106 protein-coding genes, 1 tRNA gene, 1 other RNA gene and 1 pseudogene (1 of these 109 running past the window's edge) are annotated in these 113824 nt (G+C 58.6%); 46 read left to right on the forward strand and 63 right to left on the reverse strand.

Annotation, left to right across the window (positions count from 1 at the left end; all coding sequences use genetic code 11):
- The first annotated feature begins 23 nt into the window (after positions 1-23).
- Positions 24-416: a Co2+/Mg2+ efflux protein ApaG gene (gene apaG / locus ACZ25R_RS18210; protein WP_105736766.1), complete on the forward strand. Its 393-nt coding sequence runs from the start codon at positions 24-26 to the stop codon at positions 414-416.
- A gap of 79 nt (positions 417-495) precedes the next feature.
- The gene (locus ACZ25R_RS18215) at positions 496-804 is read left to right on the forward strand and encodes a hypothetical protein (protein WP_223611880.1); all 309 of its coding nucleotides are present in this window, start codon (positions 496-498) and stop codon (positions 802-804) included.
- A gap of 30 nt (positions 805-834) precedes the next feature.
- On the opposite strand, the gene ACZ25R_RS18220 is transcribed toward ACZ25R_RS18215, so the two are convergent.
- From ACZ25R_RS18220 to ACZ25R_RS18235, 4 genes are read right to left on the reverse strand one after another with little or no spacing between them, the layout of a single operon-like run.
- Positions 835-1047, reverse strand: a complete 213-nt coding sequence (locus tag ACZ25R_RS18220; protein WP_162800123.1) for an alkylphosphonate utilization protein — start codon at positions 1045-1047, stop codon at positions 835-837.
- A gap of 23 nt (positions 1048-1070) precedes the next feature.
- A complete protein-coding gene (locus ACZ25R_RS18225; protein ID WP_464663193.1) occupies positions 1071-2072 on the reverse strand; it encodes an Hsp33 family molecular chaperone in 1002 nt (333 codons plus the stop codon).
- A 1-nt stretch (position 2073) separates the two neighbouring features.
- Positions 2074-3012 (reverse strand): ornithine carbamoyltransferase, encoded by a 939-nt coding sequence (argF, locus tag ACZ25R_RS18230; RefSeq protein ID WP_346307647.1) that lies wholly within the window; start codon positions 3010-3012, stop codon positions 2074-2076.
- Between the two features lie 9 nt (positions 3013-3021).
- On the reverse strand, positions 3022-4227 hold the full coding sequence (locus tag ACZ25R_RS18235; protein ID WP_223611883.1) for an aspartate aminotransferase family protein: 1206 nt from the start codon (positions 4225-4227) through the stop codon (positions 3022-3024).
- Between the two features lie 483 nt (positions 4228-4710).
- On the opposite strand from ACZ25R_RS18235, the gene ACZ25R_RS18240 reads away from it, so the two are divergent.
- On the forward strand, positions 4711-5238 hold the full coding sequence (locus ACZ25R_RS18240; protein ID WP_223611884.1) for a GcrA family cell cycle regulator: 528 nt from the start codon (positions 4711-4713) through the stop codon (positions 5236-5238).
- A gap of 55 nt (positions 5239-5293) precedes the next feature.
- On the opposite strand, the gene phoR is transcribed toward ACZ25R_RS18240, so the two are convergent.
- Positions 5294-6571: a phosphate regulon sensor histidine kinase PhoR gene (gene phoR / locus ACZ25R_RS18245; RefSeq protein ID WP_472461789.1), complete on the reverse strand. Its 1278-nt coding sequence runs from the start codon at positions 6569-6571 to the stop codon at positions 5294-5296.
- A gap of 162 nt (positions 6572-6733) precedes the next feature.
- Here phoR and ppk2 point away from each other — a divergent pair, with 162 nt between their 5' ends.
- Complete coding sequence (gene ppk2 / locus ACZ25R_RS18250) at positions 6734-7576, forward strand: polyphosphate kinase 2 (protein ID WP_464663192.1); 843 nt, start codon at positions 6734-6736, stop codon at positions 7574-7576.
- Here the strand turns inward: ppk2 and ACZ25R_RS18255 are convergent.
- Positions 7545-9389, reverse strand: coding sequence for a glycosyltransferase (locus ACZ25R_RS18255; RefSeq protein ID WP_472461790.1), 1845 nt, complete (start codon positions 9387-9389; stop codon positions 7545-7547). The two genes, ppk2 and ACZ25R_RS18255, sit on opposite strands and share 32 nt — an antisense overlap.
- Before the next feature lie 367 nt (positions 9390-9756).
- Between ACZ25R_RS18255 and ACZ25R_RS18260 the strand changes: the two genes are divergently transcribed.
- The 3 genes from ACZ25R_RS18260 (at position 9757) to ACZ25R_RS18270 (ending at position 12731) form a co-directional block, all read left to right on the forward strand.
- On the forward strand, positions 9757-10545 hold the full coding sequence (locus ACZ25R_RS18260; protein ID WP_472461791.1) for a transporter substrate-binding domain-containing protein: 789 nt from the start codon (positions 9757-9759) through the stop codon (positions 10543-10545).
- 106 nt (positions 10546-10651) lie between these two features.
- The gene (locus ACZ25R_RS18265; RefSeq protein WP_463011807.1) at positions 10652-12310 is read left to right on the forward strand and encodes a lysine--tRNA ligase; all 1659 of its coding nucleotides are present in this window, start codon (positions 10652-10654) and stop codon (positions 12308-12310) included.
- A gap of 37 nt (positions 12311-12347) precedes the next feature.
- Positions 12348-12731, forward strand: a complete 384-nt coding sequence (locus ACZ25R_RS18270; RefSeq protein WP_223611893.1) for a VOC family protein — start codon at positions 12348-12350, stop codon at positions 12729-12731.
- Positions 12732-12745: 14 nt separating this feature from the next.
- Here the strand turns inward: ACZ25R_RS18270 and ACZ25R_RS18275 are convergent, their stop codons facing one another.
- The 6 genes from ACZ25R_RS18275 to ACZ25R_RS18300 all read right to left on the reverse strand — a co-directional run bounded on the left by ACZ25R_RS18275 (position 12746) and on the right by ACZ25R_RS18300 (position 21071).
- Positions 12746-13633: a thermonuclease family protein gene (locus tag ACZ25R_RS18275; protein ID WP_472461792.1), complete on the reverse strand. Its 888-nt coding sequence runs from the start codon at positions 13631-13633 to the stop codon at positions 12746-12748.
- Between the two features lie 16 nt (positions 13634-13649).
- A complete protein-coding gene (locus tag ACZ25R_RS18280) occupies positions 13650-14294 on the reverse strand; it encodes a S24 family peptidase (protein WP_472461793.1) in 645 nt (214 codons plus the stop codon).
- A 276-nt stretch (positions 14295-14570) separates the two neighbouring features.
- Positions 14571-16793, reverse strand: coding sequence for a 3-hydroxyacyl-CoA dehydrogenase NAD-binding domain-containing protein (locus tag ACZ25R_RS18285; RefSeq protein WP_346305625.1), 2223 nt, complete (start codon positions 16791-16793; stop codon positions 14571-14573).
- Between the two features lie 13 nt (positions 16794-16806).
- Entirely contained in the window at positions 16807-18015 is a 1209-nt protein-coding gene (locus ACZ25R_RS18290; protein ID WP_464662682.1) for an acetyl-CoA C-acetyltransferase, read from the reverse strand.
- A 26-nt stretch (positions 18016-18041) separates the two neighbouring features.
- Complete coding sequence (locus ACZ25R_RS18295; protein WP_472461794.1) at positions 18042-19214, reverse strand: acyl-CoA dehydrogenase family protein; 1173 nt, start codon at positions 19212-19214, stop codon at positions 18042-18044.
- A gap of 63 nt (positions 19215-19277) precedes the next feature.
- Positions 19278-21071 carry an acyl-CoA dehydrogenase C-terminal domain-containing protein gene (locus ACZ25R_RS18300; RefSeq protein ID WP_472461795.1) on the reverse strand — a complete coding sequence of 598 codons (1794 nt, stop codon included), beginning with the start codon at positions 21069-21071 and terminating at the stop codon, positions 19278-19280.
- 535 nt (positions 21072-21606) lie between these two features.
- Here ACZ25R_RS18300 and ACZ25R_RS18305 point away from each other — a divergent pair.
- From ACZ25R_RS18305 to ACZ25R_RS18315, 3 genes are all read left to right on the forward strand, one after another.
- Positions 21607-25056 (forward strand): peptidoglycan-binding protein, encoded by a 3450-nt coding sequence (locus tag ACZ25R_RS18305; RefSeq protein ID WP_472461796.1) that lies wholly within the window; start codon positions 21607-21609, stop codon positions 25054-25056.
- A 191-nt stretch (positions 25057-25247) separates the two neighbouring features.
- Complete coding sequence (locus tag ACZ25R_RS18310; protein ID WP_223611906.1) at positions 25248-26201, forward strand: sulfite exporter TauE/SafE family protein; 954 nt, start codon at positions 25248-25250, stop codon at positions 26199-26201.
- Positions 26198-26986 carry a TIGR02186 family protein gene (locus tag ACZ25R_RS18315; protein ID WP_226904557.1) on the forward strand — a complete coding sequence of 263 codons (789 nt, stop codon included), beginning with the start codon at positions 26198-26200 and terminating at the stop codon, positions 26984-26986. The genes ACZ25R_RS18310 and ACZ25R_RS18315 overlap by 4 nt, the downstream gene beginning before the upstream one ends.
- Here ACZ25R_RS18315 and ACZ25R_RS18320 read toward each other — a convergent pair whose 3' ends face one another.
- The 7 genes from ACZ25R_RS18320 to ACZ25R_RS18350 all read right to left on the reverse strand — a co-directional run bounded on the left by ACZ25R_RS18320 (position 26987) and on the right by ACZ25R_RS18350 (position 33616).
- A complete protein-coding gene (locus ACZ25R_RS18320; RefSeq protein ID WP_472461797.1) occupies positions 26987-27898 on the reverse strand; it encodes a methyltransferase domain-containing protein in 912 nt (303 codons plus the stop codon). It lies immediately after the preceding gene.
- Positions 27899-27904: 6 nt separating this feature from the next.
- Positions 27905-28951 (reverse strand): hypothetical protein, encoded by a 1047-nt coding sequence (locus ACZ25R_RS18325; RefSeq protein WP_472461798.1) that lies wholly within the window; start codon positions 28949-28951, stop codon positions 27905-27907.
- Positions 28952-29124: 173 nt separating this feature from the next.
- Entirely contained in the window at positions 29125-29904 is a 780-nt protein-coding gene (locus ACZ25R_RS18330) for an amino acid ABC transporter ATP-binding protein (protein ID WP_346305632.1), read from the reverse strand.
- Between the two features lie 14 nt (positions 29905-29918).
- A complete protein-coding gene (locus ACZ25R_RS18335; protein ID WP_472461799.1) occupies positions 29919-30890 on the reverse strand; it encodes an amino acid ABC transporter permease in 972 nt (323 codons plus the stop codon).
- Entirely contained in the window at positions 30887-31783 is an 897-nt protein-coding gene (locus tag ACZ25R_RS18340; protein ID WP_472461800.1) for an ABC transporter substrate-binding protein, read from the reverse strand. The genes ACZ25R_RS18335 and ACZ25R_RS18340 overlap by 4 nt, the downstream gene beginning before the upstream one ends.
- A gap of 40 nt (positions 31784-31823) precedes the next feature.
- Positions 31824-32624, reverse strand: coding sequence for a deaminated glutathione amidase (locus ACZ25R_RS18345; protein WP_472461801.1), 801 nt, complete (start codon positions 32622-32624; stop codon positions 31824-31826).
- On the reverse strand, positions 32621-33616 hold the full coding sequence (locus tag ACZ25R_RS18350; protein ID WP_472461802.1) for a substrate-binding domain-containing protein: 996 nt from the start codon (positions 33614-33616) through the stop codon (positions 32621-32623). The genes ACZ25R_RS18345 and ACZ25R_RS18350 overlap by 4 nt, the downstream gene beginning before the upstream one ends.
- A 104-nt stretch (positions 33617-33720) precedes the next feature.
- Here ACZ25R_RS18350 and ACZ25R_RS18355 point away from each other — a divergent pair, with 104 nt between their 5' ends.
- Together ACZ25R_RS18355 and ACZ25R_RS18360 are read left to right on the forward strand one after the other, a co-directional pair.
- On the forward strand, positions 33721-35061 hold the full coding sequence (locus tag ACZ25R_RS18355) for an aminotransferase-like domain-containing protein (protein WP_472461803.1): 1341 nt from the start codon (positions 33721-33723) through the stop codon (positions 35059-35061).
- Positions 35062-35202: 141 nt separating this feature from the next.
- Positions 35203-36165, forward strand: coding sequence for an NAD(P)H-dependent flavin oxidoreductase (locus ACZ25R_RS18360; RefSeq protein ID WP_472461804.1), 963 nt, complete (start codon positions 35203-35205; stop codon positions 36163-36165).
- Here the strand turns inward: ACZ25R_RS18360 and ACZ25R_RS18365 are convergent.
- Positions 36162-36680, reverse strand: a complete 519-nt coding sequence (locus tag ACZ25R_RS18365) for a GNAT family N-acetyltransferase (RefSeq protein WP_472461805.1) — start codon at positions 36678-36680, stop codon at positions 36162-36164. The two genes, ACZ25R_RS18360 and ACZ25R_RS18365, sit on opposite strands and share 4 nt — an antisense overlap.
- 29 nt (positions 36681-36709) lie before the next feature.
- On the opposite strand from ACZ25R_RS18365, the gene ACZ25R_RS18370 reads away from it, so the two are divergent.
- The gene (locus ACZ25R_RS18370) at positions 36710-37279 is read left to right on the forward strand and encodes a helix-turn-helix domain-containing protein (RefSeq protein ID WP_472461806.1); all 570 of its coding nucleotides are present in this window, start codon (positions 36710-36712) and stop codon (positions 37277-37279) included.
- On the opposite strand, the gene ACZ25R_RS18375 is transcribed toward ACZ25R_RS18370, so the two are convergent.
- The 3 genes from ACZ25R_RS18375 to ACZ25R_RS18385 all read right to left on the reverse strand — a co-directional run bounded on the left by ACZ25R_RS18375 (position 37276) and on the right by ACZ25R_RS18385 (position 41010).
- On the reverse strand, positions 37276-38076 hold the full coding sequence (locus ACZ25R_RS18375; RefSeq protein ID WP_472461807.1) for an FAD binding domain-containing protein: 801 nt from the start codon (positions 38074-38076) through the stop codon (positions 37276-37278). The two genes, ACZ25R_RS18370 and ACZ25R_RS18375, sit on opposite strands and share 4 nt — an antisense overlap.
- An 11-nt stretch (positions 38077-38087) precedes the next feature.
- Positions 38088-40433 carry a xanthine dehydrogenase family protein molybdopterin-binding subunit gene (locus ACZ25R_RS18380; protein ID WP_472461808.1) on the reverse strand — a complete coding sequence of 782 codons (2346 nt, stop codon included), beginning with the start codon at positions 40431-40433 and terminating at the stop codon, positions 38088-38090.
- 88 nt (positions 40434-40521) lie between these two features.
- Positions 40522-41010: a (2Fe-2S)-binding protein gene (locus ACZ25R_RS18385; RefSeq protein ID WP_105736548.1), complete on the reverse strand. Its 489-nt coding sequence runs from the start codon at positions 41008-41010 to the stop codon at positions 40522-40524.
- 278 nt (positions 41011-41288) lie between these two features.
- Between ACZ25R_RS18385 and ACZ25R_RS18390 the strand changes: the two genes are divergently transcribed.
- The 4 genes from ACZ25R_RS18390 (at position 41289) to ACZ25R_RS18405 (ending at position 44242) form a co-directional block, all read left to right on the forward strand.
- Positions 41289-41364 (forward strand) — tRNA-Thr (locus ACZ25R_RS18390).
- 276 nt (positions 41365-41640) lie between these two features.
- On the forward strand, positions 41641-42624 hold the full coding sequence (locus tag ACZ25R_RS18395) for a DUF2971 domain-containing protein (protein ID WP_472461809.1): 984 nt from the start codon (positions 41641-41643) through the stop codon (positions 42622-42624).
- Between the two features lie 29 nt (positions 42625-42653).
- Positions 42654-43541, forward strand: a complete 888-nt coding sequence (locus tag ACZ25R_RS18400) for a hypothetical protein (RefSeq protein ID WP_472461810.1) — start codon at positions 42654-42656, stop codon at positions 43539-43541.
- 377 nt (positions 43542-43918) lie between these two features.
- A complete protein-coding gene (locus ACZ25R_RS18405; protein ID WP_472462551.1) occupies positions 43919-44242 on the forward strand; it encodes a hypothetical protein in 324 nt (107 codons plus the stop codon).
- A 125-nt stretch (positions 44243-44367) separates the two neighbouring features.
- Here ACZ25R_RS18405 and ACZ25R_RS18410 read toward each other — a convergent pair.
- Positions 44368-44523, reverse strand: a pseudogene (locus tag ACZ25R_RS18410) (VapE domain-containing protein); the annotation flags it as partial.
- 102 nt (positions 44524-44625) lie between these two features.
- Positions 44626-45279: a Crp/Fnr family transcriptional regulator gene (locus ACZ25R_RS18415; protein WP_472461811.1), complete on the reverse strand. Its 654-nt coding sequence runs from the start codon at positions 45277-45279 to the stop codon at positions 44626-44628.
- Positions 45280-45630: 351 nt separating this feature from the next.
- Here ACZ25R_RS18415 and ACZ25R_RS18420 point away from each other — a divergent pair, with 351 nt between their 5' ends.
- Positions 45631-46851, forward strand: coding sequence for a hypothetical protein (locus tag ACZ25R_RS18420; protein ID WP_472461812.1), 1221 nt, complete (start codon positions 45631-45633; stop codon positions 46849-46851).
- A 184-nt stretch (positions 46852-47035) separates the two neighbouring features.
- Here ACZ25R_RS18420 and ACZ25R_RS18425 read toward each other — a convergent pair whose 3' ends face one another.
- The 5 genes from ACZ25R_RS18425 to ACZ25R_RS18445 form a co-directional block, all read right to left on the reverse strand.
- Complete coding sequence (locus ACZ25R_RS18425) at positions 47036-47833, reverse strand: hypothetical protein (protein WP_472461813.1); 798 nt, start codon at positions 47831-47833, stop codon at positions 47036-47038.
- 48 nt (positions 47834-47881) lie between these two features.
- Positions 47882-48703: an acid phosphatase gene (locus ACZ25R_RS18430; protein WP_464662649.1), complete on the reverse strand. Its 822-nt coding sequence runs from the start codon at positions 48701-48703 to the stop codon at positions 47882-47884.
- Positions 48704-48766: 63 nt separating this feature from the next.
- A complete protein-coding gene (locus ACZ25R_RS18435; RefSeq protein WP_472461814.1) occupies positions 48767-49795 on the reverse strand; it encodes a DUF1254 domain-containing protein in 1029 nt (342 codons plus the stop codon).
- Positions 49796-50039: 244 nt separating this feature from the next.
- Entirely contained in the window at positions 50040-51041 is a 1002-nt protein-coding gene (locus ACZ25R_RS18440) for a helix-turn-helix transcriptional regulator (RefSeq protein WP_472461815.1), read from the reverse strand.
- Between the two features lie 113 nt (positions 51042-51154).
- Entirely contained in the window at positions 51155-51985 is an 831-nt protein-coding gene (locus tag ACZ25R_RS18445; RefSeq protein WP_472461816.1) for a transporter, read from the reverse strand.
- A 265-nt stretch (positions 51986-52250) separates the two neighbouring features.
- On the opposite strand from ACZ25R_RS18445, the gene ACZ25R_RS18450 reads away from it, so the two are divergent.
- From ACZ25R_RS18450 to ACZ25R_RS18465, 4 genes are all read left to right on the forward strand, one after another.
- On the forward strand, positions 52251-52412 hold the full coding sequence (locus ACZ25R_RS18450) for a hypothetical protein (RefSeq protein ID WP_472461817.1): 162 nt from the start codon (positions 52251-52253) through the stop codon (positions 52410-52412).
- Between the two features lie 492 nt (positions 52413-52904).
- Positions 52905-55310: a phosphoketolase family protein gene (locus ACZ25R_RS18455; RefSeq protein ID WP_472461818.1), complete on the forward strand. Its 2406-nt coding sequence runs from the start codon at positions 52905-52907 to the stop codon at positions 55308-55310.
- A 4-nt stretch (positions 55311-55314) separates the two neighbouring features.
- Positions 55315-56496, forward strand: a complete 1182-nt coding sequence (locus ACZ25R_RS18460) for an acetate/propionate family kinase (protein WP_472461819.1) — start codon at positions 55315-55317, stop codon at positions 56494-56496.
- Between the two features lie 293 nt (positions 56497-56789).
- Positions 56790-58766, forward strand: coding sequence for an oleate hydratase (locus tag ACZ25R_RS18465; protein ID WP_472461820.1), 1977 nt, complete (start codon positions 56790-56792; stop codon positions 58764-58766).
- A 46-nt stretch (positions 58767-58812) separates the two neighbouring features.
- On the opposite strand, the gene ACZ25R_RS18470 is transcribed toward ACZ25R_RS18465, so the two are convergent.
- Both ACZ25R_RS18470 and ACZ25R_RS18475 read right to left on the reverse strand, forming a co-directional pair.
- The gene (locus ACZ25R_RS18470) at positions 58813-59235 is read right to left on the reverse strand and encodes a DoxX family protein (RefSeq protein ID WP_472462514.1); all 423 of its coding nucleotides are present in this window, start codon (positions 59233-59235) and stop codon (positions 58813-58815) included.
- A gap of 606 nt (positions 59236-59841) precedes the next feature.
- Positions 59842-60468: a class I SAM-dependent methyltransferase gene (locus ACZ25R_RS18475; RefSeq protein WP_464662637.1), complete on the reverse strand. Its 627-nt coding sequence runs from the start codon at positions 60466-60468 to the stop codon at positions 59842-59844.
- A 297-nt stretch (positions 60469-60765) separates the two neighbouring features.
- Between ACZ25R_RS18475 and ACZ25R_RS18480 the strand changes: the two genes are divergently transcribed.
- On the forward strand, positions 60766-61611 hold the full coding sequence (locus ACZ25R_RS18480) for an endo alpha-1,4 polygalactosaminidase (protein WP_472462515.1): 846 nt from the start codon (positions 60766-60768) through the stop codon (positions 61609-61611).
- A gap of 378 nt (positions 61612-61989) precedes the next feature.
- Here the strand turns inward: ACZ25R_RS18480 and ACZ25R_RS18485 are convergent, their stop codons facing one another.
- From ACZ25R_RS18485 to ACZ25R_RS18495, 3 genes are read right to left on the reverse strand one after another with little or no spacing between them, the layout of a single operon-like run.
- Positions 61990-63351 (reverse strand): sensor histidine kinase, encoded by a 1362-nt coding sequence (locus tag ACZ25R_RS18485; RefSeq protein WP_472461821.1) that lies wholly within the window; start codon positions 63349-63351, stop codon positions 61990-61992.
- The gene (locus ACZ25R_RS18490; RefSeq protein ID WP_472461822.1) at positions 63348-64013 is read right to left on the reverse strand and encodes a response regulator transcription factor; all 666 of its coding nucleotides are present in this window, start codon (positions 64011-64013) and stop codon (positions 63348-63350) included. Before ACZ25R_RS18490 ends, ACZ25R_RS18485 begins: the two co-directional genes overlap by 4 nt.
- 2 nt (positions 64014-64015) lie before the next feature.
- Positions 64016-64516, reverse strand: coding sequence for a PepSY domain-containing protein (locus tag ACZ25R_RS18495; RefSeq protein ID WP_472461823.1), 501 nt, complete (start codon positions 64514-64516; stop codon positions 64016-64018).
- An 830-nt stretch (positions 64517-65346) separates the two neighbouring features.
- On the opposite strand from ACZ25R_RS18495, the gene ACZ25R_RS18500 reads away from it, so the two are divergent.
- Positions 65347-65637: a hypothetical protein gene (locus ACZ25R_RS18500; protein WP_472461824.1), complete on the forward strand. Its 291-nt coding sequence runs from the start codon at positions 65347-65349 to the stop codon at positions 65635-65637.
- Positions 65543-66997: an FtsB/FtsL family cell division protein gene (locus ACZ25R_RS18505; protein WP_472461825.1), complete on the forward strand. Its 1455-nt coding sequence runs from the start codon at positions 65543-65545 to the stop codon at positions 66995-66997. The genes ACZ25R_RS18500 and ACZ25R_RS18505 overlap by 95 nt, the downstream gene beginning before the upstream one ends.
- Before the next feature lie 155 nt (positions 66998-67152).
- Here ACZ25R_RS18505 and ACZ25R_RS18510 read toward each other — a convergent pair whose 3' ends face one another.
- Positions 67153-67365 (reverse strand): hypothetical protein, encoded by a 213-nt coding sequence (locus ACZ25R_RS18510; protein ID WP_472461826.1) that lies wholly within the window; start codon positions 67363-67365, stop codon positions 67153-67155.
- Positions 67366-67471: 106 nt separating this feature from the next.
- Here ACZ25R_RS18510 and ACZ25R_RS18515 point away from each other — a divergent pair, with 106 nt between their 5' ends.
- From ACZ25R_RS18515 to ACZ25R_RS18530, 4 genes are all read left to right on the forward strand, one after another.
- Entirely contained in the window at positions 67472-68380 is a 909-nt protein-coding gene (locus ACZ25R_RS18515) for a LysR family transcriptional regulator (protein WP_472461827.1), read from the forward strand.
- A gap of 183 nt (positions 68381-68563) precedes the next feature.
- A complete protein-coding gene (locus ACZ25R_RS18520; protein ID WP_472461828.1) occupies positions 68564-69340 on the forward strand; it encodes an alpha/beta fold hydrolase in 777 nt (258 codons plus the stop codon).
- Positions 69341-69408: 68 nt separating this feature from the next.
- Positions 69409-70044 carry a glutathione S-transferase family protein gene (locus ACZ25R_RS18525; protein ID WP_472461829.1) on the forward strand — a complete coding sequence of 212 codons (636 nt, stop codon included), beginning with the start codon at positions 69409-69411 and terminating at the stop codon, positions 70042-70044.
- 216 nt (positions 70045-70260) lie between these two features.
- Entirely contained in the window at positions 70261-71430 is a 1170-nt protein-coding gene (locus tag ACZ25R_RS18530; protein WP_472461830.1) for an epoxide hydrolase family protein, read from the forward strand.
- Between the two features lie 55 nt (positions 71431-71485).
- Here the strand turns inward: ACZ25R_RS18530 and ACZ25R_RS18535 are convergent, their stop codons facing one another.
- Positions 71486-71782, reverse strand: coding sequence for a hypothetical protein (locus ACZ25R_RS18535; RefSeq protein ID WP_472461831.1), 297 nt, complete (start codon positions 71780-71782; stop codon positions 71486-71488).
- 116 nt (positions 71783-71898) lie between these two features.
- Here ACZ25R_RS18535 and ACZ25R_RS18540 point away from each other — a divergent pair, with 116 nt between their 5' ends.
- A complete protein-coding gene (locus ACZ25R_RS18540; RefSeq protein ID WP_472461832.1) occupies positions 71899-72129 on the forward strand; it encodes a helix-turn-helix domain-containing protein in 231 nt (76 codons plus the stop codon).
- A gap of 107 nt (positions 72130-72236) precedes the next feature.
- Here ACZ25R_RS18540 and ACZ25R_RS18545 read toward each other — a convergent pair whose 3' ends face one another.
- Positions 72237-72815 carry a TetR/AcrR family transcriptional regulator gene (locus ACZ25R_RS18545; RefSeq protein WP_464662620.1) on the reverse strand — a complete coding sequence of 193 codons (579 nt, stop codon included), beginning with the start codon at positions 72813-72815 and terminating at the stop codon, positions 72237-72239.
- Positions 72816-72954: 139 nt separating this feature from the next.
- Between ACZ25R_RS18545 and ACZ25R_RS18550 the strand changes: the two genes are divergently transcribed.
- A complete protein-coding gene (locus ACZ25R_RS18550; RefSeq protein ID WP_472461833.1) occupies positions 72955-73512 on the forward strand; it encodes a DUF308 domain-containing protein in 558 nt (185 codons plus the stop codon).
- A 13-nt stretch (positions 73513-73525) separates the two neighbouring features.
- Here the strand turns inward: ACZ25R_RS18550 and ACZ25R_RS18555 are convergent, their stop codons facing one another.
- From ACZ25R_RS18555 to ACZ25R_RS18570, 4 genes are all read right to left on the reverse strand, one after another.
- Positions 73526-74179: a glutathione S-transferase family protein gene (locus tag ACZ25R_RS18555; RefSeq protein WP_472461834.1), complete on the reverse strand. Its 654-nt coding sequence runs from the start codon at positions 74177-74179 to the stop codon at positions 73526-73528.
- Between the two features lie 39 nt (positions 74180-74218).
- Entirely contained in the window at positions 74219-74443 is a 225-nt protein-coding gene (locus ACZ25R_RS18560) for a DUF1127 domain-containing protein (RefSeq protein WP_472461835.1), read from the reverse strand.
- A 148-nt stretch (positions 74444-74591) separates the two neighbouring features.
- The gene (locus tag ACZ25R_RS18565) at positions 74592-74735 is read right to left on the reverse strand and encodes a hypothetical protein (protein ID WP_464662613.1); all 144 of its coding nucleotides are present in this window, start codon (positions 74733-74735) and stop codon (positions 74592-74594) included.
- A gap of 75 nt (positions 74736-74810) precedes the next feature.
- A complete protein-coding gene (locus tag ACZ25R_RS18570) occupies positions 74811-75647 on the reverse strand; it encodes a helix-turn-helix domain-containing protein (RefSeq protein ID WP_472461836.1) in 837 nt (278 codons plus the stop codon).
- Between the two features lie 259 nt (positions 75648-75906).
- Here ACZ25R_RS18570 and ACZ25R_RS18575 point away from each other — a divergent pair, with 259 nt between their 5' ends.
- Positions 75907-77694 (forward strand): M23 family metallopeptidase, encoded by a 1788-nt coding sequence (locus ACZ25R_RS18575; protein WP_472461837.1) that lies wholly within the window; start codon positions 75907-75909, stop codon positions 77692-77694.
- Positions 77695-77724: 30 nt separating this feature from the next.
- On the opposite strand, the gene ACZ25R_RS18580 is transcribed toward ACZ25R_RS18575, so the two are convergent.
- Positions 77725-78726, reverse strand: coding sequence for an aldo/keto reductase (locus ACZ25R_RS18580; protein ID WP_472461838.1), 1002 nt, complete (start codon positions 78724-78726; stop codon positions 77725-77727).
- Between the two features lie 115 nt (positions 78727-78841).
- On the opposite strand from ACZ25R_RS18580, the gene ACZ25R_RS18585 reads away from it, so the two are divergent.
- Positions 78842-79744, forward strand: coding sequence for a LysR family transcriptional regulator (locus tag ACZ25R_RS18585; protein ID WP_472461839.1), 903 nt, complete (start codon positions 78842-78844; stop codon positions 79742-79744).
- Between the two features lie 11 nt (positions 79745-79755).
- Here the strand turns inward: ACZ25R_RS18585 and ACZ25R_RS18590 are convergent, their stop codons facing one another.
- Complete coding sequence (locus ACZ25R_RS18590) at positions 79756-79944, reverse strand: hypothetical protein (RefSeq protein WP_130268630.1); 189 nt, start codon at positions 79942-79944, stop codon at positions 79756-79758.
- 87 nt (positions 79945-80031) lie between these two features.
- Positions 80032-80349 carry a hypothetical protein gene (locus tag ACZ25R_RS18595; RefSeq protein WP_472461840.1) on the reverse strand — a complete coding sequence of 106 codons (318 nt, stop codon included), beginning with the start codon at positions 80347-80349 and terminating at the stop codon, positions 80032-80034.
- 103 nt (positions 80350-80452) lie between these two features.
- Between ACZ25R_RS18595 and ACZ25R_RS18600 the strand changes: the two genes are divergently transcribed.
- The gene (locus ACZ25R_RS18600) at positions 80453-80704 is read left to right on the forward strand and encodes a helix-turn-helix domain-containing protein (protein ID WP_472461841.1); all 252 of its coding nucleotides are present in this window, start codon (positions 80453-80455) and stop codon (positions 80702-80704) included.
- 170 nt (positions 80705-80874) lie between these two features.
- Here ACZ25R_RS18600 and ACZ25R_RS18605 read toward each other — a convergent pair whose 3' ends face one another.
- Positions 80875-82071, reverse strand: a complete 1197-nt coding sequence (locus tag ACZ25R_RS18605) for a diaminopropionate ammonia-lyase (RefSeq protein ID WP_472461842.1) — start codon at positions 82069-82071, stop codon at positions 80875-80877.
- Between the two features lie 106 nt (positions 82072-82177).
- Here ACZ25R_RS18605 and ACZ25R_RS18610 point away from each other — a divergent pair, with 106 nt between their 5' ends.
- A complete protein-coding gene (locus ACZ25R_RS18610; RefSeq protein ID WP_472461843.1) occupies positions 82178-82666 on the forward strand; it encodes an Lrp/AsnC family transcriptional regulator in 489 nt (162 codons plus the stop codon).
- 70 nt (positions 82667-82736) lie between these two features.
- Here ACZ25R_RS18610 and ACZ25R_RS18615 read toward each other — a convergent pair whose 3' ends face one another.
- The 3 genes from ACZ25R_RS18615 to ACZ25R_RS18625 form a co-directional block, all read right to left on the reverse strand.
- Positions 82737-82994, reverse strand: a complete 258-nt coding sequence (locus tag ACZ25R_RS18615) for a hypothetical protein (RefSeq protein WP_472461844.1) — start codon at positions 82992-82994, stop codon at positions 82737-82739.
- A gap of 6 nt (positions 82995-83000) precedes the next feature.
- The gene (locus tag ACZ25R_RS18620; RefSeq protein ID WP_464663187.1) at positions 83001-83798 is read right to left on the reverse strand and encodes a DUF899 domain-containing protein; all 798 of its coding nucleotides are present in this window, start codon (positions 83796-83798) and stop codon (positions 83001-83003) included.
- Between the two features lie 187 nt (positions 83799-83985).
- The gene (locus ACZ25R_RS18625) at positions 83986-84423 is read right to left on the reverse strand and encodes an SRPBCC family protein (protein ID WP_403169728.1); all 438 of its coding nucleotides are present in this window, start codon (positions 84421-84423) and stop codon (positions 83986-83988) included.
- Positions 84424-84546: 123 nt separating this feature from the next.
- On the opposite strand from ACZ25R_RS18625, the gene ACZ25R_RS18630 reads away from it, so the two are divergent.
- Positions 84547-85608 carry an adenylate/guanylate cyclase domain-containing protein gene (locus ACZ25R_RS18630; protein WP_472462516.1) on the forward strand — a complete coding sequence of 354 codons (1062 nt, stop codon included), beginning with the start codon at positions 84547-84549 and terminating at the stop codon, positions 85606-85608.
- Positions 85609-85671: 63 nt separating this feature from the next.
- Here ACZ25R_RS18630 and ACZ25R_RS18635 read toward each other — a convergent pair whose 3' ends face one another.
- The 3 genes from ACZ25R_RS18635 to ACZ25R_RS18645 all read right to left on the reverse strand — a co-directional run bounded on the left by ACZ25R_RS18635 (position 85672) and on the right by ACZ25R_RS18645 (position 88889).
- Positions 85672-86712 (reverse strand): NAD(P)-dependent alcohol dehydrogenase, encoded by a 1041-nt coding sequence (locus tag ACZ25R_RS18635; protein ID WP_472461845.1) that lies wholly within the window; start codon positions 86710-86712, stop codon positions 85672-85674.
- A 193-nt stretch (positions 86713-86905) separates the two neighbouring features.
- Positions 86906-87121 (reverse strand): hypothetical protein, encoded by a 216-nt coding sequence (locus tag ACZ25R_RS18640; protein WP_472461846.1) that lies wholly within the window; start codon positions 87119-87121, stop codon positions 86906-86908.
- 229 nt (positions 87122-87350) lie between these two features.
- Entirely contained in the window at positions 87351-88889 is a 1539-nt protein-coding gene (locus ACZ25R_RS18645; RefSeq protein WP_472461847.1) for an MDR family MFS transporter, read from the reverse strand.
- A gap of 119 nt (positions 88890-89008) precedes the next feature.
- On the opposite strand from ACZ25R_RS18645, the gene ACZ25R_RS18650 reads away from it, so the two are divergent.
- On the forward strand, positions 89009-89536 hold the full coding sequence (locus tag ACZ25R_RS18650; RefSeq protein WP_464662588.1) for a MarR family winged helix-turn-helix transcriptional regulator: 528 nt from the start codon (positions 89009-89011) through the stop codon (positions 89534-89536).
- Here the strand turns inward: ACZ25R_RS18650 and ACZ25R_RS18655 are convergent.
- The gene (locus ACZ25R_RS18655) at positions 89533-90540 is read right to left on the reverse strand and encodes an AI-2E family transporter (RefSeq protein ID WP_472461848.1); all 1008 of its coding nucleotides are present in this window, start codon (positions 90538-90540) and stop codon (positions 89533-89535) included. The two genes, ACZ25R_RS18650 and ACZ25R_RS18655, sit on opposite strands and share 4 nt — an antisense overlap.
- A gap of 187 nt (positions 90541-90727) precedes the next feature.
- On the opposite strand from ACZ25R_RS18655, the gene ACZ25R_RS18660 reads away from it, so the two are divergent.
- The 6 genes from ACZ25R_RS18660 to ACZ25R_RS18685 all read left to right on the forward strand — a co-directional run bounded on the left by ACZ25R_RS18660 (position 90728) and on the right by ACZ25R_RS18685 (position 100442).
- Positions 90728-92083 (forward strand): efflux RND transporter periplasmic adaptor subunit, encoded by a 1356-nt coding sequence (locus ACZ25R_RS18660; protein WP_472461849.1) that lies wholly within the window; start codon positions 90728-90730, stop codon positions 92081-92083.
- Positions 92080-95190: an efflux RND transporter permease subunit gene (locus ACZ25R_RS18665; RefSeq protein ID WP_472461850.1), complete on the forward strand. Its 3111-nt coding sequence runs from the start codon at positions 92080-92082 to the stop codon at positions 95188-95190. Before ACZ25R_RS18660 ends, ACZ25R_RS18665 begins: the two co-directional genes overlap by 4 nt.
- Entirely contained in the window at positions 95187-98312 is a 3126-nt protein-coding gene (locus ACZ25R_RS18670) for an efflux RND transporter permease subunit (RefSeq protein WP_472461851.1), read from the forward strand. Before ACZ25R_RS18665 ends, ACZ25R_RS18670 begins: the two co-directional genes overlap by 4 nt.
- A gap of 97 nt (positions 98313-98409) precedes the next feature.
- Positions 98410-98559, forward strand: a complete 150-nt coding sequence (locus ACZ25R_RS18675; protein ID WP_472461852.1) for a hypothetical protein — start codon at positions 98410-98412, stop codon at positions 98557-98559.
- 480 nt (positions 98560-99039) lie between these two features.
- The gene (locus tag ACZ25R_RS18680; protein ID WP_472462517.1) at positions 99040-99966 is read left to right on the forward strand and encodes a transglutaminase-like domain-containing protein; all 927 of its coding nucleotides are present in this window, start codon (positions 99040-99042) and stop codon (positions 99964-99966) included.
- Positions 99967-100175: 209 nt separating this feature from the next.
- Entirely contained in the window at positions 100176-100442 is a 267-nt protein-coding gene (locus ACZ25R_RS18685; protein WP_223611975.1) for a hypothetical protein, read from the forward strand.
- Between the two features lie 285 nt (positions 100443-100727).
- Here the strand turns inward: ACZ25R_RS18685 and ACZ25R_RS18690 are convergent, their stop codons facing one another.
- The 5 genes from ACZ25R_RS18690 to ilvD all read right to left on the reverse strand — a co-directional run bounded on the left by ACZ25R_RS18690 (position 100728) and on the right by ilvD (position 106606).
- Positions 100728-101840 (reverse strand): extracellular solute-binding protein, encoded by a 1113-nt coding sequence (locus ACZ25R_RS18690; RefSeq protein ID WP_472462518.1) that lies wholly within the window; start codon positions 101838-101840, stop codon positions 100728-100730.
- Between the two features lie 20 nt (positions 101841-101860).
- Positions 101861-103024, reverse strand: a complete 1164-nt coding sequence (locus ACZ25R_RS18695; protein ID WP_472461853.1) for a CaiB/BaiF CoA transferase family protein — start codon at positions 103022-103024, stop codon at positions 101861-101863.
- Entirely contained in the window at positions 103024-103575 is a 552-nt protein-coding gene (locus ACZ25R_RS18700; RefSeq protein ID WP_223611979.1) for a MaoC family dehydratase, read from the reverse strand. The genes ACZ25R_RS18695 and ACZ25R_RS18700 overlap by 1 nt, the downstream gene beginning before the upstream one ends.
- Positions 103576-103815: 240 nt before the next feature.
- Entirely contained in the window at positions 103816-104814 is a 999-nt protein-coding gene (locus ACZ25R_RS18705) for a glutathione S-transferase family protein (protein WP_472461854.1), read from the reverse strand.
- 118 nt (positions 104815-104932) lie between these two features.
- A complete protein-coding gene (gene ilvD, locus ACZ25R_RS18710) occupies positions 104933-106606 on the reverse strand; it encodes a dihydroxy-acid dehydratase (protein ID WP_472461855.1) in 1674 nt (557 codons plus the stop codon).
- 125 nt (positions 106607-106731) lie between these two features.
- On the opposite strand from ilvD, the gene ACZ25R_RS18715 reads away from it, so the two are divergent.
- Positions 106732-107643 (forward strand): LysR family transcriptional regulator, encoded by a 912-nt coding sequence (locus tag ACZ25R_RS18715; protein WP_472461856.1) that lies wholly within the window; start codon positions 106732-106734, stop codon positions 107641-107643.
- Here ACZ25R_RS18715 and ACZ25R_RS18720 read toward each other — a convergent pair.
- The 5 genes from ACZ25R_RS18720 to ffs all read right to left on the reverse strand — a co-directional run bounded on the left by ACZ25R_RS18720 (position 107627) and on the right by ffs (position 112359).
- Entirely contained in the window at positions 107627-108862 is a 1236-nt protein-coding gene (locus ACZ25R_RS18720) for a lytic murein transglycosylase (protein WP_472462519.1), read from the reverse strand. The genes ACZ25R_RS18715 and ACZ25R_RS18720 overlap by 17 nt on opposite strands.
- Positions 108863-108888: 26 nt before the next feature.
- Positions 108889-109494, reverse strand: coding sequence for a recombination mediator RecR (recR, locus tag ACZ25R_RS18725; RefSeq protein ID WP_223611985.1), 606 nt, complete (start codon positions 109492-109494; stop codon positions 108889-108891).
- A gap of 438 nt (positions 109495-109932) precedes the next feature.
- Complete coding sequence (locus ACZ25R_RS18730; RefSeq protein ID WP_091878585.1) at positions 109933-110256, reverse strand: YbaB/EbfC family nucleoid-associated protein; 324 nt, start codon at positions 110254-110256, stop codon at positions 109933-109935.
- Between the two features lie 18 nt (positions 110257-110274).
- Positions 110275-112137, reverse strand: coding sequence for a DNA polymerase III subunit gamma/tau (locus tag ACZ25R_RS18735; RefSeq protein ID WP_472461857.1), 1863 nt, complete (start codon positions 112135-112137; stop codon positions 110275-110277).
- A gap of 125 nt (positions 112138-112262) precedes the next feature.
- An RNA gene (gene ffs / locus ACZ25R_RS18740) (signal recognition particle sRNA small type) lies at positions 112263-112359 on the reverse strand.
- A gap of 69 nt (positions 112360-112428) precedes the next feature.
- Between ffs and ACZ25R_RS18745 the strand changes: the two genes are divergently transcribed.
- On the forward strand, positions 112429-112833 hold the full coding sequence (locus tag ACZ25R_RS18745) for an HIT domain-containing protein (protein WP_105736783.1): 405 nt from the start codon (positions 112429-112431) through the stop codon (positions 112831-112833).
- A 51-nt stretch (positions 112834-112884) separates the two neighbouring features.
- Positions 112885-113824: the 5' portion of an NAD(+) diphosphatase gene (nudC, locus tag ACZ25R_RS18750; RefSeq protein WP_472461858.1), read on the forward strand. It continues 5 nt past the right edge of the window; only the first 940 of its 945 coding nucleotides appear in the window; the start codon lies at positions 112885-112887; the stop codon falls past the right edge of the window.

A 113824-nucleotide genomic window follows, 5' to 3' on the forward strand; every position in this document is an offset into this window, starting at 1 on the left:
TCATTGATAAGACAAGGTTTATCATGTATCGCGCAGTCACTCAGAATATTGAAGTAATCGTAGAACCATTCTATCTGGAGGAGCAGTCCAATCCGGAAGAAAACAGATATGTCTGGGGATACCGGATTACGATCGCCAATGAATCCGACGGCACCGTCCGGCTTCGGGCACGCTATTGGAAAATCACCGATGGGAACGGCCAGATCGAAGAGATTCGCGGCCCTGGGGTCATCGGTGAACAGCCGGTGCTCAATCCCGGAGACTCGTTCCAGTATTCCTCAGGCTGCCCGCTGACAACGACATCCGGTGTGATGGTTGGCCGTTATTCCATGGAAAGCGAAACCGGAAACTTGTTCGACATCGAGATACCGGCTTTTTCGCTTGATTTGCCGGATCAATTGCGGACATTGAATTAATTCTCGACCGGACTGTTGCCTTTGCGGAGCGCAATCGTTGCAAGCGCCGTTTTGATCACATGCATGAGTACACGCCCTGATGACCAGCCAAACTGAAATGCCGTACCTGAAGGCGCTTGCCTGCTCCGTTGTCACCTTTGCCATTGGTGTCGGCGCACTTTTTATGGGCTATGCCCTGCCAAGCATTCAGGCCGGCAAGGCCGGCATGCCGGAACTTCTGGCGCTGGCGCTTGTGCCGGGCCTTGTCGTCGGCCTCTTCGCCAAACGTTCGGCGAAGCCGTGGCCGTTGTGGCTGATCATCGGTGCGTTCCTGATTGTCCTGGTTGCCGTCACCGCTGCCCACGAGGCGCTGGTATCCTGGCGGATCGCCAACGGGCTGCTGAAATAGCAATTCACCTGCGGCACTTGTGACGCCGCATTACGCCTTCTTGACGAATTCCGTTTTCAGAACCAGGCCTTTGACCTGTTTGGTGTTGCACTCGACTTCGCCCTCGCGGCCGTTCAGGCGGATATTCTTGACGAGCGTACCCCGCTTGATCGTCTCAGATGTTCCCTTGACTTTCAGATCCTTGATCAAGGTGACGGAATCGCCGTCCTGAAGCTCATTTCCGTTGCTGTCGCGTACGTCCACAGGGGCAATCCTCGTTTGGATAATCAGTTCTTTGGCAGGAATTCCGCCGGGTCAAACTCGTAATGGGTCGAGCAGAACTCGCAGGTCACGCTGATCTTGCCATCTTCGATGCTGTCCGTGATTTCTTCGGCGGTAAATCCGGAGAGGACGCCTGCAATCTTGTCACGCGAGCAGGAACAATCGTCATTCACCGGCACTGCGTCGAACACGCGGACGCCGCGTTCATGGAACAGGCGGTACAGCAGCCGCTCCGCGCCCACCTGCGGATCGGTCAGTTCCGAACTCTCGATGGTCGCAACCAGAGCTTTCACTTCAGCCCAATCATCGTCCTCTTCAATATCGTCCTCATCCTCGTCGGTATCCGGCGCATCGCCCGCAGGCAGATCACGCTGGCGGATACGCAGCTCGGATTCCGGCAGGAACTGCACGATCAGCCCTCCGGCGCGCCATTGCTCGACAGGTTTGCCATCCTCGCCGCGTTCTATGAGCTTGGCGACGGACAGGCGGATATCGGTCGGAATCTGCTCCGACTGGCGGAAATAGGTCTTGGCTATTTCCTCCAGGTTGGAACCATCGAGTGCAACGATACCTTGATAGCGCTGGGTGTACTCGCCCTGATCAACCGTCAGCGCCAGCGTTCCCGTCCCCATCAACTGCTCCGGCGAAAGCCGGTGCGCGGCGATCGCCTCGGCCAGCCGGTCTTCGTCATAGCGGGCATAGGCGCGCACCGAATTCGGCGTGCGGAAATCAACCACCAGCATGTCCACAGGCCCATCGGACTGCGACTGGAAAATGAACTTGCCGTCGAATTTCAGTGACGTTCCCAAGAGCACGGTCAGGACAATCGCTTCGGCCAGGAGCTTTGCAACCGGCTCCGGGTAGTCGTGCCGGCTGAGAATATCGTCCAGCGTCGCACCCAATTGCACGGCGCGGCCGCGGGCATCGAGTGTCTCGACTTGGAACGGCACAACCGCATCATCCCCGGCGAAGACGTATTCGTCGGAGCGCTTGGTGATGTCAGGCATATCAGACACGCGGGCGACCTCCTTCGAGACACCAGGCTAGAATGGCTTTTTGCGCATGCAACCGGTTTTCGGCTTCATCGAAAACGACCGAGTGCGGCCCGTCAATAACGGAATCCGTTACTTCTTCGCCGCGATGAGCAGGCAGGCAGTGCATGAACAGGGCATCGGGATGCGCGTGCTTTATCAGGGCATCATTGACCTGATAGGGCATGAACACATTGTGACCGCGCGCACGGCCTTCCTGTCCCATAGAAACCCATGTATCGGTGACGATGCAGTCAACGCCCTCGACAGCCGCGATAGGATCGGATGTCAGCTTGACATTACCGCCGGCGCTCTTGGCCCAGGCGAGATATTTGCTCTCGGGCTCGCTGCCTTCCGGCGTGGCAATGTTCAGGTTGAAATCAAAGCGCGCAGCCGCTTCAACGAGCGAATGCAGCACATTGTTGCCATCGCCTGTCCAGGCAAACGTCTTACCCTTGACCGGACCGCGATGCTCTTCGAACGTCATGATATCGGCCATGATCTGACAAGGATGCGTGTCGTCCGTCAGGGCATTGATGACGGGAACCGTGGCATTCTCAGCCATTTCGATCAGCCGGTCATGGGTCGTCGTGCGCATCATGATGATATCGACGTAGCGCGAAAGCACCTTTGCCGTATCCGCAATGGTCTCGCTGCGGCCGAGCTGCATTTCGGAACCGGTGAGCATGATGGTTTCGCCGCCCAGCTGGCGCATGCCGACATCGAAGGACACGCGGGTCCGCGTCGAAGGCTTGTCGAAAATCATCGCAAGCACCTTGCCTGCAAAGGGCTTCTCAATATTGCCTGCCTTGAGGCGGTTCTTGCGCGCGCGCGCATCATCAAGAATGGAACGCAACACACCGGAAGAAAGCGCCGAGATGTCCGTGAAGTGACGGAGGTCCTGCTTGATTGTCATGACAGTTCCCTACGCACTCTTCTGCCGGGCCGTGACCGACAGACGTTCGGCAGCGGCTTCAATCCGGGAAAGGGCCTCGCGGGCCTCTTCTTCGGTCACGACCAAAGGCGGCAGCAACCGAATGACGTTGTCGCCGGCACCAACGGTGAGCAGGTGTTCGTCACGCAGTGCCTGAACGAGCGCTGTATTGGGAACAACACTCTTGATGCCCATCAACAAGCCGCGGCCGCGTACTTCCGCAATAACCTCGGGATAGCGATCGGAGATCGAGGCGAGGCCCTGCTTCATGAAGAGGGCGACCTGCTGCACATGCTCGAAAAAGCCATCGGCGAGAATGACATCGAGCACGGCATTGCCGACGGCCATGGCGAGCGGATTGCCGCCATAGGTCGTGCCATGCACGCCGGCTGTCATGCCCTTGGCTGCCTCGGCCGTTGCGAGACAAGCGCCGAGCGGGAAACCGCCGCCGATGCCCTTGGCGACAGCCATGATATCGGGCGTGATACCCGACCACTCATATGCAAAGAACTTGCCCGTACGTCCGACACCCGACTGAACTTCATCGAGGATCAGCAGCAGGCCGTTCTCGTCGCAAATCTTGCGCAGACGGCGCAAATCCTCATCCGGCACGGGACGCACACCGCCCTCGCCCTGGATCGGTTCAATCAGGATGGCGGCGGTCTGGGGACCAATGGCCGCCTTCAATGCCTTCTCGTCACCGAAGGGCACCTGATCGAAGCCCGAGACTTTGGGGCCGAAGCCTTCGAGATACTTTTCCTGGCCGCCGGCAGCAATCGTCGCCAGCGTGCGGCCATGGAACGCGCCTTCGAAGGTGATGATATGAAACCGTTCCGGGTGACCGTTGACATAGTGATAGCGCCGGGCGGTCTTGATCGCGCATTCCAGCGCTTCCGCCCCGGAATTGGTGAAAAACACCTTGTCGGCAAACGTGTTGTCCACGAGACGCTGACCAAGACGTCTTTGCCCCGGAATTTCATAAATATTGGACAGATGCCAAAGCTTGTCAGCCTGGGTCTTCAGGGTTTCGACGAGATGCGGATGCGAATAACCCAGCGAATTGACGGCAATGCCGGCAGCGAAATCCAGATAGCGTTCACCGCTCTCGGTCGTCAGCCAAACACCGTCTCCTCGCTCAAAGCGCAGATCCGCACGAGCAAAAGTGTCGTATAGCGGTTGCGCGTTTGCGTCCGTCATGTCGTTTCGGGCCTCCAATACCCTGTTTTGATCTGCTGTTTGCTAAGAAGAAACCGGCAGCGATGAAATCAAAAAGCCGCCCACAAGGGCGGCCTGACGCTGGTAATATCATCATTCAATCCGCAATTGTCAAATGAACACTTCAAAAACATAGACGCGACAGTGCGTCCGCGCGAGGCGGTCTTTCCATAAGGTTTTCAAATCTGTAGCCAAGCGACCATACGGAAAGCGACGGGATTTGCGAGAAATGTCATTTATGCCGCGTTTTCACGCGCAAGTTGGGGAAAACCCAAAAAAGCAAGCCGCTTCCCACGCCCGACTCTTGTCACAGAGTCATCGCATATTGTAGCTTGAGAAACGGAATAGCTAGATTTCGTGCGGCGGACCTCGTCACCTGGATAGATATAGTATCTGCAATCTGGAGCAATCCAGATGTGAGGGAAGGATTCAGCCTAGAGTCCGCACAATACGGAGCCAAGGAAGATGAACTGGACAGATGAGCGCGTAGAACAGCTGAAGAAGCTTTGGGCCGAAGGTCTGAGCGCAAGCCAGATCGCTGCACAGCTGGGTGGCGTCAGCCGCAATGCGGTCATCGGCAAGGTGCACCGCCTGAAACTGTCAGGCCGCGGCAAGACCACATCGACCCAGACACGCAGCAAGAAAGTCAACACGACCGCTTCGGCCGGGCATCGCAGCAGCGTCAGCACGTCGGCGCAGATGACGAGCCGCGTTGTGACCAAGAGCGTTGGCGCAACAGCGCTGCAGCAGGAATATTTTGTCGACACGGTTACGCAGACCGTGATGAAGCCCTCGACGGATGTCGTGGTGCCGATCTCGCGGCGTCTCGAACTGGTGCAGCTCAGCGAGCGCACCTGCAAGTGGCCGATGGGCGATCCGTTGCAGCCTGATTTTCACTTCTGCGGAAATGATGTCGGCGAAGGCGGCCCATACTGCACCTATCATGCCCGCCTGGCCTATCAGCCGGCGTCCGATCGCCGCCGCGCCCGGTAATCGGCGAGGCACATAGTATAGGGAAAGGCGCCGTCAGGCGCCTTTTTTGTTGTCGTCAAGCCTTGGCTTTCTGCGGACCGAAGGCAACCGTGAACGATGAGCCTTCGCCGACGCGAGAGCGAACGACAAGCCGGGCCCGGTGCCGCGTAAGGATGTGCTTGACGATTGCCAGACCGAGACCCGTGCCTTTCTGGGCCCGGCTGGTCTCGATATTGACGCGATAAAAGCGCTCGGTCAGCCGCGGGATGTGCTCCTCCGGTATACCCGGGCCAAAATCCTGAATAGTGGCTTTGATCCCCTCGCCATTGTTTTTGAGCTCGACAACCACCTTCTTGCCGGACTGGCCGTATTTGCAGGCGTTCTCCAGAAGATTCTGGAAAACCTGCGTCAGTTCATCCCGGTCGCCGAGGACCATGACCGGCCCGGGATCGATGTGACGCTCGATTTCAATGTCGAGGTGCGTGGCGAGCGGGCGGAGCGTATCCACCACATGATTGAGAACGATGGTCAGGTCCACCTGGTCCTTGACCGCGATATGGGCCTTCATTTCGATGCGCGACAGCGACAGAAGATCATCGATGAGCCGTGCCATGCGCTCAGCCTGCTTCTGCATGATCTCCAGAAAATTGTCGCGGGCAACGGCGTCGTTGCGCGCCGGACCGCGCAGCGTTTCAATGAAACCGCTGAGTGACGCCAGTGGCGTGCGCAATTCATGGCTGGCATTGGCGATGAAGTCCGAGCGCATGCGCTCCAGACGATGCGCCTCGGTCAGATCGCGGAATGACAGGAGATACTGACGGTCGGAGCCGCCCTGATCCAGACGCAGCACAGTGGCGCGATACCAGCGTTCAACCGGGACACGCTCGGAGTAGTCGATCGATCCGGCCTGCGCATCCGACATGACCGACTGGACCAGCGTCTGCATCTCCGGTGCGCGGAAATGCAGGAGCAGCGTACCGCCGCGCGCCAGAGGCCCGAAAGCGCCGTTGGCCGCCGGATTGACGTAAAGAATTGTCCCTTCGTGATCAAAGATAATCAGGGGATCGGGCAATTGCGCCGCAAGCTGCTGACCGGACAGGCGGAAGATCGCCGGATCGCTGACCGGCTGCGCACGGTTGGTGTCGTCACTGCGCGGAATGCTTGCCGACAAGGCGACCACGCCCAGGAGCAGAAGCATCAGAATGGCAAAGCTCAGCCACCAGGACACGCCGGAATTCAGAACGAGCGCGGTGAGAAAGGCAGCGGCACCAAGAATATAGCGTGCGCGAATGATCCGCTGCATCGCCCTTTGCCGCAAACCGCGGCTTTCCTGCCCTGAACCGAATATGCTCATGCGTTCAACTCCCTGCCCTGCCATGCTTGTCATCGACACTGGACGCCACAACGCTGTCCCAATAACATGGCTTCATGTCAATTGAGGGAGACTGTCTTGGCCAAAAATTCGAAAGAGAAATCCGACCAGCCGCATGTCGGTAAGACAACGCTTAAACTCAAGATCGATGGGAAGAAGCGGAGTTTCGATATCGACGACGCCAAACTGCCGGACTGGATTGACGACGGCGCCCTTGCGTCCGGTGACTTTCCCTACACGGATAAAATGAACAGGGCCGAATACGAAAAAACACTTGAGCAGCTGCAGATTGAGCTGGTCAAAATGCAGAGCTGGCTGCAGGAAACCGGCGGCCGCGTGATAACCGTCTTCGAAGGGCGCGATGCCGCCGGCAAGGGCGGAACGATCTTTACCTTGCGCCAGTACATGAACCCACGTAATGCGCGCAACGTTGCCCTGCCCAAGCCCACGGAAACCGAAAGCGGACAATGGTACTATCAGCGCTACGTCTCGCATTTTCCGACAAAGGGCGAATTCGTCACGTTTGACCGCTCCTGGTACAATCGCGGTGGTGTCGAACCCGTCATGGGTTTCTGTACGCCGGAACAGCATGAAACGTTCCTCGAGGAAACGCCCGGCTTCGAACGCATGATCGTTGCCGACGGCATCTTCTTCTTCAAGTTCTGGCTCAACATCGGCCAGATCATGCAGTTGAAACGTTTTCACGATCGACGCCACAGCCCGTTGAAGAACTGGAAGTTCTCGCCGATGGATATTGCCGGTGCCGAAAAGTGGGATGACTACACCAACGCCCGGAACGAAATGATGGCCCGGACCCATACGGCCCATGCACCGTGGACGGTGGTGCGCTCCAATGACAAGCGCCGTGCCCGCATCGCCGTTATCCGCCGGGTTTTGCTGAGCTTGCCCTACAAGGGCCGGGATGTCGGGGTGATCGGTAATGAAGACGCTCTGATCATTGGTTCCGGCCCGGGGTTTCTTGAGTAGATTGCGCGGGCCGATGCGGCGTTTTCTCCCATAGGAAAGGCCGCGTGTTCAACTGCCCCAAAGCGCGCCACGCCGCCAGGGACATGAGCAACCAGTAGAGCGGTATCCATGGCAGGATCCTGCCGGGCATCCCCTTGCCCGCCAGCGCGCGCTGCCCCAGCCGGTGGAACGAGAGATACCCCATCACGATATTGATGAGATCGATGCAGAGAATATCCCGATGCCGGGCAAAGACATCGCTTCCGGAAAGCCAGCACAAGGTGACCGAGAGCATAAACAGCAGCGTGACGGGATAAAGCAGGGATGAAACGATCATCCCCACCGCCAGAAGGTGATAGACGACGAAGCGCAGAATGCCCAACTGGACGAGAAGGGTAAACGGCTGGCGCATCTGCACAAGCCACGTCTGCATCCAGCCCTTGAACCAGCGCGTTCGCTGGCGAAACCAGATGCCGATTTCAGTCGGCGCATCCTCGATCGTCGCGCGTTCGATCATATCCGTCCGATACCCCAGGCGCGCCAAACGGGTGCCGAGCTCCGCGTCCTCCGTGACGTTGTGCGGATCCCAGCCTCCGATGGCGGTCAGGCAATCGGAACGAAAATGATTGGAGCTGCCGCCAAGGGGCAAGACCAGCCCGCGATGCGCAAGCCACGGCAGGAAGCTCTGGAAGTGCGCCGCATATTCGAAGGCGAACAGACGCGCCACAAGACTTTCATGCGCATTGGCGACCTTCAACGGAGCCTGAAGGCAGCCGAGCTTTTCATCGGCGCGCTGGAAGCGTTGAAAGGCTTCCAGCAACTGGTCTGGGTGGGGGCGATCCTCCGCATCGTAAACCACGACAAACGCTCCCTTCGACAGCAGGAGCCCGTAATTGAGCGCCTTTGGCTTCGTCCGCGGGCCATATCCGGATACGGAAATGATATCGAAGGGCTGAGGCAGGCCCTGGCGCCTCAATGCGGCGAGCGTCGCCGCGTCATCCTCTTCGCAGAGGAAGAGAACCTGAAGCTTTGAACGCGGCCAGTTCAACGCCAGCATGGCTCTGACGAGCTGCGGAACAATGTCTGCTTCCTGATACAGTGCAATCATAACCGTGTAGATCGGAAGCTCTGCTGGATTTATTGCCAGCAGGGGTAACGGATTGTCGCGACGCGCATTTTTGCATGCCACCAACCGCAGCAGGACACAGGCAAGAAAGAACAGCGAGAGGATGACATGCGCACCCTTCCAGCTCAGCTGCTGCTTCTCAAAGGCGCCCAGCAGCAGACAGCTTGCCAATATGCCGATCAGGATGCCCTGCTGACCTGTCAGGACAATTTTGGCCGAGTATTCGCAGCGGGAGTCTTCGATCATTCTAGCAGCTCTATCGGCGAGCAGATGCTGATGCCCGGCCCTGAGAAGCACGCGCACCCCAGAGGGCGTGGTCACGCTCAAGCGGCCAGCCAGCTCTTTGCGGCTCGACAGATAGCGTTTGACAACAGCAATGTCGGCGATTGTCGGCGCAATATAGGTCAATGCATTGTTGTCGTGGTTAAGCGTCGTCGCAATGCGTGCGTGCGGCAGAATGGTGATATCCGGGCCCGATCGCAGAAAAATGCCGGTTGTTTGCGGTGCCACTTCAAAAGCCAGTCCCGTTATGTCGGCGATACATTGGCCGATCAGCGCATCGTTGCCGCGAACGCTGGCATAGAGTTCGTCGATAAAGGACGTGTTGCCGGCAATGGAATCCCTGAAGGCCCGTACGATCAGGATTTTCGCCAATCCGGCGCGGTAGAGACGCGCGGCCAGAGCCACTTCGAGGTCTCGATGCAGCATCTTCCCTCTACCGGGAGCCTGATCTTTGAATATTAACGATCGTCAAGGCGCGTGTTTTCTGTAGAGGGAACGCCAACAGCATGAACTCAACTCACAATTCATAATTGAAAATAAAATTCGGAACAATTTATAGCGTTACAAGCGAAGAATAATATTGTTAGGCCTCTTTATACCAATGGCAATTCTTCATAAGTCGAAGAACAGCATCTATTGCAGCCCATCACTCCGTGCAGCTGCACAGGACAGCCATCAAACCTGTCATGTCAGGATCACCCATGCTACTCTTCGGGCAAATCACATGGGCTTCTCAAATCGAATGCATATCCGCACAATCGTTTTTTGCACGGCAGTTTTTCTTGGGGCAGGATTGTCTCAAATCAGTGCGGCATCGGATTTCCCGCACTATTGGGATGGCCGGGAACATGTTGCCAAGCCAAATCTTTCGACGGTCGAGCGCATCCGGTTTGTGACCACGGTGGATTACCCTCCGTTCAATTTCATCGACGCCAGCGGACGGATATCCGGTTTCAACATCGATCTGGTGCGGGCCATCTGCAGCGAATTGAATGTGACCGCGATTTGCCAGATCGAAGCGCGTCCGTGGAATGAACTTCAGCAGACCGTGGAAAACGGCGAAGCCGAGGCCATTATCGCCGGATTGAAGCCCACGACACAGTTGCGTGAAAAGTTTGCATTCACCGCCCCCTACATGCGGCTGCCTGCCCGTTTCGTCACCCTGAAGGAAACGACACTGGAGGAACCCCTGGCGGACAAGCTCGACAAGAAAGTGGTTGGCGTCGTGGACGGGTCCGTGCATCAGGCGATTTTCGCCGATTACTTCCCCAAGGACAGATGGGTCGGCTATCCCACACGCGCGTTGATGCTGAAGGATTTGCGTGACAAGAAAATCGATGCGGTTTTTGGCGACGGATCCGACCTGTCGTTCTGGATCGGCAGCCCGGAAGCGCAGAATTGCTGCACATTTTCCGGCGGGCCGTATATCGCACCACAGTTTCTGGGTGACGGCATGATGATTGCGACAACCGCGAAGAACACCGATCTCGTCGATGCCTTCAATTTTGCATTGAAATCCATGGAGGAAAAGGGCACGACCTCCGAACTCTATCTACGGTACTTCCCCGTCAATTTTTACTGAAACCGCATGCAAAAGCCTTGTGAGACGCCGTGGCAATTGACGCGGCGAAGCTACCGCCATAGTGTCCGCGCGCTTCACCACATGGCAGGAAAACAGGAAACCAAGAATGACTTCGCGCCCAAACACCCAAATCGAACTGACCCCCGAGCTGATCGCGGCGGCAGCAGAGGCCAAAGCATGGCCCTTCGAAGAGGCGCAGAAGATCATCAAACGCTATGAAAAGTCCGGCTATCCCGACTCGATCCTGTTCGAGACAGGATACGGCCCGTCCGGCCTGCCGCATATCGGCACGTTCGGCGAAGTCGCGCGCACGTCGATGGTCCGCCACGCCTTTCGCGTCCTGACGAAGGACAGCGTCAAGACAAAGATCCTTTGCTTCTCGGATGACATGGACGGATTGCGCAAGGTTCCGGACAATGTGCCGAACCGGGAGATGATGGCTTCGCATCTGGGCAAGCCGCTCAGCCGCATTCCCGACCCGTTCTCCAACGAGTATCCATCGTTTGGTGCGGCCAACAACGCGCGGCTGCGGGCGTTTCTCGACCGTTTCGGTTTCGACTACGAGTTTGCCTCGGCGACGGACTATTACGCTTCCGGCCGGTTCGACGAGACATTGCTCAAGATGCTGGCGGCCTATGACGATGTCATGAACATCATCCTGCCCACCCTGGGTGAGGAACGCCGGGCGACCTATTCGCCGTTCCTGCCCATCAGCCCGCGCACCGGCGTTGTCCTGCAGGTCCCGATGATCGCCCGCAATGTGCAGAAGGGCACCATCACCTATGAGGACCCCGATACCGGCGAGCATGTCGAAACAGAAGTGACCGGCGGCAAGGTCAAGTGCCAGTGGAAGGCTGACTGGGCCATGCGCTGGACCGCCCTTGGCGTTGACTACGAGATGGCCGGCAAGGATCTCATCGACTCCGTGACCCTGTCGTCCAAGATCTGTCGCGCCATTGGCGGCCGGGCGCCCGAAGGCTTCAATTACGAGCTCTTCCTCGATGACAAGGGACAGAAGATTTCCAAGTCGAAGGGCAATGGCCTGACCATCGATGACTGGTTGACCTACGCGCCGACCGAAAGTCTGGCACTTTACATGTTCCAGAAGCCGAAGACGGCGAAGAAGCTGTATTTCGACGTGATCCCGAAGGCCGTGGACGAGTATTTCACCTTCCTGTCCGCCTATCAGCGGCAGGAATGGAAGGAGCGCCTCGGCAATCCGGTCTGGCATCAGCATTACGGCAATCCGCCCGTGCTCGACATGCCGGTGCCCTTTGCCATGCTGCTTAACCTCGTCAGCGCGTCGAATGCCGAAAATGCCGATGTCCTCTGGGGATTCATCTCCCGCTATGCACCCGGCGTGACGCAGGAAAACAATCCGAAGCTGAACGAGCTCGTCACCTATGCGATCCGTTACTTCAACGATTTCGTCAAGCCAACCAAGAAGTTCCGCCCCGCGGACGACGTTGAGCTTGCGGCGTTGAAGGGTATCGATGCGCAGCTTGCCACCTTGCCGGCGGATGCGGATGGCAATGCCATCCAGAACGCCATGCTGGATGTTGCCCGTGGCATCGAACGCTATCAGGATCACACGAAGAAAAGCCCGGAAGGCGGACCCGGCGTATCGGTGTCGTTCTTCCAGATGCTCTATGAAGTGCTGATCGGACAGGAACGCGGGCCACGGTTCGGTTCCTTCGTCGCGCTTTACGGCATCGCCGAAACGCGGGCCCTCATTAAAAAGGCATTGATGGGCCAACTGGCATAGTTGCTCCATATCTGGAGCGAAATCGAGGGAGGACGGAATGATTGACCATATCGGAGTGAATGTCAGCAATTTCGACGAGAGCAAAAAGTTCTACCAGAAAGCCCTTGCGGCCATTGGCTATGAATTGATCCTCGAGTTCCCGGCATCCGTGACCGGGAGCGCCGACGTTGCCGGCTTTGGCGAAGGCGGCAAGCCCGATTTCTGGATCGCCAGCGGCATCGCGAACAATCCGCCGGCGCATGTTGCATTTCGTGTCAACACGCGCGCACTCGTCGATGCCTTTCACAAGGCAGCCTTGGAAGCTGGCGGCAACGACAATGGCCAGCCAGGACTGCGCCCCCATTACCATCCGGACTATTATGGCGCCTTCGTGCGTGATCCGGACAACCACAATATCGAGGCCGTCTGCCACGAAGGCTGACACCTGAAACCTTTCTACTGCGGCTTTGGCGGGAACGGCGCATCCGGAGCGGGTACAGCCAGCGGTGCCGGCTGTGGTTCTGCCGATGGCAGCGGCAGGTCGCCGGCGGCAACGGGAGATGGCAAGTCGCTGGCGGCGGGAAGCGATGGCGGCGGGCTGCCGAAAATGCCGCGTTTTGCCTCCTGCGCCTTTTTCATATTATCGGCCAGGGGCGAGCCGTCGCTGGCTCTCGCCCAGCCATTGTCAACAAGCCATGCGGCCAGATCGGTCGTACCAAGCTTGCACTGGGTGGAAACGAGCGCTTCCGGAGGAAGGTCGGGAACATTGCATTCTATGGCGCGCGAACGCAGCCAGTTGCGAAAGGCAGTCCGCGCCGCCGTGCCGCATGGCCATGACGTGCCGCCATCGACAGCGCATGTTTCTTCCGGCGGCACGACATTGATCCCCTCGATGGCGATCCTGTAGCCAGAGACATCCACGGTTCCCGCGGCCGTCGCTACCGGGCGGTAAAGCAGTTTGGGCCGTGCCGTCGTATCGACAGGCACCGGAGGCGGAGGGGGTGCAGGCGGGGTCGCGTGGCCCATGTCACTCAAGGGTTGGCGTGGTTCGATACGCTGCAAGGGCCCGGATTCCTTGCCAGTCATCGAAAATCCATCCGGATCGACCTGCCGTGCTGCAGTGGCGGTTTGTGCTGGGGGTGATGCAGATTCCGGCTGTTGCGGCGGTGTGTCCGGCGCGGCCCCAACTGTATCAGCCGGCAGCTGAAAATTTTCGGGGACAATCGTCACGTCCTGCCCGCTTACCCCTGCCGCTGGCAGCCCGATATAGAACGGGGAAACAAAGACATAGGCCAGACAGAGTCCGACCAGAACGGTCAGAACGTAAAGCGGTATCCGGCGCATGGGAAATGGCTCCCTGTTATTGGCTGGCCCACAGGATTCGGGCAATCCAGTCGATATGAACCGCATCAAACGTCCGGTTGGCGTGCTCCGGATTCATTGATTGCAGTTCAATGGTGCGCGGGGTCTGGCGCGTCAGAATCTTCGCCATGACCTCGCCTTCCTTCGTACGGACCACGACGCGGTCGCCGCGGCGCACCGGAGCGCCTGGAGCGACAATGATCGTATCGCCGTCGCGATAAAGCGGCAGCATGGAATCCCCGGCAACCTCCAGCGCATAGACCGCTTCTCCGGAACCGACGGGAAACTCAACCACATCCCAGCCCTGGCCGACCGGGAATCCCCCATCGTCGAAGAAGCCGCCGGCGCCCGCCTGGGCAAACCCCAGAAGCGGTACGGACCGCATGGCACCCATGCCGGCCCTTGTACCCTTGCCGCCGACAACCAGCGTCATGAATTCATCGATCGAAGCGCCTGTCGCTTCCATGATCTTGGCCAGCGACTCCGTCGACGGCCAGCGGGCACGACCGTCGACCGCATAACGTTTGGATTTGTTGAAGGTGGTCGGATCAAGCCCGGCGCGCTTCGCCAGTCCCGAAACGGAAAGCGAATGACGTTCCGCCAGCGCATCGATGGCCGCCCAGATACGGTCATGTGAGAACATGGGACTCTTCCAGATAAAGGAAAAAATACCTTCACTAAAGTTTTAGGAGGGAATTGGGGAAAAGTCGAGATAAAACGCGGAAAACTTTCTTATATTGCGAGAAGACCCGTGTGTGGTTCGACAAGCTCACCATGAGGGAGGGCAAGGATTGCAGGGAGCTATATTCTGCAACGTTCGGGATTGGCCTTGCAGCCAAATCACTCCCCTCATGGTGAGCTTGTCGAACCACGCACAACGGCAATGAGGGGATCAGCAAGTGATCCCCTCATATCTCAGTCAGGCCGCCTTTTTCTTCTTGGCTTCAACCGGATAGGGATTGAAGCGTTCATAGAAGGTGTCGCCCTTCTCGGCCATGTCGAGCAACAGCTTCGGCGCCTTGAACTGGGCACCGTATTTGCGCTGCAGGCCCTTGGCGATTTCCACGAACTTCGCCGCACCGATGCCATCGATATAGGACAGCGTTCCGCCCGTATAGGGCGCAAAGCCGAACGCCAGGATCGAGCCGACATCCGCTTCACGCGGATCGGTGACAATCCCCTCTTCCATGACGCGCGCCGCTTCCAGCGCGATGGTGAAGAGGAAGCGCTGCTTGAGCACGTCCACATCGATCTTGTCGGCGTCCTGCTGCGGATAGAGCGTCTTCAATTCCGGCCAGAGATGTTTCTTGGCCGGCTTGGCCGGATAATCATAGAAGCCCTTGCCGTTCTTGCGGCCACGGCGGTCGTACTTGTCGACAAGCGTGTTGACCAGTTCCACATGCCGCGGATCGACCGCCTTCGGTCCAAGATCGGCAAGCGTCGCCTTGAGGATTTTCTGCGACAGATCGATGGCCGTCTCGTCATTGAGCGCAAGAGGCCCGACCGGCATGCCTGCCATACGAGCGACATTCTCGATCATCGCAGGCGGAACGCCTTCCACCAACATGTTGTAGGCTTCCGACATGTAGCGCAGGACGCAGCGATTGACGTAGAAACCGCGGGTGTCGTTGACGACAATCGGGGTTTTCTTGATCGCACGCACGTAGTCCAGCGCGACGGCCAATGCCTTTTCCGAGGTCTTCTTGCCGAGGATAACCTCGACCAGCATCATCTTGTCGACGGGCGAGAAGAAATGGATGCCGATGAAGTTCTTCGGGCGCACTGATACCTTGGCAAGGCCGGTGATCGGCAGGGTCGAGGTATTGGAGGCAAACACGGCCGCAGGCTTCAGCACGGCTTCCGCCTGCTCCGTTGCCTTGCGCTTGACGTCGCGGTCTTCGAACACGGCTTCGATCACAAGGTCGGCACCGTCAAGTTCGGCATATTGCGTGGTGGCGGTGATCAGGCCAAGGAGCTTTTCCTTGTCTTCCGCGGTTGCCTTGCCACGCTGGATATCCTTGGTAATCAGCTCAGCCGTATGCGCCTTGCCCTTGTCGGCTGCTTCCTGCGTCTGATCGATCAGGACAACGGGAATCCCGGCCTTGGCTGTGACAAAGGCAATACCTGCGCCCATGAAACCGGCACCGATGACACCGACCTTCTTGAATTTGGTCGGCTTGACGTCGGCCGGGCGGCGCGCACCCTTGTTCAGCTCCTGCAGGGAAACAAACAGCGAGCGGATCATCATGCCCGCTTCCGTGCTCTGCAGGATGTTGGTGAAGTAGCGCTGCTCGATTTTGAGGCCCGTGTCGAAGGGCACGAGGAGGCCTTCATAGACGGATTTCAGGATTGCTGCGGCACCGGGATAATTGCCATAGGTTTCGCGGCGCAGGATAGCCGTGGCTGCAGGCCAGAGATTGGCGCCGGCTGCCGAATAGATCGCGCCGCCGGGAAGCTTGAAACCCTTTTCATCCCATGGCTGGACCGGCTTCAAACCGGCCTTGATCATCTTCTTGGCGGTTTCGACGAGCTTCTTGGCCGGCGCGATTTCATGCACAAGGCCCATGGCCTTTGCACGCGCGGCAGTCAGGCTGGAGCCCGTCGTCATCATCTGCAGGGCATCCTGCTGGTTGGTCAGGCGCGGAACGCGCTGTGTGCCGCCGGCACCCGGGAAAATGCCGACCTTCACTTCAGGCAGGGCCATCTTCACCGATGGATCATCGGAGACAACGCGGCCATGGCAGGCCAGCGACATTTCAAATGCGCCGCCCATGCAGGTGCCGTTGATGGCCGAAACCCATGGCTTGCCCGATGTTTCGAGCTTGCGGAACAGGCCGCCCATCTTGCCGGTGTTTTCGAACAGGAGTTCGACGGCCTTCTTGGGGTCTTTGGCCTTTTCCTCCTGGAACAGCTGGAACATGCGCTTGAGCATGGTCAGGTCCGCACCGCCGGAGAATGTATCCTTACCCGATGTGATGACCGCACCCTTGATCGCCTCGTCCTTGGCAACGCGGTCGACGATGGCGTCGAGTTCCTTCATCACCTCTTCGGTGAAGACATTCATCGACTTGTCGGGCATATCCCAGGTGACCAGCGCAATGCCGTCCGCGTCGACGTCGAATTTGAAGTTTGTATAGCTCATCTTCTGCTCTCCCTCAGACGCGTTCGATAATCGTTGCGGTGCCCATGCCGGCACCAATGCACAGTGTGACCAAGGCCACATTCAGGTCGCGGCGCTCCAACTCGTCAAGCACCGTGCCGAGGATCATCGCACCGGTTGCACCGAGCGGATGGCCCATGGCGATGGCACCGCCATTGACGTTGATCTTGTCGCGCGGAATGTTGAAGGCCTGCATGTAGCGCAGCACAACAGCCGCAAAGGCTTCATTCAGTTCGAACAGGTCGATATCCGAAATCTTCATCCTGGCGCGCTTGAGCAGCTTTTCCGTCACATCGACCGGGCCGGTCAGCATCAATGCCGGATCGGAACCGATATTGGCAAAGGCGCGGATGCGGGCACGCGGCTTGGCACTCAATGCCTTGCCGGCACTTTTCGAGCCGAGCAGGACACCGGCGGCACCATCGACGATGCCGGAGGAATTGCCGGCGTGGTGTACGTGGTTGATGGTCTCAACTTCCGGATGCGCCTGAATACCAACGGCGTTGAAGCCGCCCATTTCGCCCGGCATCACGAAGGAGGGATTGAGCGACGCCAGCGCCTGCATATCCGTTGCCGGACGCATGTGCTCGTCGTGATCAAGGATGGTCAGGCCGTTCTGGTCCTTGATGCTGAGAACGGAATTCTTGAAGTAGCCCTTCTTCCAGGCTTCCCCGGCGCGCTTCTGGCTTTCGACAGCATAGGCGTCGACATCATCGCGGGTAAAACCATACTTGGTGGCGATCAGATCGGCCGATACGCCCTGCGGCATGAAATAGCCGGGCAAGCCCACCGACGGGTCCATGTACCAGGCACCGCCGGACATACCCATGCCGACGCGCGACATGGATTCCACGCCGCCGGCGATGACGATGTCATCGGCACCCTGCACGATCTTGGCGGCGGCAAAGTTTACCGCATCGAGACCGGAAGCGCAGAAACGCGAAATCTGCATGCCCGGCGCCTTGAAATCGTATCCGGCTTCGAAAGCCGATGAGCGCGGAATGACAGCGCCCGCTTCACCGACGGGATCAACGCAGCCATAGATGATGTCGTCGACCAGTCCCGTGTCGAGACCATTGCGGTCGCGCAACGCTTCCAGCACCTTGGCGCCGAGACGGACGGCGGGCACTTCATGCAGGCTGCCATCCTTCTTGCCCTTGCCGCGCGGCGTGCGGACGTGGTCATAAATATATGCTTCGGCCATTTCATTCTCCCTTTTCGAACCGCACCTCAGAGGCTGCGGGCGATCAAAAGCTTCATGATTTCATTGGTTCCGCCATAAATCCGCTGGACGCGGGCATCGCGGAACATACGTGCGATCGGGTATTCGTTCATATAACCGTAGCCGCCATGCAGCTGCAGGCATTCGTCAACGATCTTGTTCTGCAGGTCGCTCAACCAGTATTTGGCCATGGAGGCAGTGACCGGATCGAGCCCGCCATTGACGTGGCGTTCCACGCAGTGATTGTAGAAGACGCGGCCGATGGTGGCTTCCGTCTTCATTTCGGCCAGTTTGAACTGGGTATTCTGGAAATCGATGACCGCCTTGCCGAAGGCCTTGCGTTCCTTGACATAGTCCGAGGTAATCGCGATGGCGCGCTCGGCCATGGCAATCGCCGTGCCGCCGATCTGCAGACGTTCCTGCGGCAATTGCTGCATCAGCTGCACAAAGCCCTGGCCCTCTTCGGTTCCGAGCAGGTTCGCTGTGGGCACGCGGACATTGTTGAAGAACAGCTCCGAGGTATCGTTTGATTTCAGTCCCACCTTGTCGAGGTTGCGGCCGCGCTCGAACCCTTCCTGCCCATCCGTCTCGACCACAATGAGCGATGTGCCCTTGGCGCCCTGCGACGGGTCCGTCTTGGTCACGACGATAACCAGATTGGCGAGCTGGCCATTGGTGATGAACGTCTTCGAACCGTTGATGACGTATTGATTGCCGTCCTTCTTGGCGCTTGTCTTCACGCCCTGAAGGTCGGAACCGGCACCCGGCTCCGTCATGGCGATGGCGCCGATCAGTTCGCCGGTCGCCATCTTCGGCAGCCACTTCTTCTTCTGCTCTTCCGAACCATAATGCAGAATATAGGGAGCAACGATCGAATTGTGCAGGGCTATGCCGAAGCCATCGACACCAACATGGCTGATGGCTTCCAGGATGGCGCTTTCATGGGCATAGGTACCGCCGGCACCGCCATATTCTTCCGGCATGGAGGCGCACAGAAGCCCGTTCTCGCCGGCAAGCTCCCAGATGGAACGGTCAAAAATTTCCTGCTTTTCGAAACGGTCGTAGTGCGGCAGAACCTCGGCTTCAAGAAACTTCGAAGCCATATCCTGCAGCATCACCACATCGTCAGTCTTCCAGTCGGGTTTTGGTACGCCCAACACGTCTTCCGGCCGAATAGACATCTCTAACCTCCCTAGAAATCACCTTTCGCTGCATATGGGAGCCTCCGCTCCCTTTTGCATCAATCAGAATGCCTCCGCCGTCAGCGTCATCATCGTGTCCGCGCCGGTCTGGATGCGGGCGAGATGCGCCGATGTTTCCGGCATGACGCGTTCCATGAAGAATTTCCCGGTGACGAGCTTGGTCTCGTAGAAATCCTTCTTCTCGGCACCTTCCGCAAGCTTCGCATGGGATGCCTTGGCAATCTGCGCCCACATGTAGCCAAGCGATACCAGACCGAAGAGATGCATGTAATCGGTCGACGCGGCACCGGCATTGTCCAGATTCGCCATACCATTCTGCATCAGCCACATCGAGGCGGCCTGCAGGTCATTGAGGCCTTTCTTCAGATGCTTGGTGAAGAAGGCGAGGTTTTCATCACCGCGGTTCTCCTCGCAGAAATCACCGACCTCTTTGAAGAACGCCATGACAGCGCGGCCGCCATTGGCGCCGAGCTTGCGGCCGACGAGATCGAGCGCCTGAACGCCATTGGCGCCTTCATAGATCATGGCAATGCGCGCATCGCGCACATACTGGCTCATGCCGTGTTCTTCGATGTAACCGTGACCGCCATAGACCTGCTGCGCCATGACCGCATGTTCAAAGCCCTTGTCCGTCAGGACGCCCTTGAGAACCGGGGTCATCAGGCCGAGAATATCATCGGCAATCTGCTTGTCACCCTCGTCGTCGGAACGATGCGCGACATCGGACTTGAGCGCGGACCACAGGATGAAGGCGCGGCCCGCTTCATTGAACGACTTGATCGTCATCAGAATGCGGCGGATATCCGGATGCACGATCAGCGGATCGGCTTTCTTGTCCGGCGCCTTCGGTCCGGTCAACGAACGGCCCTGGAGACGCTCGCGCGCATATTCCACCGCGTTCTGGTAGGCGATTTCCCCGATGGACAGGCCCTGCAGGGCAACGCCGAGACGCGCCTCGTTCATCATCGTGAACATGGCGCGCAGACCCTTGTTCTCGCCGCCAATCAGATAGCCCGTGGCTTCGTCATAGTTCATCACGCAGGTCGAATTGGCGTGGATGCCCATCTTCTCTTCGATCGAGCCGCAGGACACGCCATTGCGGGTACCAGCATTGCCGCTGTCGTCGAGATTAAACTTCGGCACGATGAACAGGGAAATACCTTTCACGCCTTCCGGCGCACCCTCGATACGGGCAAGCACCAGATGGATGATGTTTTCCGACATGTCATGCTCACCGGCGGAGATGAAAATCTTCTGGCCGGAAATCTTGTAGGAGCCATCGCCATTGGGCGCGGCCTTGGTGCGCAGCAGACCGAGATCGGTGCCGCAATGCGGTTCGGTGAGGTTCATGGTGCCGGTCCAGGTGCCATCGACCATTTTCGGCAGATAGGTCTGCTTCTGGTCGTCGGTGCCATGCGTCAGGATCGCGGCAATCGCGCCCTGCGTCAGGCCGGGATACATCACCAGCGCCATATTGGCCGAAGACATGTATTCGCCCACGGCAACATGCAGCGCATAGGGAAGACCCTGACCGCCGAATTCCGCCGGTATGGCCAGGCTCATCCAGCCGCCTTCGCGGTACTGGTCAAAGGCGGCCTTGAAGCCTTTGGGTGTGGTGACCGTGCCGTCCGCATGACGCACGCAGCCTTCGTGATCACCGGACTGGTTGATCGGAAACAACGTGTTTTCGGCCAGCTTGGCGCCTTCGCTCAGGATTGCCGCAACGATATCGGGCGATGCATCGGCGAAACCTGGCAGGTTGTTGTAGCGTTCATAGCCCAGGACATCGTTCAGAATGAAAAGCGTGTCTTCAACGGGCGCGCGATAACTCGGCATCAGTTTCCTCCAAAACATAAACGAGCAAAACGGCCCGGAGACTTCGGTGCCGTCGGATTTTCCATCTCTTTAACAAATTTTGACGTTTCCGTAAACGTCAAAATTTTGTGAAATTTTGCTCCTGTGGATCAATCTTTCTGAATGGGATGCCCTGTTCAACGAGACGATGGCGATGAGAGATGGATTCTAGCGATTTCGGCTGGTGCCGCGTCTATGAATTACAATGCCAGCGTATCACATTTTTAACGCTTCCGACCCATCTCTTAACCAGTTGTTTACCACGTTTCGCCAATGTCACGGTGTCGGTAAACCGTGTCTATGAGTGATTTGTTTTTCACGGCTTGTCGGACCGCATGGGGCAAACGGTCCCGGCTTTCCAGATTGGCAATGTGCAGAACGCATTCTTGAGCTTCGGAAGACCGAGACCAGACAAAGCCAGAATGGCAGGCGAACATCGCCAGCGCTTCCGGCCCTGCCCCGTGGAACAGAATTAACCCGCCGGATCACTGGCGTAAACACGGCAAAGCAGGCGTCCATGACGAACCAAAGGTCACTACTGGAACAGGTCAATGTGAACCGGTCACGCCGCGAGACCACATCGCTCGACAGTATCAACCGCACGCTCGAAGCGCTGGAAAGCCAGCTGCGCGAGACGATGGAGCCGGATTATCCGGATTTCGACCAGGACCAGACGGATATTGCCGACCGCTTCGCCGCACTGGCTTCCCGCGCGGGCGCAGCATCGGCGCCGAGACACAAGCCATCCGACGACCTGCCGTCCTTTGCCAGCAAGCCCCATAACGGCAAGCACGATCTTTCGGCCATTGCTGCCCGCATCAAGCAGTTGCGCGAAGAAATGCGCGACGATGCCCGTGCACCGGCCCGGCATCATGCCGAACCGCACACGGAAACCTTGCAGCGCCTGCACCAGTCAACTGCAAGCCGCAATCTGGACGACAGGTCCGGGCGCGCGGACAATGGTCATCTGTCGATGCTGCGCGGCGATCTTGATGAATTGAAGCGCACCGTTACGACACTCGCCCGCGAAGAATCGGTCAAGAGCCTGAACAATCGCTGGGATGCAATGGACGAACGCTTCGACGCCTTCCGTCAGGATCATCCGCTGGGCGGCCGGCTCGACCAGATCCGCCAGGCGGTGGATGTATTGCCGCAATCGATTCCGCTGAAGAAGGTCGAAGACAAGCTCAAGACACTGGCAAGCGCCGTGGAGCAGATGTCGCGCACGGGAACATCCGGCGTGAATGGCGACTTCATGCGCCAGATGGACGAGCGGCTCGATGAAATCAGCCGCGCCATCGTGGCAACGGCCCGCCCTGCCCAGGCAAATCACATCGACACCGCTGCCTTTGAGCGCCTTGAAGCACGCATCGCAACCCTGAGCAGCAAGGTCGAAGCGGTTGCCTACGACCGCACCTCGGACACGATCCTGCAGCGCATGGGCGAACTGGCCGAACGCGTTGATCATCTGGCAGCGATGCGCGCAACACCGGCCATCAATCTTGACGCGCTGTCCGAACAGCTGTCGTCTGTCACCCGTCATCTGGAGAATACACCGGCCTCCATCAGCATTTCCGATTTCCGCGATCTGGAAGACCGGGTCCTGCACATCATCCATCGTCTGGAAACAGCGCCCCAGCAGGCGCCGGCCGCCGATCCGGCATTCATGCACCAGATCGACCAGCGCTTCGAAGAGCTGACCCGCCGCCTCGATGACCATCACATGATGGCCGAGCACAGCGACATCCGCCTGACCGACAATCTCGAAGCCCGCTTTGACGATATGGCACGCTATATCGCCCAGAACGTGCCGCAGGCCGATGGTTCGAACGATGCCATCCGCAATCTTGAGTTGCAGATTGCCGGTCTTGCCGAGCATCTCTCGCATTCCAACGATCGTTATGCGGAATTTGCGGCCATCCCGCCGCGCCTCGACGCCATCGAGGAATCGATGGCCATGAACCGCGACTTCGTCGTGGAAGCCGCACGCCAGGCGGCATCGGAAGCCATCCGCAATTCGGCCAATTTCGGCAATGCCCATGACGGCGTTATCGCACGCGAGCTCGCCGACGATCTGAAAACGCTGGAAAGCCTTGCCCGCAAGTCGGAAGACCGCAATTCCAAGACTTTCGAGGCCATTCATGACACGCTTTTGAAGATCGTTGACCGCCTTGGCTCCCTGGAGAATGGCGCTGTCACCGGATCGCATGTCACGGCGGCCGCCAAAACCAAGACCGTGGTTGATGCCTATGAGGCACCATACCGTGACGCCGAGACCGCTTTTGAAGCCCCGGTCTTTTCTAAGCTGGATGATGTTCCGGCGCACGTGACAATGGCCGCAGACGACGCTGACCAGCTGGAACAGGCGGTTCCGGCGCGCAAATCCCTGCTAGGCAGCCTGACCCGCGGCATGAAATCCCGCAGCAAACAGGAACAGGCGCATCGAGAGCCAACCATCGAGACAATCGGCAGCGATGAAAAGATCGACGACAAGGCCGATCTTGACGCCGAAATTCTCAACCGGCCGCTTGAACCCGGCTCGGGCATGCCGGATCTCAACTCCATCCTCAAGCGCGTGCGTGACGAACGCCGCGAGATGAACCTTGGCGGCGATACGGGCATTGGCAAGGCGGATTTCATTGCCGCAGCCCGCCGCGCCGCGCAGGCAGCGGCAGCGGAAGTCGAAAGCCAAACACGCGGTTCCAGCCGCAGGGACAGCGCGGAGGGCAAGAAGGGCAGCCTGCTGGCCCGCCAGCGCAAGCCCATTCTCCTTGCCATCGGCGCCATCATGATTGCGATCGCGGGCCTGCAACTCAAAAACGCCTTCTTCAGCGGCCCCGCAGCAGTGAACGGCGATACCGGTTCCGTCGCTGCGCCGATGGTGCCGACAGTCGAACCCAAGGCGCAGGTTGCCGCATCGGCAGCTCCTGCAGCACCGGCACCGTCCGCTCTTGCCCCCGCGCCGCAAACTGCCGCCGGAAGCACCCCGAACGAGGAGCAGACCGCTGCACCGGCACCAACGCAGGAAACCGTGGGCAGCCTGATTGCCGCCCAGTCTTCCGGTACGGATGTCCCGGCATCGGCGAAGGTCGATACGAGCGTGAGCCAGATTCCTGCCATCCCGGCCGAAGCAGGCCCGGAACCGCTGCGCGAAGCGGCGGCCGGCGGCAATACCAAGGCTCTGTTTGAAATCGGCGACCGCTACATGGAAGGCCGGGGCGTCCAGAGCGATTACACCAAGGCCGCCGAATGGTACACGCTTGCCGCCGACAAGGGCTTTGCGCCTGCTCAATACCGCCTGGGGAATTTTGCCGAAAAGGGTCTCGGCGTTCCGCGCGACCTTGCCAAGGCAAAGACCTATTACCAACTGGCCGCCGAACAGGGCAATGCCAGCGCGATGCACAATCTGGCCGTGCTGTTCGCAGCCGGAGCGAATGGCGCGCCGGACAATGAATCCGCGGTCATGTGGTTTACCAAGGCGGCCGAACTCGGCGTGAAGGACAGCCAGTTCAACCTCGCAATCCTGTCGGCCAAGGGCATGGGGATGCGGCAGGATCTGGAAGAAAGCTACAAATGGTTTGCGCTTGCCGCCAATGCCGGTGACAAGGACGCCGGCCAGAAGCGCGACGAAGTGGCAAAGGCCATGACCACCGATCAGCTGACCCGGGCCCGCGAGGCCACCGCGCTGTGGAAGCCAAAACAGATGAATCCGGAAAGCAATGCCTTGAGCGTGCCGGAGGAATGGCGCGAGAGCCCGGCCACCACCGGTTCGATCAACATGGAAAAAGCCGTCCGCAATATTCAGCTGATCCTCAACAAGAATGGCTATGACGCCGGCGGCTCGGACGGCAAGATGGGCACGAAAACCCGCGATGCCATCATGGCGTTCCAGAAGAGCAACGGCTTGAAGCCAACGGGCAATATCGACAAGGACCTGGTCAAGCGGCTGCTCGAAAAGAACACCTGAACCGGCCAAGGCGACTGTTGCGACACACGGGTTCGTGTTTGGGGCAACACGTTGACGCCCCAGCAGTCATTGTTTGACTTGGCGCGCGGCTGAGGGCAAGAAACTTTAACGCATTCTGTGTCAGCCTGCGCGCAGAATGCATTAAAGAATTTCTGTCATCATGGTGTGCGAACAATCGCCATAACGCCGTGATGGGTTCGGGGTCTGAATTGGGAATCTACCTGCCAATAGCCGAGATTTCGGTCAATATCTTCGTGCTGTTCGGCATGGGGGCAGCGGTTGGATTCCTGTCGGGCATGTTCGGCGTCGGCGGCGGATTTCTCATCACGCCGCTGCTGATCTTCTACAACATCCCGCCCGCCGTTGCCGTTGCCACCGGCGCGAACCAGGTCATTGCCTCGTCCTTCACCGGTGCCTTGTCGCATTTCAAGCGCGGCACGCTCGACGTCAAGCTGGGAACGCTGCTTGTCATCGGCGGCGTGGTGGGCGCAGGCGTCGGCATTTACGTCTTTGTCCTGCTGCGCGAACTCGGCCAGCTCGACCTGATCGTGTCGCTGCTCTACGTGATCTTCCTGAGCACGATCGGCGGGCTGATGCTGCTGGAAAGCGTCAGGTCCATGCGCCGGACAAGGGCCGGCCAGCTTGCCAGTCTCAAGAAACCGGGACAGCACAATTGGGTGCACCGGCTGCCCTTCAAGATGCGGTTTCGCGCCTCGAAAATCTATGTGAGCATCATCCCGATCCTGGCGCTGGGCGCGGCCATCGGCTTCCTCTCGTCGATCATGGGCGTCGGCGGCGGCTTCATCATGGTCCCCGCCATGATCTACCTTCTCAAAGTGCCGACCAATGTGGTTATCGGCACATCGCTCTACCAGATCGTTTTCGTGACGGCTTTCACCACCGTCATGCAGGCAACGACCAACCAGTCGGTCGATATCGTGCTGGCCTTTCTGCTGATGAGCGGCGGCGTCATCGGCGCGCAGTACGGCACCCGCATCGGGCAAAAACTGCGCGGCGAACAATTGCGTGCACTGCTGGCCACGCTGGTTCTGGCAGTGGGCCTGCGCCTTGCCATCGAACTTTTTGTCACCCCCGATGATCTCTATTCGATCGCCATCGCGCTTGCCGCGCCGGGGGCGTCATGAGAATTCTGGCAACTGCCCTTCTCCTCATCCTGGCGTCGCTGTCCGCGGCCATGGCACAGCAGTTGCCGGGGAACAAGGAAACGATCGAGATTGGCCTGTCGACCGATACCATTGCCATCACCTCGGGCTTTCGCGGCACGGACCTGACCGTCTTCGGCGCGCTCGACAATGCCGATCCGCTGATCCAGCGGCAGGGCCGTTATGATATCGTCGTGATCCTGCAGGGACCCGAACGCGATTTCGTCGTGCGCCGCAAGGACCGGTTTTTCGGTGTCTGGATCAATGCGGAATCGGTGTCGTTCCAGCATATTCCGGCATCCTATTCCCTGGCCTCGACGCGGAACCTTCAGGACATCGCCGTTCCCAAGACATTTGCCCAATTGTCACTCGGCGTGAACAATATCTTTTACGAGCCCATGCCCGACGGCTTCGGCTCCAGCGCATCGCTGCGGGAATTCACCAAGGAGCTGCCAAGGCTGAAGCTCAAGCAGAATCTGTACAGCCAGCGTCCGGGTGACGTGCAGTTCCTGTCATCGACCCTGTTCCGCGCAACACTGTCCCTGCCTGCCAATGTGCCGGTCGGCAAGCATCAGGCGCGGGCGTTTCTGTTCCGCAATGGCGAATTCCTGCGCGAAAGCTCGACCAGTCTCAATATCGTGAAAGCCGGGCTGGAATACCGCATCTACAAGGCGGCGCACGAGAACAGCCTGCTCTACGGTCTGTTTGCCGTGTTCCTGGCCGTGATTACCGGCTGGATGGGCCGCCTGATGTTCCGGAAAGACTGATCAGGCGCGCCCGGCAACGACGATCAGGCCCTGCAGGGGCTCACCGCGGTCAAAGCGGATCGCCTCGCGCCCGATTGTTGCCGGGGCAAGGCCATGTTCGGCCAGAAGGCGGCGGACATAGCCTTCCGAATGGGTGTAGCGCAGCGAGGATTGCAGGATCAGTTCGCCATCATCGGCATGGGTTTCCACCGAGAAGGCAAACAGCCCCCGGGGGCCAAGCGCATGGACAAGACGGGCGAAGGCTCTGTCGAGATCGCCGACATAGACAAACACATCCGCCGCGATAATGAGATCGGCCGAACCTTCGGGATAATCGAGTTCGTTGACATCGCCTTTGAAGAGGCGGTCATAGACGTGCTTCTCCTCGGCCTTCTGCAGCATGGCTTCGGAGAGGTCCATGCCTGCCATATGGTCCACATCCGTCCGGAAATAGTCGCCCATCAGGCCCGTGCCGCAGCCGACATCGAGCATGGACAGATAGTGTCTTCCGGGCGCCGCCGCCTTGATGGCCTTGGCCAGCAGTTCCGGCACGCGATAGTGCAGCTTGTCCAGAAGTGCCGTCTCGAAGGTCGGGGCATAGGCATCGAACAGGGTCTCGACATAGGCCGTCGGCGGATTGTCCGGCACCACCGCATAGCCCGAGGCCGCCAGTTTCAGCGTCGCACCAAAGCGGTCGTCGGGATCGAGTTCCAGCAGGCGCCGCCACGTTTCGGCTGCGGCGTCCTCGTCACCCGCGGCTTCCTCCATTTCGCCCAGGCGATAGAGTCCGGCGGTCCATTCCGGCGTGATGTCCAGCGCCTGCCGCATCAGATCGGCGGCGGCTACGTGATCACCGGACTCGAACAGCATGTCGGCATAGGAAGCGCGGCGGTCCGCAATCAGATCACCCGAGGACAGGAACGCCCGCGCCATGCTGGTTCAGTTCGCAACCAGCACGCGGATGGAAAAGATATCGATCGCTTTCCCCGTGCGGGCAATGTCCGAGTTGATCTTGATGATACCGCCCGCACCCGGCTTCTTGCCTTCCGGGAATTGCAGTTCGAACAGATATTCGTTGCTCGCATCGGTCACGTCGTAACGCTTGCGTCCGCAATCGCCGAGGGCACCGAAATCGCAGCTGACCGCCATCTGCGTCGCGGAACCGTCCTCGGCCTTGGCAATGATATCGAAGATGGCATGCTTACCCGCCAGTTGCTGCAGAACGCCCTGCCCGACCTGGAAGCTGATATCGTCGTTCTCGCCCGGCGACTTGATGCGCACGAATTTCTGCAGATTGTCGCCGGCAACGCTGGCGGTCGCCCGGCCCGCCATCGAAACGCGGGTCATGTCAGACGGGTCGAAAATCGAGATCCAGTTGCCATCCGCGGCAAGCTGCCCGCCCTTCATCGGTTCGTGGCTGCCAACGGCAGGACCAGCACTCGATGAAGGCGGTGTGCTGCCCGATGGCTTCGAATTGATCAGGCCCGATGCAACAAGCCAGAGAAGGCCGATGGCTACCAGCAGTATCGCCACCATGATGACGAATTTCTTCAGGCCACGCGCCTTCTGGCGCTCGCGGGTCTTCTTGACACGCGGCTGGTTGTAGGCGGGCCGGTAATTGTCGGCGCGGCTGTTGTCCGTCGGGCCAAGGTCGGAATCCAGCGATCCGCCCATGGAGGGTTCGACGCGGCCGGATGTTGTCTGCCTGGGTTGCGCGGGGCCCGCCGACATGGAAGGCTCGCGCCGTTCCGCGACGGGTTCCGGCGCAACACGCGAAGAGTCGCGCGATTCACCCTCTATGCGTGTGATCGTGGCCTTCAGATGCTCCCGGCGCTCTTCACGCTCGGCCTCATCCAGCGCGCCGTTGGCGATCAGCGAACGCTCATGCGCGGTCCAGGCTGATTCGTAAATTTTCTGACGAACGGCAGGGTTGCTCACATCCGCTTTGGCGAAAGCATTTCGGATGGCTTGTTCAATCGCTTCCAACTCGACGATTTCCCCTTCAAAGCAGCTCGTATGACCCGGCTAGGCATAGACGATTTGACTGCTTATTCAAGACTACCGCGGCGCAATGATGGCGGTTTTCGCTCGAATTGGCGCTCTATACAAAGCGAATATCCCCGGCATCGAACGCGAGCGGACGGCCGGGGGATCGATATTCAGATGAAACGGCTGAGAAACGCCCGCGTGCGGGGATGTTGCGGGTTGCCGAGAACGTCTTCGGGTTTGCCCTGTTCGACGATGTAGCCGCCGTCCATGAAGACCACCCGGTCAGCGGCTTCCCGGGCAAAACCGATTTCATGCGTGACCACGATCATGGTCAGCCCCTGGTCCGCCAGATCGCGCATGGTCGCCAGCACTTCACCGACCAGTTCCGGATCGAGCGCCGAGGTCGGCTCGTCGAAAAGCATCAGTTTGGGCCGGATTGCGAGGGCGCGTGCGATGGCGATGCGCTGCTGCTGGCCGCCGGACAATTGCCGGGGGTAGGCATCGGCCTTATGGGTCAGTCCGACACGGGCCAGCAGTTCCATGGCAAGTTCCGTGGCTTCCCTGCGGCTTTGCTTGTGCACGCCGATGGGCGCTTCGATGATGTTCTGCAGGGCTGTCATGTGCGGGTAAAGGTTGAACTGCTGGAACACCATGCCGATCTGGCGCCGCTGCACGGCGATGGCCCGCGCCGGCAGCTTGTTGAGCCGGCCATTACGCAGGGAATAGCCGATCTGTTCCCCCGCCACGACAATCGAACCGCGGTCGATCGCCTCCAGATGGTTGATGCAGCGCAGGAACGTGGATTTGCCCGAGCCCGAAGGACCAAGCACAACCACGACTTCGCCAGGGGCAACATCGAGGTCGATGCCCTTCAACACTTCCACTTCGCCGAACGACTTGTGGACATTGCGGGCCCGCACCAGCGCTTCACCCGGTTCGGTGCCATTCATGGAAAACTGCGCGGTCATTTGCTTGCCTCCTGCGCCAGGGCTGGCACTGCGGCGCTCAACGCGGCAGCGGCAACCTTGTCCTGCTTCCTGGCCGTTGAAGAACCCCGCTCGCCGCGACCGTAGTAGCGCTCGATGAAGCCCTGTCCGACGTTGAGGATCGAGGTGATGAACAGATACCAGATGACGGCGACCATCAGCATCGGGATGACCTCGAAGGTCCGGTTATAGACCGCCTGTACCGAATAGAGCAGATCGGCCATGGCGATGACGCTGACGAGTGACGTCGCCTTGATCATGCTGATCAGCTGATTGCCGGTCGGCGGCACGATGGATCGCATGGCCTGGGGAATGATGATGCGCCTGAGGGCGCGGGTGCGCGTCATGCCGAAAGCTTCGGTGGTTTCGATCTGCCCCTTGTCGACCGACAGAAGACCGCCGCGAATGATTTCGGCCATATAGGCAGCCTCGTTCAGCGCAAGGCCGGCAATGGCCGCCGTCATCGGCGTGATCAAATCATTGGTATTCCAGCTCGCCAGCGTCGGGCCGAAGGGAATGGCAATGGAAATTTCCGGAAAAAGCGTCGAGAGGTTGTACCAGAAGATCAGCTGAACCAGCAGCGGCGTCCCGCGGAAAAACCAGATGTAAAGACCCGCCAGGGAACTTGCCAGCCGGTCGTTCGACAGGCGGGCAATGGCAAGAACCAGCCCGATGACCACGCCGATGGCCATGGCAACAACGGTCAGGCCAAGCGTGACATAAAGGCCGCGCAGCACGGTGGCTTCGGTGAACCATTGAAACACGATCGGCCAGCCGAAATTTTGATTGTTGGCGACGATCCAGAGGAAGTTCGCGGCAATGAGAAGCGTGATGCCCCACAGGAGCCAGCGATCCGTGCGAAAGGGCTTATGCGCATTCGCCACATCGCGAAGCGCAGCCTCCGCATCGCCCTTTACGGGCGATGCCAATGTTTGCGTGTTTCCGGTCATTTTGCAGCTTTGCCCGCGAGATTGATCCCGGGCTCCTTCAACATGTTCTTCTCAAGGCCCCACTTCTTCAGAATGGCGGCGTAGGTGCCATTGTCCATGAGGGTCTTGATGCTTTCCAGGAGGACGCCACCGAGCGGCGAACCTTTGGCGACCACGGCGCCCTGGAAAATATCGTCGAACCCGTTTTTCAGGCCGGTGCCCGTCAGCTCAAGCTGGCCATTGGCCTGCTCGACGAAATAGATCAGCGGCGCCTGCGAGGAGAAGAAAGCGTCGGACCGCTTTGAGCGAACCGCCAGGATGGAAGTGGGCTGGTCGGTGAAGGACTGGACCTCGATGGCCGCCTTGCCATCCTTGGCGCATTTCTCCGCCTGTTCCTTGATGACCTTTTCCGCCGAACCGCCAGCCATGACGGCAATGCGGCTGCCGCAGGTGTTGTCGAGCGAGGTGATGCCCTTGGGATTGCCCTTCTGCACGGCAAACACCACGAACTCCTGCACATAGTCGACAAAATCATTGGCGCCCTGGCGCGAGGGATAATCGCCCACGGGGCCCATGGCGAACTGATAGCGGCCGGAATTGATGCCGCTCAAGAGCGCCGGAAGGCCGCTGACCGTTGCGTGCTTGATCTCGACACCCCACAACTCGCCGACAGCCTTGGTCAGATCGGCGCTGGCGCCCTGCATTTCAGTGTTGCCGGTGACGATTTCATAGGGCGGGAAGGAGCCGTTGTTGACCGAGGTGATGCTTCCGGCCTTGCGGATTTCCTCGGGCAGCTTGGCCCGCAATGCCTCGTTGACCGTCTGCTTGGCGATGGCCACCTCCGCAGCCATTGCGGGTGCAGCGACGAGCGTTGCCGCAAACAGCGCGGTAAAGGTCAGGTGTTTGAGTTTCATTATTATTCCCCTTTTTATATCTTTTGAAAACCTATTGCGTTCAGGCAGTCGTATCGGCCAGTTCGGGCCGGGCAAAACGGCGGTTGGCGAGAACCGGCAGGACCGCACGCGCATGACTGATGCGCTTGGGATCGATGTCGGCGAAGATCAGTGCGGGGCCTTCCCCTGCCCGCACGACGGCCACGCCGAGCGGGTCCACCACCATGCTGGCACCGATATTGCGCTCGCCGCACTCACCCACGGCAACGATGTAGCAGGTGTTTTCCAGCGCCCGCGCCGTCACCAGCACCTCCCAATGCGCCTCCTTGCCGGGGCCCTTGACCCATGCGGCGGGAAGGATGAGCACATCCGCGCCGTCCACCGCATGGCGGCGCGCCAGTTCCGGAAAGCGCAGGTCGTAACAGGTCATGAGGCCAAGCTTGAGCCCTGCAATTTCGATAAGACCGGGAATCTCACCACCCGGCTGCACATTGGTGGATTCCTTGGCGGCAAAAGCGTCATAAAGATGAAGCTTCAGATATTGCGCGACGATTTCGCCGCCGCGGATGGTCACCAGATTGTTGAAGACGCGCTGACCGCCGGTCGGAACGTGCACGCACATCATCACGGTCATGTCGCTGTTGCGGCTTTCGGCCAGCAATTGTGTCATGAACGGGCCATCCAGCGGCTGCGCCGTCTTCAGCACGATATCCGGATCGATGATGTCACGGGCAAGGATGCCTTCCGGCAGAACCAGGAGATCGGCACCGCCCGCATGCGCATCGCGCATCAGCTTCGTGCAGATGTCGGCATTTTCCTGCCAGACCTTGCTGACGGCAAATTGACCCAGCGCGACCTTCATGCCGGCACTCCCGTGCGGCTGGTGGAGCCGGAAGTCTGGCCGCTATGGTGCGGGAAAAGGTCGGCGGGCGAGAGCAGCATCGGTGTCAATCCTTGCAGGTGCAGTTGTTCGGCAAAATCGGCGACCATCCGTTCGTTGACGGCAAACCCGCTGTCGTTCCAGTGGGCCGGCAAATCCCGGGCGACGTGGCCAAGCTCATCAATGATCCACGGCGTGGTATCGGCATATTTGCGCCGCTTCTCCAGCCAGACCCGCTGGGATTCATCCAGCAGGTTGCTGAGCTCTTCCGGCAGCCAGGGATGCTCGGCGACAAAGGACGTTTTCAGACCCAGAAGATGCATGCCCGGAACGTAGCCAACCTCGTGGAAATAGGCGAGTTCCTCCGCCCGGAAATCCGTCAGCACATGGCGGAATTTGGAAGCGGGGCCAAAAAAGCCTTCCGGCATGAATGGGGTGAACACGGCGTCAAGCTCGCCGGTTTCCAGCAGCTGCATCATCGGCCGCTCGCCCGGCACCGCTTCGATGCGGCCGGGGCGGCCAAAACCGTCGAGCCTGTCGGTGATGGGATGGGCCTCGGTCAGGCGGCCGGCATACCAGAATGCATCCTCGATACCGACGCCGGCATGGGAAAGCGCCGCGCGGGTCCAGGTATTGCCGGAATCGCGCCAGCCGGTCACGCCGATCTTCTTGCCCGCCAGATGTTCTAGCCGGGTCACCGGGCTGTTCCTGGCCGTGATGATGCAGCGATGGCGAAAGCCGCGCATGACAAAGTTGGGAACGCCGAGGACATCGGTTTCGCCATTGGCACGCGCCGAGGCATAACGGCTGAAGGACATTTCAGCGGCATCGTGATGCGGATCGGCGGCGACATTGCCGATCAGCGTGCCGACGCGATCAACTTTGACATCCAGTCTCTCGGAGGTAACGTCACCCAACGCCAGCGGCGTATAATAATCCCAATCGCGAACAGCCAATCGAACAGTGATACGCAAGACATTTCCTCGTTGCAATTTCGGTTTTCGTGCGGGAAGCTAAATGTTCATTATTGACTGATCAAATACTATTACGTTACTGAACATTTAAAAGAGGGACAGACATGAGCGAATTGGCCTCAGTTCAGTGGTTTGCAGAGAAGTTGCGTGACCGGACGATGCGCGGCATCGCCATCGAGACCAGCGCACTGATCCGCGCCGGCGCCATTCCCGTCGGCACCAAACTGCCGGCCATCCGCGATCTCGCCTACACCCTCGGCATCAGTCCGGCGACAGTTTCCGAGGCCTGGAGCGAGTTGCGGCGGCAGAAGATCATCACCGGGCGCGGGCGCAACGGCACATGGGTCAGCGGCGACCGCATTGCACCGAAACCCCTGCGGCTGGCGAGTTCAGGCGATTACGGCGATGGTGTGCTCAACCTTGCCATCGCATCGCCTGACGTCGACGTGCTTCCGCCTCTGGAAGAAGCCTTGAAACATGGCGCGACAGCGGAAGCGCTGAACAGTTACCAGCGCGTCCCGATACTGCCTGAATTGCAGGCGGCAGTGGAGCCGAACTGGCCCTGCAGGCCGGAGGCGTTTCTTGCGACCAATGGCGGCTATAACGCCGTCTACGCCCTTCTGCATGCGCTCGTCATGCCGGGATCGTTTGTGGCGATCGAGGAGCCGACAGCCCTCAGGCTTCTCGACATCCTCGAGGATCTCGGCGCGCACATCCTGCCGGTGGCGTGCGATGAGAACGGCCCGCTGCCGGATGCTTTGATGGAGGCCCTCAAACGCAAGCCGGCTGCTTTCCTTTTTCAGCCACGCACCCACGCAGTGACCGGACGGGGTGTCAGCCGGGAACGGCTTGCCGCGCTGGGCGATGCCCTTGCCGACAGCGACGCGCTCATCATCGAGGATGATGGTGTCGGCGATATCTCGTCCCTGCCTCCGATCAGCCTCGGGGACCGGTTTCCGGACCGGGTCATTCATATCGTTTCCTATTCGAAATCCCTCGGCCCCGACCTGCGGCTGGCAGTCCTGTCGAGTTCGACGCGCATCGTCGAACAGATCCAGTCCTACCGCAGCTTCAGTGCAGGCTGGACCAGCCGGGTGCTGCAATCAGCCGTGGCTTTCCTGATCAACGACGCGGCAACACAGCTGAGCTTACAGAGGGCAAGAGGTATCTATCGGGAGAGGCGCGAGGGGTTGATGCAGGCACTGCGCGAGCGCGGTGTTCATCTTTCCGGCGGCGAAGGGTTCAGCCTCTGGGTTCCCGTGGCTTCGGAACAATTTGCCCTTGTGACCCTCGCGGCGCGTGGAATCGCGGTGGGCATCGGCCGCAAGTATGTCGTGAACCCGTCACCGCATATCCGCGTGGCCACCAGCATCTTGCGGGACAGGGAAGACGAGGTGGCCGATGCGATCGCCCTTGCGGTGAGGCACCCGGATCATCTTTACTGAGGTCAACGCATCGCCCGCGCTCACACGCCTTTGATCGGGCGCAGGCTACCGCGCCAACCTTTCGCTTGATCACGGCACGCGGTCTGATAAAAAGAGTTACGTTTACGGAAACGTCAAAATTTATTCCATGGGAGGAAACACATGGCATTGCCCGAAATCCTGACGAAAAAGCTGCGCATTCCCGTTGTCGGCGCGCCGCTGTTCATCATTTCGCATCCGGCCCTCGTGCTGGCGCAATGCAAGGCCGGCGTTGTCGGCTCCTTCCCCGCCCTGAACGCACGGCCCGAGGCCCAGCTCGACGAATGGCTGGCCGAGATCACCGAAGGCCTGCGCGACCACGACGCTAAAAACCCGGACCGCCCGGCAGCACCGTTTGCGGTCAACCAGATCGTCCACCGCTCCAACAAGCGGCTCGAGCATGACCTTTCCATGTGCGTGAAATACAAGGTGCCGATCGTTATCTCCTCTCTCGGCGCCGTACCGGAAGTCAACGCTGCCATCCATTCCTATGGCGGGATCGTGCTGCACGACATCATCAACAACCGCCACGCCAACTCAGCCATCCGCAAGGGTGCGGACGGGCTGATCGCGGTTGCCGCCGGTGCAGGCGGGCACGCCGGACCATTGTCACCCTTCGCGCTCATCCAGGAAATCCGCGAATGGTTTGACGGGCCGCTGCTGCTGTCCGGCGCCATCGCCACGGGCAAGGCCGTCCTGGCGGCACAGGCCATGGGTGCGGACCTTGCCTATATCGGCTCGCCTTTCATTGCGACCAAGGAAGCGCGGGCAGTCGACGCCTACAAGCAGATGATCGTTGATTCCGTCTCGTCCGACATTGTCTATTCCAACTACTTTACCGGCATTCACGGCAACTATCTCAAGCCGTCCATCACCAAGTCTGGCATGGATCCCGATCACCTGCCGGAAGCCGATCCATCCAAGATGGATTTCGAAGCGGCAACGACCGGCGCCAAGGCCTGGAAAGACATCTGGGGTTGCGGCCAGGGCATCGGCGCGATCAAGGAAGTAACCGGCGCCGCAGAATATGTCGGGCGGCTGGAACGCGAATACCACGAGGCGAAGGCAAAACTCTGCGCCGCCTAACGCGGCGGAGCATTATCCAGAACGATCTGCATGAATGTCAGATCAAGCCATTTGCCGAATTTGGTTCCGACTTCCGGCAGATGGCCCACCGCCTGAAAGCCCAGTTTTTCGTGCAGGCGGATGGACGCCGCGTTGCCGGACTCGATACCGGCCACCATGACGTGCTTGCCAAGCTCGCGGGCTTTGCCGATCAGCGCCAGCATCAATGCCTTGCCGATCCCGCCGCCCCGCGCCGCCTTGTGCACATAGACGGAATGCTCGACCGTGTGACGATAGCCATCGAAAGCACGCCAGTCGCCGAAGGAGGCATAGCCGGTGACACCGCCGGCATCATCGACGCTGACCAGCACCGGAAATCCCTTTGACTGCCGCTCGCCGACCCAGGCCTTGCGGTTGGCCAGATCGACCTGCGTTTCGTTCCAGATCGCCGTGGTGTTCAGCACGGCATCGTTGTAAATCTCGAGAATGGCTGGAAGATCCGCCTCACTGGCCGCACGCACGATCACGACTTGCATCCTTTTCAATCGTCTATTATAGTTTCATTATGTCTCATAAAATAGACGATGTCGATGCAAAAATCGGTGCCCGCATCCGGATCGAGCGGGAGGCACGCGGCTGGTCGCTGACGGAACTCGCGGAGAAATCCGGCGTATCACGCGCCATGATCAACAAGGTGGAGCGCGGCCAGAGCAGCCCGACGGCCATGCTGATGGCGCGATTTTCAGGCGCTTTCGGCCTGAGCATGTCGACGCTGATGGCGCGGGCGGAAATGCAGGAAGGACAGCTGCTGCGCCACAAGGACCAGCCCCTGTGGACCGATCCCGACACCGGCTATATCCGCCGCCATGTCTCGCCTGCCTCCGACCTGCCCATGGATGTGGTGCATGTCGAGCTGCCGGCAAAGGCGCGGGTGGCACTCCCCGCGTCCGCCTACACCTTCCAGCGGCAATTGATCTGGATTTTAAGCGGCGTGCTGAGCTTTGCCGAGGGTGAAACGTTTCACCGGCTCGAAGAGGGCGATTGTCTCGAACTCGGCGCCCCCCATGACTGCGTCTTCGCCAATGAGAGCGCTGAGCCCTGCCGCTATGCGGTGATCGTACTGCGACAGGCCTAACCCGCGATCTCCGCCACGGCACGCTTGGCCATGACCTTCACCAGATTGGCGCGGTAGTCGGCCGAGGCATGCATATCGGACATCAGGCCATCGGCGGAAACCACAACGCCATCCAGCGCAGCAGCACTGAAACTCTTTGCCAGAGCCGCCTCCAGCGCTCGCGCCCGGAACACGCCATTCTCGCCAGCCCCGGTCACCGCAACCCGCACCTCATGGCCAGCCTTGGCAACGAACACGCCGGCCATGGCATAGAGCGAGGCGGGATTCGGGAACTTCTTATAGGCCGCCCTGTCGGGCGCGGTGAATTCGACGGCCGTGACAATCTCGTCCGGCTCCAGCGCCGTTTCGAACAGCCCGGCAAAGAAATCCGCAGCGGCAAGCGAGCGCGCGCTGGTGATGACGGTTGCGTTGAGGGCAAGCAGCGCCGCGGGATAGTCGGCCGCCGGATCGTTGTTGGCGACCGAGCCGCCGATGGTGCCCATGTTGCGCACCTGCGGATCGCCGATATGTGCCGCAAGATGCGTGATCGCCGGGCAGAGCCTTGCCAGCTCGGCATGGGTCGCGACGTCATAATGCGTGGTCGCCGCGCCGATACGCACGGTTTTGCCCGTGATGGTGATGCCTTTCAAGCCGGGAATATGGCGCAGGTCGATCAGATGGCTCGGTGACGCCAGCCGCTGCTTCATGGTCGGGATGAGGGTCATGCCGCCGGACAGGAATTTGCCGTCCTCTGCTGCGCCCATCTGCCTTGCGGCGTCCTCGACCGAAGTGGCCCGATGATACTGGGTTTCATACATGGCACATCTCCCTATTTCGCCGCCTGAATGGCAGCCCAGACCTTTTGCGGGGTCGCGGGCATGCTCAGGCTGTTGTTGCGGATGGCATCGGTGATGGCATTCATCACGGCAGGCGGCGAACCGATGGCGCCAGCCTCGCCGCAGCCCTTGATCCCCAGCGGGTTGGACGGGCACGGGGTTTCCGTCGTCATGATGTTGAACGACGGCAGGTCCTGCGCACGCGGCATGGTGTAGTCCATGTAGCTCGCCGTCAGCAGCTGGCCGCTTTCATCGTAATGCGTGCCTTCCAGCAGCGCCTGGCCGATGCCCTGCGCCAAGCCGCCATGCACCTGCCCTTCGACGATCATCGGATTGATGATCTTGCCGAAATCGTCGGCAGCAACGAACTGCACGATCCTGGTCGTGCCAGTTTCCGGATCGATCTCCACCTCGCAGATGTAGCAGCCGGCCGGAAAGGTAAAATTGCTCGGGTCGTAGAACGCCGTTTCCTTCAGCCCCGGCTCCATGCCGGAGGGCAGGTTGTGCGCGGTGTAGGAGGCGAGCGCCACCTGGAACCACGGCAGCGACTTGTCCGTCCCCGCCACCCGCACATTGCCGTCCTTGATCTCGATATCCGCCTCGTCGGCCTCGAGCAGGTGTGCGGCGATCTTCTTGGCCTTGGCCTCGACCTTGTCCATGGCCTTGACGACCGCGGACATGCCGACCGCACCGGAGCGCGAGCCATAGGTGCCCATGCCCATCTGCACCTTGTCCGTGTCGCCGTGGACGATGGAAATGCTGTCGAGCGGTACGCCGAAACGCTCCGCCGCCAGCTGGGCGAACGTGGTTTCGTGCCCCTGCCCGTGCGAATGCGAGCCGGTGAGGATTTCGATGGTGCCGACGGCATTGACCCGCACCTCGGCGCTTTCCCACAGGCCGACACCGGCGCCCAGCGCCCCGACCGCCGCCGACGGCGCGATGCCGCAGGCCTCGATGTAGCAGCTCATGCCGATGCCGCGCAGCTTGCCGCGGCCGGCGGCTTCCGCGCGGCGCTTTTCAAAACCGGCATAGTCCGCCGCCTTCATGCTGGCGTCGAGCGTCGCGTCGAAATCCCCCGCATCATAGGCCATGATAACTGGCGTCTGGTGCGGGAAGGCGCGGATGAAATTGCGTCGCCGCAATTCCGCCGGCGATATCTTCAGCTCGCGCGCCGCCGTCTCCATGATGCGTTCCAGCACATAGGAAGCCTCCGGCCGCCCGGCGCCGCGATAGGCATCGACCGGCGCCGTGTTGGTGTAGACCGTCTTCACATTGGCGTGGATCGCCGGAATGTCATACTGGCCGGACAGAAGCGTCGCGTAGAGATAGGTCGGCACGGAGCTCGAAAACAGCGACATGTAGGCGCCGAGATTGGCGATGGTTTCCACCTTCAGGCCGAGAATTTTGTAATCCTTGTCAAAGGCGATCTGCGCATGGGTGGCGTGGTCGCGCCCGTGCGCATCGCACAGGAAGCTTTCCGTGCGGTCCGCCACCCACTTGACCGGAACGCCCGTCTTCTTCGATGCCCACAGGCAGACGATCTCCTCCGGATAGATGAAAATCTTCGAGCCGAATCCGCCGCCGACATCCGGCGCGATCACCCGCAGCTTGTTCTCCGGCGCGACATTGTAGAACGCGCTCATCACCAGCCGCGCCACATGCGGGTTCTGCGAGGTGGTCCAGCAGGTGTAGTGATCCTCCGCCGCATCGTACTGGCCGAGCGCCGCGCGCGGCTCCATGGCATTGGGCACGAGGCGGTTGTTGTCGATATCGAGCGTCGTCACATGCGCCGCGCGGGCAAAGGCGTCAGCCGTCGCCTTTTCATCGCCGATATCCCAGTCGAAAATCAGGTTGCCCGGCGCTTCCGGGTGCACTTGCGGCGCGCCCGGCTTCAGCGCCTCGACGGCACTGACGACGACGGGCAGCTCCTCATAGGCGATTTCCACCGCCTCGGCGGCATCGCGCGCCTCGCCCTTCGTATCGGCGACGACGATCGCCACCGCATCGCCGACATAGCGTACCGTATCGGTGGCGAGCGGCGACCAGGCGCCCATCTTCATCGGCGTGCCATCCTTCGACTGGATCATCCAGCCGCAGATGAGATTGCCGATGCCGTCGGCCTTCAATTCCTTGCCGGTGAGCACCCCGATGACGCCAGGCATCTTGAGTGCCGCGCCCGTGCTGATCCCGGTGATTTTCGCGTGGGCATGCGGGCTGCGCACGAAGACCGCGTGCTTCATCCCCGGCACGACCATATCGTCGGTATAGCGGCCCTTGCCGGTGAGGAACCGCCTGTCCTCCTTGCGCAGAACGCGTGATCCAATGCCTTCGACACCCATGACACTACCTCCCTGTCGCAGGCGCCTCGCCAAAATGTCTCAATTGTCTGTTTGGCCGGAAGCGGACTGCACGACGTGAATTGATTTTTCAGGCGGCCTTGACGGCGCCCTTGCCCATTTTTTCCGATGCATCGAGCACGGCCTGAACAATGTTGTGGTAGCCGGTACAGCGGCAGATATTGCCTTCCAGCTCCGCGCGCACCGTCGCCTCGTCGAGCCCTTCCGGGTGACGGCGGATCATATCCACCGACGACATGATCATCCCCGGCGTACAGAAACCGCATTGCAGGCCGTGATGCTCGCGGAAGGCCGCCTGCACCGGATGCAACTCGCCATTGAGGGCAATGCCCTCGATGGTTGTCACCTCGGCGCCGGACGCCTGCACCGCCAGCATGGTGCAGGATTTGACGGCCCGCCCGTCCACATGCACGACGCAGGCGCCGCATTGCGAGGTGTCACACCCCACATGGGTTCCCGTCAGTCCCAGATTTTCACGCAGGAAATGCACAAGCAGCGTGCGGTCTTCGGCTTCGCCCTTGACGGCGCGCCCATTGACCACCAGTTCGACTTTGGCCATCGGTTCCTCCCAGAACGCCTTGGTCACCGCCCCTCCCTGGGCCGCATGACCACAACCGAAAGTTTAACCTGTCCTGCACGCTTGTCTATCGGCAAAATGGAAATATTCCAATCTGGCTGTACTGTGCGGGACAGAGCTGGTGCGTATAGGGATTTTCGCGGTTTCCGCCAAAAGCCGGCATGACGAGGCTTGCAATCCGCATGCAATAACGCTATCAGGCGCGTCATCCCTCCGGCACATTCCGATGGCCGGTCCAGGGATCGGGAAGTCCCTTCCCTGCCGCTTTAGCTCAGTTGGTAGAGCACATCATTCGTAATGATGGGGTCCTCGGTTCGATTCCGGGAAGCGGCACCATTTTCTCACGATATATTCTATCTTACTTTCCTCCGTGGAATTGCCTGCGCCATCAAACATGCTTGATGATCCGTTAGTGATAAACCTTTAGATTGTTCTGCGCTCCAACGGTTGCGTTGGTCGAGTTCCGTCCCGAATCTGTTGCTACTCCACCTCAACATTCTGAAATATTTGAGGATAATGTCTTTTATTTATCTAATATTATTTGTCGAATATCTATAATATAAAATATAGTTTTAATTTATAATTTTATTTAACAAGCAAATGATTCGAGGCATGGCGATGCAACAAGACATCTTCAAGTTACGTGATATATTCGCGCCACATGAGGCCCGCCGTAGAGATGAGTTGTTCAAGCATAACCGACGACTTATTCACTATACTTCGGCCGCTGCAGCTATCTCCATAATCCGAAATGGCGTTGTTTGGATGCGAAATGTACGCTGCATGAATGATTTCATGGAAGTTGAACACGGCTTTCAATTAATGCAGCGGTCTTTCGAGCCGCCAATAGATTCTGAAACGGAAAAAGGGTTACGGGCCGTTACAGCTGCGCTGGATTCGATATTTCCGAACATTTCACAGGAAGGCATAGACTGGTTTGACGGATGGCTTTTTGATCTGCGCAACAAGACTTACATTACCTGCTTGTCAGAACACGACAAATTTGAAGAGAAGTTTGGTCGGCTGTCTATGTGGCGATCATATACTGCCAATCAAGTCGGAGTAGGCCTAGTTATCAATCCTTTACCTTTTTACAGTTTGAGCGAGACCTTCGGCGCCTTCAGCAGTCCAGTATATTATTTTGGAGATACAGAACTTCGAGATACGTTTTTTGAAATTGCAGCCAATATCAAAGCGAACAAAGAATTCCTCGAGGCTAAAGAACGATCAGAAATTCATAGTTATTTTTGCATGCTGCTTCGCGCTACCGCAATGTGCACGAAACATCCCGGCTTCATTGAGGAAAAAGAATGGCGAATAATGCACACTCAGGGATTGGATGACCCGGGTGCTCTTTTACAGGAGGTTGAGTGCATTAATGGTATCCCTCAACCAGTCTATAAGATACCGCTTAAAGATCACGAAGAGAGCGGGATGACTGGAATTTCCATACCCGACTTGCTTGAACACGTAATTATTGGACCCACCCAATTCCCCGTACCCGTTTGGGATGCAATGGTTATCGAATTGAATAAAGCTGGGGTAGCCGATGCTGAAAAGAAGGTGTCCTATTCGGGTATCCCATTGCGCACCTGATAAACATCGTTGATAGAAGGCGTTGATTTATGAGCGGGCATATTAAAAGTGCGCTCCATCATTGGTGGCCAAAGAGCCTCTCAAATTTCTGGGTAGGCGATGATGATTGCGTCACGCGAATTACACCGCAAGGCAAAGAGCTCAGATCACCACCTGCTCAATTTGGAGGTATAACAAACGGACATACGGTCAGGATCGGAGACCCTTGGGATTTTTCTTTTGAATCTCAATTCGATGATATCGATTCACGAATTCCCAACTTGACCACTGACCTGCTGAGCTTTGAAGCAAAAACGTCAGATGCTTTAACACAGATTAACGAAAGGCTTACTGCACATGTAGTTGAGAAAGATTTCGTTGACCAGATAGGCTTAACACTTGCTTCTCTGATCACTCGCAGCCCACGAAATCGCAACACAATGGCGGTAACGACGGAATATTATCAAAAGAGAATGGGTTTTTCTGATCTAAAGGCTGATAAAAACCTTATAAACATGAATATTTCCAACAAATTAAAAGTCATCGGACGCAATTTCAATGGTGGAAAGTATATTGTGGCATACACCGATGAACAAGAGTTCGTTTTCGGAGACGGATTTTACACAAACATGGCCCATGAATCATCCGTAGGGCATCGCAAAACTGTTGTTCCAATAACTCCACTGATGGCAGTAATATATACCCGACCATCACATTATTTCACCACACCAAACTTCATTACTATTAGACTCGCAAAGCAGGAAGTTTTATTGTTCAACGAACTTATTCAAATTTATTCTAGAGATCAGTTATTCTATCGCAGCCAAAAGCCTATTCTGAGTGATGCATTTAGAAGGCAAGAGTTTCTCCAATATCAATACCACAACGTTCCTTGGTTGGACACGCTAATCAAGAAACTGCACACTTTTAGAGGATAGACGTCATGTCTGTGCCGGTCAAAGCCTTATGTGGTGTGCCAATAAGTTAAAGCTTCATCATCGCCTATCCAATCCTGATTAACATCTCAGATACTCATCCTCATTTCGTCCCCCTTTCACCTCCCCGCATTTCCCACTATGATTCCCGGTGAGACCAGTCGAAACGGATCGGTCTTGGGGCTTCATAACCCCTCCAACAGCGGTCGGTGTCGACCGCAAAGGCACCTCCTCAGCCCTATGGCCGGGGAGGCCTCGGCGCATGTCCAGAGCTTCGGCTTAAAGGCCGTGGCGGTCGTCTGTTGGCGGCTTATGAACTCCCCGGTCACCAGAGGATAAACCTCGGGTGGCCACTTTCCTCGCGAGACAAGGGAGTGCACATGAACGATTACAATTTCTGGTCAGACCTGCTCGATACGTTCCAATCCTCGCCGGACTGGATCAAGGCGCTGTGGCTGCTGATCCCGCCCGGTTTTCTGCTTGGTCTTGTGGCGCTGATGCTGCGCTTCAGGATCGCCGCCAGACAGATGGATCAAAGCGCTGTGGGTGAGCTGATTTATTCGATCCACCGCGATGCGGGCCAGCTGCGTGTCGTCAGCCATATCCCCATTACCAACGGCAACCCGGCATTGCTCCTGCTTGACCCGCCTGCCAGCAGCGAAGCCGGATCGCAAGAACCAAGCCACCTCGCCCCGCCCGCATAGGCGCCGTCAGAGCACGCAAGGCGGGCAATGCCGGTATTAGCGGCCAAGCAGGCAAGCCCTTGGCTTGTAACCTGTAACTGTAACCTTGGCCTCAAAAGAAATACGGGGGGAGTGGCAACAGCCTCCGCCCAAAGCTGATGGGCATCGCGGCTGAAGCGTTCAATGTCGACAGTCTTCACCCGCACCGCCCAGAACTGGCGATTGCCCGTGAGGTCGCGCAGATAGGTCGTCTGCGAGGCTTGTCGCCGGTCGGGGCACTGATACCTTTGTCGCGTTTTCACGAGCGCGGCGTCGGACTAATGACAAGACCGGTCGAGTATTGCATGCGGGCGGCTACTGCCAAACTCGACGCTTCGCCACGGCACTCCGGCCGCTGGAACATGTCAGTCCACCACATCCTGTTCTGCATGCCGCCGCAAAGCCAAGGGATTGGTGACGGTTATGGACCGATAACCCGTCTCAATCCAACCCGCCTCGATGAAACGTTGGATGGCGCTGTTGACCTGTTTGCGAGAGGTGTTTGTCAAGATACCAAGATTTTCCTGGGAAACGGAAATCGGAACATCCGTCGCCCATGACATGCGATGCAGGACTGACGCGATCCTGGAGCTGACGCTCTTTTTCTGCAGATCATGCACGATCCTGAGAAGCTTATCGGCCGCCAAGATGGAAATGACGCCGAAAGCGCGAATGTTGCCAGGATCAGAGGCGGCCATCTGCTCCATCGTCTCAAGCGGCACATGCATCACCCAGGTCTCACTCCGCGCGAATAGCTCTATCCGTCTCGGCTTCCCGGTCATGAAGCTGTCTTCGCCGGTCCATCCGCCGGGTACGGCGATGTGGATCAGGCGCGGCGTTGAGTCGAGAGGCGCGGTATCCACGGTCACAGTCCCTGAGACGAGACCATAGATGCCGCCGGCCGGGTCGCCCGGGCGGAATATGACCTGGCCTGCGTCAAATTTCTGAAGCAGCGCATTTTGCAGCAGGCGCACCCGGAAGGGTTCGGGCATTTGAGCCAGCCAGCCCGCCTCGCACATGATGCGTTCCGCATTCGCCCGTGACATACGCGCCATTTTCTTCCCCCCGATTGTGCGGTTTGACACAATGTCCCGTTCAAAAGCCTTGTATCAACTTTGTGACAAGAGAAAAGAGGCCGCGACCATCGGGGGGCAAGGCGGCTGGCATCGAAACCGAAGCGAGTGTTTTGCGGGCGGCGACGGCTTGTGGCTGCTCGCGTCCTGATGCCGCCCATCCCCCCTTGAATTGTTCGGCCGCGCCTGCGTAACCGCCTTGCGATCGCATGCGCAGGACTGCCATGGGATCGACAACCATCCGTGATCGCAGCATGGCGTTGTCGAGGGTCGCTATGTCAACAGATGGATTGCGAAATGAACGATACATCCAACCAGAGTTCAGCGAATACAGAAAATCCGCCCCTGAGTGGCGAGCCTGGTCTCGGGGAATTTCTTGTCTCCCACGGTGGGCCGTTCTTCGAACTTCAACGGCAACTGAAATTGCTTCGCCACAATGCGCTTTGCGTCGGGCCCCGAGCCGCCCTGTTTGTGGCCCTGGCCTGGGGCGTTCCGTTTCTGCTTGGCTTACCGCGCAATTTCTCTTTGGAGCACAGCCAGGGAGCCTATCTGGCCGATCTCGGAGTATGGGCAAAGTTCTTTATCGGGATCGGTGCCTTTGTTCTGGCCGAACGACAGGTAGAAGCTGGCCTGAAGGCCAGGCTGTCCCATCTTGCGCGCGCACCCATCATAGCCCCGACATTCATCCCGACCGCCGCCGGCATCGCAGCCTCCACGCTTCGCGAGCGCGATTCCCGCATGGCTGAATTTGCCTGCCTGGTCCTGGCGCTTTTCGCCTCGATCCTCTCCTATCTCAACCTCCACGCGACACAAGAATCATCGTGGGCGGTTGAACATCTCGCCGCCGGCAATCGCGTCACGCTTGCCGGCTGGTGGTCGATCTGTGTCAGCCTTCCACTGTTCGTCTTTCTTCTTGCGCGGGGCGGATGGAGGCACTTCTTGTGGGCACGCATGCTGCGCAAACTTGCAAAGCTTGATCTTCGACTGGTTGCAACCCATCCCGACGGCAAGGGCGGATTGGCGTTTCTGGGACGGTATCCGAATGCCTACGCCATTTTTGTCTTTGGATTGAGCTGCGGCATTGCGTCAGTCGTCGCCAAAAGCCTCGCCCACGAAGATCCCTCCATAACAACACTCAGCATGGTCATGAGCGGTTGGCTGGCGATCGTCATCGGCTTCTTCGCCTACCCGCTATCTGCCTTCACCCCTCCTCTTCTTCGATTGAAGGAGGAAAGTCTTTCGTTGCTGGGCGCTCAGGCAACGCAATTTTGTCGATCTGCGGAGCGGAAGACCCTTGGCCGGAACGTGTTTTCCGATGCCGTGTCTGAGCCTGATACGGAGCTTTCGGACCCAAGCAAGCTCTATGACGCGACACGCAAGCTTTCAACGATCCTCGTTGACAGAAGCGCCGTCGTGCCCGTTGCGGCCGCGGCGCTCATTCCGTTCGCAGTAGTGGGCGCGACGAAACTACCCTTCAAGGAGGTGCTATCACTCGTGAAGAAATTGCTCCTTCTTTGATGCACAGGGCCGATCAACAGCAACGGTAAACACGGCAACCGGCATAGGCTCCAACGCGAGGGCCTCAATCAGGAGGTGAAAGCGCAGGAGCACCCGTCCTTTGAGCCCAACATCAATCGTTGAGCGGTGAAAGTCACACTACCTTGCGTAGGAGAACGCCGATCTCACATCCGTTCGCCAAGGGCTAGAAATGGAACACCATCCCCAATATCGGTCCCTTTTGAACCACGTCGTAGACGAAGCCATCCCGACTGTAGTCGACACCAAGCGCGCGATAGCCTGCGACCGCCGACAGGTTGTCCCTGAATTGGTATCCGAGTGTTCCGGCCAGGTCCCAATCGAGCTTTGCCTGTCCGGCACCCACGACGCCCCAGCCGCTGAAATACAGATTGTCTGTGAGGAAATATTTCCCCCTTATGCCTGCGACGGCATCAACCCATGCGGCGCTGTCGCGCCCGCTGTGTCCGTCGAACAATCCGCCATTAAAGGAGATTTCCGTGCTCGCATACCAGACGCGTCCTCCGGCCACTGCGTCAAGACGGTTTTTTCCATCTTCAAGCAGACTGTAACCTCCACCGAAAAAGCCGGAAAATGTTTGAGATGTAACGTCGACACTTTTGCTGAAGACGCCAAGAGGGGTCTGACCACCTGTCGATATCTTTGTATAAATGATATCGCTGAACAGACTGTAGCGGTCATAATGCCCTTCAATGATACCCATGAACGAGAAGTCAAGGTCATTGAAAAGGCTGCCGAAGTCGGATTGCATTCTTGCAGGAGGCAGCCCAAATTGACCCGCAGTGCCGCTGATACCGGCGGCCCAGAAATAAGGACTTGCGCTAAAACGCCATCCGTCCGGTTTGATCTCCCGCCTGTCAAATTCAGGCACGGCGGGCGTCAACGGAATATCCGCGGCGACAGCCACAGACTGGCTGCCAATCAACGCAGCCAGTGAAAGCGCGAGTAGTCTATGGTGATGCATTGGTCGCCCCGAAATTGCGCTGCGGTGATTTGTTTGGAGAATGATTTGTCAGCGCTTTTGCTCTGAGAGCACTTCGTCCTCGACGGCACAGTCGACTGCCGGGGAACTGGCTGTTTCCAATTCCTTGCGAGCTGCTTGAATATCAGCAAGGAATTCGGGATTGCTATGGAGTTTAGCAACCGTCGCGGCGCCCATAATGCGTCCCCCGTCGACATCGCTTTGCCAGTGGGCGTTGCAGATCACCCGGCTTTGCCCGAACGACAATCCGCGCTCGAGCAGATTATCGGCTCGCTTTGGATTGACTTCGGCCAAAGTGAGCGCCCAGGCCCAGCCCGCAGCAGTGTGCCCCGATGGATAGGAACCATCCTGGCGCAACACAGCTTCTTCGTCTGGCTGACACGTGCCCTCATTGTGCACGACGAAAGGACGGGTTCTGTTGTACCGGTTCTTGATGCCATAGGTCGACAACCCCGCATCCGTCAGCACGCGTTGCATCAGGCGATAGAGATGCGGTGTCTTCTCTTCGCTGATATCCGCGCCCATAGCACAAGAAAAGTTCTTCGCAGGCTGGGGAAACTGCAGATCAGCGTCTTTGCGCGCAAAATCCCAGCGCGCTTTTCCGCGCAGCGCCATCGTAGCTTCTCTGGCAGCCTCGTCACGCGCCAGCGCCGCACTTCCGTCCGCTGGAGGGGCCCCAAGTAAAACAAGACTGTTGGGAAGCTCGCTTGATTGCAGATAGCCCGGCGCCAGATGAAAATGTGGATCAGTCACCTTCGGCCCAACGGCCGTTTCCGCGATAGCAGAACTTATATTTTGGCCAGATAAAGCCACCGCGGTGAACAAGGCCATTTGACAGATCTTTGACAACATCCAACTGCTCCTCAAAATATAGCTCCGGATACCATCTGCGCGTGGTTCCACCAGGGACTGGGTTTAGTGCTTGGCCTCGGGAAGCTTCCACTCACCACTCACAAGGGTTGGCTCCGGACGATAAAGCCGTACAGTGTAGTTCCAGCCCTCAACGATTGGCAGGCAGTTGGGGATTTTGCCGTCACAGCCTCCGAACTGGGCAGTCACCGATCCGTCGGCATTTTTCGTGGCAGTGATGTCGTTGATCGAATAAGCATTGTAGTCGTTTTTCTCGAAGAAGCCTTTTGCGTTGTAGACGCTGATCGACCAGAAAGCCTTCACCGGCACGCTCTTTGGCACGTTAAGGGTGTAGACCGTCTTGCCATCGTTTTTCTCGGGAGTGAAACTCGGGTACATGGCGTCCTTTTCCGGAATGCCACCCCAACCGGAGGCTGTGCCAATCAAGTGCTGAATCGGATCGACCTCGCCGCGGGCTCCAAAGGAATCGTGATAGGACGTCTGATGTTTTGCCAGCGCAAGCAGCGCATTGCGAACATCCGTGAGGCCCTCTTCATCCCAGTTTGGAAGGTCGAGCTTGCCTGCGTCCTTCTGGCTGACCTTGATGGCATCCTGAAGCTTGTGAACCTCGTCGAGATCCTTCGGATCATTGGGGTCAACCAGCGTCCGGACAGCAACGAAGGCATATCTGGTGCCAACTGATTTCTGCGTCAGCGTAACCGGGTTCGTCCCGTAGGCGACGATTGGCAGATAGTGATCCTGATCGACGACCATCATCGACATATAGCGTTTGCCCGCATCAGGCAGCGAGAGCGTTACCGGCCCGCCAGCAAGATCAAACACAGCAAATGAATACAGCGTATCCCGGTTCATACGGATGACCGTTTGCTTGTCAACCGGTACGGGCTCGCGGGAGTGCTTGAACTTGCCCAGTCCGCCTATGTCCTTTGTATTGGCCGCGAGGTAATGGTCGGTCTCCGCGCGGGCGAAATTGTCAACTGTGACCGGCATTTTGCTGCCTGATGTTTCGGCAAATGCTCCGCTGGCCCATACAACCGAAGCAACTGCTAGACTGATCTTAACCGAGCGGAACATGGATATACCTCTTCGTTCAAACTGACTAACGACCCCGTGCCATTCCACAGGGGGCGACACGGAGCATGCGAACACCATCTGATCGATCATCATGTGACCAACCGGCAAATTCTAATCAGTCCGTTTTAGGCATAGACGGATCACCGGTCTTGCCATTTTGTGCCAATGTCTGTCCGGCGGCGGCATTTCTCCCATCCAGGAGAAAAGGCGCGGAATGGCGACAAATATTCCGAGAGAAACACACCTATCGCAACTGTGATTGCGCGCGGAACTGCTGCGGCGTAACCCCGGCTATTCGGCGGAACGCGCGGCTGAAATGTGCCGGATCGGAATATCCGGAAGCAAATGCGATATCAATAATCTTGGAATCGGTATCCCGTAAAAGGGTGCTCGAGCGCTCAAATCTGACGGTATCGAGTATATCGGAATATGCAAAATCAACGTGAGAGAGTTTGCGTTGAAAGGTGCGCGTGCTGACGCCCGCCATCTCCGCGACCTCGGGAAGCGTTGGAACGGCTCCGTCGAGATAGGATGGCAACATCAGTTTGAGCACCTCGACGATATCGTAGCCGGAAGGCCCATCCTCATGTTCATGCGACGAGGCAAACAATTCGGTCGAACGATTGGAGAGACTAAGGCACGCAATCGGTATGCTGATCCAGGCTGCACGCTGTTCAGACAGGAAGCGCACATTTGGCCAGGAAGATTGCGTCGCCGCACTCGGCGTGTAACGAGCTTCAAAAGCCATCGTCGCCGGCATCCAGTTGGGCCCTGTGAATTGCCGGACGATGTAGACAGAGAAAATATTCTGGAGCCATTGCGCATGCTCCAGATGCAGGAGCGCGCTTGTTCTGCCCAGCCTGCTGCAAACCCGCACGTGATCACTATCGTGTTCGATCCACATGCTCAGGACCGTATCCTCCCGTGAGGCCCAGTTGCAGGCGTGCCGCAACGCAACAAGCAGTGTCGGGGAGTGAGCGATCAGCGCTCTGGTCTTTTCTCTCAGATGGGAATAATGCAGGCGCTGGCTGGCCAGGAAGCCAAAATCTTTGATGCCCTGGGTGCTCTGGGCGGTCTCAATAAAGTGGATTGCCGGCAAGAGCGGGACGTAGAGATCGCTTTTCGGCTCCAGAGACGATGGCAGCCGAAATTTTTCCAGAAGCGAATGCGTCGGCGCACCAATTTCATCGAGAATCCCGATAAAAGGAAGAAGAAACTGGCTGCGCGTTATGGGAATGGTAGCCATTGCACCTCGTCGCACTCACGTGGTTGACACTATCACTTGCCAAAATCGCGTGGGATTTACAACTTTTGGGAGTAGTGAATTTCACCGTTGTATTGCCAACACATTCGGCTCACTTATTTGGCAAACATAAATGTCAGGGTCGTGCGCAGCCCCCATTCTGGACTGCCTGCAGGTCCATCGGCGTAGTAACGCCCGCCCAGTTGCAAGCTCATAGCCTGGTTATTGATCTTGAAAACCTGGCTAGCGCCCAAATTGATTGGCACTGTCCATTGATTAGCCTCCCAGTCATAGGTTGAATCCACGCTGAGCGACATCGATCTTCCCTGGCCAAAATTATAGGAAACAAATGGCTGCAACAGACTGGCACTGACATCCTGCCTGCTCGAAGACCCAGCGACCGACCAAATATGATTGCCCAATGCGCCGACCGTCCACTCCTTTCGCTGGACAAGCGCCACCGCTGTCGGCCCAAGTCCGAATTTGCCGCTACCAAGATAATCATCAGTGGCCGTGGGCAGAAGAAACACCGGACCGGCGCCCCATATCAAACCGCCAGGCCCTGCGTTTTTGGGAGATAGAAAAAGGCTGGCATTTATATCGCCTAAACCGGAAACACTTCCGCCTGGCGTGTAGTCCCGATAGGCGATCGGTATAATCGTGCGTGATATAACGTTCCACTCATCGTTTATGCTGAATGGAATAACAGGCTGAATGTTGAGCCCGTACGCAAAGCCGCCTTTGTTGGCACCGGCTTTAAAATCAAAATTACTTTGAAGGGGAACGCTGATAAGACTGGCCAGCGGATTGGCTAATTGTTGCGACAGATCGTCAGCAGAAGGCTGCGACCAAGCCGCGCCAGAGTTAAATGTAATAAAACCAATAACCGAAATAATCGTGGCGCAGGGCCGCTTAAGCCCACCGAACAGATCATTTATGTACTGCATTTTCCACCCATCCCCTAAACATCCCGAGAGCTAGTCTTGCATTAGCAAGACTATGTTATTTGCAACATTTCACGTTTTCCCATCGGAAACTGTGCCGATCCGCACAGTTTCCGATGGGAAAATTTGCTTTTATTGTCATTGTTTTTTGGCAGTCCACATCTCGGCAAGATCGGATCGCCAATGAGAAATTGATACGCAGCTTTTGGGCAATGACTCCTGTCAAATGATACAATAGGAGAAAAGGTGCCGCGTATGTCACGAGCGAATGCCGAATGCACAGCCCTTTTCTTCCATGCCCCAGGTCACGGTGCTCCTCCTGACCAACGAGCCCCATGCCATTCCACAGGGGATCGACATGGAGCAAGAAAACGCCATCCAGCCGATCATTGCGCGATCGACCGGCAAATTCCAGTTGGCTCGTTTTTAGCATTGGTGGATCATCGGTCTTGCCATTATGTGCCAATGCCTGTCCGGCGACGGCCCTTGGCCCATTCAAGCGAAAGGGTGTTGAGCTTCGTCACCGGTTGACCTGATTTTCCATCTGCGGTCGACCAGAGCCGATCAAGACAAAATGAACACAAACATGAGTTTCGTGCGGCTTCGGCGGGTCAGGGCGACATGGCTATTGCGGTCGACGGTTGAAGATTTCTGGTGCGGCGGGCGGCTCCAACTCGCGCCCCAGATAAGTTTCCAATGTAGCAGTGCTGTTCAGTTGTCTCGTTGATCCGATGTTACGGTTACGTACCTTCCGGGATTGAAGCACTTCAGCGATGCTGGCGTTTCGACGGGAGATGTCGACCCAAACCTTGCATGTTCGAGCTTTGGGAACAGATGACAGGGCTGCGGACTTCTGACCGCAGGCTGTCGTAGAACGTACCCCGGTAGCATACTTGACTGCGGCACACGAAAAGGAGCGGCAATGCAACAGGAACTTCCCGATGTTCTCGATCCGCGCGAACTCAGTCTGATCGACCGCTACTGGCGCGCTGCAAACTATCTTTCTGTCGGTCAGATTTACCTGATGGATAACCCCCTATTGCGGCAACCCCTGAAGCCCGAACATGTAAAGCCGCGCCTCCTGGGACACTGGGGAACGACACCGGGGCTGAATTTCATCTATGCCCATCTCAACAGGTGCATCAAGGCGCGCGATCTCGATATGATCTATGTTTGCGGCCCAGGCCACGGTGGCCCCGGCATGGTTGCCAACACGTATCTCGAGGGAAGCTACAGCGACATATATCCGGCAATCTCCCGCGATGAGACTGGCATGAGGAAACTGTTCAGGCAGTTCTCGTTTCCCGGAGGCATTCCAAGTCACGCTGCACCGGAGACGCCCGGCTCGATCCATGAAGGAGGCGAACTTGGCTATGCGCTTATTCATGCCTATGGCGCTGCCTTTGACAATCCGGAACTCACGGTCGCATGCGTTGTCGGCGACGGTGAAGCCGAGACCGGCCCCCTCGCCGCTTCCTGGCATTCGAACAAGTTCCTCAATCCCGTGCACGATGGAGCCGTCCTTCCGATCCTGCATCTGAATGGTTACAAGATAGCCAATCCCACAGTGATGGGGCGCATGCCGGACAGCGAGCTGCGGAGCCTGTTCGAGGGATACGGATACGAGCCCCTGTTTGTCGAAGGCAGTGATCCCCAACGGATGCACCAGTTGATGGCGGCGGCTTTAAACAAAGCCTTCGACTGCATTTCTGCGATACAATTGGAAGCCAGAACAGCCGGCAAGGCGTCAAAGCGGCCCAAATGGCCAATGATCATCTTGCGCAGCCCGAAAGGCTGGACGGGTCCCAAGGAAGTCGATGGCAAGAAGGTCGAGGGATTTTGGCGCAGTCACCAGGTGCCCATTGCGAACGCGCGCAACGACAGCAACCACAGAAAGCTTCTTGAGAACTGGATGCGAAGTTACGCCCCCGAAAACCTGTTCGACGCGAGCGGCAGGCTGGTCGAGGATCTGCAAGCGCTCGCGCCTTCCGGAGACAGGCGGATGGGAGCCAACCCGCACGCCAATGGAGGTGGGGCACATCGTAAGCTGGATCTACCTGACTTTCGCGCACACGCCATCCCAGTACCGGAACATGGCACCGTCACGGGAGAGGCGACACGGGTTCTAGGCGGGTACCTGCGCGACGTAATGGAGCGAAGCGCTGGAAGCCGGAATTTTCGCCTCTTCGGACCGGATGAAACAGCTTCCAACAGGCTGGACGCGGTCTTTGATGTGACCGGTCGCGTCTGGATGGAGACCATCGAAGCCTTCGACGAGAACCTTGCAACAGACGGCAGGGTGATGGAGGTGCTGAGCGAACATCTGTGCCAGGGATGGCTGGAGGGCTACACCCTCACCGGACGCCACGGATTGTTCTCCTGCTATGAAGCATTCATCCACATTGTCGACTCGATGTTCAATCAGCACGCCAAGTGGCTCAAGGTCATCAATGAACTTGCGTGGCGCAAGGACGTGCCGTCCCTGAATTATCTGCTGACCTCCCATGTGTGGCGGCAGGACCATAACGGGTTCAGCCATCAGGACCCCGGTTTCGTTGACCTTGTAACCAACAAGAAGGCAGAGATCGTCCGGGTGTATTTTCCGCCTGATGCCAATACCCTGTTGTGGGTGGCGGATCACTGCCTGAAGACGCACAACCGCGTCAACGTCATCGTCGCGGGCAAACAGCCCTCACCCCAGTGGCTGGGTATCGAAGACGCCATCAAACATTGCGAAGCCGGAGCAGGCATATGGGACTGGGCCGGCAGCAATGCCGACTATGGCGAGCCTGACGTCGTCATGGCATGTGCCGGCGACGTACCGACACTCGAGACGCTCGCCGCGGTCGATCTCCTGCGGCAATGCCTGCCGCAATTGCGTGTCCGGGTCGTCAACGTCGTCGACTTGATGACGCTTCAGCCGCAGGACCGCCATCCGCATGGTCTGACGGATGCGGCATTTGATGCGCTGTTCACAACAACACAGCCGGTGATCTTTGCCTATCACGGCTATCCCTATCTCATCCACCGCCTGACCTATAGCCGCAGCAATCATGCCAACATTCATGTCAGGGGTTTCAACGAGGAAGGAACGACGACGACGCCGTTCGACATGGTGGTTTTGAACGAACTCGACAGGTATCACCTTGCCATCGAAGCCTTGAAACGCCTGCGCGGGCAACCGCCCCGCGGCGCTGAACAGGCCATCGAGCATTTTCGCAGCAAGCTTGACGAACATGCCCGTTACATCCGGATACATGGCGAAGACATGCCTGAAATCCGGGAGTGGAGCTGGCCCTACCCGTCGGCTGCCGCAACCGGGGATTGAGGCCGTGCCGGATTTGATCCTTGTTCTCAATGCCGGATCGTCAAGCCTCAAGTTCGGGGTGTTTGCGTGCTCTGAAACGGCCGTGACGGAGGTCGCCAGGGGGAAATATTCCGACCTTCACGGCACACCACATTTCTCCACAAGCACCGGCACACGCAAAGCCTCCGGGCTCTCGCTGGAAACGGGCAGTTCATTGCGCCATGTTTTGGAGCACTTGACCGGATGGCTAGCGAGCGAAGGACATATGTCATCGATCGTTGCGGCCGGACATCGTATCGTTCACGGCGGCACTCAGTATTATGCGCCGGTCAGACTGACGCCTGACGTCCTTGACGAACTGGACGCGCTGACCCCGCTGGCTCCTCTCCATCAGCCCGCCAGCCTTGAACCGGTCCGCGTGTTACGGGACGTGCTGACCGACCTTCTGCAGATCGGATGCTTTGACACGGCCTTCCACCATCATCTCGGCATCGAAGCCCGCAGCTACGCACTTCCGATCAGGTATCAAACGCAAGGCATCCGAAAATTCGGTTTTCACGGTTTATCCTACCAGCACGTTGCATCCGAGCTTGCGGTCGTCTCCCCGCAACTGAAGGGAAAACGAACCGTCGTCGCGCATTTGGGCAACGGGTGCAGCCTTTGCGCCATGCGGGATGGCACCAGCGTCGATACGACGATGGGGTATACCCCATTGGACGGTCTGATGATGGGAACGCGATCGGGGAGCTTGGATCCCGGACTTCTTCTCCACCTGATACGCGAGCTCAAAATGAGTCCCGATGCAGTGGAACATCTGCTCTACAACCAGTCGGGCCTCCTGGGAGTCTCCGGAATATCCGCCGACATGCACACCCTGCTGGACTCGAGCGACCCGCACGCCTTGGCGGCAATCGATCTGTTCGTCTACCGTGCCGTCGCCGAAGCCGCCAGAATGACAGCCGCGCTCGAAGGTCTGGAGGTGCTGGTTTTTACCGGAGGCATCGGCGAAAATTCCTGGCAGATTCGTGAACGGATCTGCGCCAGATTGGCTTGGCTCGGCGTACTTCTGGACCATCGGGCAAATCGTGCCGGAGCGGCCATCATCAGCAAGCCCGAAAGCAAGGTTGACGTTCATGTTGTCGCGGCCAACGAAGAGATCGTCATAGCGCGAAGCGCGGCCGACATGCTGAAAACCCGAGGCGTTTGACGATCAGGTCCTGAACGAGCTGCGTTCGAGCATTCTGTTACTGTTACATGCTTCCATTGCTTCAATGCATAATCAATTGTTTACTGGGGGAACCGCCTTCGATTCTGGAGATTGCACCAAACTTTATCGATAGCAGCTCAGGCAATTTCGAACTTCGAAGATCCTGAACAAGTGGAAGAAGTGGTGTGTTGAGTTCATCCGATGGATCACGATTTGACGTCACCCGCCATCAAACCGATAAATCCCGCAAAGCATTCAAGCTGGAATTTCAACTCGATCCGGAGAGAGATGCCATGACCAACTCGAACACCACCGCCAGCAAATCCGGCAAGACGTTCACGGTCGAGGCCGATGCCACCGCCGCCTATTGGCACAACAGCGCCGGCAACAGCCTGCCGCCACTCGACATGATGGGAGCGTATATGCGCAACCGCCCGGTCCTGACCGGACCGGCTGAACGCCGCAAGGCCTGGATCGTCGGCAGTGGCATCGCGGGCCTTGCCGCCGCCTTTTACATGATCCGCGATGGCGGCATGGCGGGCGAGGACATCACCATATTGGATACGATGCACATCGAGGGCGGCTCGCTTGACGGCGCGGGCAATCCGGAGGACGGCTATATCGTCCGCGGCGGCCGCGAGATGAACTGGAACTACGACAATCTGTGGGACATGTTCCAGGACGTGCAGGCGCTCGAACTGCCCGAGGGCTACAGTGTCCTCGACGAATATCGGTTGGTCAACGACAATGACCCGAACTTCTCCAAGGCCCGGCTCATGCACAAGCAGGGCCAGATACGTGATTTTTCGACGCTGGGCCTCTCCAAATCACAGCAGTGGGAACTGATCCGCCTGATGTTGAAGCGTAAGGAGGATCTCGACGACATCACCATTGAGCAGTATTTCAGCGCGGGCTTCCTCGAAACCAACTTCTGGTACCTCTGGCGCTCCATGTTCGCGTTCGAAAACTGGCAGAGCCTTCTTGAAATGAAGCTCTACATGCACCGGTTCCTCGACGCGATTGATGGGCTGACCGACATGTCGGCGCTGATCTTCCCGAAATACAATCAGTTCGACAGTTTTGTTCGTCCCCTGGTAGCGCATCTGCGGGAGCGCGGTGTGAAGGTGCAGTTCGACACGCGCGCCTATGATCTCGACATGACCGTCGAAGGCGAGGCCCGCACGGTAACAGCCATCCGGGCCAAGGTGGGCGGAGCCGACACGGCTATTGCCGTTGGCCCGAAGGATCTGGTCTTTGCGCTGACCGGGTCGATGACCGAGGGCACTGCTTATGGCGACATGGACAATGCCCCGGTGCTCGACCGCGGCAGGCATGACCCGGGCGACGCGAGCGATTGGGCACTGTGGAAGAATCTCGCCAGGAAGTCGCCCATCTTCGGCAAGCCCGAGAAATTCTACGGCAACGTTGACGGCTCGATGTGGGAATCCGTGACACTCACCTGCAAACCGTCGCCCTTTGTCGAAAAGCTGAAAGAGCTTTCGGTCAACGATCCCTATTCGGGCAAGACGGTGACCGGAGGGATCATCACCTTTACCGATTCCAATTGGGTGCTCAGCTTTACCTGCAACCGCCAGCCGCACTTCCCGACCCAGCCGAAGGATGTTCTGGTGGTCTGGGTCTATGCGCTGCTGATGGACAAGGAGGGCAACTTTGTCAAAAAAGCGATGCCGGCCTGCACCGGGCGAGAGATCCTGGCCGAGCTTTGCTATCATCTCGGCATTGAAGATCAACTGGACGATGTGGTGGCAAACACCAAGGCGCGCATTGCGCTGATGCCGTATATCACAGCGCAGTTCATGCCGCGTGCAGCGGGCGATCGTCCGCACGTTGTGCCCGCGGGCTGCACCAACCTTGGCCTGATGGGCCAGTTCGTCGAGACGTCGAACGACATCATCTTCACCATGGACAGCTCAATCCGCACCGCACGGGTCGCCGTGTACACGCTTCTGAACCTGCCAAAGCAGGTGCCGGACATCAGCCCGACCCAGTATGATATCCGCTCGCTGCTCAAAGGGGCACGGGCGCTGAACAATGGCGAGCCATTTCCAGGCGAACGCCTGCTGCATCGTCTGCTGGACAAGACTTACTATGCCCACATCCTGCCGCCGCTGCCCGAATCCGACGCCGCCAAGCGCGGGACCGCCGAAAGCGAACTGACGGGGCTTCTCGGCAAGGGCAACCAGGCGCTCGGCACTGTGTTCGCCTGGCTGGAAAAGATGCGAGAAAACTTCACCACAAACAAGAATTAGGGTTCGCCAGATGACGCGTCGCCACACGCTATGACAAGCCCGGCGCTCAGGCCCTGCCTTGCCAGCCCGCTCCGAGCGCAAGCACGCTTCCCGGCCCGTGCACGGCAGCGAAGAACAAACCGGCTACAAAAGTGAAATGGTCGACGAAGAAGCCGAATTCGGCCTGGTTGCTGGCCCAGTGCGACGGGCCGTGGAATGAAAATCCGAGGAAGATGACATAAACGGCCGCGACTATCGCCGCCGGAGTGAAAACGGCGCCGGTCAGGAAGGCGATGACCAGCAGCATTTCGAGGATCGCTGCGCACCAGGCGAGAAACAGCGGGAACGGGAAGCCGGCGGCGGCGATGTAGCTTGCCGTCGCGCCCATATCCATGAATTTGAAGGCGACAGCCATCAAAAAGACAGCGGCGAAGATAATGCGGGCAATGAGAATGGCGGCAGTCTGCCAGGCCGTTTGAGCGTTTTCCATGATGAACCTCCGGGTTGAAGCGGTTGATGCTGCAAGGACGGCCAAGATAGGGAGATTCCGACAGGGCTGGGAAAATTTGTTTTGCCGGGCGATCACCTGCATGGGAAAGGCCCGCCAAGTCAGGAGTTCAATAGGGAATTTCCGGGATGCTTTTAAACGCTGCACCGTACTGGAAGATGTCCGAGGACGGCAGGATCGGATCTGCAGGGTGGAGCTCGAGACGTTCGCGGGCTATTATTAGCTAGACATCACCGGTGTGCCGCTCATATCTGAACGGGAGCTTCTTCAGCTCGCAATACGCTTGCAAAGGATCGGTCGTACGCGCCACAGACGCCTTGAAAATCTTCCTTTGAAAAAGCCGAAAACAGGCGAGTTTGGGACATTTTCATTGTAGCCCGAAAGTCTACAATCCAGATCAAAAAACCCGTTGTATCGTGCCTCTTGGCAAAAACACGAATAAAGGCCGTCAAACAAACAACGACCGCTTTGCGCCCGCATGTCGGCCACAGAGGGGATCTTTGCCTTCGACCGGAAGCTGACATTGCGGTGACTGCCTAGAGCTCATAGTCGCACTACAACCGGCCATTCCCGCAAGTTCTGTGTGGATCACGCCCGGCTCGCCCGAACGCTCAGCCACCGATCATGGGGCTTTCCAACGCACCGACGTACCTCGCTGACGATCCAGCCGGCGTCTGTGAGTGCGGACCGCAGGGCGGACTCGCGCCAGTACGTCTCGACGTAGCGCCGGGGCGCTGCAGCACTGCCGTGTGTGGACACATCCTCGCCGTCGCCCTCTCGAACGGAGGCGTGCAATCGGCCACCGGTCCGGGTCGCCTCGGCAAGCCGCCCAAGCACCGTGCCGAGATCCTCACGCGCAACATGAATCAGGCAGGCACAGGCCCAGATCCCGTCGTAAGGCGTACCGGGACGCTGCGGGTCGGCCAAGTCTTCGGTCAGCGGGTCCAACGGGTCGGCCTCGAAGCCACTTTCGCGAAGCAGTTCGACGAAACCCTTTGAAATGTCGGTGCGTCGGACGCTAATTCCCCGCTTCTCAAGCTCAAGTGCATCGCGTCCGCCACCGCTTCCAATCTCCAGCACCCTGCCCGCGCCACCCAGCGCGGTCACGAACACATCGATCTCTGTCGCGACCCATTCGGGCATCGCCGCGGCCTCTGAAGCGTACTCCGCCGCGACCATATCATAGGACCGCACGGTATCCAGGTCGGTGCTCATCCTAGCGCTCCTCCTTCAAGACAAGAGACCTGATGAGCGACAGGCCCATCAGTCCGATGCGCCCGTCACACTTCGGCAGTTGGTGACTTCGCGGGCGATTTGCTTCCCAGCTTTAGCAGAAATGCGGTCAGAGACACCACCGACCGTCAGAAGCTGTTTCATTACCCTTGACCTCGGTTCGCCAAGAAGCAAATATCCAGATTTAGCTGACCCAGGCGGTAGCCAGTCCGTCATATTAGTCACGCCAGAACGCCGTGCTCGAGGCGGGGAACTCAGCTAGACAAGGTCTTGATCGAAATGCGTATTCAATGGTTCCGAACGGCGACGATCGCCGCCGTCGTCGCTACAGGCTGCGTTGTTTTGTCTGCAAATGCTCAAACTCTAACGTTGCCTCCGGCCCACGGTAAATTCGACTACCAGATTGGAGGCGATTACAACCCGCAACGCAGTGTTAGGATTGTTGTCCGGGACAGAAAGGTTGCCCCTGCAAAAGGTAAATACAATATCTGTTACGTGAATGCCTTCCAGACGCAACCGAAGCAGAAGGAGTGGTGGACAAAAACCCATCCGAATCTGCTGATCAAGAAAGATGGTGAGTATGTTACCGATCCAAAATGGCCGGAAGAGTATATATTAGACACATCTTCAGACACAAAACGAAAGGATCTGATGAAAATAATTGGTCCCTGGATCGACAAATGTGCGGCTGACGGCTTTAAGGCCCTCGAACCCGACAATCTCGATTCATGGGACAGATCCAAAGGCGTTTTGTCACCAGAAACCAATATCGAGTTTGCCAAGCTGCTGGTCAAACGGGCTCATGATGCCAATCTCGCTGTCGCCCAGAAAAACGCCTCGGAACTTGCACCCAAGGGCCCAAAGATAATCGGCTTTGATTTTGCGATTGTCGAAGAATGCCAATACGAGAAGGAATGCGGCGAGTACACCAAAGTGTATGGCAATCAGGTTTACGAGATCGAATACAATGACAACAACAAGGATACCAATGGCAATCCCGTTGATCCCGTAAGTTTTTTCAATGCCGCGTGCGACGAACGCGGTGGCAATATCTCTGTCATCTACCGTGACCGCAAAGTCGTTCGGGACACTTCGCCCGATTACGAATACGAAGTGTGCGACTAGTCAGATTGACATACGGTCTTGCTTATTCTGCCAACACAATTTCTAGAAGTAGAGGCTGCATCGCTGCAATCGACTGGATGATGGATGGGCCAATTTCCGCAATTCTTTCGATATGATGTTTTCCCATACGCATCGATTACGCCAGCGCCTGGAAGTCAATCGATTGGCGCGATTTGCAGCGGATCATCATCGGGACCATGAGGAATTGTGGTGTTGATTTCCACGCGGAACTGAGCCGGTTGGAAAGACCAGCAGCGAGGTCGTCGCCTATCAAAAACGCACGCAAACCGTCGCGGCGCAACAGCTGGGTCGAGGAACGAAGGGAGCGCATGCTACGGGAGCAGGCTGCCACAGATCTATTCACTACAAACGACATTTCTAATGGGCGGCCACACTTGGCAAGCGGATGATGACTTCAAGTCCACCATGACTGGAACGTTCAAACGCAATCGTTCCGTTGTTGAGGGACACAATCTCGGAAGCAATCGCCAGGCCAAGGCCAGTGCCTGTGACTGTCTCGTCCAACCGCCCGTCACGTAGACCAATCGTACTGTGATCTGAGAACTGAATGCCCGGACCATCGTCGGATATTTGCCATTCGACGAACGCGCCATCCTGCTTAGCCTTGATGTGGATTTGCGTTTTCGCCCATTGCGCTGCGTTCTCCAATATCACACCGACAAGCTCGACAAGGTCGTTTACGTCGATGTCGACGTTCAGACCATCCTTGACATCAACGACCCAGACCAGTTGTTCGCCTTTGGGTGTTCTTTTCAACACCGCAATCGTGCGGGGAACAACGCTGCTTAATGACGCGCTGAGGGCGTGCATCCGAACGCGTTGACGCAGTCGGACCAGCCTTAACTGATAATCTATCCGGTCACGCATCTCGTTCGTCAGATCGACGATTGATGCTGCGCTGCGAGTGTTGCCGCCTTTTTCCAGCTCATAGGCGATCGTGCCCAACACCGTCAGCGGGGTTTTAAGCCCGTGAGCAAGATCGGATGCACGGGATCGCGCAAAATCCATCGATTTCTGTTGCATGGCAAGGAGGGAATTCACTTCGCCGACCACAGCAACAACTTCCAGCGGGTAGATGGCATCGATTGAAGATGCAGCGCCGTTGCGGATACTTTCAATATCCTTACGCAATTTCTTAAAAGGAGAAAGACCGAACTGCACCTGCAGGATGACGGCAACGACAAGGACAAAGCCGAGGACCAGGAGCGCTAAGGCCAGTTCCCACCCAAAGCGGGTGATCGCCTCATCGAGGATAGACCTGTCTTGAGCGACGATGATCTGAAAACGCCGTTCACCTTTGGTTTCTGCAAAGCGTGCCGTCAGGGACAATGCAAGCAATGATTGGCCCACCGGCCCTTGAACGGTCGACAGCTGTCCGCCTTCATTTGAGGGGCTAACCTTGAGAACATAATCCCAGAGCGATCGCGAGCGGATGTTTTGCTGGGTACCAAGATCTGTGATCTGCCAATAGAGGCCGCTGACCGGTGTCTGATAGCGTGGATCGGGCAAAGCGCCAGTAAGCAAAGGTGCGGCACTGAGGGCGTCCGGATTGATCAAGGCGACAAGGCGCGACATTGTCGCCGATAAATCTGCGGACGCGCCGCGTTCCACGTTGTTGGTGAATAGATAGCCGATGGTTACACCCGCCAAGACGAGGGCAATGGCAATCCAAATACCAGCTCCCAGTATAAGACGAACCCGTAAAGACTGGATTCTCAAGGGGCATCCCCACCGAGGATATACCCAAAACCTCGACGTGTTGCGATGATATCGGCACCTAATCTCTTGCGCAGGCGACCGACCAAGACTTCAACGGCGTTCGAACCGCCCTCGAAGTCCTGCGTATAGAGATGTTCGGTAATCTCGACCTGTGAAACGACACGTCCGCCCTGATGCGCCATGAAAGCGAGCAGCCGGTATTCTTGTGGTGTCAATACGATTGGAACGCCCGCGCGCGAGACCTGTCTCATCCGTGTGTCGAGAACCAGTTCGCCAATTTCAATCTGAGATGATGCAAAGCCACCTGCCCGACGCACGATCGCACGTATGCGTGCCACGACCTCCTCCATCCGAAAAGGCTTTACAACGTAATCGTCAGCGCCGGACTCGATTCCTTCCACTCTTTCGTCCCATTGTCCGCGCGCCGTAAGAATCAAGACGGGAACGTTACGTCCTGCGCGGCGCCAGCGCTTCAGGATCGTCAAGCCATCCAGCGTTGGAAGGCCCAGGTCAAGGATCACGGCATCGAATGTCTCGGCGTCACCCCGGAACCAAGCGTCTTCTCCATCTCTGGCGTATTCCGCAAGGAAACCGGCGGCCGATAGCGCTGTGCCAAGCGACTCGGCTATGCGGCGGTCATCTTCGGCAACGAGTATCCGCATATTTATCTCACTCTTATGAGTTTGCCTGTGCGGGCATTGAAAGAATAGCGGCTGACTTCGCTGTTGGTCTCGAGCACCTTCAACTCATATTGGAGAATACCCCTCACGGGGCGCAACCGCGCGTCAATGATCTGGCCGTTGGTAAGGTGGCGGGCAATGGTTACAATGTCGTCTAGTGGGAGGGCTCTGTTGGCTTGGACGGCTCTTAAAGCGCCATTTGGTCCTTCAAATTTCTCGTCGGGTCGGTTGCCTCCAGGACCGTCGGGGTAAGATTGCTGATCGCTTTCGGAATCATCCGAATCGGAGACGCCATCGCCCGAGTCCGGTCCACCCATAGAGCCACCGTCGCTCGAAGAGCCATCCGAACCGCCGTCGTCGGAGATCTGGATGTAATGAGCACCCTCGTCACTTGTCCATTCGTGTGCCTGCACCGCCTTGGGAAGGTGTAGTGCCAGGACAACGACCGCAAACCGCAGCAACGCCCTCAAGGGCCGAAAACGCACTCGCATCCTCCTAAAACCATCTAAGCCCTTCAAGGGGATAGCTTAGATCAACGAAGCTGACAATTCGCTGACAACGCACTCACGCGTTTTTCAGGCATCATAAAGTATACCCACCACCGAAGAAGCAAAAACAAGTGAATTGGCAACGAGGTCAAAATCCATGCAACCGCGCGGACATTAGACGATCGCACACGATGGCATGTCTCTTCGAGATTCGAGCAAAAACCTGGAGCTGCAACATGAGAGTGCTGTTTCGTTTTGTACCAGTCGTCATTTATGTGACTGCGCTATCGGGAATGTTTTTTACGATATTGGTTGCCTGGCCCGACATGCCTGCAGGACATTTCAGATTTTCATACAATGTCGGGCAAACCGGCGGCCCTTATGTCAAAACAATAAACTGGTAACGAGTCTTCACCAGTCTTCGATATGCCCGACCGTCACGAATTCCCAATACCCTAAATCGCAGCGTCCCAACCTTCAGAATCGCACCGATTAAAGTCTCCAAGGTCACATATCTTCGACGTTTGATAGGCCCAAAAGGAATACAAAATGCAGACGCTATTTCGCTTTATGCCAGCTGCCATCTATATGGTCGCTCTATTTGCAATCATTTCGTCGATATTGATCGTTCGGCCATCGCATGTCAGCAGGCCGTTCAACTTACATTGCCAGTATGAAAAATACTCCGATTGCAAAATGGTGCGTTGAGATTGAATGCACGGTGTAGAAGGCCCCTTCTTTATGGTGCATCCACCCTACTGGGTAACGGGGCTGTCACCTCCACAGGTTTGTTCGGATCATTGTTTGAACGATGCTTGACACCCGACATGACCAGACGCTTTGCCGCTCCAGATGAAGAGCATGCAGGGGCCTGTTCGGATGAACTTTTCAGCACAAAAGCAAACGGCAGACCAAACCCAACGGTGATCTGGACAAACCGAAGCAGCTCTAAAGCCGCATCCGAACCTGACAACGCTGCGCGTGCAACTTGCCCGCGCCTGCCCGATACGCAAGAGGACAAGAATGAACTCGATCAGAAAAACACGCCGCATAACAATGATGTTGAGCAGCGCCCTTCTTTTGGCCATGACCGGATCAATCACCGTTCCTTTGTTTGAGAGCAGCCAAGCTATGGCTGCGTCATCTGCAAAGATTGACGCTGCCCAACTGCAACTCAATATGCGCCGCTCTCTTTCAACTATTCTTGTTGCTTACAAAAACGAACCCCAAAAAGGCTCGCGGGCGGATGCCATGCTCATGAAAGCGACAAACAAAGCACTGCAGGCACTTGGGAGCCTTGAAAAAGGTATTAATGCCCGCGACCCCAAGAAAATGGCGACTGCTACAAGCAATCTCTCTGTTGCAGTTGGCCGCATTGAAGCAATTTCGGATTCTGCCAGGATTGCCAATCCGACGGTGCGCGAAGGCGTCAGGGCTCTTTCCACGAACTGGGCCGCCTATGGGACGCGCTATGCGCTTACTGAACCAGTCAAATCAAAACCCGTGAGGGCAAGTTTCGAGCAGGTAAAAGAACTAAAGGCGCAGGTAGCTAAGCTTCGCTCACAGGTGAACAGGCTGCAAACCGAAACAAGGTCCAATACTCAGCTTGCAGCCAATATCAGAAGACTGTCGACCCAATTGGACCGGATCGAACAGGACCGTATTGATGAGGCAAACTATCAGCGAACCGTCTTTCTCCTCGGTTCGTTTATGGGCTGGATGGACGGCTATCGGGTCGTCACGACGACTTACTACCCGGCTTATACCCACTACTTCGTAGTGGAACGGGTTACCTATGAATATTGGGAGACCTGCTGGACCGACTATTACGAGCCCTATTACACCTATACAGACTGGAGCTACTACGATGATCCGTTTACGCCCACCGTCAACATTAACATCAATATCGACGCATCGACACAAGTGGTGGTCAACAACTACGCTGAACAGAACATCAGCGTCATGATTGACGAGAGTCATCAAACTGAAAATTATTTCGAGAACCTGCCAATTGCCGAAACTGATGTTGACATGAAGCAGGTGGACTACACTCCGTCCACACCGGCTTATGAATTGGAGAAAGAGATCACCAGATCCTCATTGGACTCCCCAAAAACGATACCTGCTCCTATTGAGGCAGGCAGCCAGGTCGAGCCCAACGACAATACCGCCGATGAAACTCCAACGGGTGATTCAAATGCACGAATGCCATCGGTCGCAGAAGAACCAGTAGCTGAGCCTATCGTCCCGGCTAGCGAACCGGAGGAACAAAAGAGCAGCGCGCGGCCTGAACCATCCGTCCGCACCTCTGAAGAAGCTATAATCGTTGATCAGGATGAACAATCCCCATCCACGAAAAGAGAGCAGGTCGTCGAGCCTTCCGACAATGATGATGCGAACGTGCAACCGCCTGATCACGAGCCGGCGGCAATCCCAGAAGCATCGCATGAAAGTGAAGATGAGCAGCCTGTTCAATGAGAGCAGGAATATGAAAGTTTTGCCGCCTGATGAGCCGTTTTCCAGTGGTTGACCGGATCTGATTGAGATTAAGTTGTGATCAAATAAAAGGTCACGAAGTTTATCCATGCTAGGAACCACGACCGATAGCAAACACTTACGCTACGTGCCGCTCTTTACATACTAGTGCCTGACAGGCTCCGCTCCCGCATGGTCTCCAGGTCATCTTCCTTCTTCAGGTCAAGCACCACGGACTTCTTGCCGCGGTTGAACGCCATGCGGGATGCGCCCATTCCCTGCACAATCCCGTCATAGGTGGTCACGCCCAGCCCAGTCTGAACCTTTTCTAAGCCGGGAGTTCGGGCTATCTCCATGAAGCTCTGACGCACCTAATCTCTCCTGACACCTGTTTCGCCGACCGCAACTAGCATTCCGGCCACGTATGAACTATGAGTTGCGGGTAGAAATGACTATTCCATTTATTGAGAGGATCGGATGGATCGCCTTGAGGCCATGTCGATGCTGCTGGAAGTTGTCGATCATGGTAGCTTCTCCGCTGCCGGGCGGGCGATGCGAGTATCGCTGCCAACATTGAGCCGTCGAATTTCCGAACTGGAGGCCCTGCTTGGCGCGCGCCTGCTCACGCGCACGACCCGCAAAATCACACTCACGGATGCCGGCGCTGCGTATGTCGCTGCCACACGAGAGATTCTCAATAAGGTGAAACAGGCGGAGCGCGAAGTAGCCGGCGAGTTCATCGAGCCGATCGGCGAATTGGTCGTAACGGCTCCCACGATGTTCGGACGCCTTCATGTCTTACCGATCATTACTGAGTTTCTGGAACTTTACTCCGGAATTCATGTGCGGTTGGTGCTGATCGACACCAATCTGGCACTCGTCGAGGAGAATGTAGATGTGGCGATCCGAATCGGCCAGCTGCCAGATAGCGCCATGACCAGCAGCCGCGTGGGATCGATCCGGACCGTCCTGTGCGGCAGTCCCCGTTTGTTTGCAGACAAGGGTGAACCGCGCACACTCGATGATATCGCCCACTTTCCCTCAATTACGGTAAACATGCCCATTCCAGTTGCACAGTGGCGCTTTGGTGTTCCCGGCTCGCTGGACGCACGCATTCCGCCATTGTTGTCTCGCCTGACGGTAACAACGCCGGAGGCGGCAGCGGCGGCAGCGATCCAGGGGGCTGGGCTCACTCAACTCCTGCATTACCAGGTGGCCGATGCTGTAAGAGCCGGAACGCTGCGGATCGTTCTCGAGGAGATGGAACCGGCCCCGTCTCCGATCCATCTGCTCCATACGTCAAAGGCTCCGCTGCCGCTCAAACTTCGCCGTTTCCTCGACTTTGCCGCGCCGCGGCTTCGCAGCGACCTCGCGGCTCTGTCATAGCTCCAAGCCCATCGTGAACCGTCGTGTAGGCGCGATACTTCCATTTAATGAAATAATATCTTGTCGATTTGCGTAGTTCTGCACGCATGGCGTAGCGGTTAGATAGGCTTTCGGCAGGTGGCGGCGTTGTGAGTTCTTGGTAGCCTCGCAGACCCCCGCCCGTATTACGAAGGAGGTAGAATAATGGTTACGGCAGAGTTTTCACATAACCACATGACTTCCATGCAAGGAGATATTAAAGAGGCCGCGCCTGGCACAACTATTGTGCTGGTGCATGGGGCGTTTGTGGATGGTTCGGGTTGGCGAGCGGTGCACGATAGACTGACCCGCGACGGTTGTCGCGTCGTAGTCGTGCAGAACGCCATCCGATCGCTGGAGGATGACGTTGCCAATACGCGGCGTGCGATCGCGGCAGCACCTGGTAACGTGATCCTTGTTGGCCACTCCTACGGGGGCGTCGTCATCTCAGAAGCAGGCAATGACCCGAAGGTCGTTGCCCTGGTGTATGTCGCTGCATTCGTCGCTGATGCGGGAGAGTCGGTCCAGACGTTGACGGCCAATCATGCACCGGGCGGATCGAAACCACCCTTCCTGCCGACCGGGGACGGCTACCTCCTGTTTGACACCTCCAAATTCCCTGAAGTCTTCGGCCAGGATCTTTCTCCCGAAACGAGCAGCTTCATGGCAGCTGCGCTTAAGCCTTGGGCCATCGCATCGATGGCGGGCAAGGTCACTGCCGCCGCGTGGCGCGTGAAACCCAGCTGGTATGTGGTCGCCATAGACGACAGACTTGTCCACCCCAGTCTTCAACGCAGGATGGCAGAGTCGGCCGGCGCGCGCGTCGTTGAAGTCGCCGGCAGCCATGCGATCTACATGACCCAACCCGAAGCCATCGCCATGACGATTGTGCAGGCGGCAAGAGCCACGGCGGAATGTGGAGCGAACCAAGTTCTAGTTTAGAGGCTTACCGCCCGCAGATAGAACGATGCAGTGATTGCAACATCCGGTTAAAATAAGGATTACTCCACATGTTGACACTTTATTACTTTCCACATGCCTGCTCGATGGCTTCCCACGTCGCATTGGAAGAGGCGGGTGCCGCCTTTGAGTTAAAGAAGGTAAACATCCTAACAGGCGAACAGTTCAAACCTGAGTACCGGGAGATTAACCCGCGGGCAAAGGTGCCGGCACTTCGCTTCGACGATGGTCAGGTTCTGTTGGAATCCACCGCCATTCTCGGCTGGATCGGGAGTGCATTTCCCGATCAAGCGCTCCTCGGCAGAGATCCGTTTGAACGGGCGCAGACAATTGCGACCTGTGCCTGGCTCTCCGGTACCGTCCATCCCACATTCACGAAGTTCTATCATCACGAACAGGTGGTATCGGACCGGGGCCTGTTTGCAGCTGTAAAGGCGAAAAGCAAGGAGAACTATTGGGACCACCTCCAGGAAATGGACCGCATCATGGAAGGCCGTACGTGGATGACGGGTAGTCATTTCACTGTCGCTGATCCATACGCCCTGGTGTTCTTCTCATGGGGACGCGATCTTGGGCTGCCGATCATCGACCTGACCAATCTCATGGCCCTGAAAGACCGTCTGATTGAGCGGCCGGCGGCTCGTCGGGTGCTTGAGAAGGAGAAGAGCGTCCTACTGTCCTTGTGAGCGGTTGGCTGATGCCAAGTTGATCACCACGACCAACTACGCAGATCTCTTAGGTGATTACCAAAAAAATATGGCATCTATGGCAAATCGAAAAAAGCTGATGATGCCGCTCCGGCTCGATCATTGATAGGCTAGCCCCGAGTACGCATGAAACGGTAGCCGCCGACACGTAGCGGAATGTGGAAGTACAAAACACATTCTTGAAGGAACCGCCACATGAAGCCCTTCCAGATCAGTATCGCCGACGAACAGATCGACGACCTAAAAACACGGCTGCGCCAAACGCGCTGGCCCGGCTCGATATTTCAGAACGGGGACGAGGATGGGGTGAGCCTCGCACTCGTTCAAAAGCTAGCAACACATTGGTCGGACGAGTTTGATTGGCGCGCAAGGGAGGCGCAATTGAACGAGCTACCCCAGTTCACCGTCGATATCGATGGGCAAGACATTCATTTCATCCATAAAAAGGGAGCGGGACCGAATACACGGCCCCTTATATTGACGCACGGCTGGCCCGGCTCCTTCGTAGAGTTTGAAAGAGTAATTCCACTGTTGACGGACCCGGGCTCACACGGAGGTGACCCGCGCGACGCATTTGACGTTGTGGTGCCTTCGCTCCCCGGCTTCGGCTTCTCAGCAGCGCCAAGGCAACCTGGATTGAATGCCCGGCGGGTTGCCGGACTTTGGCAGAAGCTGATGCTTCAACTTGGCTATAAGCGATACTTTGCGCAAGGTGGCGATATCGGAGCGGGAGTATCGGCCTGGCTTGGTGCTCTCTATCCGGACTCCGTCGAAGGAATTCACTTAAACTACATTCCCGGAAGTTTTCGGCCGCCATTGGGGGCGGATTATCCGGCCATTACAAGTGAGGAGCAGCAGTTTCTGGACTGGGCCACAAAGTTCGCGAGCATGGAGGGTGCCTATTCACAGCTACAGGCGACCAAGCCGCAGACGCTCTCGTTCTCCTTGTCAGACAGCCCGGTCGGTCTGCTGGGTTGGATAACCGAAAAGTTCGCGAGCTGGTCCGACTGTGGCGGCGACCTAGAGACGGTGATATCTGCAGATGTGTTACTGACGAATGTATCAATTTACTGGTTTGGAAACACCATCGACTCGTCCCTTCGCATGTACAAGGAAAATCGGTTGCAGCCTTTTTCGTTTCCGGATGTTTCAAACGTAAGCGTACCGATGTCGTTCGCACATTTCCCGAAGGAACTGCCAACTCCACCGCGATCATGGGTCGAGCGCGTATTCGATGTGCGGCGATGGACAAATATGGCGAAGGGCGGCCATTTCGCAGCGCTTGAACAGCCCGAACTCTTAGTCCGTGATATTCAAGATTCATTCCGCGTGTCTGACACGCCAATATCCAACCGTCTGAGATGATTGCAGAATATAACTGGTTATGATGGGATCCTTGGTTCGGTTCAGGGAAGCGGCTTCAAGACTGCGCCAGACGCTTCCTAATTACCTTCCGCACACGCCACCAATAAGTCTGCTCCGCAACGTCGCTGCGATACCACGCGCGCTCATGACGGGCGAAAGCCTCACGTTCCGGGTCGGCGGAGCTGGCAATAATGTCACCTGCCATGCTGTCGATCTCAGCTTTCGGGATCATTCTCGGCTTAATGGCGTCTATCCAAACGACCCACAGGATGAGGCCAATGAAAATCACAACCTGACCGCCGCAGAAAATCAGCAGAAACAAAGCTATACCTTGGAAAATCATATCCAACATTTGCCATCCTCGCCCATATGACGGCATGCAGATTATAGTCAACATAACGAAAGTGAAAGCAATTTTGTTGACTATAATCCGTTGGACTATTGTCTACAGCATGATCAATCCGCAGCATGGAAAACGTTCGCGGAATTCTGGCGCGCAATGTCAGGCTTGGCAGACAAAAGCTGCATCTTTCTCAGGAAGAGCTCGCAGCCCAAGCAAATATTGACCGCACCTATATCTCAGGCATCGAGCGGGAAACGCGCAATCCAACCATTACGATTGTCGCCAAGATCGCGGAGGTTCTTGGAACCACGGCGGCGGCGCTGCTTACCAATCAATCAAAAACAACAGAATTCTAGCGTTACTGGACATAACCCTCGCCCCCGCATAACCACCCGCCAGCATACAAGGCAACCCAGCGGGTATTGGCGGCTGAGCAAGCCGCCTCGGAGGCCGTCTGCGCTGGCTACTTCGTCAGCTTGGCCACCTGCGTGCTGATGATGGCAATGAACAATCCGGGGTCGCCAAAAGCCCGCGCGGAGAGCATGGCCCCGTGAACCGATGCCATGAGCATCTGGGCCTCCTCCTCGGGCCGCCCGTTCAACCGGAACAGGTCCTGCTCCGCCCCGGCGCTCAGCACCGACGCAAGCCATGCCGCGAGGCTTTGGAAATGCGCGCGGACGCGTGATGCGACCTCTTCGGGCAGCATCTGCATCTCGCCAGCCAGCATCGCGCAGACGCAGAAGGGCTGCGAGGCATCGCGAATGCATGTGTCCCAGTAATTCAGGTAGAACTGCAACTGTTCGGCAGGGCTTGCGACCTGCGCGCGCAGCGCTTGCAGACCGGTTTCGGCCTGCTGCCTGTAACGGTCCACCAGCACCGCAACCAGTTCCGCCTTCGTCGGAAAGTGATGGTGGATGCTCGCCTTCCGGATGCCGATCGCAGCCGAGATATCGGCATAGCTGAACCCGTTATAGCCTCCCGCGACGATGAGAGACTGCGCGATATCAAGAATTTTCTCTGAAGTCGAAGCCATTGATTTCATAGCGCTGCCTACCTTCTGGTAGGCTAAATGTCAAGGCTTCGCATCGCTCTCGCTTCTCACAATGAGGTGTTCGAGCACCGGGTTGACTCACAAGCGAAACCTTCCTACTGGTAGGTAGACAACAACAAGGAATCTGCCAATGCAAAGCCAATCTTCAACCCCGTCCAGCTGGCTGCGAACCTATTATTTCGCACGCGCCATTTTCTCCGTCGCATGGGTTGCCGCCGCCATCCTCTTCAGTGCGCAACCCGCTCTCGCTGTGGTTCTGCTCATCATCTACCCGGCATGGGACGCCCTCGCCAATCTGGTTGATGCCCGTGTCAATGGTGGCCTGAAAGCCAACCCGTCCCAAGCATTGAATGTCGCGGTCAGCACGATAACGACGATTGCCATCATCGCAGCGTTGAGCAGCAGCATGTATGCCGTTCTGGCGGTGTTTGGCGTCTGGGCGATCTTTTCAGGTCTGCTGCAGCTGAACACGGGGATAAAACGCTGGCGTCATTACGGCGCGCAATGGCCGATGATCCTGAGCGGCGCGCAATCCGCCCTTGCCGGCGGTTTCATGATCAGCCGATCCATCGGCACTGTTGCGCCGACAATACTGGACATAGCTCCCTATGCGGCGTTCGGCGCGTTCTACTTCCTGCTTTCCGCGGTCTGGCTTGCCGTCACGGCCTACCGCAAGGCAGTTGCCTAGGCGTTATCGCTCCCTAATCGCGATCCGATGCGGCGGTGAACACCGCCCGTTGGGCTGAAAAGGCGCGCTGGTAGGCGGGGCGCGCTTCGCCGCGCGCGACATAGGCGGCAAGGCTCGGAAAGTCCGCCACTATGCCCGATGCCCGCAGCCGGATGAGCACGTGCACCATCATCAGGTCCCCGGCGCTGAACGCGCCGTCGAGCCACTCGGCATCATCAAGCCGGGCTGAAAGTTCGCCGAGCCGGTCCCGGATGCGGTTGTCGACGAGAGGCATGCGCTCCGTGCGCCAGCTCCTGTCCCCCTCCGCAAACAGGGCGACCTGACGCTCGAGGATCGGCGGTTCCACCGTGGCGACAGCGGCAAACATCCAGGCGATGGCGCGCGCCCGCGCACTCCCATCATTCGGCAGGAGGCCGGGATGGCGCTCTGCGATATGCAAGACGATGGCGCCGGACTCGAACAAGGCGAGCCCGTCTTCCTCATAGGTCGGAATCTGTCCGAACGGCTGCAGCTCCAGATGCGCGGGCTCCTTCATCGCCCTGAATGAAACAAGTCTGGTGGTGTAGGGCTGGCCGACTTCTTCCAGCGCCCAGCGCACGCGCATGTCGCGCGCCAGGCCCTGACCCTTGTCGGGTGAACGTTCAAAGGCGGTAATGGTGATCGTCATGGCGGTTCTCCATCGCTTCTGCGTCCTGAAGACGATTGGCTATGCGGGATTCCGACACTGCTTGCTTGAGATAATCTTTGCCCTTGGGAGAGCGACGTCCTTGACCCGCAGGTCCATATAAGCCTCCGGCCAGCCGATATCGTCAAGAATATGGTCGGGAAGCTCGTTGATATGCCGGTGCGTGCGGGCCTTGCGCCAGCGCCGCGCAAGAAGGCCGGACAGGCGCTTCATCCCGGCGATGACATGTGAAATCAAATCGGCCATTTCAGCCTCCATCATTCTGGTTTCCCGGTTGGTGCGGCGGGTGCCGGTCAGGACCAATGCGCAACGGGGCCCGTGCCCCCCTCGGCACGATGGATACGCCCGGACGGCGTATCCACATGCTTGCGGGCAACCTGAAACGGCTGCCTGTTCATGACGGCTTCCCCGCTGCGGCTTCCCGCAGCTTGCCGGCGCATTCCTCGCAGCAGACCTCCACGGTCTGGTCGCCGATCTTCACTTCGATGACGGTCGCATCCAGCGCGTCATCGCAGACGGCACAGGTTTTCTGGCTCATGATCTCAACTCCTTTTACCCGCCTATCGGGCAGGTAGAGGAGACCATTGCGGGCGGTTTGCTGCTATCGAGATCTTTAGCTGTTTCCGGGGTGCGCCGACTGGACAAAGGCGCTGGGCGAACGGCCATAGGCCTGTTTGAACGCCGCGGTGAAATGGCTGTGGCTGGAAAAACCGAGATCGAGCGCCAGTGCCGTCAGATCATCGCAGCGCGGCAGCAGATCGAGCGCGCGGGCAAGGCGCAAGCGCAGGTGATAGCGGTAGAGCGGCATGCCTTCGACCTGCTGGAACACCTGGGTGAGATAGACGGGCGAGCCGCCGATCTCCCGGGCAATGTCCGCCAGGGTCCAGCGGCGGGAGAGATCGCCCGCCAGCAGCAGCTTGACCCGGTCGGCCAGCCGGCTGCGGGCAAAGCTGGCGCGCGGCGCGTGCGAGGTGCGCGGACCAAGGCTGCGGCACACCAGCGTCAGCAGCAGGCTTTCCGCTTCCAGCGGCTCGATGCTGGCGTTTTCCAGATGGTGCCGGAGGAGCGCCACCAGCGACTGCGCGCGCGGGTCGATGCGCTGGTGCTGGCCGCGAAACCCGAACATACCGCCCTTTTTCATGAGGGACGGCGGCGCCAGCTCCTGCAAAACGGTTTCGGGCAGCGCCATGGACAGGCTCGAGTCACCGCCGCCAACGGGGTGGCTGACCTGATAGCCCTCGCCCGCATTGAAGAACAGCACGTGGTTGGCGTCGGCCACCGCCTGCCCGCTGCCGACATGCCTGACATAGACACCGCGATAGGGGAAAACGAGGTGGGTGGCGGACGTGCATTCCTCGGCGCTGCGATGCCGGCAATGGCCGTGGCAGCGGACATTCTTCAGCGATACGACATCCGTATCGAGAAGATCGCTGACTTCAAATTCAGGCATTCCGGCCGTATTGCAAGGCTCGTTCATCGAAAGTCCAATTTCCCGCGGTGCTGTTTCAGCCTACAACAGGACTCCTGACATCCTGATGTCAGGAGCTTTGAACAGACAATTCATCGGCAAATGATTGCTCGCCAATCGCCGAACGAGCCCTTATAAGGGGGCGCAGTGCGGTTTGTTGGGGATAAAGTTCCGCGTGCCTCGATATTGCCATGTTAGACAATAGCCTCGCGCGCAATGGAAGCGTGACGTACGGGACCTGATGACGCGATCAAACGCAAAAAGCAGAATCGAACAGGCAATCGACGATAATTTTGGCGCCATCCGCCAGATATCGCGCATTGTCCGCTTTTCGCTTTTCACCCATGCGCGTTTCCTCTCGGCCATTCTGGTCGCCGGGATTGCCTCTGCCGCCATGTTTGCGGGTGTCCTCACCGTCATGAACCGGCGCCCGCCCGTGGCCATCGCCGCCATTGCCGCACCGCTGCGCACGCGGCCCGAAGCCGCGCCGAAGGGCGACCGCCTCCCCCCGCCGGCCATCGTGCAGGCGGTACCGGTGGCCAAGGTGCTGGAAAGCCAGGCGGACGGTTCGACGGAAAAATTCGCCTATCATCAGGTCAAGATCGGCGCGAACAAGCAAGCGCAGACGCGGACCGGAGCGGGCCATGCCGCCGCACTCGCCCAGCGGTTTCCGCCCGCCAGCACCGATCCGTTCCAGTCCATTTTGACGGAGAAATCCACGAAGACCAAAACCACGGCCATGCCCGTGGCATTGGCGAGCTTGGGCGAAGAACGCATTCTCGTGCGCGGAACGCCGATCAATGTCAGCACGGCCAAGGTGCAGCCCGCCCCCGCTGTCGAGCAGGTGGTTGCCCTGCCCACGCAGGGCGGAGACATCGGCGGTCTTCTGGCCGCAGCCAACATGACCAACGAGGACCGGGCGGCGCTGCAGACGGCGCTGACGGCCAGCAGCAGCGCGTCGCCGGAGCGGATCGAGCTTCTCCTGGAAAAGGCGCCGCGCAAGGATGCGCCGGAGCGGCTGCTGATGGCGCGGCTTTTCCGGCATGACAGCCCGCCATCCGATCTGGCGCGCGACGATGGCGGTGTCCTGCGGCGTGTCAGCAACCCGCGGCAGTTCGAACGCCTCGCCCATGACGCCCACATGGCAAGCGCCGATGCGACCAGCCCCGATACGCGCAGGGACGACCGGGCGCAGGCGGCCGAAAAGGAATTTCCCGCCGCCATGCAGCAGCTGGAAAAGCTGAATGTTCCGGCCCACATGGCGGGACAAATTCTGCAGCTTGCCAAGGAAAACGGTATCAAGCTGACCGATGCGGCCCTGCTCGACCAATCCGTCGAACTGGTGTTCCGCACCAATGAACAAGGTGAATCCGAACCTGTTGCCGTGACCTTCAACACGAAGGACAAGACCAAGCGGTTTTACCATTACCGCGCAGCGCCCGGCAACAAGGCGGAATTCTTCGACGAGGACGGCCAGTCGGCCTCCAAGACCCTGATGAAAAACCCGGTTCCGAACGGGCGGCTCGGCGATGGTTTTGCCTGGCGCACGCACCCGATCCTGAAAGTGCGCAAGCACCACAACGGCGTCGACTACGCTGCGCCGTTCGGCTCGCCCATTCTTGCGGCGGGCGATGGCGAGGTGGTGCTGATCTCATCGGAATCCGGCTACGGAAAATATGTCCGCATCAAGCATGATGGCGGGTTCTTCACCACCTATTCGCATATTTCGCGAACCCCGCCATCGCTGAAAGTCGGCCAGCGTGTCAGCCAAGGGCAGGTGATTGCCTATATCGGCTCGACCGGCCTCTCCACGGGCCCGCATCTCTACTACGAACTGCGCATCGGCGATAAATATTACGACCCGACCGCAACACCGCTGCCTGCCGGAACCGATCTTGAAGGCGCGCGATTGACGGATTTCCGCAAGCAGATCAGCCACGTGGAAAACATCGAGAACTATATCGGCGCACGCATCGCCACCGCATTTGCCCCGCCGGACGATGGCCGGGTGCACACGGCCATCCACTAGATTTTTGCAGGACCAATCGGCGAAGGCCGATCAGTGGCTGCCCGTTTCACTGTCGAGATGCGCCATCTGCGCGGCAGCATAGCGTTCCCCGGCCGCAGCGCCTTTCGGCACAGCCTGCTCGATGCGTTCCAGATCATCCCGGGACAAGCTCAGATCCAGCGCGCCCAGTGCTTCGCTCAGGCGATCCCGGCGGCGGGCGCCAACAACGGGAATGATGTCATCGCCCTGTGCAGCAACCCAGGCGATGGCGATCTGCGCAACGGTGACACCCCTGGCTTCGGCGATGCCCTGCAGGGCATCGACCAGACGCAGGTTCTTGTCGACATTCTCCCCCTGAAAGCGCGGGCTGTGGGCGCGGAAATCCGCCGGGCTGGCCGCATCCTTGCGCCAATGGCCGCTGATCAGGCCACGTGACAGCACGCCATAGGCGGTGATGCCGATGCCCAGTTCCCGGCAGGTGGCGAGAATACGGTCCTCGATACCGCGCGAAATCAGCGAATACTCGATCTGCAGATCGGCAATCGGATGGATGGCGGCAGCGCGGCGGATGGTTTCGGGTCCAACCTCCGACAGGCCGATATGCCGGACAAACCCGGCCTTCACCATGTCCGCGATGGCGCCGATCGTCTCCTCGATCGGCACATTCGGATCAAGACGCGCCGGGCGATAGACGTCGATGTAGTCGACACCCAGCCTTTGCAGGGAATAGGCGAGCGAGGTTTTCACCGCCGCGGGCCGTCCGTCAAAGCCGATCCAGCCGCCAGCAGGGTCGCGCTGCGCCCCGAACTTGACGCTGAGGATCGCCTGATCGCGCTTTGTGCCCTTGAGCGCTTCGCTGATCAGCAGCTCATTATGGCCCATGCCGTAGAAATCGCCGGTATCGAGCAGGTTGATGCCTGCTTCCAGCGCCGCGTGAATGGTCGCAATACTCTCGGCACGATCGGCGGGACCGTATATGCCGGACATGCCCATGCAGCCCAGACCCAATGCCGAGACCTGCGGACCGGTTGCACCCAATGGACGAATTTGCATTTTGTCGAGCTCCTTTTGCCGCCGCACTTCCTGCGGCAGGTTGGCTCTTTATAAACCAAGGACATTTGTGCGATAATCTATCATACTATGTACGGGTTGTACGGAAAACCGAACAATGAACGATCCCAATCTCACCGATCTCGATGCGCTTGTGTCCGTGGCGCGAGCCCGCAGCTTTCGCGGCGCCGCCAAGCTGCGCGGTGTCTCGGCCTCGTCGCTCAGCGATGCCATCCGCCGGCTGGAAGAGCGTGTCGGCGTGCGCCTGCTCAACCGCACCACACGCAGCGTTACGCCCACGGAGGCAGGCACACGCCTGCTCGAACGGCTGACGCCGGCACTCGGCGAAATCACCGGGGCGCTCGACGCGCTCAACAGTTTTCGCGATAGCCCGACGGGAACGCTGAAGCTGAATGTTCCCACCATCGTCGCCCACTGCATCCTGCCGCCTATTGTCAACCGGTTCCTCGCGGCACATCCGGGCATCAGGCTGGAAGTGACCACCAACGACACCTTCATCGACGTGCTGGCAGCCGGTTTCGACGCGGGTATCCGCTATGATGAAAGCATCGAACAGGACATGATCGCCGTGCCCATCGGCCCGCGCACCCAGCGTTTCATCTGCGTTGCAACACCGGCCTATCTGGAAAAGCACGGCGAACCGCGGCACCCGAAGGACCTGCTGCAGCATGCCTGCATACGCCACCGCTTTGCCAGCGGCGCCATTGCGCCGTGGGAGTTCGAGCGGAATGGGGAACTGGTGAAGGTCAACCCGACGGGACCGTTGATCGCCTCCACCATGGATCTGGAACTCGGTGCGGCGCTGGCGGGACTGGGGATCATCAGTACATTCGAGGAATTTTTGACGGAAGGCCTCGAAAGCGGCGCTTTCCGGCCCGTCCTCGCCGAATGGTGGCAGAGTTTTTCAGGCCCCTTCCTCTACTATCCGAGCCGCAGGCTCATGCCGGCTCCGCTGCGCGCATTCGTGGATTTCATCAAATCCGGCGGCGCGAGGCCTTGAACGAGGGATGCCTATTCGTCCTCTTCCTCGTCATCATCGGACTCGATCACATCCCAGATGAAGGCGTTCAAACGCTCTTCGATGCTTTTTCTGGAAGCGCCGGCTTTTTCCATCTCGCGCTTGATCTTGACGAACTGCGCCTTGTCTTCGGGCGAGAGGTATTTTGCGGCGTTTTCAAGTGATGACATGGAACTGGACATACGCGGCTCATACCTTTTCGGGCGCGACAATGGAAGGATCATATCACGCCCAGAGCCAGTCCACCCTCAAGAAGTTCAGGCAATATGCTACTCCTGGCCGTCATCCCGGCCGCGCTCCGCCTTGTCACGACCCGCAGGGTCAAACAGGAGCAGTGGTGGATTGCCGTCACCAAGCGGCATGTGACTGAGGATATGGATCCGGTTTTGCGCATCGCGACGGATGGAATAGACCAATTCGCCATCAAGACCGCTGTTCATCTGCCTGCTTGCGAGCCGGAACCGCAGCGTCAGCGCCACCAGCCCCAGCACGAAGGTGGGCGGAACGATCAGCCACAGCACCTTCAGCCAATCGGAGAGCGATTGGTACGTGTCAAAAAAATCCTGCCAGAAACTGTAGGTATCCACGGAGCGCTCGAAATCATTGTTACTAGAAAAGATGATAATATCCTATAATGGGATAATCCGAAAGTGGGATTAATCACGATGCTCCAGTTTTTGGTTGGAGCACATGACAAAGTCCTTTCATTCAGAGCCTTATGCCGATTTCTTGGCTGTTCTTGTTGCCGCTCGACAGGCGAAGGGATTTACCCAGCAGGCCGTTGCAGACCGATTGCAAAAGCCGCAATCCTATGTGGCGAAGATTGAAGGTGGCGAGCGCCGTATCGACATCATTGAATTTATCGCACTTGCGCGTGCGTTGGAAATCGACCCATCGGCAATGTTCACCGACACGCTGCGTGCAATCGATAGCACCATTTAATACGAGTTTAAATCGAAGTTGGGTGATGCTTGGCATCCCGGCTCTGCGTGGTTCGACAAGCTCACCATGAGGGGGCTGGGTTGATTGCAAGGAGCCATATTCTGCAATGTTTGCAATTAGCTTTGCAGCCATCCACTTCCCTCATGGTGAGCCTGTCGAACCACGCAGGATCAGCTTGCAGCGCGCAAAACCATCTCCGGCGCCAGACCCACGAGCTGCGTATAGCGCTCGGGGTCCGTGGCCCCCTCGGTGTTGACAATGAACACGCGCGAACCGGCATCAAGATGGATGGCTTTGCGCAGATCATGATCTTCGGCAACAGCGAGCAGGCCAGCCAAACCGGCGCCACCGCTTTCCCCCGCAACGACGGCCATGTCCTTTCCCAGCGGCCGGGCCAGGCGGTTCATCGCCGCGACTGCGCTGTCCTCTTCAACCGTCATGAACGCATCGGCGGTACGCGAGAGGATACGCCAGGCCACCGGTGACGGTTCGTAGCATTCGAGCATCGCCATGACGGTGGCTTCGCCGTGGGCGATCTTGACGACCTCGCCCGCCTGGGCGCTGGCAAAAATGCAGGCGGCGCGGGCCGGTTCGACCACGATGAAGGCCGGACGTTCTTTTCCAAGACCAAGCGACAGATATGCTGCGAGTGCAGCGGCAACGCCGCCCACACCGGCCTGCACGAAGACGTGGGTTGGCGTTTGCGGCAGTGCACGCAAGGCTTCGCGGATGATGGCCGTGTAGCCCTGCATCACCAGCCCGGGAATGCGTTCATAACCCGGCCAGGAGGTATCGGACACAACCGTCCAGCCATTGGCCGCGCATACCCGCGCCGACTCCCGGATGGAATCGTCATAGGTGCCGTCGACACGGATCATCTCGGCGCCGTAGCGGGCAATGGCCGCCACCCGTTCATCGCTCACCCCCGCGTGCACGAAGATCGCCGACTGCGCACCCACAAGCCGGGCCCCCGCCGCGACGGACTTGCCGTGGTTGCCATCGGTCGCGCAACCGAAGGTCATGCCGCTGGCGATGGCGCGAACGGGCGGTGTGTGGAGTTCCGCAATATCCACGGCGCGTCCCAATTGCCGCTCCGCTTCTTCGAGCACGAGCCGGATCACGGCATAAGAGCCGCCCAGCGCCTTGAAGCTGCCGAGACCGAGGCGCGCGCCCTCATCCTTGACGTGCAGCGCGGCAATGCCGAGACCGGCGGCCAGCGCGGGCAGTGCATGCAGTGGCGTCGGCGCGTGATTGTCCCGGTGGGACAGATACCGTTCCACTTCCGCCGCGGCGTCGACACCAAGGGTCTCCGCGTCCCGCGGGTCGAGCGGCTCATTGTGGGTGGGATGCCGGTTAAGGATCAACATTGCTCTTTCACTCCTGCCGTTTGCGCATTTATAGTGCGCTTGAAGCGAGAAAAGCGCTCTTATTTGGCTTGGCTTGCGCAAGTTTGTTGCATGAATGAGGTGTTCCATGGCCAAACCACTGCTGACCGCGCCAGCCGAGCTCGATCATTTCGATCTTGCGATCCTCGACATCCTGCAGAAGGACAATGCAACGCCGCAACGGGTCATCGGTGAAGCGGTCAACCTTTCCGCTCCGGCGGTGCAGCGCCGGATCAAGCGCATGGAGGAAAGCGGCGTCATTCAGGCCAATGTTGCCGTCCTCGACCCCGCCAGGCTCGGGCAGCCGATCACGATCCTTGTCGAAGTGGAGGTGGAAAGCGAGCGCATCGATCTGATCGATGCGGCGAAAAAGAGCTTTGCCGCGGCACCGGAGGTGCAGCAATGCTACTATGTCACCGGTGAGGCCGATTTCATGCTTGTGATCGTCGTTGCCAGCATGGCCGCCTATGAAGGCCTGACCCGGCGGCTGTTCTTTGCCAACCACAATGTCAAACGCTTCCGTACGGTTGTGGTGATGGACCGCGTCAAGGCGAGTCTCGCCATCCCGCTGATCTGATCTTCATCCCGGTTTTCGAGGCCGGCGCGCGAGACCGCGCGCCGGATTGATATTGCTTGCCCGCTCTGGATCAAACTTGACGGGCAGCACCATGCCTCAGCCGTGCCAGCAGGTTGAGCCAAGGCATCCCATGGAAAATGCTCATCAGCACATACATGACGGTCATGCCGCTGAAGGGCGATACATTCTGCATCGCCGAGCAGATCATGCCGGCGTCGCCGGAGAGGGCTGTGACGAGCGCCATGACGGCGAATGTCGGTGCCGCGGCGAGACGCAGCCAGCCGGCAAGGCCGGGATCGGAAGCGCTGCCGGAGTCCGGGCGGAACATCGACGTTCAACCCTGACCGTATTTATCGTGATGGCGCCACCAGACACCGTTCTCATTCCGGCCGAACGGCGCACGATCCAGCCATTGATACATGCCCCAGATGCCGTCGAGGCCGCGCGCATAGCTGGAATAGGTGTGGTAGACGACGCCTTTATCGAGCACGAAGGCGCTCAGCCCCGGCCGGTCACGGGTGAAGGTGGCGGCATCGGTGCCGGTCATGGCCGCCATGAGATCGACCGGCCCTTCTTCACCGCGCAGCTTCCATTGCTGAACGGTCTTGCCCGCCGGCGACTGGGGCGCCGCCGGTTCCCGGCGGAAATTGTATTCTATGCCACCGTTGTGCTGTTGCTCCTCCGTGAACAAGACGCTGAAATCCTGGTTGAAATCAGTGTTGAACGACGAAGCCCACGGGAAATTCCAGCCCATGCGTTGTTTGAAACCCTGCAGTTTCGCCAGCGGTGCACGCGATACCGCCGAGAAGGCGACGTCATGATTTTCCAGATGGACGGTGATGCCGTTGAACCCGTCGGCGATCGCCGAGCAGGACGGGCAGCCGGCGGTATAGTCGGGTCCGAACATGAAGTGGTAGACGAGAAGCTGCGAACGGCCCTTGAACAGATCCGCCAGCGAGGCGCTTCCCGCATCGGTATCGAACCGGTATTCCTTGTCGATGCGAACCCAGGGCAGTTCCTGGCGCCGCTGTGTCAGCGCGTCGCTGCGCCGCGTCAGATCCTTCTCATCCTTGAGCAGGTCGATCCGCGCAGCCAACCATTCTTCGCGCGTTCCAGTTATATGAGATGTCATCATTCTTCTCCTTCGATTGTCGGTTGCCTGTCGTCCGTCATTGCCGGTGCGACATGTTGCTTACCGGTCCTGAGTTTAGGGCCGGATACCGAAAGCATGGGAGTTACAATTGTGACGGGATTTCCTTGGGCATGTCCCTTGCATGGTCACGCACCGCATGGTGTGCCATCGCAATTGTCCGCGAACCTCAGGAACTGAGCGGTTTGTCCGGTCCCGGGTCGCCACCCGCTGCCGCCACCACCAGCCTGCGCAGGTAGTGGTTCCAGCCCTTTTCGTGGTTGACGCGTTCCGTCTCGTCCGGCAGCCCACTATGGGTGAAGCGCACCAGCGTGCCTCCCTCCTTCTCGATGAGGTCGATCTCGACCAGGCTCGATCCCGGCGGCACGTTTTCATGCCCTTCCCAGCCGAAACTGTAAGCGAGGCGGTGGACAGGAATCACCTCGGTGAACTGACCGCGAACAGTGTGCGCGTCGTTGATGCTGAGGAGATAAATGCCGCCGGGATGCGGCTCGATTGTCGCTTTTGTCCCCATCCAGCGCAGGATCTTGTCCGGATCGGTGAGGAAGGCGAAGACCGTCGCCTGCGGGGCGGCAATCTCGATTTCATTGCGAAGCGTCTCGGTCATCGGCGATCTCCTCCCAACAGGACGCACACTCACTTCGGCATCGCGCAATGTAAGCCAATCGGGATTTCGCGCAAGAAACAAAAGCGGATGACAGGGACCCGGCATCGCTGCATGATGGCGGGCATGCAGTTGCCGTCCGCTCTTTCCTTTCTCGTCGACGAAGCGACCGGTATGCCGGATGGCGATGCCTTTCTGACGGCGCTCGCCGCCCGGCTCATCGCCGACGGCCTGCCGCTGGCCGGCGGCACGCTCACCCAGGCAGCGCCCCATCCGGTCATTGGACGGCGCACCTGGCTGTGGCGCGCCGACACGGGACAGGTGATCGAGGCGCTGGGCCTGGCCGGTCCAGCCGAGCTCCAGGATGCCAACCTTGCCGGCAACTGGCTGGCCAGCCTCGGGACGAACACCGTGCAGGAGGATTTCGCCAACGGTGCCGTGCTTGGCTGGGCCGCGCACCGCCCGCTCACCGGGGAGGAGTCGGACCTGCTGCGCCAGGCCGCCCGCTTTGCCGCAGCGCCGCTGGCATTGCTGGCCGCGCGCTCGACACTGGCCGCACTCCTGACCACCTATCTCGGCCGGCGCAGCGCGACGCAGGTCCTGGCCGGGCGTTTGCGGCGCGAGCCGGGCGAGACCATCCGGGCCGCCTTGCTGTTCGCCGATCTTCGCGGCTTCACCGAATTGTCGGAGACAACAGGAGCGAAGGACGTGATTGCCGCACTCGACGCGTGGTTCGACCGGATCGCCGGTGCCGTCCATGCCTTTGGCGGCGAGGTGCTGAAATTCATCGGCGATGGCGTTCTGGCGATTTTTCCGATTGGCGAGCGTGATGCTGCCGGCGCCTGCGGCGCGGCGCTGCGTGCGGTCGCCGCTGCCCGTGCCGGGATGGACCACCTCAACCGCGACCGCGCCGTGCGGGGTGTGCCGCCACTGTCGTTCGGCACGGCACTGCATCTCGGCGACATGCTGTGGGGCAATATCGGTACGGCCGACCGGCTGGATTTCACGGCCATCGGACCCGCCGTCAATCTGGTCAGCCGGTTGGAGGGCCTGTGCCGCCCGCTTGGCCACACCGTCTTGCTTTCGGGCGCCTTCGCGGCGGAAACCGCGCAGCCTCTGATCCCGCTCGGCGAGCACCGGCTGCGCGGCATTGCGGTGCCCTGCGCGGTGTTTACACCGGCACAGTGATGCTGCGCCTTTTTCCCGGACGGGCGGCTGTCTTCAACCGCCCTCCGGCAAGCCACCCTGTCGTTACAGGGTGGCCATATCGATGACGAAGCGGTAGCGCACGTCGCTCTTGAGCACGCGCTCATAGGCTTCGTTGATATCCCTGATATCGATGGTCTCGATTTCGGCAACGATGTTGTGCTCGCCGCAGAAATCCAGCATTTCCTGGGTTTCCTTGATCGAACCGATGCCCGATCCGGCGAGGCTCTTGCGTCCGGCGATCACCGAGAAGGCATTGACGGGAACCGGATGCTCCGGTGCCCCGACGAGAACCATGGTGCCGTCGATCTTCAGCAGGCCGAGATAAGCATTCCAGTCAATCGCCACACCGGCGGTGCAGATGATGACGTCAAAGGTTCCCGCAAGAGTCTTGAACGTTTCGGGATTGCTGGTTGCATAATAGTGGCTTGCGCCGAGCTTCAACCCATCGTTCTGTTTTGACAGGGTTTGGCTGAGGACCGTGATCTCCGCCCCCATCGCGTGACCCAGCTTGACGCCCATATGGCCAAGTCCGCCCATGCCGACAATGGCGATTTTCTTGCCCGGACCCGCCTTCCAGTGCCGCAGCGGTGAATAGAGCGTGATGCCGGCGCACAGCAGCGGCGCGGCGGCATCGAGCGGCAGGTTGTCCGGAATGGAAAGGGCGTAACCTTCCTTGACCACGATGGAATCCGAGTAGCCGCCCTGGGTGGGTGTGACACCATCGGCTTCAACGTCATTATAGGTCAGGACGATGCCTGGCATGTACTGCTCGAGATCGGCATCGCGCGCCGCGCATTTCGTGCACGAATTGACGAAACAGCCAACGCCGACGCGGTCGCCCTTCTTGAACTTCGTGACCTTTGCGCCAACGGCCGCCACGATCCCGGCGACCTCATGACCCGGTACCATGGGGAATTTGGAGCCACCCCATTCGTCGCGTGCCTGATGGATATCGGAGTGGCAGACCCCGCAATATTTTACCGAGATGACGACGTCATCGTCATTGGGTTCCCGCCGTTCGAAGACAAACGGGGTGAGCGGTTTGGAGGCGTCGGTTGCCGCATAGCCTTTAGCAAGAGCCATGAATGATTCCTTTTGAGATGACGAGATAAGTCGGGCAACCAGCTATGCCGCAAGCACGGCCCGGAGCAGTAGCGCAATCCTGCAGGCTTGTTGCACAATCCTCCAAATCAGCGGCCGCCATTCTCCCGGCCCCGCAGTTCCGATGATGGACTGCGCAAACCCGGCATGATTTTCTATCGGAGAAATGCCTGTCCTATTTGCCGGTGAGGTCGCGCGCCGCTTCTGTGGTTTCTGCAGGATCGAGCAGCAGCAGCGGCGTCTTGCCTCCGGCAAGCGGGATATGGCTGACGACATGCAGCTGGTTGCCCGCATCGCGGTGAATGGAATAGACAAGCTCACCGTCAAAACGCTTTTCCACTTTCCTGCTCTCGATGCGGAAACGCAGCGTCAAGGCGACGAGCGCCAGCATGAAGGCGGGTGGAAGGGGTTAGGGTATCGGTTTGTATATTGAAGACTGCAAAACCTCCGGTGCGTGGTTCGACAAGCTCACCATGAGGGAAAGTGAGGATTACAGGCAGCACCATTCTGCAACCTTTGCGATTGGCATTTCAACCAAATCACCTCCCTCATGGTGAGCTTGTCGAATCACGCACCACGCACGAAGCTGGCGGGACGTTGAACCGACGGCGGAACCTCTCCTATTCCGCCGCCTCGGCCACGGCCGTGTCCAGCTTCTTGGCCGCAGAGGCCACGGGCAATTGTACCGGCTTCAGGAGCAATGCCATCAGCAGTCCGAACAGGGCGATACAGGCCGCCGTCAGGAACAACGGGGTGAAGGCAGCGGCATAGCTGTCGGCAAGCATCCGGCGCGTTCCCTCGGGAAGCGCCGCCATCATCTTGGGCGTCAGCTCGCCGATATTGCTGACGCCGGGAATGGCACCGGCACCGTGCGGCAGGTTGGCCGCGATGATCGCGCCATAGGCTGATATGGCGATCGAGGCACCGGCCATGCGGGCCAGCGACACCGAACCGGTCGCCGCGCCGACATCGCGGCTGCCCGCCGCATTCTGGACACCGATAATCGGAAGCTGCTGTCCGATGCCAATGCCGGCACCGTGCATGAGCATCAACAGGCCGATGATGACCACGGGCGTTCCCGCATGCACCTGAGTAAGCAGGCCAAAGGCAATGGCACTGAGCGTGAGACTGGCCACCGACAGGTATTTGTAGCGGCCGGTGGTCGAGATCAGCCGGCCTGTCAGAAGCGAGCCGCCGACAATGCCACCCGTCAGAAGAATGAACAGCAGTCCGGCAAGCGACGGGGACAGGCCCGTCGTGGTCTGCAGGAAGAAGGCGAAGTAATTGACCATGCCGATGGCGATCGAACCGCTGGCGATCGAAATGATCAGGAACAGGGTGAAGGTCGAATTGCCGAACAGCGACAGCGGAATGATCGGTTCGGGCGCTCGGCGCTCGACCAGGATCCATGCCGTGGCGCAAAGGACGGCAAATGCCACAAGCGAAACAGTCTGAGGTGCCAGCAGCGAACCGAACAGCTGGGCGCCATCGGCTGCCAGAACAAGGCTGGTCGTGGTCAGGGCGAGCAGGATGGCGCCGGCATAGTCGATCTTGGGCCGGCGCGCCGGTTTGCGGTAGGGCAGCATGAAGGCCAGCCCGGCAATCACGGCAATGCCGATCGGCAGATTGATCAGGAAGATCGAACGCCAGCCGAACAGGTCGCTCATCGTGCCGCCGAGCACAGGGCCGATGGCACCGGACGCCATGAACACAAGACTGATATAGCTCTGGTAGCGGGCGCGCTCGCGCGGCTCGAACAGATCGGCAGTGACAGAAAAAATCGAGACCATGACGCCGCCGCCGCCGAGGCCCTGCAGCACGCGCGCTGCAATCAGCGTGTTCATGGAAATGGCGAGACCGCAGACCGCCGAACCCAGCGTGAAGATGGATATGGCGGCGATCATCACATATTTGCGCCCGAACAGGTCGCCCAGCTTGCCATAGACCGGCATCACCGCACTGACGGCAAGCAGATAGGCCGAGCCGATCCAGGCGAAGCGCTCGAGCTCGCCGAACTCGCCGACAATGGTCGGCAGCGCCGTCGAGACGATCTGGTTGTCGAGCACGGCCATGAACATGGCTGCCATCAGGAAGAAGAAAAGCATCAACCGCTTGCGCGGGTCCGCAACGAGCGGCTCGAACGTGTTGGGCATGTTCATGGAGCGGGGTATCCGGTTTTGATTGGCGCAATTTATGTGCTATTAGCATACATATGTCAATCGCACTTTAATGCCTTTTGCATATTTTAATGCCGATAGGCATCTGTTATGCTGGAATCATGACAGAAATCACGACGACACAAAAAATTGAAACCCCGCAAACCGGGTCGAATGATGATCTCCTGCGCATCGGGCGGGTGATGACCCGCATGCGGCTGATGACCGGCCGGCGGGTGATTGCCCGTCTTGCCATACAGAAGCTGGCGCCCGGCCTTGAACTGACCCATCTCGACGTTCTCGATGCGGTCCGCCGCGGCGAACTTGCCGGCGAGGTGACGGTCGGCGTCATTGCCGAAACCCTGCGGATCGACCCCTCGCGCGCCAGCCGCATCGTGGCCGAGATGGTTGCCAAGAACGTGTTGCGCCGCAAGGCCTCGCAGAACGATGCACGGCGGATCGTCGTGGTCATGACGGCGCTCGGACAACGGCTGGTCGCCGAACTTCACGCGCTGAAGCAGTCCATTGTCGAAAGCGTGGTCGCCGACTGGTCGCCCGAAGACATCGAAATCTTCTCCAAGCTTTTTGAAAAATATGTCGATGGGTTCGAACAGCTGTTTGCGCGCAGCCCAACCGACCCGGCGGATTAGATGAGCTTGCGCAGCGTCAGCTCGTCCTTCAGATAGGCGTAATAGATCGGGGCCGCGACGAGACCGGCCACGCCGAACCATGCTTCCAGCACTACCATTGCGAGCAGCAATTCCCAGGAGCGGGACTTGATCCGGGCGCCGATGATCCGGGCATTCAGGAAATATTCGAGCTTGTGAATGACGACGAGGAAGGCGAGCGAGCCGACGGCAGCGATGAACGACACGCTCAAACCGACAATGACGATGATGGTGTTGGAGATCAGGTTGCCGATGACCGGCAGGAGACCGGCGACAAAGGTGACCACGATCATGGTCTTGACCAGCGGCAGGTGCACACCAAGGATTGGCAGGATGACGACGAGGTAGATCGCCGTGAGGAACGTGTTAAGTGCCGAAATGCGGATCTGCGAGAAAACGATGTTGCGGAATGCGCCGCTGAGGAGGCTGGCCCGCTCGACCAGCGCGACAGCCAGAGGGCCCGGCTCGCGCGACACATTCACCGTGCTCAGCGCGATCATGCCGCCGATCACCATGCCGACGATGACGCGAACGATCAGGACGCCGAAATCGCGCCCGACAAGCTGCAGCTGGCCGGCATGTTCGCGCAGCCACTTGGCCGCCATGGATTCCAGTTCGTCGAGACTGGCCGGAAAATACGCCTTCGCCCAGTCCGGCAGGTGAACCTGCGCCGTATCGATGATCTCAGCCATCTTCTTGAACAGCGAGACAACCCCTTCGGTACCGTTGGTCAATTGTCCGAGTCCGCTGACCACGGCGGCAACGATCAGAAGAATGAAAATGATCGCCAGCAGGGCCAGCGCCAGGGTCTTCGTCAAGCTGTTGGAAACACCCAGTTTACCCAGTTGGGGCGCGGCCAGATGAACAAGATTGTAGACAAGAAGTCCGGATAGCAGAGCCGAAAGCAGTCCTAGCTGCAGGACGGCAAAGAGGGCGACAAGCGTCAGGGCGAAAGACGCAATATAGAGCCGTGTGGCAGTCAGCAAGTGGCACCTTGAGAAGGGCGATCTGTTTCGGATTGTTCCTAGCCTTGAACGGCGTATGGACGCAAGCAAAAGCGGCTCAAATATGGACAAAATTTAATGGCTGCGGCAATTTCCAAGCAACCCCAATACCCGCTAATGTCCTGATTAACTTATGCCCTTTCGAGGGATGACAAGAACAGGTGAATGAATGGTATCGAAATCGCGTGTCCTGGTATCGATCCTGGTCATTGCGGCGCTGGGTGCAGGCGCTTATGTGACGCGGGATCGCTGGTGGACAAATGGTCTGGGCGTTGCGGCGCAGAATGCCGCCGCACCGTCCGGCGGCCAGAGTGACACCGGACGCCGGGGCGGGTCACGGCGCGGTGGCGGACAGAGCCTCGGCCCCACGCCTGTCCTGGTGACTGACGCCAAATCCGCCGACGTCCCGGTCTATATCGATGGCGTCGGATCGGTGCGGCCTCTCAATTCCGTGGTGGTGCGCTCGCAGGTCAGCGGCAAGCTGGCGGCCATCGAATTCCAGGAGGGGCAGGACGTGAAGGCGGGCGACGTGCTCGCCCGCATCGACGATGCGATCTACAAGGCACAGCTCGACCAGGCGACGGCAAAGAAGGCACAGGATCAGGCACTGCTTGCCAATTCCAAGCTTGACCTCGAACGGTATACCAAGCTTGCCCAGACCAATGCCGGCACCCAGCAGCAGGCAGACACGCAGCGCGCGCTGGTGGCGCAATATGAAGCGCAGATCAAATCCGACGAGGCCGCCATCGAAAGCGCCCAGGCAACGCTCAACTACACGGTCATCCGCGCGCCCATTGACGGGCGCACCGGCATCCGCAATGTCGATATCGGCAATATCGTCAGCACCTCCGATGCGACGGGCATCGTGACACTCTCGCAGATCAAGCCGATATCGGTGCAATTCGCCATCCCCCAACAGCAATTGAGCAAGATAAACCGGGCAAGTTCGGCCAGCACATTGGCTGTGCAAGCCATTTCCGGAGACGGCAAAACCGTCATCGACAACGGCACGCTTGCCGTCATAGACAATCAGGTCGATCCGACAACGGGAACGGTGAAGCTGAAGGCCAATTTCCCCAATGACAAACTCGTTCTCTGGCCCGGCGCATTCGTCAATGCGCGCCTGCTTGTCCAGACACTGAGCGGCGCGATTGTTGTCCCCACCGCAGCGGTGCAGCGCGGGCCATCGGGAACCTTTGTCTATCTGCTCCAGCAGGGCGATACGGTTGCCATGCGCCCGGTCACCGTGGGACAGCAAGACGATGTGCAGGCAGTCATTACCGATGGCGTTGCAGCCGGCGACCGCATTGTCACCACCGGCTTTGCCCGCCTGCAGGATGGCGCCAAGGTGCAGGTGACCAGCGCCGGGGATCAGGGGGCTGCGCCTGCACCGGACAGCACCCCGGCGACCGATGACAAACAGCCGGCGGGCGCACCCAAGAGCGGCGAACGGCAACACAAACGGCGCAACCAGAAGAATGCTGGCGCAAACGGCGAAGAGGCTGACAACGGAACCGCGAAATGAGTGTTTCCACCCCCTTCATCCACCGTCCGATCGCAACCTCGCTGCTGGGGATTGCCGTCCTGCTCGGCGGCATCCTCGGCTATCTCGCGCTGCCGGTTGCCCCCTTGCCGCAGGTGGACTTTCCGACGATCCAGGTGACGACACAGCTGCCGGGCGCCAATCCCGACACCATGGCTTCGCTCGTTACCGCTCCGCTCGAACGGCAGCTGGGGCAAATCCCGTCCCTTTCGTCGATGGTTTCATCGAGCGCTTTCGGCATCAGCCAGGTGACCCTCCAGTTCGATCTCGACCGGGATATCGACGGGGCAGCGCAGGATGTGCAGGCTGCGATCAACGCCGCCGGTTCCATGCTGCCGCGAACCCTGCCCTACCCGCCGACCTATGCGAAGGTGAATCCCGCCGATACGCCGATCATCACCCTTGCCCTGCGCTCGACGAGCTATTCGATCCGTAACCTCAGCGATTTTGCCGACACGATGATGGCGCAGCGCCTGAGCGAAGTCACGGGCGTCGGCAATGTCAATATCCAGGGCGGCGTACGGCCGGCGGTGCGGATACAGGCGGACCTGCCGCGGCTTGCGTCCTATGGCATATCGCTTGAAGACATCCGTACGGCGATCACCAATGCCAGCGTCGCCGGCGCCAAGGGCGCGCTTGATGGCACCCATCAGTCCTATACCATTTCGGCCAATGACCAGATTGTCGATCCGCAGAACTACAACGCGATCATCGTGACGTACAAGAATGGTTCCCCCGTCCTGCTCAAGGACGTGGCGACCGTTGTTGAAGGGCTGGAAAATGCCCGTGTCGGCGCCTGGTACCAGGGGCAGCCGGCGGTCGTCATCGACGTCATGCGCCAGCCGGGTGCCAATGTCATCGATACGGTCTCGCGCGTGCTGCAACAGATTCCGCGGCTCAAACAGGCCTTGCCGGCAGGCGTCACGCTGGATGTGGTGAACGACCGGACCAACACCATCCGCGCCTCGATCCATGACGTGCAGCTGACCCTCGCCATCAGTGTCGCGCTTGTCATCCTCGTCGTCTTCATCTTCCTGCGGACTGTCCGGGCCACCATCATTGCGGGCGTTGCCCTGCCGCTGTCGCTTGTGGCGACATTCGGCGTGATGTGGTTTGCCGGGTTCAGCCTTGATAATCTCTCCTTGATGGCTCTCACGATCGGCACCGGTTTCGTGGTCGACGATGCCATCGTGATGATCGAGAATATCGTGCGTCACATAGAAGATGGCGAAGGACCGCTGGATGCAGCGCTCAAGGGCGCTGGCGAGATCGGCTTCACCATCATATCGCTGACCGTTTCGCTGATCGCCGTGTTCATTCCGCTGCTCTTCATGACGGGCATTGTCGGGCGCATGTTCCGCGAATTTGCTTTGACGCTGACGATAGCGGTTATCGTGTCGGCGGTGGTTTCATTGACGCTGACGCCGATGATGTGCGCCCGCATCCTGCACGGCAAGGGCGAAGGCGAACGCAGCGGCATTCTGCATGGCATCGATCGCGGGATGGACCGGATCATAGCGGGTTACCGCAGTAGCCTTCTCTGGGCGCTGGACCGCAGCAAGCTCATGCTGCTGCTGACAGCCATCACACTGGCGGCAACCATTGCACTTTATGTCATTATTCCCAAAGGCTTCCTGCCCTCGCAGGATACGGGGCTGATAACGGCGATCATCGAAACCGAACCGACAACCTCATTCGAGGCGATCAAGCGAACCCAGGCTATCGTCACCGACAGGCTGCAGCACGATCCCGACGTCGCCGGTGTTGTTTCCGTCGTCGGAACCAGCACGACCAATCTCACGCCCAACACGGGCACGCTCAGCCTTGTGCTGAAACCGCAGGACCAGCGGTCGGATTCCGCCACCCAGATCATCGATCGCCTGCGCGGCGAAACCACCGGTATTCCCGGTGTGCAGGTCACATTCCAAAGCGTGCAGGATATCCGCATCAGCACCCGGACCAGCCGTGCGCCTTATCAATATACGTTGACCGGCACGGACACGGCGACCGTCGTCAATTGGGCGCAGCGGCTTGCAACGGAACTGCAGCGCGATCCCGCCCTTATCAATGTCGCTTCGGAAGTCGAAATGGGCGGCGGGCGCATCTTCGTCAATGTCGACCGGGAAACCGCTTCCCGGCTTGGCGTGTCGATGCAGGCGGTCAGCGACACCCTCAATGATGCCTTCGGGCAACGCCAGATCGGCACCATTTACGGACAGGCCAACCAATACCGCATCATCCTCGAGGCCTCGCCGCAATATCAGGCAGACCCGAAATCGCTGGACAAGCTTTATGTCAGCGGCGCCAACGGTACGCAGGTGCAACTGAGCGCGTTTGCCACTGCCTCGTTCACGACGGCTCCCCTGGTCATCGGCCATGACGAACAGTTTCCTGCCGTTACGGTCAGTTTCGACCTTGCTCCTGGGGCATCACTCAGCCATGCCGTCACCGCGATCCAAGCGGCGCAAAAAGCAATCGCCCTGCCCGACTCCATCCGTGGGCAATATTCCGGCGATGCCGCCGAGTTTGCCAGCTCCCTGGCGGGTGAGCCATGGCTGATCCTCGCGGCTATCGTCACGATCTACATCGTGCTTGGCGTGCTTTACGAAAGCGCGATCCATCCGATCACCATCCTGTCGACACTGCCCTCGGCGGGTGTCGGCGCACTAGTTGCACTGATGCTGTTCGGCCAGGACCTGTCCATCATCGCGCTTATCGGCATTGTGCTGCTGATGGGTATCGTCAAGAAGAACGCGATCATGATGATCGATTTTGCCCTCGAGGCGGAACGAACCGAAGGGCTGGATCCGCGCGCGGCGATTGTCAAAGCGTCGATCCTGCGCTTCCGCCCGATCATGATGACCACGCTCGCGGCGCTCTTCGGCGCGCTGCCGCTGGCGCTTGCCCAAGGGACAGGATCGGAACTGCGTATCCCGCTCGGCATCAGCATCATTGGCGGCCTCGTCCTCAGCCAGCTTCTGACCTTGTACACGACGCCCGTCATCTATCTCGGTTTCGAACGGCTGCGCAGCCGTATCGTCGGACGGCCGACCGGCACGCCCGCCCCTGAAACGGACGGCGCCCTATGAACATTTCGGACCCGTTCATCCGCAGGCCCGTTGGAACCACGCTTCTGGCGCTGGGGCTGCTGATCCTCGGGATTGTCGCCTATGGCTTTCTGCCGGTCGCCAGCCTGCCCTCGGTCGATCTGCCCACAATCCGCGTGTCGGCCAGCCGTCCCGGTGCCGATCCGGCCACAATGGCCGCCAGCGTCGCTGCTCCGCTGGAACGCCGCCTGGGCTCCATTGCCGGCGTTACCGAACTGACCTCGGTCAGTTCGCTCGGATCGACCAACATCACAGTCCAGTTCGATCTGTCGCGCGATGTCGACGGTGCGGCACAGGATGTGCAGGCCGCGCTCAATGCGGCGGCAACCGACTTGCCGTCCGATCTGCCGACACTACCCAGTTTCCGCAAGGTCAACCCGGCAGCCGCACCTGTCCTCATCCTGGCGCTGACGTCGGATACGATCTCCGCCAGCGCCATCTATGATGCGGCAGACACGGTTATCGTCCAGCGCATTTCGCAAGTCGACGGCGTCGGCGAAGTGACGGCCAGCGGCGCTGATCAGCCCGCTGTGCGCATCCGCCTCGATCCCGACCGGCTGGCCGCCATGGGCATGTCACTCGACAACGTGCGCACCGCGATCACCAACGCCAACGTGGCCGAGCCGGTTGGCTCCATCGACGGCGCTGATTTTGCCTTCTCGATCGGCACCAATGCGCAGCTGAAAACGCCGGAGGATTACGGCCGCGTCATTATCCGCAGCGGCGACGGGACTGCCGTGCGCCTTTCCGATATCGCCACTGTCGACCAGGGCGTGAGAAACAGCCGTTCGGATGCCTGGTATAACGGCAAGCCCTCCGTGCTTCTCAACATCACGAAGCAGGCCAATGCCAATGTCATCACCACCGTTGATGCGGTAAAGACATTGCTGCCCGATCTGAAACGGCTGATCCCTCCGGGCATCGACATTGCCGTCCTCTCGGACCGCACCACGACCATCCATGCCAGCGTCAACGATATGCAGTGGACCCTTCTGGCAACCATTTGCCTGGTGATGGCGGTCGTCATGGTTTTCCTGCGGCGCGCGACACCGACCATTGCGGCAGGTGTCACGGTGCCCTTGTCGCTGGCCGGCACCTTCGCCGCCATGTGGGCCTGGGGCCTGTCCATCGACAATCTTTCCCTGATGGCACTGGCTGTATCCGTCGGGTTCGTTGTCGACGATGCCATTGTGATGATCGAAAACATCTATGCCAATCTGGAAGCGGGCATGAAGCCGATGCGCGCAGCGCTCGAAGGCGCGCGGCAGATCGGTTTCACCGTTGTCTCGATCAGCCTGTCGTTGCTGGCCGCCTTCATTCCCCTGTTCTTCATGGGTGGCATTGTCGGCCGTTTCTTCCAGACGTTCTCGCTGACGCTTGCATTCACCATTGCGGTTTCCACCGTGGTATCGCTGACCGTCACGCCCATGATCTGCGGACACAGACTGAAGGCCCATGACACCGATGCACGCCCGGGTATTTTCGGTCGTCTCGTCGAAGGCACGCTGGATGCGGTTATCGGTTTCTATGGCCGCACCCTGAAGAGCGTTCTCTATCACCGGGTTCTGGCTGTTCTCGTGATTTTTGCCTGCGTGGCCATCACGGTCTTTCTCTACATCAAGGTCCCCAAGGGCTTTTTCCCGCAGGACGATACGGGCTTCATCATGGGTGGCACGCAGGCTTCCACCGACATCTCCTATCCGGCCATGGTGCTGTTGCAACGGCAGGCGGCAGAGATCGCGGGCCAGGACCCGGCGGTTGCGGGCGTTGGCTCCTCGGTGGGCGGCGGCGGTTTTTCCTCCGGCGTCAATCGCGGACAGTTGCTGATTTCGCTGAAACCGGAGAAAGAACGCGACCCGACCGCTGTCGTCATCGACCGCATGCGCAAATCGCTTGCATCCGTGGCGGGCCTTTCGACCTTCCTTTTTTCACCGGGAGACATCCGTGCCGGCGGCCGCTCGACCCAGTCGCAATATCAGTTCACCCTGTGGGATGCCAACTACAACGAACTGGTCACCTGGGCGCCAAAGATACTCGACCGCCTGAAGCAGGAACCGGGATTGACCGACGTCGCGACGGACCGCCAGCCGAACGGCTTGCAGGCCAATGTCACCATTGATCGCGTTGCCGCAGCCCGGATGGGGGTTGCAATCGGCGATATAGACAGCGCGCTCAACAATGCCTTTTCGCAACGGCAGATTTCAACCATCTATTCCGCACGCAACCAGTACCGCGTGGTGATCGAAGCGAACAATGACTATGCACGCGACCCCGCGCAGATCGCCAATCTGCATGTCACCGGAACCGGTGGAATTCAGGTGCCACTCAGCAGCGTGGCAAGGATCGAGCGCACGCTGGCACCTCTCGTCGTCAACCATCAGGGCCAGTTTCCGTCCGTCACCATTTCCTATAATCTGGCTCTGGGAACGTCACTGGAAGAGGCAAACAATGCGGTGCAGGCAGCTGTTCTGGAAATGCATCTTCCGGATTCGCTGCATGCGGAATTTGCCGGCGATGCGGCATCGCTCACCCAATCCACGGGCAGCCAGCCCCTGCTTATCCTGGCAGCCCTGCTGACGGTCTACATCGTGCTGGGCATTCTCTATGAAAGTCTCGCCCATCCGCTGACCATCATATCCACCTTGCCGTCTGCCGGGCTTGGCGCCCTGCTGGCGCTGGTGGTGACAGGCACGGACCTGACACTGATCGCCTTCATCGGCATCATCCTTCTGATCGGCATCGTCAAGAAGAACGGCATCATGATGGTGGATTTCGCCCTGCACGGCGAACGGGTTTCCGGCCTCTCGGCCGAAGAGGCCATTTACCAGGCGTGCCTCAAGCGCTTCCGGCCAATCCTCATGACAACACTCGCCGCTATCATGGGCGCCATACCGCTGATCATTGCCACTGGTCCGGGCACGGAGCTGCGCCGCCCGCTCGGCATCACCATCGTCGGCGGCCTTATCGTCTCGCAGGTTCTTACCCTCTACACGACGCCCGTCATCTACCTGATGCTGGCACGGCTGCATCACCGCTGGTCGGTCAGAAAACCCGCTGCCGCAGGCAAGGCCGGAATACCCCCGGCACAAGCGAAAATTTCATAGACTTTTAACAAATCGAAACGCTGGATGAACGACGGATTCCACGTCTGTTCAGGTTGCCCCGCATATTGTTGCACCAGTTACAATGGGGGTATCAGCCATGCTTGCACAGCGTCTTGGCATCGTCTTTTTCATCTTCCTGGCGTTTGCCTTGTCGTTTGGCAGCTTTGTCCACCACACGGCAAAATATGGCCGTTACCCGCACCTCGCCTCCCAGGGCAAGGTCGTGCAGGATGCCAGCCGGAACTGACCCGGGCTTTACACAGGAATACTATCGTTTGGGTTTCTCGGCCTTCTCCAGGCGTTTGAGCAACTCGACGAGCTGGGACGGGAGTTCCCGGTCGGCCTGAGACGGCTGGGAGGATTGTACCGCATTGCGGAACTCCTGCCGCGTGATCTGCGCGCGGACGACAGCGGCGACCCGTCGATGCGATGTTCCGTGTTTTACTGCCATAGCCCTTCCCAACCATTTCTGGAGCAAGATTGGCATTCACCTTCCAATGCGCACCCAATCCTCAAAGCGGCCTGTCCTACAGGTATCCACCGGTTTTCCGCGATGGCGCTCTCTGGGCATAACGGGCTTCACGCGCATTCGTTTCAGATTTTACCGGCCTATGGTCAACAAAAGCTGAAGACCTACAGGGACGTCCTCGCGCGATATTTTATTTCGCCGGACAGGAACCCAAACCGTCATTGTCGCGTTTTCCTCAAAACCCCAAAAGGATGCGCCATGTTGATCCGTGTCGGATATGAAATTGCTATTCAATGCAACGAACCAACACCTATGACGACCTATTTGAATCTGGAGTCGGACCGGCTTTCCGACATTGTTTGTGAACGCGGCCCCGTCGCATCACCCGGTGTGAAGCTGGAGAATTTTCGCGATCTCTTCGGGAATAATTGCCTGCGCCTTCTGGCTCCGGCCGGAAATCTATCGTTGAAATACGACGCGGTGCTGCGGGATGATGGCTTACCCGACCCAGTTGACGGCAATGCCCGGGAGCTGACCGTCGACAAGTTGCCGACCGAATGTCTGGCCTTTCTGTCGGCAAGCCGCTACTGCGAAACGGACGAGCTCAGCAATCTGGCATGGAACCTTTTCGGTCAGGTGGAGCCGGGCTGGACACGTGTTCAGGCGATCTGTGATTACGTCAATCAGCGCCTGACGTTCAGCTATGGTTTTGCCCGGGCCACGCGGACCGCCGCGCAGGCGCATGAAGAGCGGGTCGGCGTATGCCGGGACTTTGCGCATCTGGCCGTGGCCTTCTGCCGCTGCATGAACATTCCGGCCCGTTACGTCAACGGATACATGGGCGATATCGGCGTTCCCGCCGATCCCGCCCCCATGGACTTCAACGCCTGGTTCGAAGTTTATCTCGGCGGCAAGTGGCACACTTTCGACGCGCGCCACAACAAGCGCCGCATTGGCCGCATTGTTGTCGCCCGTGGGCGGGACGCCGCTGATATCCCTCTTATCTATACATTCGGGCCGCACCAGCTGACGAACTTCAAGGTCTGGACGTTCGAGGAGACCAAGCCGTCCTTCTCCAGCCAACACTTTGAAAAGGTTTCACTTGTCACGCCCTGGTTCAGCCAGAGATGGGCCCGGCTTTCGCGGCATATCCAAGCCAGAACAGACGCTGAAAACACGATGTAGCGGGCTCGGGGCCAGCGTCCCGCAGGCTGTGGAAGCCGGCTCAATACCGGTGATGCCATCTGCCATATTCCGATATGCCGCTCGTCTGTTTGCACTGCGGTAAGCTCTTCCGCAGCCGCAACAAATCGTTTCGAATTGCCATGCCGCATTTGAAGGGCTAGCTTTTTCCCAAGCGGGATTTCATTCGATTCAGGAAAGGACTATTCCCCATGCCTTTCACAAATCCTCCAGAGCCAGCCTATTCGCAGGATGATTGGGATCTTATGCTGGCGGCCTACAACAGGGCCGCTGCCACCCTTCTCGTGCAGTCAAGCACCGATGACGAAGCGAGGATTATCGCAGAGACCGTGATGACCGCCTTTAACCGCGGCAATCGCAGCGTAAACTCACTCGCCGCTCTTGCGGTGATCACGGCCGTCAATGCCCATCCGGACGTCAGCGGAACGGACACCCGGCCCGAAAAGCGATACGCCTGACGCAATCCACCCGGCACACACGCTTGCTGCTTTGACATTCAACTCCATTTGCGGCAAATGTGACCTTCATTGTTTGGGTTGAGGTCTTAGAATGAAATTCATCACTGTCGCGACACTCCTATGTGGCCTGGCTTTGTCTGCCTGTGGCTCAACCTATGCGACATGGACGCCGCGGCAAACCGAGATTACGGGGAAAAACCCGCCCGAATGCCAGCGCGGCATCGGTATTTGCCCGAGTGAGTATGGCCGCTCCGGACAAATGCGCGCCGGCAAGACGGGCTGACATTACCTATCGAAGCTCCGGCGGAATTGATCGTTGAGATCATCAACAATGGTCTCCGGCCCACGGTGCCCGCGCAAACCCGCGTTAAGGCAATCCGACGCGGATTGCTGAAAGGCCATGTAACCATTGTGGCGCGGGCGCACCCACGCCGCTTCCAGTGTCCGGCGCGTTGCGGTGTAGAAATCTGACGTCGCCGTATTCACCGCCTCGTCTTCCCACGCGTCAGCATGCCCCGGCTGGCCGCCCGTACGCGCATAGGGACCACGCTGGACATCGCCGCTTGCAATCCAGTAGGCAAAATCGACAGCCGCTTGCCGGTGTTCGGAAAAGGCAGAAACGGCAATCCCGGTTCCGCCGAGGGCAGAACCCATTGGCCCGCTATTGCCCACGGTTGGAATGTCGGCAAAGGCCACAAGATGCGGCCGAAATCCCGGAATGGCGTAGTTGACGTAGCCATAGATCAGCGGTGCGCAGGCGACCGCCGATCCGGCCTCGGCCATCCGTTCAAGCACGGCAATCGGGTCCATCTCGAAACATGCGGGATCAACGAGGGCACTGATCTCGCGCATCATTTCCAGCACACGAACCCCATGCTGCCGTTCGATCAGCTCTCCGGTTGTCGTGGCGCAGGGCGTCCCCATGTTTCCGCTCAGGGTGTAAAAGGTCATGAGCGAATGGGGCGGCCGGAGCGGAAGAAGAACCCTGCCTGCGCGGGCGAGAACCAGCGTTTCATCCCAGCTGCCGGGTGACCGGTCCAGGAGATCGGGCCGCCAGGCACAAACCTGCGTTGCCGTATCGATCGGAAATGCCCATTGATGTCCCTGCCAGTGGTAGCTCCGATAGGATCGCCCGACGCTGCCCTTGAGCAGCGCGCGGCGCTCGACCTCCCGGCCGGCAACATCCAGCGGGGCGAGGCAGTTCTCTGCCGTAATCTGCCCGACATGCGGATGATCGATGACGATCAGATCATAGGTTCGCGCCAGTTCCTCGACTGGAAAGGACTCAAAATCCTGCAGTGAACGCTTGGCCCATTCCACTGTGACGCCTGTTTTCTCCTGCCAGAGCCTGGAGCAGGCAACCATGGGGTCGTAGCCGCGCGGATGGCTCCACGTCATGCCTTTCAATGTAATGCTGCTCACAGACCGAACTCCTTGCGGATCGCCTCGCTGTGCTCGCCAATGCGCGGCGCGGCGCGGTCGGATTTTGCCCGCTTGCCGTTGACCCGGATAGGCGATCGCGTCGTGAGAATGGAAACATTATCCGCCCGTTCCACCCTTTGCAGCATATCGAGAACCTTGAAGCCTTCGCTTGCCATCAGTTCTTCCCAGTTCAGCACTTTCGCGCACCAGATATCAGCAGGTTCGAGGATCGAAAGCCAATGCTCGGTCTCCTGTGTGGCGAGTTTTTGGGCGATGATGCGTTTGATCTCATCCCGGGCGGTAAACCAGCTGGCGGGCGTATCGCGATAGGGTGCCAGTTCATCCAGACCGAGAAGATCAGCGAGCTTGGGCAACGGCGTCATGGCAAGAGCCAGATAATTGTCCTTGGTTGGGTAAACGCCGTATGGCGCGGAGAGGTAGGCATGCGCACTGCGGAAATCGGAGCGCTTGGGCAGCCGGCGGCCGTCATTCAAATGGGTGGTCAGCACTTCGAACTGGAAATCGATCAGCGATTCCAGCAGGCTTGTTTCGATATGGCTGCCGGTTCCGCTGATCCCGCGCCGCACCAAGGCGGCAAGAACCCCCTGAACCGTGGCGGCACCCGCCAGCATGTCGGCGACCGCAAGCCCGAATGGCACGGGTCCCTGGCTTTCATCGCCGTTCAGCCACATCAGGCCGGAGCGCGATTGCGCCAGCAGGTCCTGTCCGGGACGGCTCACCCAAGGGCCCTCCTCGCCGTAACCGCTGATGCTGGCATAGACCAGCCGCGAATTGACGGCTTTCACCGCGTCGTAATCCAGTCCCAGTCGCTTGATAACGCCGGGGCGGAAATTCTGGATGAGGACATCGGCCTTGCCGAGCAGTTTTCTCAGGGAAGCAAGGTCGCTCTCACTTTTCAGGTCGATTGCAAGACTTTCCTTGGCACGGTTGATCGCGTGAAAAATCGTCGAGTCGCCACCGATTTCGGTATCGCTCAGATAAAGCCGGCGTGAGAGATCGCCGCCGTCGGGGCGCTCGATCTTGATGACCCGCGCGCCGAGATCCATCAGGCGCAGCGAGGCATAGGGGCCCGACAGGAATTGGCTCATATCAACGACGAGCAGGCCGGCAAGCGGCAGATCAGCATTGTTCGTGGTCATCACTTCTCGGTCTTTCCAATAAAATCGGCGGGATTCTGGTATTTCACCGTTTGCAGATGCTCGCAGTAGAGGACGAGCTCGCCTTCGTTCTTGAACACTTCATAGCTGGCGCGGATCAGCCCCAAATCCTTGTAGCGCGGGCGCTTATCGAGATTGGTCCTGATCGTGTAAATCGTATCGTTCAGGAACACGGGTTTGATGAAACGCAACTTGTCATAACCATAGGAAAAGGCGTTGACGCAGTTGGTCGCAACAAGGCCAAGCCCGGCGGAAAAGACAAAGGCACCGGCGACGAGCCGCCTGCCGAAAATGCCTTCGCTTTCCGCAAACATCTGGTCCTGCACATAGGGATGGATATCGGTGACCAGCGTGTTGAAGAGGTGGCTGTCGCTTTCCGAAATCGTCCGCCGCAGCGAACGGATTTTCTGTCCGACAGGCCAATCCTCGTAAAACCAGTTTTCAGCATTCCAGACCGGCAAAGCCGCATGATCGGCAGGCATGTTCTTCGGATGCGTCGACGAGACGCCGACAGTCGGTGAAAACCCGGTCACACCCGCACCCCGCCGCGGTCTACGCGCACTGTTCCGCGCTGTTCCGGACACCTGAAATCGAACGGGTGTTTCATTGTTCTCGCCTCCTTCATCTTCTTTTGTAAATATTATTTTCACATATGGGTATTCCTGACAAGCCAAAAAACGGGGAAAATTGTGCTGCAATGCAAAAAGCCCGATGGCCGGACATTTTCATCCGGCCATCGGGCTTCTTTGTTCTAAATCCTGTCCTTCGATGCATTAGCGCATGACAATACCCTTACCCATCAGGCGCTCGCGATCATGCGGCCGGTCGAAATCAATCAATGGACCGGCAGGCACAATACCCGTCGGATTCACAGAGGCGATGGAATAGTACCCCGCCTTGATATGATCGATTTTCACCGTCTCGCGCACGTTTTCAAACTGATAGAGCTCTCGCAGATAATGCGAGAGATGATGATAGTCCTCGAGCCGCCGGATGTTGCATTTGAAGACGCCATTATAGGCAGCATCAAACCGGACGAGCGTAACAAACAGCCGCCAGTCGGCCTCGGTCAGGTACTGCCCCGCCAGATAGCGATGATCGGCCAGATGCGCTTCCACACGATCAAGCGCCGCAAAGACATCACGCACGGCTTCGTCATAGCTTGCCTGTGATTTTGCAAAGCCGGCGCGGTAGACGCCGTTGTTGATGTTGTCATAGACGAGGCCGTTCCACCGCTCGATCTCCGGCCGCAGGCTTTCTGGATAGAAATCCCTTTTATCGCCGGTCAGTCCGTCAAAGGCGCCGTTCAGAATGCGGATAATATCGGCAGACTCGTTGTTGACGATCTGCCCCTCGCGGCGGTCCCACAGCACCGGCACCGAAACCTTGCCGGTATAGGTCGCAAGGCTGGCGGTGTAGAGCTGATGCAGATAATGGATCGGCGGCGCTTTTTGCCCGGCATCGACGAGATTGGTGAATGTCCAGCCGTTTTCACCGAGCGCGGGCTCGGCAACCGCAACGCTGATGATGTTTTCCAGCCCCTTGAGATGACGAAAGATCAGCGTCCGCGAAGCCCAGGGACACAGATATGAAACGAAGAGCTGATAGCGCCCTGCCTCAGCCTTGAAGGTTGGCGTCCCCTCCTTGTCGAGCACGCCATCTGCCGTGATCCAGTTGCGAAACCGGGTCGGTTCGCGGTGGAAGGCTCCATCTTTCATTTCACTGGCGGCGACGTCGCCCTTGATCCATTGTCCATTCACCAAGGCTGGCATGTGCTGATTTCCTGACTATTCGACTGCGCGTCAGGATCGCATTTCATGGGTGGCATTCATACCACCCATGCCTTGACAGACTGTTTTTGCCATCGCGACAATGGGAAAATCCGCCGCCCTAGCCCGTGACTGCTCCTTCACTGGCGGATTTGGTCAGCGTGGCAAATTTCGCGAGGACACCCCGTGTATAGCGGGGTGCGGGCTGTTGCCATGCCTTGCGGCGCGCTTCCAGCTCGACATCGCTGACTTCAAGTTGCAGCAGCTGCTTGTGGGCATCGATGGTAATCGTGTCGCCCTCCCTGACGAGGGCAATTGCGCCGCCCTCGAACGCTTCAGGCGTGACGTGGCCGACCACCATGCCCCAGGTTCCCCCGGAGAACCGTCCGTCGGTGATGAGCCCGACGCTTTCACCCAGACCGCGTCCGATGATTGCCGATGTCGGCGCCAGCATTTCCGGCATGCCGGGCCCGCCCTTGGGGCCGAGGTAACGCAGGACCAGCACATCGCCCGGCCTGATCTTGTCCGAGAGGATGGCGTCCATCGCCGACTGCTCGTCATCGAACACCCGTGCGGGGCCCTCGATAACCGGGTTTTTGAGGCCGGTGATTTTTGCAACAGCCCCCCCCGTCGCCAGATTTCCCCTGAGGATAGCCAAGTGCCCCTCCTTGTAGAGGGCCTTGTCGATGGGTCTGATGATGTTCTGATCGGCGGGCGGAGCATCTGGAACGTGGGCCAATTCCTCGGCAATGGTCCGGCCGGTGATCGTCAGGCAGTCACCATGCAGCAACCCGGCATTGAGCAGGATTTTCAGGACCTGCGGGATTCCGCCGACCTGGTGCAGGTCCACAGCCATATACTGGCCTGATGGCCGAAGGTTGCAGATCACCGGAACCTTGCGGCGCACGCGCTCGAAATCATCCAGCGTCCATTCGACTTCCGCCGCGTGGGCGATGGCCAGAAAATGCAACACAGCATTGGTCGATCCGCCGGTGGCCATGATCAGCGATACGGCATTCTCGATGGAATTGCGGATGATGATGTCCCGCGGCCGGATACCCCGGCGCACCGCTTCAACCAGGACGCGTGCTGATTCGGCGGTGCTGTCCGCCTTTTCGGCATCCGGATTGGCCATGGTCGACGAGGACATCAATGACATGCCCAGTGCCTCGAACGAGGAACTCATGGTGTTGGCGGTGTACATGCCGCCGCAGGAGCCGGTGGAGGGGCAGGCGTGGCGTTCGATGCCTTCAAAATCTTCCTGACTCATCTTGCCCGCCATGAAGGAACCCACGGCTTCGAAGGAAGAAACGATGGAAAGATCCTTGCCCTTCCATTTACCCGGCTTGATCGTGCCGCCATAGACATAGATCGCCGGAACATTGGTCCGGGCAATGGCCATCATGCCGCCGGGCATGTTCTTGTCGCAGCCACCCAGCACCAGAACGCCGTCCATCCATTGACCGTTCACGCAGGTTTCGATGCAATCGGCGATCACCTCGCGCGAGATCAGCGAGTATTTCATGCCCTCCGTGCCCATCGCCATTCCATCGGAGATGGTCGGCGTGCCGAAGATTTGCGGATTGCCGCCCGCTGCCTTGACCGCAGCAACCGCCGCGTCGGCGAGCGGCTGCAAACCGGCATTGCAAGGCGTGATTGTGGAATGGCCATTGGCAATGCCGATCATCGGCTTGTCAAAATCCGCCTTCTCATACCCGAGCGCATAGTACATGGCCCGGTTGGGCGAGCGCGCTATTCCCTGCGTGATGTGTTTCGAGCGTTCATTGACTGCCATGACTGTTTCTCCACTAGGATATTTTGGTTCAAGACCGGATTGCCTATTGTTTAGAGCGCTTCCAAACACGTGTGAAATATATAATTCACACTTGATTAGGTCGTATTTTATATTAGAAATGCGGCATGGATCTGCGTCAGCTGCGCTACTTTATCACTGTTGCCGAAGAACTGCATTTCGGGAGAGCTGCGGCGCGGCTCAACATGACCCAACCGCCGCTCAGCCAAACCATACTCGCGCTCGAAGAGGAGATCGGCGTCGAATTGTTCATGCGCACCAAGCGCAGTGTCGCGCTGACGCCTGCGGGTGCGCAATGGCTGGACCATGTGCGCAAGGTTCTGGACACAGCAGGCGCGCTCCCCGGCATTGCCCGACAGCTGGCGCACGGCACCATGGGTAGTTTGAAACTCGCTTTCGTCAGCACAGCCGATTACAGCCTGCTGCCGGCACTGCTCGGCCGTTACAAGACGGATTATCCCGGCGTGCAGATCGGCCTGCAGGAGGCAACGAGTGACGTGCAGATCGAAGCGCTTCTGAACGGAGACATTCACGCAGGCTTGATCATCCCGCCGTCGCAGACCAGCCTTCACGCTTCTCTCACCTATCTGTCATTGCTTCAGGAGGAACTTGTCGCTGCAGTCCCGGAGGAATGGGTAGCATCAGGCAGGTTGGCTCTCTCCAACGGAGCGCTCGACATCAAAGGCGCTCTGTCGGAGCCGCTGATTATCTTTCCCCGCCGCAGCGCGCCGGCCTTTCACGATCTGATCACCGGCTATTATGCCGGCAACGGTGCCGTCCCATGCGTCGGGCAGGAAGCCATCCAGATGCAGACAATCATCAGCCTGGTCTCTGCGGGGATGGGAATCGCGCTGGTGCCGGAATCGCTGCGGAATCTTGGCCGTGCCGGCGTTCGCTACCTGAAACTGTCGGGCACGCCGCCACGGATCGAGACCGGGCTTGTCTGGCGCCGAGACGATCCGTCGCCGGCGCTCAGACATCTGATTGATATTGCCTCGGCGTTCAACGGATCGCCTTGACCAGATCCTTGTCGGGAAAGCAGGTGGCAGGCAGACCCTGTTTCGTTTGCCAATCGCCGATGGAACGCCGTGTCTTGAAGCCGGGGAAACCGTCGGCTCCGCCAGCGTCATAACCCTTTTTTTCCAGCGCCCTCTGCAAACCGGCAACGTCCGAGCGATAGAGCCCGCCGACATCACCCCAGCCGGCGGAAAAACCCTTCGCACCATTGGCGATACGGTCACCCACATGCCCGATGAAGAGCGCGTAGAGATCGCTCATATTGTATTCCTTGATCACGTAGAAATTCTTGGTGACCACAAAGGCCGGGCCGTGACGCCCGGCCGGCATCAACAGGAAGCCCTCGCGATTGGTTTCGCTGGCCGGAAACGGCTTGCCGTTGACCCGGGTGATGCCAAGCTTGGCCCATACGGCGAAAGGCTTGCCCTGATCCGGACCTTCCAGGGAGCAGCTGACAGTCTGCGGGACATTGACTTCGTAACCCCAATCACGGCCGCGCTGCCATCCATACTGCGCGAGATAATGACCGATGGAACCGAGCGTATCGGGAACGGAATTCCAGATGTCCCGCTTGCCGTCGCCATCAAAATCCACTGCATGCTCGAGATAGGATGTCGGCATGAATTGCGGCTGACCCAGTGCACCTGCCCACGAGCTTTTCATGCTTGCAACGCCGATATAGCCTTTCTCCACAATCTGGAGCGCAGCCAAAAGCTCCTTGCGGAACATGTCCTTGCGCGTTGCCATAAAGGCTTTCGTGCCGAGGACGGCAAAGGCGTTGTAAGGGATTTTCACGCTGCCATAACCGCTTTCGCGTCCCCAGATGGCAAGAACGATCGGCCCCGGAACGCCATATTTGCTTTCAACGGCTTTGAGGATTTTGGCATACTGGCCAACCCGCGCTGCGCCACCCGATGTCACCGCGTTGACCGTCTTGTCGTTGAAATACTTGCCGGGAGAGCCGAACTCCGATTGCCGCTGCTCCTTGGGCGTCTGCGGCTTTTCGCCCGGCATGACCAGATCGGGCAAATCGAAATTGAGCGTGACGCCCGAAAAAGCCTGATCGAAAACCGCTTTGGAAATGCCCTGCGCCTTGGCTTCGGGCCAAAGATCGTTGACAAGCCACGCCCGGAACTGTGCTTCAACTTCCGGTTTTGACGCGGCCAACCCGGCTGTTGCATAGAGAAAGGTCGCAATCAACGCCGCAAGGGCAAGTCGCATCGGGCGTCTGATCAAAAGCCTTCTCCCTATAAAGAGGTCCGCGCGCGCAGGGCAGCGGCCAGCGTGCCCTCGTCGAGATAGTCGAGTTCGCCGCCGACCGGAACGCCGTGCGCCAGCCGCGTGATACGCACGTCAAAATCCGCAAGCTGGTCCGTGATGTAATGAGCCGTCGTCTGCCCCTCGACCGTCGCATTGACGGCGAGAATGACCTCCTTGATCTCGCCTTCCGCCACGCGGCTGACAAGGCTGCCGATGTTGAGATCGTCGGGACCGACACCATCCAGCGGTGACAGCCGGCCGCCCAGCACATGATAGCGGACGTTCATTGAACCGGCCCGCTCCAGCGCCCAAAGGTCGGCAACATCCTCGACCACGATCAGCGTCGCCCGTTCGCGGCGCGGATCGGTACAGATCATGCACGGATCAGATGTATCGACATTGCCGCATGTGGAGCAGATGCGCACCTTGTCCGCTGCGTCCTGCATGGCAGAACCCAACGGGATCAGCAGCGCTTCCTTCTTCTTGATGAGATGCAGCGCGGCGCGGCGGGCGGAACGCGGCCCGAGCCCCGGCACTTTGGCCAAAAGCTGGATCAAGCGTTCAATTTCGGGACCGGCGATTCGTTTCGACATATCGCCGGTTTAAAGCAAATTTCACGCATAGGGAATCGGAGACGCACCGCGAACTCAACCCAAGCAAAAAAGTGGGCGATATTTTACAACCCTGCATTCATTGTTGCCGGCGACAAACGAAGCAATCATCACCTCAAGCGCGAACAGCGCAAAGGTTCGAAGGTGAAGCAGATGCACCGTACCAGCCGGTGCATCGGGAGAATGGGCTACCCGACTGCGGCAACAGCCTTGCCTTTGAACTTGGAGGTGAACTATGCGGATTTTTCCGTTTAGCATCACACTTATTTTAAGAAAAACCCGGACGAGCTGGTCATGGACCGTCCGGGTCAATTTCAAATAAGAAAACGGGTGATCGGCGAAAGCTCATCCCCCACTCCAAGAGTAACATAAACTATCGCAGTGTTATTTCCAATAAACTTGTGATTGTGCAGAACCTGATCAGAACGGCAGTTTGAACCCCGGAGGAATTGGCAGGCCTGCCGTCAATGCCTGGGTCTTTTCCGCCATGATGGCCTCGACCTTGGCCTTTGCCTCGTTATGGGCAGCGATGATCAGATCTTCGAGAATCTCGACGTCATCCTCCTTGAAGAGCGATGGATCAATCTTGAGCGAGGTCAGCGCCCCCTTACCGGACAGCTTGACCGTGACGAGACCACCGCCGGAATGGCCCTCCGCCTCCAGCGCCGCGATTTCTTCCTGCATGGCAGCCATCTTGCCCTGCATTTCCTTGGCCTGTTTCATCATGCCCATAATGTCACGCATGGGAAAAACTCCTTTTGATCAATCATCTTCTTCGACGGGGGCCAGCGTATCGTCGCCGGAGCCGATCCCGTCCATGCCATCCGGGTCGCCACCTGCCTGTCCGGCGGGTGTTGCGATCCGTACATTTATAATCTTGGCACCGGGGAACCGCGACAGGATCGCCGCGACATCCGGATCGGCGCGCGCATCGCTGAGCATGGAATCGCGCCGGGCCGTCTCGGTTTCATTGATGGTCCGGCCGCCCTGTTCCCGCGACAGCGATACCATCCAGCGCGTACCGGTCCATTCACTTAGTTTCTGTGACAGGTCTGTCAAAAGCGTTTTTGGCGCGTCGTCGGTCAGATTGATCTCGAGCCGTCCCGGCTTGATGCTGACGAGCCGCACACAGTTCTTGACCAGTATCTTGAACTGCATGTTACGCTGCTTGTCGGCGAGCGCCACGATATCGGCGATGCTGGTAACGGGAACAGCCGGCGCCTGCTCTTCGGCAGCCGGTTGCACCGGCACAACAGGTGCCGGCTGCACTGACTGCTCAACCAGCCGCATGGTTGCACCACCACCAGAGGCAACTGAACCGCGCACGGGTGCAACAGCGTCCGCCGGAGCGGCGCGGCTCATGGCCTCGCCGCCGCCATTGCCGGGACGCGGGCCATCGCTTCGCGGCGGCTGCAGGGAGGAAGACGCCCCATTTTCCAGCGATTTCAGGGCTTCATCCAGCGTCGGCAAATCGGCTGCATGCGCCAGCCGGATCAACAGCATTTCTGCAGCCTGGACGGGGCGATTGGACGCGTCCACCTCGGCAATGCCTTTCAGCAGCATCTGCCATGTCCGGGAAAGGACCCGGATGGAAAGCTTTTCGGCATAATCCCGGCCGCGCAGGCGTTCATCCTCGGACAGGGAGATATCGTCTGCCACATCCGGGGTGAAGCGAATACGCGTCACCAGATGGTTGAAATCGGCAAGATCGGAAAGAACAACACTGGGGTCCGCGCCGACATCATACTGTGCGCGAAACTCGCGCAGGGCGGACGCCACATCGCCGCGCATCAGCATCTCGAAAAGATCGATGATCCGGGCGCGATCCGCCAGGCCCAGCATGGAGCGTACGGTCTCGGCGTCGACATTACCGGCACCATGGGCAATCGCCTGATCGAAGATCGACAGGGAATCGCGCGCCGAACCCTCGCCCGCACGGGCGATCATCGCCAGGGATGCGGCATCAACAGTGATGCTCTCCTTGTCGGCAATCTTCTTCAGCAGCGTCGTCAGCATGTTCGCGTCGATACGGCGCAGGTCGAAACGCTGGCAGCGCGACAGCACCGTGATCGGAACTTTACGGATTTCGGTGGTGGCGAAGATGAATTTGACGTGGGGCGGCGGCTCTTCCAATGTTTTCAACAGGCCGTTGAAGGCCTGATTGGACAGCATGTGCACTTCGTCGATGATATAGACTTTGTACCGGGCCGAAACCGGGCGGTAGCGAACCTGTTCGATGATTTCACGGATGTCATCGATACCCGTATGCGAGGCGGCGTCCATCTCGATGACATCGACATGGCGGCCTTCCATGATCGCCCGACAATGTTCACCTGGAACAGACAGGTCGATCGTTGGTTTGTCGATTTCCGCCGTCTTGTAGTTGAGGGCGCGGGCCAGAATGCGGGCAGTGGTGGTCTTGCCGACACCGCGCACACCGGTCAGCATCCATGCCTGCGCAATGCGGCCAGTCTCGAACGCATTGGTCAGGGTCCGAACCATCGGCTCCTGCCCGACCAGATCGTCGAAATTCTGCGGGCGATATTTGCGGGCGAGCACGCGATAGGCGCTATCTGCCGTTTTGGTGTCCATCCCGGTTGATTCCGCTCCTGCATTACTCTTCATGGCGCTAATTGTCCGATTCTGACATTCGCATGTCTCGCGTGATGTCAAATTCGTTCCACCAGGCAAGTTTGTACCGCTGCACACCGCAGCGTCAATGCCGAATGACGGCTTTAAAGAGGATAAAGGTGGGAGGCTGGCACGGCGACCCGTGCCTGGCTCGTTGGGGCTGCTTCCTTCCGGACCTGACCCGGTTGGCGAGTGGCTCGTCCACCACCAACCTCCCGAGGCTCATATCGGCAATCTTTGCGCAAAAAGCAAGCGGGACCACAAAAAAACTGCTAATTGTTGCAAATCATGACGTTCATACTCGATAGCAAACTTGCAGCTGATACGATTCCCATTGCAAGGCTGGGCCTTTGCGATCTGCGCCTGATGAATGACCGGCGCTGGCCTTGGCTCATTCTCGTGCCGCAAAGGGCTGATATCAGCGAGATTCACGACCTCACCCCCCTCGACCAGACAATGCTTGTCTTTGAATCGGGCATTGCCGCACAGGCGCTCAAGGCTGTCGTCAATTGCGAAAAGATCAACACCGGTGCTCTCGGCAATATCGTCCGGCAGTTGCACCTGCATATCATTGCTCGCAACACCGGAGATCCGGCATGGCCCGGCCCAGTCTGGGGCTATGGCACGCGCGAACCCTACGGCGAAAAAGACGCACGGGACTTTGCGAACGCCATTCTCAACGCTATCTAATCAGTATCATCACATAGTCCCATTCCGGACCGGTCTTCTGGAGCGCCACTTATGTCATTTCGCCTTTATGATGTTCCGGAAGCGGAAGCGAGCCGCTTCGTCGGCTTTGCCGGCAACAGGATAAACCGCCACTCTGAAAACCGCAGCGATGACGTGGTGACGGTCGCACTTGCGGATGCAAAGGCGCGTATGCTGCTGATCGGGCAAGGCCAGATACTGGTGTCGCAGGGAGACGGCATGGGCAATGCCTTTTTCGGCCTTGAAGAAGCCGCAGCACTGTTGCCCCACCCGAACAGGACAATCTATCTGGGAATGCAGGAGGACATGCCGGTTCTCGCCGCCATGAGCGGTATCGATCTGGCAGCCCTTCCCGAGACAATCAAGGCCATTGAATACCGTCCGGTCTATACGCAAGGCCTCATACCCGAAGACCAACTGGGCGCCATGGCGCAGGCTGTTTCGCTGCTGACGTGGCATGAGAATCACCGCTTCTGCGGACGCTGCGGCACGGAAACGGTGATGCGCGATGGCGGGTACCGGCGCACTTGCCCGAATTGCGACGCCCAGCATTTCCCGCGCACCGATCCGGTTGCCATCATGATGGTGGTGCGCGGCGACAAATGTCTTCTGGCGCGTGGATCCCATTTCGGACCGGGCATGTATTCCTGCCTTGCCGGGTTCATTGAACCGGGGGAAACCATCGAAAATGCCGTGCGGCGCGAGACACTGGAAGAAACCAATCTGCCTATCGGCCGGGTAGTCTATCACGCATCGCAACCCTGGCCCTTCCCCTATTCACTGATGATCGGCTGCCATGCGGAGGCTTTGTCCGACGATTACACGCTCGACAAGGCGGAGCTGGAGGCAGGCCGCTGGTTCACGCGCGATGAAGTCGCCCTGATGCTCGACCGGACGCACCCGGAAGGATTGATGACGCCGCCACCCGGCGCCATCGCCGCCCATCTGATCCGCAGCTGGGTTGAGAGCGGGG

It is taken from the genome of Phyllobacterium sp. RCAM01083 (assembly GCF_055685835.1).

What these genes read in the sequence shown, in the direction of transcription:
- apaG (WP_105736766.1), top strand. Translation starts at nt 24, where the DNA reads ATGTATCGCGCAGTCACTCAGAATATTGAAGTAATCGTAGAACCATTC.
- ACZ25R_RS18215 (WP_223611880.1), top strand. Translation starts at nt 496, where the DNA reads ATGACCAGCCAAACTGAAATGCCGTACCTGAAGGCGCTTGCCTGCTCC.
- ACZ25R_RS18225 (WP_464663193.1), bottom strand. Translation starts at nt 2,072, where the DNA reads ATGCCTGACATCACCAAGCGCTCCGACGAATACGTCTTCGCCGGGGAT.
- argF (WP_346307647.1), bottom strand. Translation starts at nt 3,012, where the DNA reads ATGACAATCAAGCAGGACCTCCGTCACTTCACGGACATCTCGGCGCTT.
- ACZ25R_RS18235 (WP_223611883.1), bottom strand. Translation starts at nt 4,227, where the DNA reads ATGACGGACGCAAACGCGCAACCGCTATACGACACTTTTGCTCGTGCG.
- ACZ25R_RS18240 (WP_223611884.1), top strand. Translation starts at nt 4,711, where the DNA reads ATGAACTGGACAGATGAGCGCGTAGAACAGCTGAAGAAGCTTTGGGCC.
- phoR (WP_472461789.1), bottom strand. Translation starts at nt 6,571, where the DNA reads ATGAGCATATTCGGTTCAGGGCAGGAAAGCCGCGGTTTGCGGCAAAGG.
- ACZ25R_RS18255 (WP_472461790.1), bottom strand. Translation starts at nt 9,389, where the DNA reads ATGCTGCATCGAGACCTCGAAGTGGCTCTGGCCGCGCGTCTCTACCGC.
- ACZ25R_RS18265 (WP_463011807.1), top strand. Translation starts at nt 10,652, where the DNA reads ATGACTTCGCGCCCAAACACCCAAATCGAACTGACCCCCGAGCTGATC.
- ACZ25R_RS18270 (WP_223611893.1), top strand. Translation starts at nt 12,348, where the DNA reads ATGATTGACCATATCGGAGTGAATGTCAGCAATTTCGACGAGAGCAAA.
- ACZ25R_RS18275 (WP_472461792.1), bottom strand. Translation starts at nt 13,633, where the DNA reads ATGCGCCGGATACCGCTTTACGTTCTGACCGTTCTGGTCGGACTCTGT.
- ACZ25R_RS18280 (WP_472461793.1), bottom strand. Translation starts at nt 14,294, where the DNA reads ATGTTCTCACATGACCGTATCTGGGCGGCCATCGATGCGCTGGCGGAA.
- ACZ25R_RS18285 (WP_346305625.1), bottom strand. Translation starts at nt 16,793, where the DNA reads ATGAGCTATACAAACTTCAAATTCGACGTCGACGCGGACGGCATTGCG.
- ACZ25R_RS18290 (WP_464662682.1), bottom strand. Translation starts at nt 18,015, where the DNA reads ATGGCCGAAGCATATATTTATGACCACGTCCGCACGCCGCGCGGCAAG.
- ACZ25R_RS18295 (WP_472461794.1), bottom strand. Translation starts at nt 19,214, where the DNA reads ATGTCTATTCGGCCGGAAGACGTGTTGGGCGTACCAAAACCCGACTGG.
- ACZ25R_RS18300 (WP_472461795.1), bottom strand. Translation starts at nt 21,071, where the DNA reads ATGCCGAGTTATCGCGCGCCCGTTGAAGACACGCTTTTCATTCTGAAC.
- ACZ25R_RS18305 (WP_472461796.1), top strand. Translation starts at nt 21,607, where the DNA reads ATGACGAACCAAAGGTCACTACTGGAACAGGTCAATGTGAACCGGTCA.
- ACZ25R_RS18310 (WP_223611906.1), top strand. Translation starts at nt 25,248, where the DNA reads ATGGGTTCGGGGTCTGAATTGGGAATCTACCTGCCAATAGCCGAGATT.
- ACZ25R_RS18315 (WP_226904557.1), top strand. Translation starts at nt 26,198, where the DNA reads ATGAGAATTCTGGCAACTGCCCTTCTCCTCATCCTGGCGTCGCTGTCC.
- ACZ25R_RS18320 (WP_472461797.1), bottom strand. Translation starts at nt 27,898, where the DNA reads ATGGCGCGGGCGTTCCTGTCCTCGGGTGATCTGATTGCGGACCGCCGC.
- ACZ25R_RS18330 (WP_346305632.1), bottom strand. Translation starts at nt 29,904, where the DNA reads ATGAATGGCACCGAACCGGGTGAAGCGCTGGTGCGGGCCCGCAATGTC.
- ACZ25R_RS18335 (WP_472461799.1), bottom strand. Translation starts at nt 30,890, where the DNA reads ATGACCGGAAACACGCAAACATTGGCATCGCCCGTAAAGGGCGATGCG.
- ACZ25R_RS18340 (WP_472461800.1), bottom strand. Translation starts at nt 31,783, where the DNA reads ATGAAACTCAAACACCTGACCTTTACCGCGCTGTTTGCGGCAACGCTC.
- ACZ25R_RS18345 (WP_472461801.1), bottom strand. Translation starts at nt 32,624, where the DNA reads ATGAAGGTCGCGCTGGGTCAATTTGCCGTCAGCAAGGTCTGGCAGGAA.
- ACZ25R_RS18355 (WP_472461803.1), top strand. Translation starts at nt 33,721, where the DNA reads ATGAGCGAATTGGCCTCAGTTCAGTGGTTTGCAGAGAAGTTGCGTGAC.
- ACZ25R_RS18360 (WP_472461804.1), top strand. Translation starts at nt 35,203, where the DNA reads ATGGCATTGCCCGAAATCCTGACGAAAAAGCTGCGCATTCCCGTTGTC.
- ACZ25R_RS18365 (WP_472461805.1), bottom strand. Translation starts at nt 36,680, where the DNA reads ATGCAAGTCGTGATCGTGCGTGCGGCCAGTGAGGCGGATCTTCCAGCC.
- ACZ25R_RS18370 (WP_472461806.1), top strand. Translation starts at nt 36,710, where the DNA reads ATGTCTCATAAAATAGACGATGTCGATGCAAAAATCGGTGCCCGCATC.
- ACZ25R_RS18375 (WP_472461807.1), bottom strand. Translation starts at nt 38,076, where the DNA reads ATGTATGAAACCCAGTATCATCGGGCCACTTCGGTCGAGGACGCCGCA.
- ACZ25R_RS18380 (WP_472461808.1), bottom strand. Translation starts at nt 40,433, where the DNA reads ATGGGTGTCGAAGGCATTGGATCACGCGTTCTGCGCAAGGAGGACAGG.
- ACZ25R_RS18385 (WP_105736548.1), bottom strand. Translation starts at nt 41,010, where the DNA reads ATGGCCAAAGTCGAACTGGTGGTCAATGGGCGCGCCGTCAAGGGCGAA.
- ACZ25R_RS18395 (WP_472461809.1), top strand. Translation starts at nt 41,641, where the DNA reads ATGGCGATGCAACAAGACATCTTCAAGTTACGTGATATATTCGCGCCA.
- ACZ25R_RS18400 (WP_472461810.1), top strand. Translation starts at nt 42,654, where the DNA reads ATGAGCGGGCATATTAAAAGTGCGCTCCATCATTGGTGGCCAAAGAGC.
- ACZ25R_RS18405 (WP_472462551.1), top strand. Translation starts at nt 43,919, where the DNA reads ATGAACGATTACAATTTCTGGTCAGACCTGCTCGATACGTTCCAATCC.
- ACZ25R_RS18415 (WP_472461811.1), bottom strand. Translation starts at nt 45,279, where the DNA reads ATGTGCGAGGCGGGCTGGCTGGCTCAAATGCCCGAACCCTTCCGGGTG.
- ACZ25R_RS18420 (WP_472461812.1), top strand. Translation starts at nt 45,631, where the DNA reads ATGAACGATACATCCAACCAGAGTTCAGCGAATACAGAAAATCCGCCC.
- ACZ25R_RS18425 (WP_472461813.1), bottom strand. Translation starts at nt 47,833, where the DNA reads ATGCATCACCATAGACTACTCGCGCTTTCACTGGCTGCGTTGATTGGC.
- ACZ25R_RS18430 (WP_464662649.1), bottom strand. Translation starts at nt 48,703, where the DNA reads ATGTTGTCAAAGATCTGTCAAATGGCCTTGTTCACCGCGGTGGCTTTA.
- ACZ25R_RS18435 (WP_472461814.1), bottom strand. Translation starts at nt 49,795, where the DNA reads ATGTTCCGCTCGGTTAAGATCAGTCTAGCAGTTGCTTCGGTTGTATGG.
- ACZ25R_RS18440 (WP_472461815.1), bottom strand. Translation starts at nt 51,041, where the DNA reads ATGGCTACCATTCCCATAACGCGCAGCCAGTTTCTTCTTCCTTTTATC.
- ACZ25R_RS18445 (WP_472461816.1), bottom strand. Translation starts at nt 51,985, where the DNA reads ATGCAGTACATAAATGATCTGTTCGGTGGGCTTAAGCGGCCCTGCGCC.
- ACZ25R_RS18450 (WP_472461817.1), top strand. Translation starts at nt 52,251, where the DNA reads ATGCCGAATGCACAGCCCTTTTCTTCCATGCCCCAGGTCACGGTGCTC.
- ACZ25R_RS18455 (WP_472461818.1), top strand. Translation starts at nt 52,905, where the DNA reads ATGCAACAGGAACTTCCCGATGTTCTCGATCCGCGCGAACTCAGTCTG.
- ACZ25R_RS18465 (WP_472461820.1), top strand. Translation starts at nt 56,790, where the DNA reads ATGACCAACTCGAACACCACCGCCAGCAAATCCGGCAAGACGTTCACG.
- ACZ25R_RS18470 (WP_472462514.1), bottom strand. Translation starts at nt 59,235, where the DNA reads ATGGAAAACGCTCAAACGGCCTGGCAGACTGCCGCCATTCTCATTGCC.
- ACZ25R_RS18475 (WP_464662637.1), bottom strand. Translation starts at nt 60,468, where the DNA reads ATGAGCACCGACCTGGATACCGTGCGGTCCTATGATATGGTCGCGGCG.
- ACZ25R_RS18480 (WP_472462515.1), top strand. Translation starts at nt 60,766, where the DNA reads ATGCGTATTCAATGGTTCCGAACGGCGACGATCGCCGCCGTCGTCGCT.
- ACZ25R_RS18490 (WP_472461822.1), bottom strand. Translation starts at nt 64,013, where the DNA reads ATGCGGATACTCGTTGCCGAAGATGACCGCCGCATAGCCGAGTCGCTT.
- ACZ25R_RS18500 (WP_472461824.1), top strand. Translation starts at nt 65,347, where the DNA reads ATGACCAGACGCTTTGCCGCTCCAGATGAAGAGCATGCAGGGGCCTGT.
- ACZ25R_RS18505 (WP_472461825.1), top strand. Translation starts at nt 65,543, where the DNA reads ATGAACTCGATCAGAAAAACACGCCGCATAACAATGATGTTGAGCAGC.
- ACZ25R_RS18515 (WP_472461827.1), top strand. Translation starts at nt 67,472, where the DNA reads ATGGATCGCCTTGAGGCCATGTCGATGCTGCTGGAAGTTGTCGATCAT.
- ACZ25R_RS18520 (WP_472461828.1), top strand. Translation starts at nt 68,564, where the DNA reads ATGGTTACGGCAGAGTTTTCACATAACCACATGACTTCCATGCAAGGA.
- ACZ25R_RS18525 (WP_472461829.1), top strand. Translation starts at nt 69,409, where the DNA reads ATGTTGACACTTTATTACTTTCCACATGCCTGCTCGATGGCTTCCCAC.
- ACZ25R_RS18530 (WP_472461830.1), top strand. Translation starts at nt 70,261, where the DNA reads ATGAAGCCCTTCCAGATCAGTATCGCCGACGAACAGATCGACGACCTA.
- ACZ25R_RS18535 (WP_472461831.1), bottom strand. Translation starts at nt 71,782, where the DNA reads ATGTTGGATATGATTTTCCAAGGTATAGCTTTGTTTCTGCTGATTTTC.
- ACZ25R_RS18540 (WP_472461832.1), top strand. Translation starts at nt 71,899, where the DNA reads ATGGAAAACGTTCGCGGAATTCTGGCGCGCAATGTCAGGCTTGGCAGA.
- ACZ25R_RS18545 (WP_464662620.1), bottom strand. Translation starts at nt 72,815, where the DNA reads ATGAAATCAATGGCTTCGACTTCAGAGAAAATTCTTGATATCGCGCAG.
- ACZ25R_RS18550 (WP_472461833.1), top strand. Translation starts at nt 72,955, where the DNA reads ATGCAAAGCCAATCTTCAACCCCGTCCAGCTGGCTGCGAACCTATTAT.
- ACZ25R_RS18555 (WP_472461834.1), bottom strand. Translation starts at nt 74,179, where the DNA reads ATGACGATCACCATTACCGCCTTTGAACGTTCACCCGACAAGGGTCAG.
- ACZ25R_RS18560 (WP_472461835.1), bottom strand. Translation starts at nt 74,443, where the DNA reads ATGGCCGATTTGATTTCACATGTCATCGCCGGGATGAAGCGCCTGTCC.
- ACZ25R_RS18565 (WP_464662613.1), bottom strand. Translation starts at nt 74,735, where the DNA reads ATGAGCCAGAAAACCTGTGCCGTCTGCGATGACGCGCTGGATGCGACC.
- ACZ25R_RS18570 (WP_472461836.1), bottom strand. Translation starts at nt 75,647, where the DNA reads ATGCCTGAATTTGAAGTCAGCGATCTTCTCGATACGGATGTCGTATCG.
- ACZ25R_RS18575 (WP_472461837.1), top strand. Translation starts at nt 75,907, where the DNA reads ATGACGCGATCAAACGCAAAAAGCAGAATCGAACAGGCAATCGACGAT.
- ACZ25R_RS18580 (WP_472461838.1), bottom strand. Translation starts at nt 78,726, where the DNA reads ATGCAAATTCGTCCATTGGGTGCAACCGGTCCGCAGGTCTCGGCATTG.
- ACZ25R_RS18585 (WP_472461839.1), top strand. Translation starts at nt 78,842, where the DNA reads ATGAACGATCCCAATCTCACCGATCTCGATGCGCTTGTGTCCGTGGCG.
- ACZ25R_RS18590 (WP_130268630.1), bottom strand. Translation starts at nt 79,944, where the DNA reads ATGTCCAGTTCCATGTCATCACTTGAAAACGCCGCAAAATACCTCTCG.
- ACZ25R_RS18600 (WP_472461841.1), top strand. Translation starts at nt 80,453, where the DNA reads ATGACAAAGTCCTTTCATTCAGAGCCTTATGCCGATTTCTTGGCTGTT.
- ACZ25R_RS18605 (WP_472461842.1), bottom strand. Translation starts at nt 82,071, where the DNA reads ATGTTGATCCTTAACCGGCATCCCACCCACAATGAGCCGCTCGACCCG.
- ACZ25R_RS18610 (WP_472461843.1), top strand. Translation starts at nt 82,178, where the DNA reads ATGGCCAAACCACTGCTGACCGCGCCAGCCGAGCTCGATCATTTCGAT.
- ACZ25R_RS18615 (WP_472461844.1), bottom strand. Translation starts at nt 82,994, where the DNA reads ATGTTCCGCCCGGACTCCGGCAGCGCTTCCGATCCCGGCCTTGCCGGC.
- ACZ25R_RS18620 (WP_464663187.1), bottom strand. Translation starts at nt 83,798, where the DNA reads ATGACATCTCATATAACTGGAACGCGCGAAGAATGGTTGGCTGCGCGG.
- ACZ25R_RS18625 (WP_403169728.1), bottom strand. Translation starts at nt 84,423, where the DNA reads ATGACCGAGACGCTTCGCAATGAAATCGAGATTGCCGCCCCGCAGGCG.
- ACZ25R_RS18630 (WP_472462516.1), top strand. Translation starts at nt 84,547, where the DNA reads ATGCAGTTGCCGTCCGCTCTTTCCTTTCTCGTCGACGAAGCGACCGGT.
- ACZ25R_RS18635 (WP_472461845.1), bottom strand. Translation starts at nt 86,712, where the DNA reads ATGGCTCTTGCTAAAGGCTATGCGGCAACCGACGCCTCCAAACCGCTC.
- ACZ25R_RS18640 (WP_472461846.1), bottom strand. Translation starts at nt 87,121, where the DNA reads ATGCTGGCGCTCGTCGCCTTGACGCTGCGTTTCCGCATCGAGAGCAGG.
- ACZ25R_RS18645 (WP_472461847.1), bottom strand. Translation starts at nt 88,889, where the DNA reads ATGAACATGCCCAACACGTTCGAGCCGCTCGTTGCGGACCCGCGCAAG.
- ACZ25R_RS18650 (WP_464662588.1), top strand. Translation starts at nt 89,009, where the DNA reads ATGACAGAAATCACGACGACACAAAAAATTGAAACCCCGCAAACCGGG.
- ACZ25R_RS18660 (WP_472461849.1), top strand. Translation starts at nt 90,728, where the DNA reads ATGGTATCGAAATCGCGTGTCCTGGTATCGATCCTGGTCATTGCGGCG.
- ACZ25R_RS18665 (WP_472461850.1), top strand. Translation starts at nt 92,080, where the DNA reads ATGAGTGTTTCCACCCCCTTCATCCACCGTCCGATCGCAACCTCGCTG.
- ACZ25R_RS18670 (WP_472461851.1), top strand. Translation starts at nt 95,187, where the DNA reads ATGAACATTTCGGACCCGTTCATCCGCAGGCCCGTTGGAACCACGCTT.
- ACZ25R_RS18675 (WP_472461852.1), top strand. Translation starts at nt 98,410, where the DNA reads ATGCTTGCACAGCGTCTTGGCATCGTCTTTTTCATCTTCCTGGCGTTT.
- ACZ25R_RS18680 (WP_472462517.1), top strand. Translation starts at nt 99,040, where the DNA reads ATGTTGATCCGTGTCGGATATGAAATTGCTATTCAATGCAACGAACCA.
- ACZ25R_RS18685 (WP_223611975.1), top strand. Translation starts at nt 100,176, where the DNA reads ATGCCTTTCACAAATCCTCCAGAGCCAGCCTATTCGCAGGATGATTGG.
- ACZ25R_RS18690 (WP_472462518.1), bottom strand. Translation starts at nt 101,840, where the DNA reads ATGACGTGGAGCCATCCGCGCGGCTACGACCCCATGGTTGCCTGCTCC.
- ACZ25R_RS18695 (WP_472461853.1), bottom strand. Translation starts at nt 103,024, where the DNA reads ATGACCACGAACAATGCTGATCTGCCGCTTGCCGGCCTGCTCGTCGTT.
- ACZ25R_RS18705 (WP_472461854.1), bottom strand. Translation starts at nt 104,814, where the DNA reads ATGCCAGCCTTGGTGAATGGACAATGGATCAAGGGCGACGTCGCCGCC.
- ilvD (WP_472461855.1), bottom strand. Translation starts at nt 106,606, where the DNA reads ATGGCAGTCAATGAACGCTCGAAACACATCACGCAGGGAATAGCGCGC.
- ACZ25R_RS18715 (WP_472461856.1), top strand. Translation starts at nt 106,732, where the DNA reads ATGGATCTGCGTCAGCTGCGCTACTTTATCACTGTTGCCGAAGAACTG.
- ACZ25R_RS18720 (WP_472462519.1), bottom strand. Translation starts at nt 108,862, where the DNA reads ATGCGACTTGCCCTTGCGGCGTTGATTGCGACCTTTCTCTATGCAACA.
- recR (WP_223611985.1), bottom strand. Translation starts at nt 109,494, where the DNA reads ATGTCGAAACGAATCGCCGGTCCCGAAATTGAACGCTTGATCCAGCTT.
- ACZ25R_RS18730 (WP_091878585.1), bottom strand. Translation starts at nt 110,256, where the DNA reads ATGCGTGACATTATGGGCATGATGAAACAGGCCAAGGAAATGCAGGGC.
- ACZ25R_RS18735 (WP_472461857.1), bottom strand. Translation starts at nt 112,137, where the DNA reads ATGAAGAGTAATGCAGGAGCGGAATCAACCGGGATGGACACCAAAACG.